The following is a 115,343-nucleotide window of genomic DNA, read 5'->3' as shown; positions in this document are numbered from 1 at the left end:
GAATGTTAGCGCGATCGCTCAATCTCTGCACTATCCGATAAAGCCCTGGTGCTTCCCTTTCACTTACAGGCTGGGCTTGGTATACTGCCAGCGCAATCTTATCTGATTGATACCAGGAAAACAAGTTTGTTACTGCTGCCAAGCCAATCCCGATAATCAAGCCAGTAGAACCGCCAATTACCCAGTAACTTATTGCAATCAAAAGACCACTTAGCGCAGCTAGCAAAACAGCCGTTTTCAATTGATTTGTCATATTTTTGCTCTCCTGCTAATGCTGTGTAAATTTTTCAGAAAACAGCATTAATATAAGCCACGCTTTGATTGTATCCAGCTAAACTTAGATATATGGTACAGAAAACCTATCAGATAAGTACGGTTTTCCCACTTAACTTTTATCAATGATAATTTAGTTGTTTTTGCTACTTTGTTTCTTCAAAAGGATGTTTATCTTTAATATATAAAAAATGCATCTATCTCTAGCAAGGAATTTGTAAAAAATTGTTGATGCAGGCGGAACTTCCACTCTTAAGAGCCTCACTTTTCAAGACAGGCATTGCTACTGTGTAATTGCTGATAACTCAGAGGAACAAATAGTAAAACTTTTAAAGCAATACAAAAGCAAAAATGATATTGTTAAATTAATTAAATAGTATTTATGGCGATGGAGCTCGCCAAAACCGCCTTTCCAGTACAGGTTAAATTAATAATTGGAAGGCTGATGGCTCCTACTTTCCTGACTTACTGTGGGAGAGTAGGGCTTGGCTAAATGCATTACCTGACTCTCCTGTAGAAAGTGTAAGTCTACAAATCGCACCTCAAGGAGTCACGGTATGAAACGCTTTCGTCAGTCTGAACCGTTTATAGCCTTACCCCATCTAATTAAGTGGTTGCCTATTTCCTTTGTAGTTGGCATTCTTGCTGGAACTGCCTCCGCGGCTCTTTTAGCATCATTGGAATGGGCAACTGATTGGCGAGAATCGCATCGATGGATTATCGCCTTGCTTCCCCTTGGCGGCTTCTTGAGTGGTTGGATTTATCATCAATTTGGTCAGACTGTAGAAGCTGGAAATAACCTTTTACTGGAAGAAATTCATAACCCCAAAAAGGTTATTCCTTTTCGTATGGCTCCTCTTGTTTTACTAGGAACAGACCTTACACATTTTTTTGGTGGTTCAGCCGGTCGTGAAGGTACAGCATTACAAATGGGTGCTTCTTTGGCAGACCAGTTAACTAAAATATTGCATTTTCAAGGGGCTAATCGGCGAATTTTGTTAACAGCAGGTATCAGTGGAGGATTCGCTTCAGTTTTCGGTACTCCCTTAGCTGGAACTGTATTTGGTTTGGAAGTTTTAGCGATTGGTAAAATTAATTATGACGCTCTTTTCCCTTCTTTAATTGCTGCGATCGTAGGAAATCAAGTAACTTTACTATTAGGTTTACATCATACCGCATACCGACACGCTCCCTCTACACCGCCGCTCACAATTTGGGGGCTGATTTCTGCCATTATCGCAGGTGCAGTTTTTGGAATTGTAGCGAGATTCTTTGCTCAAGTAACTCACAAAATTAGTCACTTCTTTAAAGCAAAGATATCTTATCCTCCAATGCGTCCTTTAATAGGCGGTGCGATCATTGCAGCAATTGTTGGGTTAAGTGGTACAACTAAGTATATTGGACTTGGTATCCCTACTATCGTTGATTCTTTCTCCACTCAGCTACCTCCTTGGGATTTTGCAGCAAAATTTGGTATGACTGCTCTAACTTTAGGAGCCGGTTTTAAGGGAGGAGAAGTGACACCTTTGTTTTTTATTGGTGCAACTTTAGGTAATGCTTTGTCGTTGCTTTTAGCATTACCTGCACCACTGTTAGCAGGAATGGGATTTGTGGGTGTGTTTGCAGGTGCAGCAAATACACCTTTAGCATCGACTCTAATGGGAATAGAACTATTTGGTCTAGAATCCGGGGTATTTGTTGCTATTGGCTGTATAGTGAGCTACCTATTTTCAGGTCATTCTGGAATTTATACTTCACAGCGTATTGGATTGAGTAAGTACTCTTCTGTATATCTGGAAGAAGGACTGACTTTGGGTACTTATGGGCAACCAAAAGTTGAGCCAAAAATTGATTTACCTGATGATGGCGAAGAAGGCGGAAGTAATTCTCAGGAATAATTTTTTGATGCAATTAATGGATAGTTGGAAAAGTGCGTAGTTTACCGCACTTCTCTACGAGACGCTGCGCGTAGCTTGCTTCCCCGTAGGGGTACGACAGGCTCAGTGACCAGCGTAGGCATTGCATAGTCAGAGTAGTCATGTATGATCGCTATTGTATAAAGGAAAGTAGCTACTCAATCAAAAGGAGAGCGGGAAATCGTACATAAATTTGCTGGGCAAAAGGTGTCTGAAATCCTGAAGTACAAGAAGGGTAGTATAAAACAGGCTCCACTCCCGGAAGAATCGCCCAGTTGGGATGAGTTTTGTGAAATGTTATGGGAAGAGATTGAAGCGGGAGCAGAAGTAAATCGACCGGGTTTTAAAGTTGTTCGCAAGTTATTAAGCGATAAGAGGTTTGACAAATGAAGAATCATGGATTTGGCAAACTAGTTACCTTTCTAAATCAATTAGAACAAGAGACAATTAGTTACACTTTAGCCCATCATCGGGATGAAACGATTATGGTAAATGTGGCGGTGGCTGGGGAACGATGGGAAGTGGAATTTTTTGAGGATGGTTCAGTTGAGGTAGAACGATTTGTTAGTAGTGGAGAGATTAATGGGGAGGAGGTTTTTAGTGAGTTATTTGCTATGTATTCAGAGCCAGAAAGTCATTCTGCCAAACATACCCAAAATGCTAAGTTTACAACCACGACGTAAAGGCGATCGCACTCTGTCTAATAGCGATTAATTTCAGAATTAAGCCAGCGCTTTTTGATGCTGTTTTTAAAGTTTAAATGAGTGCAATATTATTATCTACTTTCCGCACCTTTAGTTAGTATGGTAGTTAGCATTTAAAACACATAAAATAGATGAAATTAGAAGATTTTCGGACAAATGATTTAGGCGAAGTTTACATTTGGTTCCCACTTCTTGGAAATATGACAGATCCTGGTAGTCGTGTGCTTTTGACATACCACTATTTTGCTATTAAAGCTTTTTATTCCTCTTGTCAAAATCTGGAGTTACTGGAACATTCTAAAGAAGCTATTAATCAAGGTAATACTTGTTCAACAGCAATAGCGCTTTGGTTTTTGACTTGTGAATCATATATCAATGCAATTTTGAAGGCTGGGTGTATTCAGAGTAATATACCATTTGGTAATTATCGCGGTCGTGACTTAGAAGCTAGAATTCGCGGAGTTTTCGATGTACTTCTATTAGCTAAAGAAGACTTTTATAAATCAGGAATTTATCCAAAGCTAAAAGAGTTCATGGAGTTTCGTAATGAGATATTTCATGATCGCAGTCTAGGTGATGAACGTAATTTTAGCAAAACAAATTTTAGTCAGATACCATTTTTGTGTAATCAAGTTGATGTTATACAAGCTGCAATTGTTGCTCTTGAATTATGTACAGCTTTTAGAGGAGTATTCCCAAACTGTGATTTAATGCCAGATATCGTTGTTGAGAGTAACGGTTCCTTTGGTTTCGTAAAATTTGATAATATGTACTCTAACTTAATGCGTCCATTTTTTGAACAAGTGTTAGCAAAGCACACCTTATATAGTGATTTGTTGCTAGATACAATATAATTTACACTTCCTTGTACGAGTATTATCCCAGAAGGAAGTATAAAGGTAATAAGTAAAGCTTTGCCTGACTCAAAGTTTAACTTCAAACCAAATCCAAAGACTACTACGATTGGAAGTAATTTGATGAATTGTGTAAGAGTTAATATAACTTTTAATACTAATAACCAATTCCAGTTACCCAACTATATGAATATTACTTAATATTATCTCTATCAGGTTGCGGTGGAGAATACAGCCCACCGTAACCTTTAGACTAATAGATTGAGTTTAACAAAAGCGGCTAAAAGCGATCGCCTACACCTTAAACTTCTCAGCAATCCGCTTCATCGCCTCTTCCACATTCTCCCGGCTGTTAAACGCCGAAATGCGGAAGTAACCCTCACCCGCAGCACCAAAGCCAGAACCAGGTGTTCCCACCACGTTGACAGTTTGTAGCAACTTATCAAAGAATTCCCAACTGGATAAACCATTAGGAGTTTTTACCCAAACATAAGGTGCATTCACGCCACCATACACCGCTAATCCGGCGGCTGTGAGTTTTTCGCGGATAATTTTGGCGTTTTCTAGATAGAAACTCACCAACCCTTTGATTTGTGCTTGTCCTTCTTCAGAGTAAACCGCTTCGGCTCCCCGTTGGACGATGTAAGAAACGCCATTAAATTTGGTGGACTGGCGACGATTCCACAGTTTCCATAGTTCCACATCGGAACCATCGGCGGCTTTTGCTGTGAGTGTCTTCGGTACTACAGTTAACGCGCAACGGGTTCCTGTAAAACCTGCATTCTTGGAGAAAGAACGAAATTCGATCGCAACTTCTCTTGCACCTTCAATTTCATAAATTGAGTGGGGAATCGACGGATCGGTGATATAAGCTTCGTAGGCTGCATCAAAGAAAATAATCGAGTTATTAGCTTTGGCATAGTCCACCCATGTCTTGAGATATTCCTTAGTAGCAGTTGCGCCAGTGGGGTTATTGGGAAAGCAGAGATAAATTAAATCGACTTTCTTTGAGGGAATCTCGGCGGTGAAGTTGTTATCAGCTGTAATTGGCAGATAGACTAAACCCTCAAATTCGCCTTTATCGTTGGCATCCCCAGTATTTCCCACCATAACGTTAGTGTCTACATACACGGGGTAAACTGGGTCAGTAACGGCAATTAGATTGTCATGACCAAAGATTTCCAGAATGTTGCCCGTGTCGCACTTGGAACCGTCGGAGATAAAGATTTCGGAAGCATCTATATCAGCTCCCCGCGCTTGGAAATCTTGAGTAGCAATTTTCTCCCGCAACCAGGCGTAGCCTTGCTCTGGGCCGTAGCCTTTGAAGGTATTGCGATCGCCCATTTCTTCCACAGCTTTAATCATAGCTGCGCGGCAAGCCTCCGGCAGAGGTTCGGTAACATCACCAATGCCCAGCCGGATCACCTTAGCATCAGGATTCGCTTCTGCAAAGGTATTCACCCGCCTAGCAATTTCTGGAAACAGATAACCCGCTTTTAGCTTCAGGTAGTTGTCGTTAATAGTTGCCATAGTAAATATAAAAAACGCCCTCAAACAGCTTACTGCTAATTTATGAGGGCGATAACTTTGTTGTAGGGAGTAGGGAGTAGAGAGTGGGAAAGCAGGGGAGCAGCACTTCGGCTACGCTCAGTGACCGCGGAGAAGTTACAGTAAGTTTTTCCCCTCTGCCCCTTTGCACCTCTGCCTCTTGTGCCCAATGCCCCATGCCCAATTTAGACATTTATCGGCTGTTTATTATCGGCTGAATAACTATTGCGATCGCTAATTACGAACTGCGTGATTGATTCCTGGCCTGTAATCAATCTTGCTCCCCGATTACGGGTGAAATAGTTCCATGCCCACTGAATCATTACTACTAATTTGTTGTTAAATTCAATTAAGAAGTAGATGTGAATCAACAGCCAAAACAGCCAGGCAACGAAACCTTTCAGCTTAATAAAGCCCAAATCTACTACAGCAGAATTGTGCCCAATCATCGCTAAACTACCGTAATCAACATAAGCAAAGGGTGGCAAACTGTTACCTACAAGCCGCTTTTGGACTAGTTCTGCTACATATTCACCTTGTTGCTTCGCTACAGGTGCAACACCAGGTAGCGGCTTACCATTTTGATGAGAAAAATTTGCTAAGTCGCCAATTACAAAAATATTGGGATGTCCCTTAATACTCAAGTCAGGTTCGACAATAACGCGTCCAACGCGATCGCACTCAGCACCTGTGTGTTCTGCTAGGACTTTTCCCATTGCTGAAGCTTTCACACCTGCTGCCCATAATACCGTTTTTGAGGCAATTTCTTTAACTTCATCGCCTTGTTTGAGGGTAACAACATCATTCTCAATATTTGTTACCAATGTTTTTGTCTGCACAACCACACCCAAGCGCGTTAGAGATGCTTCCGCTTCTTGTGATAACTCTGGTGCAAAAGGTGGCAGAATCCGATCCAAACCTTCTAATAGCAAAATGCTGGCTTCCGATGTGTCGATGTTGCGGAAATCTTCTTTGAGAGTTTGGTTTGCCAATTCTGCGATCGCACCAGCTAACTCTACACCAGTGGGGCCACCACCCACAATTACAAAGGTTAACCAAGCCCGGCGTTTTTCTGGATCGGTTTCTTTTTCTGCGGCTTCAAACGCCGTAAAAATCCGGCTACGCATTTCTATAGCATCTTCTACTGTTTTCAAGCCTGGGGCGAATTCTTCCCAGTTGTCTTTGCCAAAGTAAGAATGCTTCGCACCTGTGGCGACAATTAACGTATCGTAAGCTATTGCTTCGTCGCCCACAATCACGTTTTGCGCTTCTGGATCGATATTATTCACCTCTCCCAGTAGCACTTTCGTATTCTTGCTCTTGCTGAGGACAGAACGCAAGGGTGAAGAAATATCAGCGGGAGATAGCGCACCTGTGGCGACTTGATATAAAAGGGGTTGAAATAGATGAAAGTTACGTTTATCAATCAGAGTAACGTTTACTGCCGCTTTGGCCAGTGTTTTTGCTGCATAAAGTCCACCAAAACCACCGCCAACAATTACTACTTTATGGGGTGGATTATTGTCAAGTGAATTTACCATAAGAAATATTATCGTGTACGCCGACTATTGTAACTATTCTTAACAAATTTGTATCAAAATTGTCATCAGATATTTTGTATTGCTCTTTACATTTAAAAAAGTATTAAAGTAATCAAGACTACAGGATAAAGAAAATTTTTAGGCGAAAGGTACAGACAATAAGAGTTTGGAATATTTAAATCCCTCTTTGTCTGTGTAGATTTATCAAAGGTAGATGTAGATTTATACAAGTTTACTCAGAACTAGTTGACTCTGGTGTTTGTGTCAAACGTGGTGAATGAGTTCGCCGCCAACGTCTAAAGCCATAGACAAGAGCAGCAAAAATTAACAAATAGGGACTGTAAACAATTAACCAAATACCCAGTTTGAGTAAGCCAACGGAAAATGCCCTCAAAGAATGGGTAGAGTTGTTCCAAGTTTCCTGAACTTGCAAACCCAAGGCAGGTTGGGGACTGGTGCTAGAAACTGCTGCTTCTAGGTTGAGCGTAATAGTGGAATATGCAACTTGATTTTGTAAGCTTTTGAGTTGGGCATCAATTTGTTCTATTGTTTGTCGCACATTACTCAGTTCTTGGGCAACACTAAGCACATCTCTCACAGAACCCGCCCGATCCATAATTTTTTGCAAATTGGCTTCAGTTCTTTGCAAATTCGTTAATCTAGCTTGAAAATCCACCAGGCGATCGCCCACATCTTCCGCTGTGATATTACGACTACCGACAGTGCCCAATTTAGCTAGTTTTTCTAAAGTAGGTTCTAGCCGATTCTCTGGTATCCGCAATTGGATTGTTGCTGTGTAACGCGGGTTGTCGTTTTTGGGTTGTTGTTGTTTCAACCCAATTAAATCCCCTTGCTGTTGATTGATAATTTGCGAAACGGCATCGATAGTCCGATCTACAGAGTTGACAGTCAAAGAAATTGCTGCCTTTTTGATGAGTTGAGGACGAGAACGCGCTATTGGTAAAGCTTCCGCCTTTTGGGAAAGACTGTTTTCACGAGCAGGTAATTGATTTACCGCGCCATTGGCTGCAATTGGAGGTAAAGCCTGATTTCCTGACTGATGGGAAGAGGCGCAACTGGTGAAAATCACCCCTCCTAATAACGCACTCACAAATAAAGCAGATGTGCGCGGTAATTTACTTGAAGCATACATAATCTACCCCCAGATAGATGAAATTAACCCCAGTATTACTGAAGTAAAACTCGATGTCTGGATTGTTGCGATTTATGTAACAGGGATCAAGTTTTGTCCAAAGTCCAATTATTCTTCAATTGATGTTTGTTGCTGAGAGAAACTTGCTAGTTCGGATGCTAAAGTCTCTTCTAATACATCTATAATTGCGTGCGGATCAGTTGGGGACTTCATCATTTCAGCCTCCGGGTCAGAGCGATTTTTGACATTAGGAATATCCTGGCGTAATTCCTCAAGCAAACCGATGAGTTTAGCGATTTTTTGCTCAGAGAGCAGGTTGAGTTGAAGAATAAGCTGCGTCCGTTGCTCTGCTAACTTTTCTTGTCGCTCTTGTTTAATCAATACTCCTGTTGTCACCAACAACGAACCCGCAGTCAGTGAAAATTGTAACCAAGAAAATGGAAGAGGATCAAATCTTGGTATGCCGAAACGTCGTGGTAAGACATTGGGTGTTATCCACAGAATAATCCCCAGCAGGATGCTATACAGGAATGCAGGACGACCAAAAAAAGCACTTACCGTTTCTACAACCCGCTGATGTCGTGGTATGTCTTTTTCAGAACGTCTGTGTAATGCGATGATAGTCTCGATATTTTTACTAATAGATTCCGGTAATGGGGCAGTGGGCAGAATGTTTTGACGACGTGTTTCGGACGATCCTTGCGGTGAATCTTTTGGATCTGGTTTATCTTGGGAGAGCATTGGTAGTCTGACTTGATGAATGATTACTTCAATTTACTAACTCAATTTAAACCGCAATTCGACTTTTATATGCTTAATTAATCAATCAAGTTTGAACTAAAATTGGAGGTAATAAGGTTATAGCGTCTACTAGAACCGTTATCGCAGGTAAGTTTCAAGGTGACATGGCAACCAGGATCGTACTCTGGGTACGCCGAACGTCTTAGAATGCCTTTCCTCTCAAGGAATCACTAGCTTTACTAACCCTATATTTAGTGACATTATACTAGGGTAAAACTTCCGAATACTAGTCCTTAATAACGAAGCTTCCCTAATGGGAAACACTATTATGACTGTGGGGGACGGTGCTGATGATTTTGGCTAACTTAAGTAAATTATCTGTGTAACCTGTCAAATTAACTACTAAAATATTGCGTTGCCGTATAGGTTCGGTTTTTTGAATATATTCCCGATTTGAGAATTAGCGATCGCATTAGGAATTTCCAACAAATAAATTATTCAATCTTGTGATGTGGACACCGCCCATAGCTAAAGGGCGATGTCCACATCACAAGAAGTAGTTGAGTATTTTTTATTTGTCAGTCCCTTATTTATAACCTTTACCCAGGTATCTTTCGGACATTTCTGACGGCTAAAAATTTTCATACAGTGTGAAACTTATGAATCTAGGTTTTATAACGCTTTGAGCAATATTGTGAGAAATCCGGGTCACAGTTCATCTGTGGCTACTCAATTTGGGGTACAATCGTAAGCCTGCCAATAAATGATGATGCTTGCTGACAGGAGATGCTTCTATGGCCCGGATGTATTATGACGAAGATGCCAATTTAGACCTTTTGGCTGGAAAAACTATTGCTATTATCGGCTATGGTTCCCAAGGTCATGCCCACGCTCTCAATCTCAAAGATAGTGGTTTGAATGTGATTGTGGGACTATATCCGGGTAGTAAGTCAGTCGCAAAAGCTGAAGCATCTGGGTTAACTGTGAAAAATGTTGCAGATGCTGCCAATGCTGCTGACTTCATCATGATTTTGTTACCTGATGAAGTTCAAAAAACGATTTACAAAAACGAGATTGAACCAAATTTAGAAGAAGGGAATGTGGTAGCCTTTGCCCACGGTTTCAATATTCACTTTGGGCAAGTTGTACCACCGGCTAATGTAGATGTGGTGATGGTAGCACCAAAAGGGCCGGGGCATTTGGTACGGCGGACTTATGAAAGTGGTGAAGGCGTACCAGCGCTGTTTGCAGTTTATCAAGATGGCAGTGGTCAAGCACGCGATCGCGCGATGGCTTATGCTAAAGGTATCGGTGGTACTCGTGCCGGTGTTCTCGAAACTACTTTCCGTGAAGAAACCGAAACAGATTTATTTGGCGAACAAGCAGTATTGTGCGGTGGTTTGAGTGCTTTAATCAAAGCCGGATTTGAAACTTTGGTAGAAGCTGGTTATCAACCAGAATTGGCTTATTTTGAATGTCTGCATGAAGTCAAGCTGATTGTAGACTTGGTTGTGGAAGGTGGTTTAGCCAAAATGCGCGACAGTATTTCTAATACGGCTGAATATGGCGATTATACCCGTGGCCCGCGGATTGTCACCGAACAAACCAAAGCTGAAATGCAGAAGATTCTCAGCGAGATTCAATCTGGGCAATTTGCGCGGGAATTTGTTTTGGAAAACCAATCTGGTAAACCAGGATTTACCGCCATGCGTCGCAAAGAAGCTGAACACAAAATTGAGGAAGTTGGTAAAGATTTACGCGCTATGTTTAGCTGGTTGAAAAAAGCTTAAGCAAAAAAATAACATCAGACATCTCCAAAAAAAAAGAATGTAGAGACGTAGCACTGCTACGTCTCTACAAGGGTTCTGGTTACAGCATATTTAATTTTTGGAGATGTCTAATGCATCATTTTAACCATAAGGAAGTATCTCGATCGCAGCGTTCAATAAAATCATTGTTGGTCACTTTGGGATACCTCCTAAAGAAAAAACTTATCAGCTTGTGGCGCTGTGGTTTGGTATCCTGTATTGCCTCATAGATACTTGACCATTGAGGACGAAACACTGGACACATTGATAAATCCCCCAGGCTGTACGCGTTGCGTGGATGAAATTTTGCATCCATTAGTTTAAATGTTGCATTTTTTGCCCAACATAAACATTCGTATCCTGCTTGATGGAATTCCCTCAGTTGTACAAAAACATCCCTAACGGTAATAGCTTTTCAAACCTCCTCTAAGTGCGATCGCTTTCATCGCTACAATCGAATAAACTTCCGGGCTAGCTGGAATGTTGAATAGTTAAGAGTTGATCTGAGAAATGCCTAACCCGCTATACGATCGAGATTTGCAATTATGGATTGAGCAAACCATTCAACAGTTAAAAAATCATGAATTTGAGGCGTTGGATATTGAGCATTTAATTGAAGAGCTAGTTGATTTGGGTAAGGCGGAGAAAAATGCGCTCAAAAGCAATCTGACAATTTTATTGGCGCATCTACTCAAGTTACGGCTTCAGTATGATGTACCCGATCGGATCAAAGGAAGCTGGTATAGCTCAATATTGGAACACCGTCAGCGAGTTCTGAATAATTTGGCAGATACTCCTTCTCTAAAAAGTTTTCTAATAGAGGCGGTGGAAAAAGCCTACCCAGATGCTCGAAAGTTAGGGATTAAGGAAGGTAAGCTGGCTAAGTTTGGGATTCGCATACCCCAAGAAAGTGAATATCCCACCGTTTGTCCTTTTTCGATTGAGCAGATTTTAGATGAGGATTTTTACGGGCTGTAAACGATTGCTCGTTGTCATATTGCTTTACTTTACATCTAGATGGATAGACAGCTTGACCGAAAGGTTCTACAATCTGACTGATTGTGGTGAATTTACCTATTGCCCAATCCATATAAGCATAGTAAAGATTTTCTAGTGATTCCGTTTGATAGCGGAAGCACTAAATTAATATAGGAAAGTCTTTGAGTAAAGGGCAGCAAACAAATGGATGTAAAGTTGATTCTAGCTGGATTAACAGTCATATTTACGCTTTCGTGCTTATTTTTTGGCACGAAGAATGGATTCTATGATTCAGATAACTATCATGGCAATGGCTCCGCACATTGAGATAAATCTGTAGACGCTCGATCGACTTCCCGGAGGGTGAGTTGGCTAAGAGCGCTCAAAACTTGTAAAGGGAAAAGAAACCAGAGTCAAACTCCTTGAGTTACCAGTTTGATAGCTTTTCGTTAACCCACCTTTCCGAACCAGTGCGGGTTCGGTGCAGGCGTCCTCCCCAATCAAAAATCCGTATTCTCAGGGTGTAGGGGCGCACGATAAAACTTACCCCTAAGTCACAAAAGCAAAATTTGTGTAACTTTTGGCTTTTGAGATATGTCCATGATGATGAGGTTTGAGGGGAGGAGAGCATGAGGAATAATCTATCGGCATCCTCTCGCGTAGATGCTGCGGAAGCGGGTAGTGAATTAGAATGTTTGCCCTATAGTGTCCAGCATGACAATGAGGGCGTGTGTTTATTGGTGAAAATGGGGCCACACCGCATTCTGTTGGACTGTGGTTTGGAGGATATTTCATCGCTGGCTAAGGGGCTTACTAAGTCGGTAAGTGGAACTAGTTCGCCCCTACCAGCAGATTTAGTTTTGATTAGTCATGCCCACCCAGATCATGCTAAAGGCTTACTGGCGCTGCATAAAGCTTTTCCAAAGTTACCTATTTATGGTAGTGAGGTAACTAGCAAGTTACTACCACTGAATTGGGTAGACGAAGACCCTGAGAAAATTTCCCAATTTTGTCATGCCTTGCCATTGCGATCGCCTGTGGAATTCCAAGATGGTTTGGTGGCAGAATTATTTCCCGCCGGGCATTTACCAGGAGCAGTCGCAATTCTCCTCACCTACACCACCCAGCAGCGTACTTACAAGCTACTGTATACAGGGGACTTTTTCTTATCGAACTCCCGACTAGTAGAAGGTTTGCGTTTAGAGGAACTGCGGGGCTTAGACTTGGATGTGCTAATCATTGAAGGTAGTTATGGCACATCCCGTCATCCCCATCGCCGCAACCAAGAAAATCAATTAGCCGAGCGAATTCATCGAGCGATCGCTGACAATTGTTCTGTAATCCTTCCTACCCCGGCTTTAGGATTAGGTCAAGAATTATTAATGCTTTTGCGATCGCATCACCACTTCACCGGCCGAGATTTAGATATTTGGGTAGATGGTGCTGTCGCCACTGGATGCGATGCATATCTTGAACTGCTACCCCATCTCCCCCCATCAGTGCAGAACTTTGCCCGCCATCAACCCTTGTTTTGGGATGAACGGGTACGTCCCCGCGTGCGTCGTCTACAACCAGAACATCGTCCCAGTGTAGGTAAGTCACCTTGTATTGTCCTCACCGACTCGACATCTGATTTAGGCGAACACTGCCAATTAGACACCGGGCCTTGGCTGATTCTCCTACCAGAAAAAATTGATATAAAAGTTAACAAAGAATATTTAGCGCCCACCACTCTTGAAACTTATCTCTTAGCTCAACATAGCGATGGCCCTGGTACTACGCAGCTAATTCATAATTTGCGACCCCAGCACGTGATTTTTGTCCACGGTTCCCCTGCCTACTTGGCAGACCTGACTAGCTTAGAGGAGTTGCAAAACCGCTACCACGTACATTCCCCGGCAGCTGAAACCTTAGTAGAACTGCCCATCGGCGACACATTTTTACAACCGGCAGCACCAGAGACTAACTATGAAGGCGAACTGACAGAGTTAGGAACAGTAATCACAATCACCCTACCCAATGTGATTACTGCCGATCAGCGTTGGCGGCAATTTGCCGATACTGGTTTAATCGAAGCTCGTTGGCAAGGGGAAGAATTAGTATTAAGGGGATTGTCTCAACGAGAACTGCTCAACCAAAACAGCGATCGCTATACATGGGCAGATGTAGACTGTTGTGGTACTTGCCGACATCAAAGGGGGCAGCGGTGTTGGAACCCAGCTTCCCCGTTGTATAACTTTAAGGTAACTCTCGAAGGTTACTGTCCTGCCTTTGAAGGTTTATCTAGTCCTGAGTCCTGAGTTCTGAGTCCTGAGTTAGGATTTATTACTCAGCACTCGATACTCAGCACTCAGCACTGATTATTTATTCTGGATTCGAGTCAGTGTAACGGTTGTGAATGCGCTCTGCTTCGGGACAATCTTCAGTCATCAGAGGTTCCACATTACCGCGTGGTACTGAAGCCAATTTTTGCGTTACAGCACCAATGCTCTCGAGGCGAACCATTTCTTCCCAAGAGCAAACTTCGTCTTCTTCATCTGTTTCATAGCGTAGGGTCACTAAATCTCCCTCTATGTCTATGATGCGGGCGCGTTCAATCCAGCGTTGCTGGTCCCGCAAGAAAACACATACCTCGCGCCCATCGCAACACAGTTGATAAATCTTGCGGTGTAGCATGTACTGTTTCTGCCTTTTTAAACAACGTAGTTAAACCTGTCAAAATCTGGGTTCTACCCCATTACATTACACCTTTAAGAGGCTAATTTCACTGTTTAGAACAAGTACGCTTCATCACCCAATCCCAAGATTTGCTTCTAGTTATCAAAATATCAGGATAATATTGGGTGATAAATCAGATGCTCTAACAATAAACTCAATCTCCCTCCGGCTTATTCTAGGGAATGTCTGCTTCTATAGAAGTCAAACAATTCGGTACCTGTCCTAACCAGGTTTATATTTGTTGGTGAGTCATTCTTACCATTATGTAATAAAGAATACTCGAAAACAATCGTTGATTGCGGTTGTTTAACTTGCCTACTTTTAATCATTGGCATTATTGGGAAGTCCGGGGACTTGGCTTTACTTTTACCCACTTGTATCTGATCTTAACTCATTCTCTTGCTGACCTTGATGCTTTTCAACAACAACACCCAAATAGTTTTGAGTTTTTCAGGTTTTTGCCTAAAAAAAGGCAACAGAGTAAGGGAAGAGGTAGAGGGAAAAGACTATGAGAAAATTCTACTCCAGAAGTCTCAGGAGGATTTATGTGGTAAAGGAAATTCTATAAGCACGTTCGATGAGGATGCTTCTCGTTTAATTTTTCCGGCGCGAACCGCATCGTATAGGGCTGCAAGGTCTGGCAAATCCTCTGACTGATAGCATTTAGTGGCTAGCACCTGCTGGAGTAAACCCTCAGATTCAACACTAAGATATCCAGTTTGGAAAGCAGATGCAATAATTGTGCGAATCATCTTGATTAGGGCAGAGTGAGCAAATTATTAGGTCTAGTGTGGAACATTTTCCTCTGTTGCTAATTGATATGAAACATTAATACTGTGTGATTAGTATTACGCTCAATCAGTGATTTATATCACAATGTGAGTTTTCGATACTTTAATATATACAGATAAAAGGGCATAGGAATTTTCAGGATCAATGTTGAAAAGTTGAGACCTTAACAAAATTAAAATACAACAATTTTTTCAAAAAGCATCGACAAAATATAATGAAACATCAGCAATCAAGCAAAAAACTGGCGAAAATCTTCATCTTTTTGACTTAATTGCACCCAGTCTAAGTTTAAAGATTGGAATTTTTGCACCAAGCGATCGCAAGCCGGACGTTCGGTAGCGTAATGTCCAGCATCGATTAAAATGAGATTGCGGTCGCGGCTTTCTTGAAACTGATGGAATTTACAATCAGAAGTCAGATAAGCTTGAGCACCTGTTTTGGCGACGGCTGAAATGTAACTAGCCCCCGAACCACCCAAAACAGCAACTCGTGAAATTGTTTGCTGTAAATCAGCACTTGGAGAAAAAATCAAATTAGGAGGAGAAAGTCGGGTTTGAATTGTTGCAAGTAATTCCTGTAATGTCAGAAATGGCTCTAGCAAACCAACACGACCATATCCTAATCCTGCTTGTGTAAGTTCTATAGGAGTAACTTCTTTGAGTTCTAAAATCTGAGCTAACACGTCAGCAGTGCCGTCTTGCACTTGGTCAAAATTCGTGTGAGCAGTGTAAATACCAATATTGTGGGTAAAAGCTAACCGTACCATTTCGGCGATCGCTTCACCAGTGCGTAAAGATTTCAGAGGATTAAAAATCAAGGGGTGATGGGCGAATATCAGATTAGCATTTTCTGCGATCGCTTCTTGCATTACCGCCAAAGTTGGTGTCAAACACACCAAAACCCGTGTTTTTTCCTGCAAAATACCTGGTTCAACCTGCCAGCCACAATTATCCCAGCTTTCACACCAAGCAGGATTCGCCCATGCTTCAAACCAAGTAATTAAATCAGCAATTTTCATAATTATTTTCTTCAGCAATTTTTAATTGCTAATCAGCGTTTCTGTGGTTTAATATTTAATTTTAATGCTAATTGCTGGCGCATTTCCTGAAAAGGTTTGTTCCATACAGGGCTAGCATTCCAGTTCCATACTGCTACTGGAATCAGTTGTTCTTCAGCAAGATAAGTTAGCAGACGGTATTCATCTTCTGGTTCGCGAGAAAAGGTGAAGGGGTTGCGGTAGCCTGTATCACACAGTTTATAAGATACGACCTGACCATGCTTAATACGTTGTAAAAGTTCCTTACCTTTGATGAGCAAATAATCTAAAAACAACAAACTAAAAGGCTCTATATGTGCGCGTTGTTGTGGCTCTTTTTGTACCCATCTTGCCCACTCAAAACCATACATAAAATCATGAACATAACGGAAGCGTATTTCCGTTTTATTTCCGAACATCTCTGTCAGACACACCATCTTTTCACCAAAAACCTTTAAGAAAGCAATAGCGCCCTCATCTGCGTTTAAAGCCTGCCGAAGCATACTACTTACCAGAAAATCAAAATCCCAGAAGATGTTTTCTGGGAAATTTTGCAACTGAGTACGGACTATGTTTTCGATAGTTGCTTGAATGGTTGTGATAATTTGAATGTCGGTGTTTTGTTCTGCAATCAAATTTTCTAATTCTGCAAAGCTGGTAATTAATGTTTTTTGGGGATTAAGTGACAATAAATTAACAGACTGCTGGGCAAGGATTTCATCAATAAGTTGAAAAGTATGAGTTGGCGTTAGTTCTTGCTTCATAGTAATAGAAGTAGCCCAGACAGCTTACACTAAATACTAGTGTATATTGCCCTAAATAAATTATTTAATAATCACAAATAAACTTAACTTTTAAATTTACAAATTTACATGAATTATTTAGTATTTATCTGATTATTTTTTATCTTAATAATTTTGATGCTAAAATTATCAATACAAAATTTATTTAATCCATCTCAATCAGCACAAGTTTAAGAGATTATACCCAAAATGTAGGCGATATAACCAGAGTATTTAAACTCTACAAAACTGCACCTTAAATAAAACTTGAGAATCTGCTATCCAGATATGTGAACAACTAATTCTCTGGAATGACTGCGTTGGCGGTGTTCCCAAATATAAATTCCCTGCCAAGTTCCCAGTACCAAGTGACCGCGATTAATGGGGATATGTTCAGAAGTGTGAGTGAGTGCAGTACGGATGTGTGCTGGCATATCATCGGGGCCTTCTGCGTCGTGAATGTATTTACCTGATTCTGGGACGAGTTTTGCCATAAAATTAGCTAGATCCACAAGAACATCAGGATCGGCATTTTCTTGGATCACTAAACTGGCTGAAGTATGGCGCAAAAATAAAGTACAAAGACCAGTTTCAACCCCCGATTCGGCAACTGCGGCTGCAATTTGTGTAGTGATGTTGTAAAAAGATTTGCCAGTAGTGGAAATTTTTAATAACTTTTGGTAGTGAGTCATTTAAAACGGTAATTATTGATGATAGTATTTGGAGTTCGGGAATGAAATAAACTGTTACTTGATGTAACAAGGCAACAAAGGCGATTCTGGTAATTACAAAAGTAGCATATCTCAAGGATTGAGATATATCCTCTACTTGCTTCTGATTTTCATTATAAGTCTCTCTTAAGCTAACTAACATCTGTAACTGATATACTTGAAGTGATAAGTTCAAATATTTATTCTAAATATCGTCAGTTTATAGGTTTGGGCTGAAAAAGAGTTTGCGTGGTAATCAAGCCTGTAAAAATAGCATAAAGTTGAAAACCAGTAATAATATTTATAATATCTTTAAAAGACTAAATTTTCTCATTAATCTAGATATGATGAGCAGACTTAGCAACACAATATATATAGCAAATAAGACATTTATTTGATAAATGAAAGACTAACGTTATTTCTGAAAAATATCAATGATTAAACACATCTTCTATGCAGATAATTCTCATTTATTTTATTTATTTTTGAATGGAAATTCCATTATTAATTGATGTTTTTTTAAATAACTTTATTTTGTCTGTAAATAATTGAGAACAGCTTTAGCGATCGCTTCATTACCATCCTTAGCAATTGGTTGAGATTGCTTTGGTAGTTGAGGTAACTCATGGAGAAAATTCCAAGTCCCTTGAAAAAACTCAGATGGGGTGAGAATTTGATGCTGATTATAATTAGTTATACCTTCTACGATAAAAGTTGCTTCGGCAAAGTCTTCACGCGGTATGGTGACAATTGGTACTCCTAGTATCGTGGCTTCAGAAAAAGTACTGTAACCAGGTTTAGAGACGACTCGCCCACAAATAGGCATAAAATCTACAGGGCGGTATTTGTGGTCATTAATTTTCACTAAATTAGGTAAATCAGGGGCAGATTGATCGAATACGATAAATTGCCAATCTGGAAATCGCTGTAGGTTATCATAAGGAATTTGCTGTAAACCCAACCCGCCAAAGGTCAACAAAATGGTTTTTTCGACTGGTGCAGTTATTCCCCAAAGAGAACGTAAATCATCAGCAGAGTAACGAGGGGAACCGCCTGTTAAGCCGACATCTGTGATATTGTTAAAAGCTGGCATTGCTTCGTGGAAAGGGAGACGAAAGAGGCGATCGCACTTTGAATACCAATCACTAATCCAATCTGCAACTGCGGTAAATTCACCTCCCCAATCTCGGTAGATAAAGTCCCAGCCAAAGTTACTCATCATCCAGCAGGGAATATTTGCCGCTTTGGCAAACCCAGGAGTGAGGAAGGGAATGTCTGCCAAAATAAGATTAACGCGATTTTGGCGAATAAAATTCACTTCTGAGGCAATCAGCGAATTTTGATGTTTCTTAATATCGAGCAACTTTTCTAAAGTCGCTGCTTTATCCATTGTCAAACTATCCGTTTGCACCACACCCAAATCAAATGCACGAGGACGATAAATAAAATCGCCTTCTATATAGCACTCTAGCAGCCAGCGTGGGGCAGTACTTACGAGAATTAACAGAACTTCTGGACATAATTTTTGAATGGTTGCGGCTATAGATGCTGTGCGGGTAGCATGACCAAAGCCGTGGTTTGTTATGGCTAAATATAAGATTGGGCGTTCCATTTTCAAGTTAGGAGTCAACCCCTTCGGGGAAGTCAAAAGTCATTCAATTTTGGATTTGAGATTTTAGATTGACGGAAAAATCTAAAATTGACAGATTTATGAGTGAAAATTATAATTTTCACTCACATTTATAACTTACAATTCCTAATTTTTAATTAATTTTGCAAAAACTTTGAATCGTTTCAACCAATAGGTCGATTTCTGATTCTAAAGTAAAGTAATGGACGCTAGCGCGTATACAGCTAGGATCGGCAATTGTCCGAGTTAATATCCTTTGTGAGTCTAAAAATTGTACCAACTTCAAATGAGCTTGAGGCTGATTATTTGCAAGTTGGAAGGAGACTATACCGCTTTCGGGTGGGGAAGTTCGCAAACATTTAATATCGGATAACGCTATCAATTGTCGCCAGAGATACTCACTGTTATGGCAAATTTGCTCGTAACGTTCCTGTGACGTTCCCCATTGCTGATGAATTGCGATCGCTTCCTTTAACCCAAGATACAACGGATAAGCTAATGTAGACACTTCGTATCGTCGCCCATCTGGAAGCCAATCCACAGGCTGAGATTGACTATCTACAACAATGCCATTCAAACCAATAAACGTAGGTTTCAGGCTTTCTCGTGCTTCTGGTCGGACATACAAACCACCAGCACCCGCAGGGCCACATAACCATTTGTGACCAGTGAAAGCATAAAAATCTACTCCCAATTCAGTTAAGTTTAAAGGCAATAAACCAGCAGATTGGGCAGCATCTATTAATAGTGCAGAATGATTCTTTCTGCATACTTCGGCAATTTTATCAAGAGGTAAAACTTGACCAGTATTCCAGAAAACATGACTCAATATTACTAGGCGGGTATTGGGGCGCAAATGCTGGGCAATGATGGTTACAGGGTCGCCCTCATTTAAAGTCGCTTTTAGGGGACAAGTGGTAACTTCCACAGCAAATCTCCGCGAGATTTCCCCAGCTGTGGCAATCACGCCTGGATGTTCGCAGTCTGAGAGCAGTAGATGGTCGCCAGCACGCCATTCAATGCCCCACATGGCAATATTACAGCCAATAGTGACATTCTGGGTAAGAGTAATTGTTTGGCTTGGTGCATTTAACTCCAAAGCGATCGCTTCTCTTGCGGCTTGAGTCTGAGGTGCTATCCAGCTAAACGCCTCATTACCAAAGGGGCCTATTTGCTGAACATAAGCTTGAGTTTGGGCGATCGCATCCATTGCCCTTTGGGGCATCGGCCCTTGTCCCCCATAGTTAAAATAAGCCTTATTCCCTAAAGCCGGAAATTGCTCTCGATGGTGATGCAGCTTGATTGGTGATGCAGAAATACTAGTCATAATTCACAAGAGATATCTGCTGTTTACAGGCTATTGATATTCAGACGATCCCAATCACAAAGATTGAATGCTCGAATTCGGAGATCAAATAGGGATTCTGACCCTTTCTCCAGAGTGTGACACACTTACAGATAAGACACGGCTCATGTTGTTTTGTCATGTACCCTTGCAATAATGGACAAACTGTGGTTTTTTATCACTCTCTTTTATTTGTAATTTGGGGCAAAAGCAAACGCTTGTGCTGTTTACGCCAATAGCTAGCTGTTGACAGTATAAAATAAACGGCAAATTGAGCGTGGACGCGATTGCCACTTCCAGATTACTTCCAGATTTTAATTGCCAGAGTTACTCCCAGATTCTGCTAATTCTTGTTAACTTAAAAGGATGCTAATTAATGCTGAACTCCTACTGCAATACCAACGTTGTAAACGCCGACCTTTTCTAGATATCCACGGTGACAGAAGTCAGCGCGATGCTCCCAATGAGTTGCTACGGAAATTGCAACAGGACAAAATCGCTCATCAGTTGAGTGCTATAGCACAGATGACTTATCATCAACCAGATTATTCTTATGGAAACTGGGAAAAGGGAGAGAAAGCAACTTTAGAATTGATGCAGCGTGGGGTTGAGTACATCTATAAAGGAGTACTGTTAGCAACTTATTCTGAAGCAGACACCCTGCTAAGTCGTCCAGATTTACTCGTGAAACAACCGGGACAATCCCATTTTGGAGATTGGATCTACGTCCCAGCTAATATTGAACTGGGTAAGCGCCCGAAGCAAGAATATCAAGTTGTCGCTGCATTTCATGCCCAAGTGTTGGCAACAGTCCAGGGAGTTGCACCTGAAACAGCTTTGCTCATATTGCGAACCAAAAATACAAATTATGCAGTGGATCTGTGCAAATGGACACCACGAATGCAGCAGATTTTGGATGAGTTTATTCAAGTTTTAGAGTTACCGAATCCACCAGAGGTATTTATTTCTCGCCAAAAGTGCAGTTTTTGCCATTGGTATAGTGAATGTTATGCGATCGCTCAATTTGAAAAACATCTCTCATTGTTACCAGGTGTAACACCCCTTCGCTACACTCAACTCCAAGCCTTAGACATTACTACACTGGAATCTCTTGCTAACACCAGTCCCAGCAGCTTAGAAAACCTGCTTGGTTTTGACAGCGAAGTAGCGCCAAAATTGGTAGTGCAAGCTCAATCTGCACTAGAAAAACGACCGTTGATTCTACCCTACCCGCTACCAACAGAAGATATTACATTCACAGCACCCATAGAGCTTTATTTTGATATTGAAGCCCAGCCAGACTTAGATTTAGATTATCTCTTAGGGGTTTTGGTCGTTAATAGACAAAATAATACAGAACAATTTTATTCTTTTTTAGCAGACAAACCAGAAGATGAAGAATTAGTTTGGCAGCAATTTTTGGATTTGGTTTGGCAATATCCCGAAGCACCAATTTATCATTTTTGTGTCTACGAGTTTGATACAGTCAAACGGTTGGCAAAACTTTACGGCACTCCACATTCCTTAGTGCGTCCTGTACTGAATCGATTTGTGGATGTGTATGAGCAATTAACCCAAAGTGTAGCATTGCCTGTAGAAAGCTATGCTTTGAAAGCGATCGCTCGTTGGATAGGATTTGAGTGGCGCGATCGAGAAGCCAGTGGTGCTAAGTGTATTTACTGGTATGATCGATGGTTAGAAACAGGCGATCGCACCTTACTAGAAACTATCCAACGTTACAATGAAGATGACTGCCGCGCCACCCACAGAGTCAAAGATTGGCTTGTCAACTTTTTCCAAGATGAATATGGTTTACGACTTGCTTAATAAGTGCTGAGTACTCATACCATTTCTTTGTGAGACTGCGCCAAACTTTTTAACTTTATTTCTTTGTGTGCTTCTATACGAGACACTACGCATAGCTTCTCCGTAGGAGTATGCGATTCGTTTATCTTTCTTGTACTCAATTTCTAACATGGTTTAGCACATCTTCATTCAGAACTAGTATCACTACTATTTCAGTGTTATCTTGTTGATGATTTTCAAAATTTAGTAATAGCTTTCCATGCAGTTCATTAAAAAAATCTTTGTATTTCCACGAATTCTTTACTTTTTAATCCCGATTTTAATTATTAGCTTCGTATTTACAAACTTTCCGTCAAATGGTGTTGAGGTGAGTAGCATAGAATTTATCGGGGAAGCTACCTTACCGAAAGGTCTAATCTTTCAAAAAACTGAAGTTGGAGGTTTATCTGGAATTACATATAATGTAAAAAATAACCTTTATTACGCTATCTCTGACGATCGCGGACAAAAAGCTGCTGCTCGTTTCTACACCTTGAAAATCGACTTGAGCAAAAGTTCTCTACAAAAAGGTGGAATTATTCCAGTCAGCGTTACCAGATTATTAAATGAAAATGGTCAAACATTTCGCCCTGGTGAAACTGATACAGAAGGTATTGCATTAACTAACAAAGCAACTGTATTTATTTCTTCTGAAGGCAATGCTGAAAAATTAATTAATCCTTCTATTAAAGAATTCTCACTATCTTCTGATAAAGAAATTGTTACACTCCCCATACCAAACAAATTTTTGCCAGATAAAACTAGTCAACAGGGTATCCGCAACAATTTGGCTTTTGAAAGCCTCACCATCACACCCGATAACAAGCATCTATTTACAGCCACCGAAAATGCTCTAATTCAAGATGGGGTCGCCGCTAAACCTAATATCGGTAGTCCTTGCCGAATTTTGCAATACAACTTGCTCAACAACCAGCCAGAAAGGGAATTTCTTTACCAAACTGAACCAGTTACACCATTTTTGAATTTGATTGGCAAATTCGCTAGTGGATTACCTGATTTACTTGCTCTCGATAATCAAGGACACTTCATAAGTTTAGAACGGTCTTTCACTGGTTTAGGATTTGCTATTTCGCTGTTTCAAGTTTCTTTAGAAGGAGCCGATGATATTCATAATATTGATAGCCTTTTAGCAGTTGACTCCAAAAACATTAAACCAGTTAAGAAAAAACTGTTGTTAGATTTGAGAAAACTAGATGTACTGCTAGACAACATCGAAGGCTTAACTCTTGGCCCAAAACTACGGGATGGTCAACAATCATTAATTCTCATTAGTGATAATAATTTTAACTCCCTGCAACGCACCCAGATACTAGCCTTTAAAATTAAAATTGAAACTCCGCTAATTAGATTATTACGCCGTTTACTTCCGAATATTAACCTTTAACCGTATAGAGGTAAAAGTGCTATCGTGGCTTGACTACTATTTAGTTATTTTTGATTATTCCTGTGTATTCACGGAATCTACTAAGTAACTTTATCTAGCTTATTTATAGTTTACGTGTAATTTCTCAACCGTACTCCTTAATAAATATGTTACATAATGTTTAGTAGCTTTTGCAGAGAGCTTAAAGATATTTACAGCATATAATTAATGTTCTCCAAATTCGGATATTTCTTAGATTTAAATTTAATAATTAGCTAGACTTATTAAATTATTTTGCCAATAACATTTTTATAAATAATTTTTATGCCAGAAAATAAAATGGAGAGTATGGTAGGGCAAAAGGCAGAATTAGACGATTACATCGGACAATTTTTAAACAATCGCTATTTAATCAGAGATTTGATTGGCAAAGGGGGGATGGGTAGAGTTTATCTAGCGGAGGATACTGCTAAAGATGGTATGCCGATCGCAGTCAAAATATTATCACTCAGTTTGGCAAATCAACAGATGTCCCAACGCTTTGCCAGAGAGATTTTTATTGGCGCTCAATTGGGTCGTAAAAGTAAACATATTGTTCGCATTTTAAGTTATGGTGTCACTGAGGATAAAACTCCATTTTATGTAATGGAATGCCTGCAAGGAAAAAATCTCAAACAAATTCTGAAAACTCAGCCTTTAACAATATCAAGGTTTTTAGAAATTTGTAATCAAATTTGTTTAGGCTTACAATGTGCCCACCAAGGTATCAGCCTTAAAGGAGAGATTTATCCTATTGTTCACAGAGATATTAAACCAGAAAATATATTTATTGCTGAAGATATTAAAAAAGGTGAAATTGTTAAAATACTAGATTTTGGTATTGCCAAGTTTTTAACAGAGCGAAGTGGGATGACTTTAACAGATTCTTTTATTGGGAGTTTGCCTTACTGTTCTCCAGAACACATGGAAGGGCGTAAACTGTTAGATGTCCGCTCTGATATTTATAGTTTAGGAGTACTAATGTTTGAGATGCTGACAGGGAAACATCCATTTCAAACTAAAAGTAACTCCTTTGGTACTTGGTATCAAGCCCATCGCTTTCAAATGCCACCGACAGTTGAAGAAGTAAATCCGCAAGTTAAAATACCGGAAATATTAGAAAAAATATTGATGAGTTGTTTGGCTAAAGAAGTAAGCGATCGCCCTCAAAACATAAACCAAATATTAGAAGATTTAGAAAAAGTTAAGGCTCAACTTAATGATGTTATTCCTAGCCAGAGCAATGACATTCTTAAAGTCTCGCTTCCAGTTCAATTAGTACCCGCAACTTTATTATCAGAAAAAGAGTGTTTGCAGAAAATTTGGCCGAAAAATAAACCAATTGCGTCAATTGGGTTTCCTCATTTACTACAAACTCCCCAAAAACCTATACCAACTTTTTGGGCAATGTTGCCTAAAGAAGAGATTGTAAAATTTTTAGATAAAATACATGGTACTGAATTTATTAGTAAAATGAATGTATACCCGATGCTATTGTGGGTAACAGTACTATATGACATCCAACCTTCTACTACTAAATGGTTACCTTATTTTCTGGATATAAAAGATAATAAAGGTCAAAATATAGCACGTAGTTTGGCGGAAGTAGGTTACTATCATCTACTATTTTTTCCCCTAGAAGATCCAACTCACTGCTCTCATGTAACAACTTTAAATCTCACGGCTAAACAGCGCCAACAACTTCTAGATTGGTTAGATATGAGTCAACAGTCAAATGAACTAATCTTGCCTAATCAAGCCAAAAATATTCTACGAACAGAGTACGAAAAGCTGAAGTTAGAAATATTACAAAATTTAGCCACACATCAAAAAATTGAGAAAGAAGGTTTAAAAAATTGGATGACTAAATTATTGGAGATGTTTTTGAAACTTATATTACGTCCTTGAAAGGTCACTGTCAAAATCAAAATACTTGCCACAATTACCTAATAATATGTTTATGTGTGTATTGCTAACTTTAAATAGATTTAGTGCCAGAGGTGAACAAAGTGAATCAAAGCCCATTTACATCTTCAAGTAGTACGGGCTTGCTTGCCAATCGTTATCAACTCAAGCAATTAATTGGCAGCGGTGGCATGGGTGAAGTTTTTTTAGCAAATGATATTTTGTTAGGAGGTATACCAGTTGCTATCAAGTTTTTGACTCAAACTGTTGTTAATACCAAGATGCAACAAGACTTTGCTCGTGAAGCTTTAATGAGTGCAGCCTTAAGTCAAAAGAGCGTACATATAGTGCGGGCGTATGATTATGGTGTGAATGAGAAAGGAAAACCATACTACGTCATGGAATATCTATGTGGCAAGAATTTAAAGGATTTAATTCCGCTATCTCTGCCCATGTTTTTGACTCTCTCTCGTCAAATTTGTTTGGGCTTACAGTGTGCCCATCAAGGTATTAACATTGATGGCAAAATTTGTCCGTTGGTTCATCGAGATATCAAGCCTGCCAATATATTAGTTATTCCCGATCCGATATTGGGTCAGTTAGTTAAAATTCTCGATTTTGGTATTGCTAGATTTTTGAATTATGCATCAACAGCTAGTACAAGTAGTGGATTTAATGGCACTTTACCCTACTGTTCTCCAGAACAGCTAGATGGGGAAAAACTAGATAGTTGCTCTGATATTTATAGTCTGGGTGTGATGATGTTTGAGATGCTCACAGGCAAAAAACCTTGGCAACCAGAAACTGATTACTTTGGTGCTTGGTATAAAGCACATCACTTTGAAACACCAAAAACGATCGCAGATGTTAGACCTACTCTTAAAATACCTCACAAGCTAAATAATTTAATTATGGCTTGTCTAGGTAAAAAAGCAAGCGATCGCCCTCAAAATATCGCTGAAATTTTACAAGTTTTAAACAGTCTAGAACAGTCTGATTGTCCCACTTTCTCTCCAAATTTAGCCTCTAACTCCATCCTTGGCAGTCCCTTAAATTCTGCATTACCAATCACTGTAGAACAAAGCTATCGGCAACTTTTGTGGCCTCAAAATAAACCAATTCAAGAAATTGTTTTTCCCCAGCTTCTAGATATTCCACAAGAATCTATTACAGCCCTATGGTTGATGTTGTCTAAACAACAAATCAAAAACTATGCGGTTTCTACCCGTTACAACCAGTTTATATTTGTGACATCCCCTCACCCAATGTTGTTGTGGGTAACTGTACTCTATAATCGGCAATTTGCTCCTAAGTGGCTACCGTGCTACTTAGATATGCAAAATCCCCAAAATCTGAGGATGGTAAGTTTCCTGGCTGAAAATGAGCAATATCCTTTGATTTTCTTTACTCTGGAAGCACCACATTCCTGCATCAAGGTTCTCAGCAGTCGCATTGAGTCAACTCAGCGGCAAATGTTGAAAACTTGGGTGCAACAGAGCCATAGTCTACCACCCGCTTCTCAACCCCAATTGAGCAAACAGCTATTGAAACAGCAGTATAAACAAATGCAATCCCGAATATTGCAGCATTTAGAATCAGAGCCACAGGTTGTATTATCACGATCTTTTTAATGAATAATTCGCACCTGGGAGATACAGAGCAAAAACAATTCCTAATTCCTAACTCCAAAACACTTGACAAGTAGAAAAAAAATAGTGATAATAGCAAAGTTGCCAAACAAGGGACTGTAGTTCAATTGGTTAGAGCACCGCCCTGTCACGGCGGAAGTTGCGGGTTCGAGCCCCGTCAGTCCCGTTCTAAATTTATGAGTAGCATATCACCGAACTTAGATGATATGGAATTTTGAATTACCCGAAGAGGCTGATTCAGGGTTTAAATATAAGCTAGATTTATCATGCTTTGCGAAAGAGAGAATTAACTGTGACTGTTAGAGTCCGTATTGCACCGAGTCCAACTGGAAATTTACATATTGGTACAGCTAGAACGGCTGTATTCAACTGGTTATTTGCCCGTCACCACGGCGGGAAGTTTATACTGCGAATAGAAGATACAGATTTAGAGCGATCGCGTCCCGAATACACCGACAATATTCTTGAAGGATTGCGCTGGCTAGGACTTAACTGGGATGAAGGGCCATTTTTCCAATCCCAACGCCTGGATATTTATAAAGAAGCAGTAGAAAAACTGCTAGATCGAGGATTAGCCTATCGCTGCTACACTACTTCCGAAGAACTAGAAGCGCTCAGAGAAGCTCAAAAAGCTAGAGGTGAAGCACCTCGCTATGACAACCGTCACCGTAACCTCACCCCAGAACAACGCGCTGCTTTTGAAGCAGAAGGTCGCTCCTCTGTGATTCGCTTTAAAATCGAAGACGATCGCGAAATTATCTGGAACGATCTAGTCAGGGGAAAGATGTCTTGGCGAGGTAGCGATTTAGGTGGTGATATGGTCATCGCCCGCGCTTCAGAAGAGGGTAGTGGTCAACCTTTATACAACTTCGTAGTTGTAGTGGATGACATTGATATGCAAATCACCCACGTCATTCGCGGAGAAGACCACATCGCGAATACTGCCAAGCAAATTCTGCTGTATGAAGCAATGGGTGCAAAAATTCCAGAGTTTTCTCACACGCCATTGATTTTGAACATAGAAGGACGCAAGCTTTCTAAGCGAGATGGCGTTACTTCCATTTCTGACTTTAAGCAAATGGGCTTTACTGCTGAAGGTTTGGTAAATTACATGACATTGCTGGGTTGGTCGCCACCAGACTCGACGCAAGAAATATTTACCTTAGAAACAGCAGCCAAAGAATTTGGTTTTGAGCGCGTCAATAAAGCAGGGGCAAAGTTTGACTGGGACAAGCTGGATTGGTTGAACAGTCAGTATATCCACAACACTCCAGTAGATAAACTCACAGATTTACTCATCCCCTATTGGCAAGCGGCTGGGTATAAATTTGATGGTGGAAGAGAACGCCCCTGGTTAGAACAGCTAGTAACTTTAATTAGCCAGAGTTTGACTCGCCTGGTAGATGGAGTAGCTCAAAGCCAATTGTTTTTTAACGACACAGTTAAATTTAGCGACGAAGGCAGTACACAACTAAAGCAAGAAGGTTCTACTGCTGTTCTTGAAGCGATTGTCACAGCTTTAGAAAATCAGCCACAACTGTCAGAAGCCGCCGCTCAGGAGATTATTAAACAAGTTGTGAAAGAGCAGAAAGTCAAAAAAGGCTTAGTAATGCGATCGCTCCGAGCAGCTTTAACTGGAGATGTTCATGGCCCCGACTTAATCCAATCTTGGTTACTACTAAATCAGATTGGTTTAGATCAGCCGCGCTTGAGTAAAGCGATAACGGAAGCTAAATAGCGATTATTTCCAGATTTTAGAAATATTTTAGATTTTAGGGGCGCACAAACGTGTGCCCCTATCCATAGGGTAAAGCAACTATGGGAACAGGAAATCATTGACTAATTACTAATGAATTATCCTCAATTTCACATCTAAAATAGTTAGTCAATTCTCCTCATGTTGGGAACTTGGTGTGTAAAATTAATGTCTTCAAAAACACTTAGAAGCGAACGTAATTACAATGCCGACAAAAGCGCTCAATAGAGGGATGAGATTATCGTTCATGATAGTTACGCTCTTCATCACATTGACAGTTAATGCTGCGGTTGATGCTCAGGAAGCGCCAACGATATTTGGAGATGTCACCATTAGTCCTCAGTTTTCACCTGACCCCCTGACAGTTCGCGGGATGAGTGGTGGCTCAATATCTGGGAGTCAAGTAGGTGGGAGAAGCGAAACAGCCACCGGCCCTTGTACTGGATTTGTTGATGAAACACCAGACCACACATTAGCGTTAACAAGTAAATTTGACTACCTGAAGTTGCAAGTGCAAAGTCCTGAAGACACCACCATGATTATCAAAGGGCCTGGTGGTACTTGGTGTAATGACGATTTTGATGGCAAAAATGCTGGCATTGTTGGTGAATGGCTACCTGGAAGTTACCAAATTTGGGTTGGTTCCTACGAAAAAGGCAAGTATCTTCCTTACACTCTAAAAATTACAGAAGTAAAGTAGGGCATTGGGCATTACCGCAAGGCGGAAGTCAAAAGTCAAAAGTCAAAAGTTTTGTATATCAAGGCTTTTGCAGGGCATTGGGCATTGGTTATTTTCCTTGTCTCCCTCATCTCCCCTACTTTCCCTAGTCATGATTGAAAGCGGCTTAAACGATACCAGGAGTATTCTGGAGAAATTTTCTTTGTCTTTGCATCCCGTTGCGCTCCCTTTTCTCGTGCGATATTGTATTAAAATTAAGTTAACTTTGATTAAGATTCTTGTTGGCATCGCCATAATGCTCTAATTGCCTTATGGCAGTGTATGTAAGAGATCAAATTAAACAAAATGGATTTATAAGCATCCGTTTAACAGCTTAAAGTGACAGAGTGATCAACATTCAGTTACTAGAGCTAACGAGTTGTATAGGCATCTAGAGGCAAATTAAAATGAAATTCTCTTGGAAAGTCGTAGCACTCTGGACGTTGCCGGCTTTGGTAATTGGCTTTTTCTTCTGGCAAGGGGCGTTTGCAGGCGCTCCTGCTGACATGAGCAAGAATGCAGCCAATACTCGCATGACTTATGGTCGCTTTCTAGAATACTTGAACAGCGATCGCGTCAGCAGTGTGGATCTTTACGAAGGCGGTAGGACGGCAATTATAGAAGCCCGCGATCCAGACATCGAAAATCGTGTCCAAAGGTGGCGTGTAGATTTGCCTATTAACGCTCCTGAGTTAATTAGCAAGCTCAAAGAAAAAGCCATTAGTTTTGATGCTCACCCCATGCGGAATGATGGCGCAATTTGGGGATTGTTGGGTAATCTCATCTTTCCAGTTTTATTGATTACTGGGTTGTTCTTTTTGTTCCGGCGTTCTAGCAACCTCCCCGGCGGTCCAGGTCAAGCAATGAACTTCGGCAAATCCAAAGCACGTTTTCAAATGGAGGCAAAAACCGGAGTCAAATTTGACGACGTAGCCGGGATCGAAGAAGCTAAGGAAGAACTGCAAGAAGTTGTCACCTTCCTGAAGCAGCCAGAAAGATTTACGGCTGTGGGCGCACGGATTCCCAAAGGAGTGCTGTTAGTTGGGCCTCCTGGAACTGGTAAAACTTTACTAGCAAAAGCGATCGCAGGTGAAGCAGGCGTACCTTTCTTCAGTATTTCTGGTTCAGAATTTGTGGAAATGTTCGTTGGTGTGGGTGCATCCCGCGTCCGCGATTTGTTCAAGAAAGCTAAAGATAACGCCCCCTGTATCATCTTCATCGATGAAATTGACGCTGTAGGACGGCAACGGGGCGCTGGTATCGGTGGCGGTAATGATGAGAGAGAGCAAACCCTTAACCAGTTGCTCACCGAAATGGACGGGTTTGAAGGTAATACAGGCATCATTATTATTGCTGCTACCAACCGTCCCGACGTACTAGACTCAGCCTTGTTGCGTCCCGGTCGCTTTGACCGCCAAGTAACAGTCGATGCACCCGATATCAAAGGGCGTTTGGAAATCTTGCAAGTCCATGCGCGGAATAAGAAATTAGACCCTAGTGTATCTTTAGATGCGATCGCTCGCCGAACTCCTGGATTCACTGGTGCTGATTTAGCCAACTTACTCAACGAAGGGGCTATTCTCACTGCTAGAAGACGTAAAGAAGCGATCACCCTCCGCGAAATTGATGATGCAGTGGATCGGGTAGTAGCTGGGATGGAAGGCACTCCCTTGGTAGATAGCAAGAGCAAGCGCTTAATTGCCTACCACGAAATCGGACACGCTTTGGTTGGGACTTTGTTAAAAGACCATGACCCAGTACAGAAAGTTACCTTAATCCCACGGGGACAAGCACAGGGTTTAACTTGGTTTACGCCCAACGAAGAACAGGGGTTAATTTCTCGTTCTCAGTTGAAAGCCAGAATTACTGGTGCTTTAGGTGGTCGCGCCGCTGAAGAGGTGATTTTTGGAGCTGCGGAAGTCACAACTGGCGCTGGTGGGGACTTGCAGCAACTATCGGGAATGGCCCGGCAGATGGTAACTCGTTTCGGGATGTCCGACTTAGGCCCACTGTCGTTAGAAAGCCAGCAGGGAGAAGTATTCTTGGGTCGTGACTGGACAACCCGATCTGAGTATTCTGAATCCATCGCTTCCCGCATTGATGGACAAGTCAGGGAAATTGTTGAGCAGTGCTACGACAATGCTAAGAAGATCATCCGTGACCATCGCACTGTCACCGATCGCTTAGTAGATTTGCTCATCGAAAAGGAAACTATTGATGGCGAAGAATTCCGCCAGATTGTAGCTGAGTACGCTGAAGTACCTGAGAAGCAACAGTACGTACCGCAACTGTAAAGTTGACTCTTTTTTGGATACCATCTGGAATAAGAGTAAAGTAACAAAAAATAAAATGGGGATGGCGCATACCATCCCTATTTTTTTACGATTTTTCAGTGTTAGGAAGTTTTTAATTTTAAAATTATCAAAATTTATGAACCCATAAATTCTATAATAATCCTTGTTTTTTCAACTTAGCTAGCGCATCTTCAGCAGCAGCTTTTTCTGCCTCTTTTTTATTGCGTCCCTTGCCTTCTCCGTAAATTTTTTCATCCACCAAAACTTTGGCGATGAATTCTGGCGCATGGGAAGGGCCTCCTATTTGGTCTGTGAAATATTTGGGGGGATTTGGAGTAACGTTGCGTTGTACCCATTCTTGAAAGCGATTTTTTGAGTCTACATTAGAACGAGACACAATTATATGCTTAGGATCAACAGAATCAAATAGTGGTTCTATAATTGCGCGAACTGTTTCAATATTGGACTGATTATCCAAATAGTAAGCACCAAGAACTGCTTCAAAGGTACTACTGAGCAAATTAGGATTTTGGTAGCCTCCATCTCGAATTGCGCCTTTTCCTAACCGCATCCTAAAGTCTAAACCTACCTCTTCAGCAAACTTTGCCAATTGCTTTTCATCTACTAGCGCTGAACGCCGCCGGGTTAATTCATCTTCTCCCATTTCTGCATGACGACCATAGAGATATTCGCCACTTAAAAAATTCAGCAAAGCATCACCAAGGAATTCTAGGCGTTCATTATGTTCGCCTTCTCCGGGGTTTTCATGGACATAAGAACGGTGGGTAAGCGCACGGCGTAGAAGTTTTTCATCATGGAATATTAGAAGTCTGTGCATTTTTATATTGTGTTTTGTTGCAAAAAGAGACTGTTGGGAAACTTTACAAGTATTGCTTTTTACAGACAGAAAAAAACCGCAAATCGCGGTGTCTTGGTAAAACCCAGTTGAATAGAAACTGGGTTTTTCAAAGGTATTTTAGGCAGCCAGTATATCTAATTCAGTTAAAAATAACTCCTGATTTTGCTTTCGGACTTTGCCATCTTTTACAGCAACATCAATAAACTGGCTAAAACTCTTAAATTTCTTGCCATCATCTGTAGAAATAGATAAGTATCCTTGATAGTTAGCACAACCTTGACGCATCAATTTATCAATGCGACCAAATACGGTAGACTTACCTTGGCTTGAGGCAGTTTTGATAGCTTCAATTAGACACCCTACAGCCTCATTGTAATTAATCTGAGACACAAGGGAAATAATTGGAGGCTGATTTTTATCGCTAATTAATCGGGATAAATCTTCTAAAAAGTAAAATTCATTAGCCAATCCTTTAAGCTTTTGTTTTACATTACCTATTTGAGCAAGGATAATAGCTTGTTTCCCTAATTTTTGCAGATTATGAACCAATTTTACAAAGTCTCCATCTCCTGATATGAGCATAATTTTATCTGGAGACATATTACTGTGAATCTCCTCTAAGCAGTCGGCTATTAATTGGTTATCTGCACTATTTTTTAAAGGACAGGGAACATTAACACAGTTAAAACCAAGATTGCCTAAATCATCCTTTACAGCAGTTTGATCTTCACGCTGTGAATTGTAGTAGACATTTATGCTAATTACACACCCTTTGGATTGGGCTAAATCCAGCAATGATTTAGCCTGAGATGGACTTAATTTAGCGTTTTGATAATCCCAATAAATGGAAAGTAGAGGTAGCTGCTGGCTTGTTTGTTTTTTGGAAGATTGATTAACGTGTGGCATTGTAATATATCCAGTATTCTTTGGTGAACTGGACAGCTTCAACAAATTACACATCTAGCAGTAGTAGAACTTTAAAGGAGGAATTTGTACTCAAAAAGTACTTCACTGCTATAAAGCTCTCTACCGTCACGTTCTTTTGGTTCAAGTCTCAGCCGTAGAATTCCTGGCTTCCTACCAAGTTTCGCGTCATCCTTTCCCCTGAACATTCATCCAAACATCTTGTCTTCCCGTTGAAAGTCTAGTCAATCAGTTGACTTGACATTGGGCTGATATATTCAGCCGAAGGGATAACACGAAGCTCGGCAGGAAACTAGGAATTCTGCTGCTGAGACAACACCAAAAACCTGCGCTTTAGAGTGCGGTTATTTTGCTGTCTTAAGTACACATTGTCATATCTGATGCTCGATGTCAATATAGTTATTTATGAAGATTTCGTAAAAGCATAGCACCTTGTCGTAAGACATCGCCTGCCATTTATCAACTTTAAAAATCATCTATAGTATTATTTCAAAACCAGCATTTATTTAAATAATATCTTAGCTAATAAATAATTTATGGCTTGTTTTGCGCGATCGCACTATACAAAATACCTAAAATTCTCTTAATATCCTTAATATAATATTCACTCAAATCAATCGAAACTACATTACCTTCAAGCTTGAGAAATTGCCAGATAGTACCGATAGTAACAGCACCATATATAGCTTTGATTTGATTTCCACCTCTCTCATTAAATAATTGGGCAGCTACCATTTCGGCAATACATTGTGCTAAACCAGACCTCAAATTCTCATTTTTACTTTCTACTAAGACAATCACCGGACTACGTACAAGCAGCTGCTCCGAAGAAAGACTCAAAATAAAATCACAAAAGCCGTTTAATCCTCGCTGGCTATCAACAGTAAAATCAACTCCAGAAAAAAAACTTATTTTATAATTAAACTTGCGTCTAATTTCTAATAAAATTGGACTAATTATCATTTCACTTCGAGCTTTCTCTGAACTTATCGCTACCGCTAAATCAACATTTTCTTTAAGTATAGTAGATAATAAATTACTGCCTTCTTGCTCCTGCACAGTCGCAAATAATCCAGATGACTCGTGGATAACTAACCCAAAGGAATCAATAACTTCAATAAGTTTAAAATCACTATAAGCCATAAAACTTACTCTTTTATCTTATGACTGAATTCTATAACAAAGTTTAAAAGTTCAGCTTTGGTGGAAACACCCTAGCTAAATCAAGAGATAAGTCAGGGAAACAAGGAAAATTTATTACCTCATTTGACAAGAAAATTCGCTTATTTGAATAACCATATCTGCCTTGATTATCCTGATATGGTTCACTGTAAGCTTCCAAATAATTATCCAATAAATTGAATATCCAATAATAAGTAATACCTGCTTTAGCATAGAGAGGTATTTTCACATCTTGGTCATAGCCTAAAGAAGAATCTGAAACCTCCATTACCAAAAACACATCAGCAGGTTTAGGATGAGCCGATAGATAATCATCAGCACGGTTTTGAAGAATCGCAAAATCTGGTTCAGGTTCACTGTTAGGTGGCAAAGCAATCGGGGCTTGAGATTGCAAAGTGGCCTTGTCTCCCAGTATTTTGGGGAGTTCCTTCCACAGTTTTCTTAAACAAGTTTCATGGGCTGTACCTTTGGATGCCATTTCAATAATTTCCCCGTTGATTAATTCAATGTGGTCATCTTCATGGAAAAAGCCCAATTCTCCAAGCCTGTGGTATTCATCCAGTGTGAAGCGTTTAGCCTGAGCAATACTCATAACCTTACCTTTCTCTGATTGCGATAATACTTATTCTAAATGTGTCAGAAATTGGTATGCTAAAGGCCGAGACTCGCTATGAAAGCAAACAATGCCTGCGCCCACTATCAACCCTACTATCACTGCTTTTCCCTTGACAGCCGTAATCGGTCAAGAAGCAATTAAATTAGCCTTGCTATTAGCCGCAGTCGATCCTGGTTTGGGAGGAGTAGCGATCGCAGGTCGTCGCGGTACGGCAAAATCTGTAATGGCTCGTGCTATCCACGCTCTACTACCGCCGATTGAAGTTGTCAAAAGTTCAATCAGCAATTGTGATCCCAATCACCCTGAAGAATGGGACGATCAACTTTTGGCGGAGTACGCAGACAAAGATATTCAAGATGTTCCCGTCGAAATTATTCCCGCACCTTTTTTGCAAATCCCTCTAGGTATTACAGAAGACCGACTCCTCGGTTCAGTGGATGTGGAAAAGTCGGTAAAACAAGGTGATACCATTTTTCAGCCGGGATTACTCGCTACAGCAAACCGAGGTGTACTGTACGTAGACGAAATTAATTTATTAGATGACCAAATATCAAATCAGCTTCTAACAGTATTATCTGAGGGACGCAACCAGATTGAACGGGAAGGGATTAGTTTTCAGCATCCGTGTAAATCCTTATTTATTGCCACCTACAATCCAGAAGAAGGCGGATTACGGGAGCATTTGCTAGATAGAATTGCGATCGCACTCTCTGCTGATGGTGTACTCGGCTTAGATCAAAGAGTAGCAGCAGTTGAGGTTGCGATCGCTTATTCTAAATCTCCCCAAGACTTCCTCAAGCAGTACAACGAAGACTTAGACTCCCTCAAAACCCAAATCATCTTGGCACGGGAATGGTTGAAAGAAGTAATCATCACCCATGAACAAATTGCTTACTTGGTGGATGAAGCCATTCGCGGCGGAGTTCAGGGACATCGCGCCGAGTTATTCGCCACGCGGGTTGCCAAGGCGGCGGCGGCTTTGGAGGGACGAACAACAGTGAATGCCGAAGATTTGCGCCGTGCTGTGGAATTGGTAATTGTACCACGTGCCACAATTGTGCAGACACCACCACCAGAACAACAAGCACCACCTCCGCCTCCGTCTCCACCAGAGAATCAAGAAGAACCTCCAGACGAATCAGAAGAGGAAGAACAAGAAGAACAGGAAGAAAATCAAGAGCAAGAACCGCCCAGCATCCCGGAAGAGTTTATCTTTGATCCGGAAGGGGTAATTATTGATGACAGCGTGCTTTACTTTACTCAAATGGCGAAGCGGCAAGGTAAATCTGGTAGTCGCAGTGTCATCTTTTCTGATGACAGAGGACGCTACATTAAGCCAATGTTGCCCAAGGGAAAAGCGCGACGCATTGCAGTAGATGCCACCCTGAGAGCAGCGGCTCCTTATCAAAAAGCACGAAGAGAAAGACACCCAGATAGAAAAGTTATTGTCGAACAACCTGATATTCGCTCGAAACGCCTGGTACGCAAAGCAGGGGCGTTGGTAGTATTTGTGGTAGATGCTTCTGGCTCAATGGCCTTGAATCGAATGCAATCGGCTAAAGGTGCGGTGATGCAACTGTTGACAGAAGCTTATCAAAACCGCGACCAAATAGCATTAATTCCCTTCCGAGGAGAACAGGCAGAGGTATTATTGCCTCCAACACGTTCTATTGCTTTGGCGCGTAACCGTTTGGAAAGGTTGCCCTGTGGTGGGGGTTCGCCCTTAGCGCATGGTTTAACCCAAGCTGTGCGCGTTGGCTTAAATGCTCAGATGAGTGGAGATATTGGGCAAGTTGTCCTTGTAGCAATCACCGATGGGCGGGGTAATATTCCCTTAGCGCGTTCTTTAGGTGAACAGCTAGAACCAGGAGAAAAACCGGATATCAAAGGAGAATTATTAGAAATTGCTGCCAGAATCCGGGCTTTGGGGATGCAACTATTAGTAATTGATACAGAAAGTAAATTTGTGTCCACGGGCTTTGCTAAGGAATTATCGCAAACAGCAGGCGGTAAATATTATCATTTGCCGAAAGCGACAGACCAAGCTATTGCTGCCATGACCAAAGGTGCGATCGCTGATTTAAAATCTAGATAATTTAGTCATTTGTCATTAGTCATTGGTCATTGGATTTTTGACTCAACACGACTACGATCCGGTGGGCATTACTTGTGGTTGTAAATAGCAAATCAAATCTTGAATTCCCTTTTGTAGATACCGCGTTACTGTCATTGGACTAGTACCAATATTTTTAGCAGCATCCTTGCGAGAAAGTTCCTTTAAAAATACCATTTCAACTGCCATGCGGGGCTTTTCTTCCAACATATTTATTGCGCCTTGGAGTTGTTGGCGTTCTTCTTCTTGTTGCAGAAGCACATGAGAACGAGGACAAGGAAGTGCCTCACCCAAGGTTATTTGGCAATCAACATAGTTAACTGCGGTTGCATCTAAACTCAAAGGCATCCGGTTTTGAGCAGCTAACTTGGTTTCTTGCCATTCTTGGACAGATACCCGGAGTTGGTTAGCAATTTCAGCATCCTTGGGCGGGCGGCCTAAAGAGATTGATAAGTCCTTGCGAATCTTCTGTCCTTCATTGTATAATTCTTGCCAACGACGGGGAATTTTTAATAGAGTACTGCGATCGCGCAAAAAGTGCAGCATCTCACCGCGAATATATGGCACAGCAAAAGAACTAAAAGCATATCCTTGGCTAGGGTCGAAGCGCTCAATTGCCCTAATCAAACCAAAATAACCGATTTGTTCTAAATCTTCATAAGGTTCATTACATTGATGGCTGAATTTATGAGCCATCTTGCGTACTAAGCCAGTATGTAACTGTACAAGTTTATTACGAAGTTTAATAGAAGGATTCTGGTGGTACAAGTGTAATAATTCGATACCATCAGTTCGTAAAGAGGACTCACTTGTTGCCATATACATTCCTTTGTTGTAACTCCTATTTTTGAGAAAATGGAGTTGCGTATATTTTCTTCTAAGCTGTCATTATTTTCGTTAGTCAAGGCAGAATAAGCCATCGTCGTTTCACTGAACTTATCAGGAGTCGAACTCTACAATTCAGTATTTGTACGCATGATTTTGTGAACCTCTCTATTACAGGTTATTTTTGCTTTTTATATAACTGTTTTGGTAACAAAACTAAATCCGTGGCTGTTAACCCCAAAGATTGGTAAGAATAGGAATAAGCAGAAGTTTTCCTAAAAAACAGTTTTTCAATATGAGCAATACCAGTAATTTTCGTGAAGCTATCCGTGAGGCTAAATCTCACGCCCTTGTTGGTCCAAATGTGATTGCTAACGCCCTCCCCTACGTCGGTGGTGGACTGGTGCTAACGGCATTAGGAACCTACGGCGGTTTGGGAATTATCCGTACTAACCCCGAAATATTCTTTCCCACCTTCATTGGTGCGGTGATTTTGGAGTTAATTTTGTTCTTTGTTGCCCAAAATGTTGCCCAAAAAGGTAATAAGGGACTTGCACTACCCCTGTTGGCAACCTACAGCCTCTTGTCTGGATACACCCTCAGTGGCTTGGTGTATGTCGCCTTGAGATCCCAAGGTGTTGGCATTCAAGGCATTGGCTTGGCTGCCCTTGGTTGTGGTGTCACCTTTATTGCTGCCCGTCAAATTGGTTCAAATCTCTCTGAACAAGACGGTATGGCTTTGACGAAAACCATCAATCTCGGTGTCATTGCCTTGGTGGTTGTATGCATTGCCCAATTCGGGTTTGCCATGTTTGGGGTTTACACGCCAAATTGGTTAGAAATCGCCATCTCCGGTTTAGGAGTATTCCTATTTGTTGGGGTTTCTGTTGTCGATTTCTACATCTTGCCCCGCACTTACAGCGATGACCAATATCTGCCTGCTGCTTTGTCGATGTACCTTACTTACATCAACTTGTTTGTCTTTATTTTGCGGTTGCTAATTGCCATAAATGGCCGCGATTAACTGGCTGTAGGCGCTAATAGAAGTAAAGTTTTATAAAGTAAAAACCGTGGTTAAATTTTTAGCAACCACGGTTTTTTTCATTTGTTTAACAGTAGAATATGTAGATAAGTTAAGCCTCAAGTGAGCAAAACTATGCTTGAATTCTTAAATATCAAACGCGAAGTAGAAAGGTTATCTAATATCTTGACCAAGGCTGAAGGCTGTCTTTGACCTTCCAGAAGTGTGTGCAAGAATTGAAGAGTTGAATCAATTGATTTCTCAAGCTACTTTCTGGCATAATTCTGTCACTTTCTATCAGATACTTCAAGAAATTGAATTCCTCAACGCTACAAAGAAAAAATATCAGCGATCGCACTTCATTCTAGAAGATATTAAGGCTGCACTAGAACTACTAGAATTATCTGCTGATGAGGAATTATTGCAAGAGGCACAAACCAACCTTACCCAACTCCAGCAAGAACTCGAAACAGTAGAAATACAACAATTGATGTCCGACCCCTGCGACCAAAAGGGGGCATTCTTGGCAATGGCGGCTGAGGTTGGAGGTATAGATGCCCAAGACTGGGCAGCGATGTTATTGCGGCTATACCATCGTTGGGCAGTAAATCAGAATCATAAAGTATATCTAGTGGAAGAGTCAGAGGGTGATTTAGGAGGAGTCAAACATGCCACCCTAGAAATTATAGGGCTTTATGCTTATGGCTGACTAAAATCGGAACAAGGAACTCATGCAAGAATAGAGCGAATTTCTCCTGTTCATGGCAATGGCAGGCGGCATACTTGCCTAGCTAGTGTAGAAGTCAGCCCTATGTTAGATGAGTCTATTGATTTTGAGATTCCAGAGAAGGAACTGGAAATTACTTGTTATCGCCATCGGGGGAATGTCAACCGAACAGAAACATGGGTAAAGATGGTTCACATTCCTACTGGGATTAGTGTATTTTGTAACCAAGAGCGTAGCCAGATGCAAAACAAAGAGAAAGCCTTAGCTATTCTCAAGAGTAAATTGTTTGCGATCGCACTAGCCCAAGGTGTCCAGCAAGTTGACAAAATTCAACCCCGACAGATAAAATTTTTATCCAACAAGCTCATCCGTGAATATATCTTGCATCCTTACACCAAGGTGAAAGATTTACGTACCAATGTAGAAACACCTGCGGCGGCAGAAGTCTTGAACGGTAAAATTGATTTGTTTATCAAAGCCTATCTGCAACAGCTAAATAACACTACTTCAGTGACCCAAGAAGCGCTTGATAATTTCAAGTCAATTTTGTAACTTATAAAAAATTTGCCCAACTACAGCTAAAATCAAGAAACATAAGTAGAATAAAGAGCAATTTTGCAATCCAAAGCGCTCTATCTATCATTCAGCAAGCACTATGGAAGTTTTAGAACTCAAACGCGAAATCGAAACGTTGTCTGGCCGCCTGGGTAAAACCCAGGAGTATCTTTGACGTACCTGCACTGACAGCCAAAATTCAAGACCTCGAAAAAATATCAGCACAGCCAGAATTTTGGGATAACCAAACCCAAGCCCAACAAACTCTGCAAGAACTCAATGACCTGAAAGCCCACCTCCAGCAATATGATCGCTGGCACACCAATCTAGAAGATACTAAGGCAGTTGTTGAGTTGTTAGAGTTAGAAACCGATGAGGCACTACTCCAAGAAGCAGAATCTACCATCAGTAAACTCAATCGTGACCTGGATCAGTGGGAATTACAACAGTTACTTTCCGGCCCCTATGATGCAGAAGGTGCTGTACTGACGATTAGTGCTGGTGCTGGTGGCACAGATGCTCAAGACTGGGCATTTATGCTGATGCGGATGTACACTCGTTGGGGCGAAGCTCATGGCTATAAGGTAACTTTAGCTGAAGAGTCGGAGGGTGATGAAGCCGGAATTAAATCGGCAACCCTAGAAATTACTGGTCGCTATGCTTATGGTTACTTGCGATCGGAAATGGGTACACATCGCTTAGTGCGGATTTCACCTTTTAATGCCAACGGTAAGCGACAAACAAGTTTTGCAGGGGTGGAAGTGATGCCGCAGATTGATAACTCTGTGCAATTGGATATTCCAGACAAAGATTTGGACATCACCACAACTCGGTCTGGTGGCAAAGGTGGGCAAAACGTCAACAAAGTAGAAACTGCGGTGCGGATTGTTCACATTCCCACGGGTCTTGCCGTGCGCTGTACAGAGGAGCGATCGCAGCTGCAAAATAAAGAGAAAGCCCTAAATCGTCTCAAAGCAAAGCTGTTAGTCATAGCCAAGGAGCAACGTGCCCAAGAAATTGCCGAAATTCGTGGCGATATGGTGGAAGCCTCCTGGGGCAACCAAATCCGTAACTATGTGTTTCACCCTTACCAAATGGTGAAAGACTTGCGTACAAACACAGAAACAACAGCGATTGGCGATGTAATGAATGGCGAACTTGATACATTCATCCAAGCTTATCTGCGCCAAGAAAATAAACTAGTAGAAAACACTCCGGCATAATTGCGAGCTAGCAATAGCTACTAAGTAGTTTTTTCCCTATCAGGGACTTCCAGTCAAAAAACATCTTATAGTAGGGGCGCACAGCTAGCTGTGCGCCCCTACTCATGTACGTTGTATTTGAGATGAGCGAATCGCATAGCACCCCATATCACCGACGCTTTTTCAGATAAATACTTAGCAATATACAGGCGATCGCAATTCTATCCCAGACCAACTGTTACAGTTATAAAAGAGTCTGTAGACAAATAACTATGAGCAACTCTCCTTCAACAGAACCTCAACCTAGCTACGTCAAACTCGCTATGCGAAACATGGTGCGAAAGGGTGGAACTTCCCTAAAGCATTTTGCGTTGACTGCTGTAGGGCTTTTAGCTCTGCTTGTTGGTCTTGCTTACCTCACTCACTAACGACAAATCGTAAACCTCAGACAAGGAGACTGTGTGCCCCTGAGAGTTGAACTATATGTGGAGGAGTATTTTTATGAATTCTCCCCGACAACATCTGTAAAGATTGACGAGACTGATGCCCGAATTACTTCTGAAACTTGGGAAAACTGGTTTGATCACTGGTTGGAAATTCTTCAGCCTCAGATTCCACCAGCGCCAAGTTATGAAATTGGGCTGCGTTTGACAGATGATTTACAAATTCAAGAATTGAATGCTCAATATCGTCAGCAAAATAAGCCGACAGACGTTTTAGCCTTTGCTGCTTTAGAGGTGGATTTTCCTCAAAGCAAAGAAATGCTTGTCTCTGTCCCATTATACTTAGGTGATATTATTGTGTCTGTAGATACAGCACAACGCCAAGCTCAACAACAGGAACATAGCTTACCAACTGAGCTAGCCTGGTTAGCTGCTCACGGTTTATTGCATCTGTTGGGCTGGGATCATCCTGATGAAAAAAGTTTGGAGCGAATGTTAAAACAGCAAGTGGGATTGCTGAATGCAATAGGTATTGCTATTGACATGGAATAGCTGTGGCTGATGTATCTCTTAATGTCAATTTTGGGTAATACTTTTATAATACTTCTGTGGAAAATTGCCTAAAGATTGCCTCAAAGTTAATTCTGCCATTAAGATCGGCGAATATTCCCACTGTAGCAACTCTGTTCTTGTGTTTTTAAGTCTATGTCCCAAAAAATTTCTCCATCACCAACGCCTACCTCGTTACAAACACTAGTGTCTAACGAACGGGAATTCTCCTGGAAAGTAGCCTCTAATTTATTTGTTAGTTTTAAATATGCCTGGGCTGGAATCAGCTATAGTTTTCAAACTCAACGTAATTTTCGTATCCACGTAAGTGTTTGTGCAATGGCTATAGCTTTAAGCGTTTTTTTGCATCTGCAAGCAGTGGAAATTGCGGTAATTGGTGTAACTAGTGGTTTAGTTTTGGCATTAGAGTTACTAAATACAGCGCTTGAGTCCGTTGTGGACTTAACTGTTAAGCAGACATACCATGATTTGGCAAAAATTGCTAAAGATTGTGCAGCTGGTGCAGTGCTTATCTCGGCTTTCGTAGCGATGTTAGTAGCAGGTACGCTATTGCTCCCTCCTCTGGTAAGGTTAATTATATCGACTTTGTACAGGTGATTTGCTCCGACGTAGCCCGCACTTCTCTATGAGACGCTGCGCGTAGCTTGCTTTCACGAAGTGGTGAAGTGGTACGACAATGCTCAGTGACCACCGCAGCCATCGCCAAGTGAGCCGATAAGAGGATCAGATGTCCGATCCCCTGGAGAAGACATTATAAGCAATTTAGAATTGAACAAGTGGCTGATCGTAGAGTAGCCGCTTCATATTTACGTGTCCACTTTAGCGTTATTTTTACATCTAGCAAGCAAGCAAATAAATAAGTAGGCAAGAATAAATTAAACTATGTTACACAATGTGAAATTAATTAAATTGGTTCGTAGTAAGTGACTCTAACTCTATTTTAAGGGCTAAAGTCACTTACTACAAACCTTTAATTATTCACGCCCACTCACTTAGTATGAGATATTTATCTATGCTGTTGCAACTGATGAGTGATAGAAGCTAGGAGTTATAAACTTTGATTATAGTTATCGACAATTACGATAGTTTTACATATAATTTAGTGCAGTATCTGGGAGAATTGGCTTCAGAGTTCCCAGTGGCGAATGATATTAAAGTTTTTCGTAACGATAAGATATCCATAGATGAGATTCAGGCATTAAAGCCGGAAGCCGTAGTTATTTCTCCTGGGCCTGGTCGCCCCGAAGATGCCGGTATTTCTTTAGAATTGATTGAACAGCTAGGACAAGAGTTACCAATTTTGGGTGTCTGTTTGGGACATCAAAGCATTGGTCAAGTGTTCGGTGGTAAAATAATTTCTGCTCCAGAGTTGATGCATGGCAAAACCTCTCAAGTGTTTCACACTGGAGTGGGGGTTTTCCGGGGATTAGAAAATCCTTTAACCGCCACCAGGTATCATAGTTTGGTAATCGAACGTGAGACTTGCCCAGATGTGTTAGAAATCACCGCTTGGGTTGAAGATAACACCATTATGGGAGTGCGACACCGGAACTATCCTCACATTCAGGGCGTCCAGTTTCACCCAGAGAGTGTCCTGACATCTTCAGGAAAACAGTTATTGCGAAATTTTCTGGAACAGTTACAGTCAAGAGCATAATTAATGAAACGACGACAGTTGATGGGCTATGCTGGAGCGGGGTTGGTAACAGCTTTAGTTACTACCTTGGGTTCTGAATCTCAAGCTGACGCACAATCTAGCGGTTTATCAGTTCAGTGGTTGGGTCATACTTGCTTTCTTTTTACTGGTGGTGGTGCGAAAGTTCTCGTCAATCCATTTCGCTCAATCGGCTGTACAGCTGGGTATCGTCCCCCAAAAGTTGCAGCAGATTTGGTACTGATTAGCAGCCAACTGCTAGATGAAGGTGCTGTGGATGTACTATCGGGAAATGCAAAACTCATTTACGAACCAGGAGTTTATGAGTTTAAAGGTATTAAATTCCAAGGAATTGCCATAGACCACGATCGCAAAGGCGGTAAGCAGTTTGGCTCAAATACCGCTTGGAGTTGGAAGCAAGCCGGAATTAATATCCTACACTTAGGAGGAGCCGCTGCACCCATTTCCATTGAACAAAAAATCTTGATGGGGCGTCCCGATGTAGCATTGATTCCAGTGGGAGGCAGTGCAAAAGCCTACAATGCTGAGGAAGCAAAGCAGGCTGTTCAAGTGTTAAATCCCAAGTTAGTGATTCCGACTCATTACCGCACACAAGCCGCTGATGCTGCTAAGTGCGATCTTTCGCCACTGGATAATTTTCTGACCTTGATGCAAGGGATGACAGTGCAGCGTAGCAATGGAGATACTATTTCCATTAATCCTGGTAAATTGCCGGAAAAGGGAGAAATTCAGGTTTTGAGTTACAAGTTTTGAATAAAGGGGACTAGGGATTGGAGACTGGCAAAAAAGCAGGGGAAGCAGGGATATAATAATGACTCCTACCTCCACCTTCTGAATTCTGAATTCTGAATTCTGAACTTTAGAACGTATACCACTCTCCGGTTAGCTTATCTGCGTCGCTGATGGGGTTATCAACAGCTGTCGTTCCATCTATAGTCCAAATGGTGTCTGCACCGGCTGTCTGATCGCGCCAGTAGATGTCGGTCTTACCATCGCCGTTGAAATCGCCAAGCGATGGTGTCAAGGCCGCGTTATTAGCCGGTAAGAAAGCTTCAGTAGCAACTGTTGTACCATCCATCAACCAAGCGGTGTTCTCACCTGTGCTGCCATTGTGCCAGAAAATATCGGTCTTGCCATCGCCGTTGAAATCGCCAATTTTAGAAGTCCAGGCTGAGTCAAGTGTCTTCAGAGCACCCTCTGTGACTAAGATCCCATTCATCGTCCAAACCTTGTTTTCACCTGTTTGAGGGTTTCTCCACAGAATATCAGTCTTATAATCGCCGTTAAAATCACCAAGGGTAGGAGTCCAGGCGGCGTCTTGTGATTGCAGTGAAAGTTCAGTCTTTTGCGTACCATCCATAAACCAAGCGCCGTTATCGCCAGTTGTCGGATTGCGCCAGAAAATATCACTCTTGCCATTCCCGTCGAAATCAACAATGGTAGGAGTTAGTGCTGCGTCTGTAGTGTCTAAAACAGTTGCATTCAGAACTGTTGTACCATCCATCTCCCAAATAGCGTTCTCACCCGTTTGATTATTATGCCAGAAGATATCTGTTTTGCGATCGCCATTGAAATCGCCAATCTGAGGAGTCCAAGCTGGGTCAACACTGGTTAGAGCAGCCGAATTAGCAACTTTGGTACCATCCATCAGCACAATGGCATTCTCACCGGTTGTCTTATTGCGTAACAAGAAGTCGGTTTTGCCATCAGCATTGAAGTCAGCAATTTTGTAATCATAGGCGGATAGGTCAAATTGACCTAGAGAACCCTGTTCCAAAACTTTTGTGCCATCCATCAATCGAATGATAATCTCGCCAGTTGAAGAATTGGCCCAAACTTTGTCCGTTTTGCCATCACCGTTAAAGTCAGGAGTAATCGCTGCACTAGTTAAGTAAGGATTAGGATTGGGATTTGCTGATGTTTTAACAGGCGCAGTCACCGGTTCACTTTCTAGTGCTAGTGAAGAACTCTTACTTCCAAACCCAAAATCATAATTTAAACTCTTAAGAGAAGTTGTCAAGATTTCTGATTTTGCAAAAGAATCTGATAATAATCGAGATGTATTCAAAGCTAAAGGTGAGGAATTTTGATTTCCAGACATGGTTTATTTTTATGATTGGTTGTTATATTCTTTTAACTTTTTTTGCCAATCTCTTTCTGTAACGAAATAACATTTACCAGAGTTTCAATTTTTCTTCATAACTATTTTTTCTTTATTAATTTCACTCCTTGAATATAAATATCTGTTTGGTTTAAACTATTTCTGTAAAAATTTCAAGTTCTAGATAAGCAATTAAAAAATATCTTTTGTAATTTATATACAATCCTTTATCTAGAAAAAATGATGATTTTATCTATTTTCTTTGATATTTAAAATTTGTATCAAAAATTTCTTTGGATGTTGAACTGTTAATCAGTCAGATAAAAATATCCACACTAACCTTTTTATAAACTTAGATAGTTCTGATAATCCGTGTTTTGAGCGATAAATTTCTAACTACGAACTAGAATTTTATTTTATATTTAACTATACAGACTTACTTACAGCAGATTGCAATTTAGTGAGGTACAGATAATCGCAGGGAACATGTTGTGCCCTTACCCGTGTACTTCATTTACTTGAAATATGCTGTAAGATAGAAGCGATCGCTACATTATTCCTAATAATTTGTATAATCTTACTTTTATTTTCTTGGCGCTTTCTTAAGTATTAGCTGAATCCTGAATATTTTTTATTTTGTGAACAAGCTTAGATAAAAAATAACCTTGACCACCAGCTAGACCTAAATCTGAGCCATCCAATCTAACCCAATAAAAATCAAAAGATATAGGGTTTTTGCTGGTATTTGGATGTATTTCCCAATGCCGCCAAGTAGATAATGTAGGCTGAGTTAATTCGAGATGATAAACATAACGTTCTTGAATTTCATTCCGATAGGGAGTCATATTGTATTGATAAATACCCAATAACTCAATCATCCGAACTCCCTTAACACCAGATTCTTCATAAATTTCTCGCAGTACAGCTTCAGATGGCTCCTCACTTTCTTCAACTGTACCAGCAGGTACTTGCACGCCAGCTTCAGGAAAATCAGTATGTGTAAACACCATTAATTCATCTTTCTTGGTTACATAAGCGATCGCTTTTTTTATTATGGGTTGAGTAGACATATTTTTTACTGTGTGTTGTGAGATTTATTAAATACCAAAAATTAGATAAAATAAACGGTTATAAATTATTTCATGAATATTCTAAATTATTTGATAACAACAAGATTTCCGAGTTGTTTAAAAACTATAAAATCTAAGTGTTTCGAGATAATTGATTATTCTCCAATGATTTATAACTTGAGTGGAAACAAATATTGGTTAGAATAACTTAGATTAGCAACTATTAAGAGGCATAATCTGTGCATCTGCTAGTTGCCAAAAGTGTCAAAGAATACAATACTTTTAAAAGTACATCAACTATGCAAGCAGAATATCGGCAGCGTCGCGAGCAGTTAATGGCAAAAATTGGTGATGGGACAGCCATTTTTCGCAGTGCGCCAATGGCAGTAATGCACAATGATGTTGAGTATGTTTATCGTCAAGACAGTGATTTTTTTTACTTAACTGGTTTGAATGAACCACAAGCAGTAGCAGTGTTAGCGCCGCATCATTCAGAACATCGGTTTGTGCTGTTTGTCCAACCAAAGGATCGCGAAAAGGAAGTATGGACTGGTTATCTTTGTGGGGTAGATGCAGCAAAAGAAATTTATGGTGCTGATGAAGCGTACCCCATTAGCGAGTTAGATGAAAAGTTGCCACAGTATTTAGAAAAAGCTAGCCGGATTTACTATCACTTAGGACGCGATCGCACTTTTAACGATCAAATCCTGAGACATTACCAAAGTTTACTGCGGACTTATCCGAAGCGCGGTACTGGGCCGATCGCTATTGAAGATACTGGCCCTGTCCTCAACAGCATGAGATTGATCAAAAGCGAAGCTGAGTTGGAATTGATGCGTCAAGCAGCTGCGATCGCAACTGAAGCACACAATTACGCCCAAGAAATCGCCGCACCGGGACGTTATGAGTACGAAATCCAGGCGGAGATGGAACGCATCTTTCGAGTGCGGGGTGGCTTAGGGCCTGCTTATCCTTCGATTGTGGCTTCTGGTGTAAATGCTTGCGTACTCCACTACATTGAAAATAATCGTCAAATGCAGGATGGAGAATTACTACTAATTGATGCCGGTTGTGCTTACGGTTATTACAACTCCGATATTACGCGGACATTTCCTGTAGGGGGTAAGTTTACGCCAGAACAAAAGATGCTGTATGAGATTGTTTTGGAGGCGCAAAAACAAGCGATCGCTCAAATCCAACCAGGTAATCCCTTCAAATTAGTTCATGATACAGCAGTGCGCGTTCTTACAGAAGGTTTAGTCGAACTTGGTATTCTCAAGGGTGAAATTGATAAGTTAATTGAAGAAGAAAAATATAAACCATATTATATGCACCGCACCAGTCATTGGTTAGGTTTAGATGTCCATGATGTCGGTGTTTATCAGCATGGTGAAGACAAACCTCAAATTTTACAACCAGGTCAAATTTTGACAGTGGAACCGGGACTATATATTGTGCCGGATACCAAACTAGCAGAAGACCAGCCACAGACCGATCCGCGATGGGTTGGCATTGGCATTCGGATTGAGGATGATGTATTAGTTACACCTGGAGGACATGAGGTGTTAACTGCGGGGGTTCCCAAAGCTGTAGATGAAATAGAAAAATAAAAAATGGGGATGGTGTCTATCATCCCTAAGCTAGCTGTGGCGATAAATCGCGGCTACACGAGACTTTACCTAGAGCGAAAGCTGTTCAAGCGATATAAGTAGACAGGTGGCGATTGGAAATCGTGGCTATAGGAGACTTTACCTGCCTTCACAGGTTATTAAACCCCAATACGGTTCAGTTAAGGCTAAAACTCTTTGTCAAAGTCAATTTTTTTAACGAACCGCAAAGGACGCAAAGGACGCAAAGAGAAGGAAGAAATGTTTAACTAAACTGTATTGATATTAAACCCTTGATTTTTCTCTTAATTCTTAGTCTACGGAGGTGGACTTTGCTTGTGTAGCCGCGACTTCCAATCGCCCAATACTTTTAAAACTCAACTTCTAAAGCAAAAATTATGGTGAAAGTAGAACCAACGCCTACCTGCGAGGCTAGATTCATTTGACCTTGCAATAGTTTTACCAACCGCGAGACGATCGCTAATCCCAATCCTGTACTATCAGGAAGATAGGGACGATCGCTATAACTTACGCGAAAGTAGGGTTCAAATATCTGGGCTTGGTTTTCGGGCGCAATGCCAACTCCAGTGTCAGAAACTGCGATCGCCCATCTCTGGTTCTCCAACACCTGACACATGATAATCACAGTTCCCAACTCTGTATAACGAATCGCATTACTAATAAGATTTGTAATAATTTGTTGTAACTGAAAAGAATCTGTAATTAATTTTTCGGGAATGCGATCGCAATCAACTACGATTTGTAAATTTTTTCCCACAGCTAAAGGTTCTAACATTTCACATACGTTATCGATTAATGCACGCACATCGGTAGGTGCTAATTGGAGTTTAATCTGCCCTGCCTCATAGCGCGAAAGTTCTAGTACATCATTGATCAGATGGAGTAACTGTCTACCATTGCGTAGTACCCGCTCAATATGTTCTAAATTGGTAAAGTTGTCTTTGATATCAGTCTTTCGTCGTTGTTGGCGTAAAAACAGATCCGAATAACCAATAATCGAAGTTAGAGGATGTTTCAATTCGTGGGCTAGTTGGGAAAGATATTCTTGATTGGCGCTAATTAACCGCGTGAGTTCATCATTATGGAGCGTTAGTGATGCTTGCAACTTCTGTAATTCCCGTAAGCGTTCCTCAACATAACTCTTGAAACATCGAGCGATCGCTTCGTCTATAATAGCGTCAATCAAACGCATGGAACGAATTATCTCTGACGGGACTCCCTTTAAGAAATCTGGTTGTAGAGCATCAAATATTACTGTTCGCAGCAGATGATATTCTCTGGCAATTTCTGCTGGATCAAAACCTTGTTCGGCTCGAATCGCTCCATGCTGAAAACTGGCAGTAACCATTGACTGAATATCATTCTCCTGAGATTTTGAAAGCACTGTCACCATCGCTTTCAAAACATCAGGAATGTGATCCTTGACCGCTGTATAAGATAGGTCATCAGCACTTTCAATTCGTCTATCCTTGCGAACTGCTAAAATCCATTTATCAAGGATGGTGTCCATTTTTTCAGCCAGTAGTTGACTAAAATCCATTATGTTAAATTCAGCTAGGAGATAGATGAGTAAACTTCCATATCCAAATAGTTTAGCTACTAGAGTGGTGCCTTACCAAAATTAGTAATATCTTTCACCTACCAAAAGAAATAGATTTTACAGATTCTGTTGTTGATTAGATTCATATCCGTACACAAAAACTACAAAGTATAATATGTATCTTAAATTTCTCAATTTAAGTCTAGCAGTTAACAGCCTTGTGACTGGACTTAACAAAATTATTTAGCTCACTTTACAAGGATTTGATTCACAAGCTAACCAAAATGAGCAATTTTCTGGATTAATGAAAAGTTAGGTCAGGCAGTTGATTAAAGTAACAAAATAAACAACAACTATCAGAATAGAGATATTGTCACTGAAGTATCTATGTTAGATTATGTATATCAATGTTATAATCTACATAACTTAGTATTTACTTAGAGGAAGTCAGCCTAATCCAACAGATCACAGTACGTGATGTTGGAGCGGAGGAACCAAATTGTGGGGCGTATCTCAGAGAAAGTCAGGAGTTAGAAGTTACTTTAGTAAATATTCAACTCATAACTGATAACTTTTTTCAGAAGGGCATCTCTCAGCCCTAGCCCGTCAGCTAACTTCGTAGGCATTGAGAGGAGACTGAAGAGACGGCATTTTTATAATGTTCCGATCTCATCGGTGTCCAAGGCTGGTACTGCTCGAATTTTTTGTACCTGCACTTAAATCTGTTGAGGTCGTAAATGATATTTCAACTAAATTTAGCAGCGATCGCAGCGATCGCTGGACAAGCAACTTGGAAAAAGGCAAAACCGATTATCCTTAGAGATGTCTTCATTCTACCTGTATTAGGCTTCTTGGGAATAATTGTACTGTGGTGGATTATTGCACTTGCCAATCACGAATTGATGCCCACCCCACCAGAAGCGCTAATCGCGAATCTAGACTACATCTTAAATCCCTTCTACGAGCGAGGCCCAGGTAACTTAGGGATTGGTTGGTTGTTGATAGCAAGTCTGCGTCGAGTATTACTGGGCTTTTTGTTAGGTGCGGTAGTAGCGATACCTCTGGGGTTTCTAATTGGGATGTCCAGACGGGCAATGCTAGCGTTTAATCCGATCATTCAAATTTTTAAACCAGTATCACCTCTAGCTTGGCTACCCATCGCCTTAGCAATTTTCAACTTAGCAGATCCTTCCGCCATTTTTGTCATATTCATAACTTCCTTATGGCCGACAATTATTAATACAGCCTTAGGAGTTTCTAGCGTTTCCCAAGATTATTTAGATGTGGCACGAGTTTTGGAAATGCCGCGTTGGCGACGGATTACAAAAATAATTTTGCCTGCAAGTTTGCCGTATATTTTTACCGGCTTACGAATTAGTTTGGGGATAGCTTGGCTGGTTATCGTCGCCGTAGAAATGCTCACAGGCGGTGTTGGTATCGGCTTTTTTGTCTGGGATGAATGGAGTCGCTTAAACCTAAGTTCAGTATTTTTAGCCGTTTTCATAATTGGCTTAACTGGGTTAATTTTAGATTACGCCGTGGGTAAAATCCAAGAATTAGTTACCCATCGCCCTACAACTTCCAACTAACAAAATTCGGCTGCAATTAAAACAGCAGATACTCTGCACTGGAGCGTGAGTAATTAATCACCAATGGAGCTATAAAAATGGGTGATAATAACTGGACTCGACGAGACTTTATCAAAGGAATCGGAGCAACCACAACCGGAATAGGGTTATCTTCCTGTGCGATTTCAGGAGATAGATCCGCCAAAGGACTAACTGAAGAAGCCTTAGCTGTACAACCAGTAGTTAGATCCCAAGACCTAGAAAAATCTGACCTGACTATTGGTTACGTTCCCGTTAATGATTGTGCGCCATTTGCGATCGCCTGGAAAAAAGGCTTCTTCCGCAAATATGGTTTGAACGTCACACTTAACCGCGAAGCCAGTTGGGCAACTTCCCGCGACGGTTTAATATTTGGTCGTCTGGATGCCTCACCCGTAGTCTCTGGTGCAGTCACCAATGCCAGAATTGGTGCTGAAGGCGCACGCCACGCCCCCTTGTGTGCAGCCATGACCATCCATCGCCACGGCAACGCCATGACCATGAACAAAGCCATGTGGGATTTTGGGCTGCGTCCGTGGTACGAGTATCAAGAACAATATGGTGATGGCGCGCTAGAAGCCTTTGGGCGCGATTTCCGAGGCTACTTTGACAAGCAACCGCCAGAAGCCAAAGTTTGGGCGGTTGTTTTGAGTTCCGCAATTTACGAATACTTTGTCCGCTACATATCCGCCGCCGCTGGTGTCGATCCGTTTAAGGAGTTTCGGATCATCATCGTTCCGCCCCCCCAAATGGTAACAAACGTGCGGATTGGTGCGATGCAAGCTTACATGGTTGCAGAACCCTGGAATACACGAGCAATAACAGGTAACGAAAACATCGGCTTTACCTTCGCACAAGGTAAAGAAGTCTGGTTAGGACACCCAGATCGTTTATTGGGGGTGATGGAATCTTTCATTGACAAATATCCCAAAACCTATCGTTCCCTCGTCAAGGCGATGATTGAAGCTTGCCAATATTGCAGCAAAGTAGAAAACCGTCAAGAAGTAGCGGAACTGCTTACAGAACGTTCCTTTACAGGTGCTAGACCCAAAAAGAAAAATGCCCCTATCGCAAAATTTACAAGTCCGGGAATTCTCGGTAACTATAACTATGGCGGCTTTGACGGCAAAGACCGCACCATTAAAGCCGCTGACACCACGATTTTCTTCGATATTCCTAACAACCTTCCTAAACAGCCAGGAGAACACTCAACATTCTTATGGAGATCCAGAAGTATCTGGTTGATGACACAAGCAGCACGGTGGGGACAGATTCATAAATTCCCCAAAAATGCCGAGAAACTTGCAGAACAAGGTTGGAGAACAGATTTGTATCGGGAGATAGCATCGGAAATGGGCATCCAATGTCCCAAGGATGATTACAAGGTCGAACCACCAGAAGTATTTATAGATAAAAAAGGCTTCGACCCCAGCGATCCTGTGGGTTATCTGAATAGTTTTGCCATCAGGGCTAACGCTCCCACTCGCTTTTTCATGTCTTAAATCCCAAGCTTAAATATTGATTGACTAAATTATTTGCGGAGCATTTGATGATGGAATATACCTCATTACCTATTAATACTCAGAACAAAGTTCTGCCCCGCCCTGGATTTTTAGAAATTGAAAATTTAGTCAAGTCTTATCCGACACCTGATAAAGATAATTTTGTCGTCTTAGATGGGGTTAACCTTACGATTGATGAAGATGAATATATTTCTGTAATCGGTCACTCAGGTTGTGGGAAATCAACTCTGTTAAAGATAGTAGCTGGTTTAGAAAAAGCCACTTCCGGCTCAGTCAGGCTAGATGGACAACAAATTCGTCAGCCGGGAGCCGAAAGGATGATGGTATTTCAGAACTATTCGCTGTTACCTTGGTTAACAGTGCGAGAAAATATCCGTTTAGCCGTAGATGAAGTGTTAAAAAATGCTAATCGCTCTGAAAAAATCAGCATTGTAAATCAACACTTGGCAATGGTAAACTTGACGGCGGCGGCTGACAAATATCCCGATGAAATTTCTGGAGGTATGAAACAACGAGTAGGTATTGCCAGAGCCTTAGCAATTCGTCCCAAAATGTTGCTGATGGATGAACCTTTTGGGGCGCTAGATGCACTAACTCGTGGCAAATTAGAGCAGCAGGTATTGGATCTTTGGGAAAATAATCGTCAAGCAGTGATGATGATTACCCACGATGTAGACGAAGCAATTTATATGTCCGATCGCCTCGTCTTGATGACCAATGGTCCGGCTGCTAGTATTGGGGAGATTTTAGAAGTTCCTTTTGAGCGTCCGCGCGATCGCGCCGCCATGCGAAATTCAAAAGAGTATTTTGAACTCCGCAACCATGCCTTAAATTTCCTCGATCGATATTTTACCCAAGACGAGTAAATTAGATTATCATTTTTTTAGTGGGTAGCCTAATTCAAATTCATGAAAGCTGGATTTGGAACGGAGGAACCAATGTTTGGGGCTAATCTTATGAGAGACACCTTCCAGTCTTAGCCCGTCAGCTAACTCCGTAGGCAATGGAAGGAACCCCCAAGACTTTGGCTGTAATACAGTTATTATTGGGGTTTCCTTGACTGATTTAAGATTTGAAATTTTGGTTATCGTCACTCAATCTAAAATCAAAAATCGTTCGACTGAGCCTAGCCGAAGTCCAAAATCTAAAATTGGTCGCCCTGCTTCTCATTGCTAATTCATTTCATTAGGAGAAGTAAAGCTGTGCAAATTAAGCCAATGTTAGCACGTCTGCAAAGTGCCACAGGCCGAGATGACTTAATTGAACAAATGGTACTGTTGCCAGAACCAAACCAACCTTTTTCTAAAAAACCTCAAAAGGCGAAAGCAGTTAATCTAATTGTTGCTTATGACGCATCTCCCAACAGTCATACGGCATTAGATATTGCATTTTGGATTGCCCATCAAACGCGTTTGGCCACCAATACAGAAGTTACAGTTCAAGCCGTTTATGTGGTAGAAGATAATCACAGCAGTCAGTATCCAAATATTTTAAGCTTTCCCCAACAACAGCCTTCATTGGAATGTCAAGTCAGTGAAGTATCAAAGTCTGTCACACAGGTATTAACTCAACCCAAATTACAGACAGCGATCACTCCCCTACAACAAGCAGATATAATTCTCTGGCAAGCCCGAAGTCTGGCTGAAGAATGGCAAGGTTCCTTCAAATCTCACCTGCGGTTTGGCTCCATTGCCACAGAACTTAACAAAGTTGTTAAATCAGAAGCTGCCGATATTCTGTTTCTAGGTTGCAACTCTGTCAATCATCCGATGATTGAGGCTCTAGGTTCTAATTTTCCCTGTGCTGTTTTGGGTATTCCCAGTTCTATTGATGAATAATAACTGTTTAAAATTTCGGTAACTTTTGTCAAATTTTGCTCGTAGATAAGTCACCTAAAACTAGGTGGCTTTTTTCGCTACTATGCAACCAATTAAACTTCGCAAGGTGGGTGTGGAAAACTGATCCCGTTATATTTGAGTACAACAATTGGTAAATCAGTAGAAGAGAAGAGTAAGCAAGTTGCTCAATTTTTTGATAAGTTCGTAGTAAGCAAATTAGTCCTTATCTAGGCAGTAAAGTGCTTAGATAAGGACTATTTTAACAGATCATAATGGTTGTGGTAAGGCTACTAATAGCCAACCAAATGTAAAACGTCGCGCAGGACGCTATAACCAGCCAAATCCCAAAGCAAATAGGCAAGGAAGCCAATAGCCGCCAAACGACCATTCCAAATTTCGGCTTGGGGAGTAAAACCAAACAAAAATGCATTACGGTCTACGCCGTTGTATTCAGCTGCAACAGGTGGTAAATCAGTAGAAGAACGAGTTTCTTTAATTGCCATTTTTTTTCTCCAAAATCTAGTAGGTTTTTAAGTGTTTAATTTCTAGTAGCCAATCAGATGTAAAACGTCGCGCAGGACGCTATAACCAGCCAAATCCCAAAGCAAATAGGCAAGGAAGCCAATAGCCGCCAAACGACCATTCCAAATTTCGGCTTGGGGAGTAAAACCAAACAAAAATGCATTACGGTCTACGCCGTTGTATTCAGCTGCAACAGGTGGTAAATCAGTAGAAGAACGAGTTTCTTTAATTGCCATTTTTTTTCTCCAAAATCTAGTAACTTTTTAGGTGTTTAATTTCTAGTAGCCAATCAGATGTAAAACGTCGCGCAGGACGCTATAACCAGCTAAATCCGAAAGTAAATAAGCAAGGAAGCTAATGATTGCTAAACGACAGCTCCAGATTTCGGCTTGAGGTGTCCAGCCATACAGAAAATCATTGCGATCGCAACCATTACCTTCTGCTGCAATTATTGACAAATCTCTGTCTGGAAGAACAAGTTGTCATCTTTGGTCTTCTTAACAATTTGTTTGTTAACTTTAATATAGCTATTAATAACTAAACTGCTTTCTGCCTGTAGGCACATACTACAGGCACATAATCAACAACATATTGGTGCAGACAAATCCACCCTCAGAGGGTGATAAAAATCAAAAGATAAAGAAATGTAACTTTTTAGTCATTAAACTATAATTACAAAAAAATCAATCGTTGTGATTAAGCAATTAAAATTAAAAAGTGGGAGCCAAGAATTAGCCTGCTTTTTAACTTCATACTGAACATTTTTACAGTTAGATAATAAAATTATATCTTTTGCTGGATATGGGTTTCAGCCTTTCGAGAGATGCTTTAAATAGCTGAAGTCTACGATTCTGAGCTTAAACAGAGTTAGGTATTGCCATAGGTACAGACATAAATACATACTAAGAGTTGCTTCTCAAGAAATTCTTAATTCCCTAAATTAAAACTTAGAAGAAGGAAATCCAATGTTCCAAAGTACGGAAATCATGGTGGGACTCTATAAACCACTATTATGGTTAGCACAGGTTCCATTAGAACGCTCAAACGTCACACCAGAACAAGCATCGGTTCTCATTTCTGGGCCGCGCTTTTTTGTGGCTTTAATCTCTGGTGTGATTCTTGCCTTTGCTTTCCAATTAGTTCTAACTAATCTCTCCCTTGCAGCCGGTATTTCCTACCTGGGGCACTCATCTGACTCGGATTCAGATAATGGGGAAGTCGGAAGTTTGGGCGGCAGCATTCGCAAAATCGGTACAGCAGTAGGGATTTGGACATTACTCACTGTGACAGTCGCCTTATTAATTGCTTCTTTCCTGGCAGTAAAATTGAGCCTTGTAATTTCAGACCGAGGATTGGGAGCGATTCTCGGTTTGGTGATTTGGGGTGCTTACTTTTTGCTCCTAGTTTGGGTAAGTTCCACCACCGTAGGCTCATTAATTGGCTCAGTTGTTAATACGGCAACATCTGGGTTTCAGGCGATTATGGGGACAGCTACCGCCGCACTAGGCGCTAAAACTGTGAGTAACCAAGTGGTAGCCACAGCTGAAGCCGCCGCCGCCGCCGTCCGTCGAGAACTAGGAAGCGCCATCGACCCCGTGAGTATCCGGGAAAACATTGAAGATTATTTAGAAAAGATCCGTCCTCCAGAGCTAGATTTGTCAAAGATTCGGGGTGATTTTGAAAATTTACTCAACGATCCGCAATTAAAAGCGATCGCTGGGACTCCAGATATCCGCAACATCGACCGCCAAAAGTTTATCGAGTTAGTCAGCAGCCGCACCGATCTTTCTAAAAAAGACGTTAGCCGCATTGCCGATACTTTGTATAAAGTTTGGCAGCAGGTGGTAAGTCAACAACCACCCACCGAAGACCGTTTGGGTGAGTTAATGGATTATCTGAAATCACTTCCACCAGGACAAAGCAAAACAGACGAACTCAACGCCAAGCTAGATCGGTTATTAGCAGAAAAACGTGGTTCCAAAGAATCTGACCAAAAGCCAGCTACCGGGCCAATTCAAAGTACACTCCAGCAAGGACTATCTGCCTTAACTGGCATTGTTATGGGACGCGCAGATTTGTCTGATTTGGATGTGGAAAAAATCTTGGGTAGTCTCACCAGCGCTAAAGATAAAGTCACCGAACAAGCAGATAAGTTAGGCTTGCCAACACCATCACAACCCTATAGTCCAATTCGGGCTGATGTCGAAAACTATCTGTACAACACTTATGCTTGGCAACTGAGTCCAGAAAGAATTGCCCAGGAATTTCATGATGTCATCTACGACCCAGCAGCTGACCCTGGAATCGTCCGCAGGGAACTAGAACGACTATCCAGCAATGATTTCGCCAAAATTTTGCAACAACGGGGATTGCTTACCCAAGGTCAAATTCAGCGCATTGCAAATCAGCTAGAAACTGTCCGCCAAGAAGTGCTAATAACAGTCAGAGCTGTTGAAGAAAGAGATATCGTCCAAGACTTGCAACGCGCAGTAGAAAGTTATCTGCTCGTTACTCCGAAGGCAGATTTGACACCTGAAGGCATTGAGCAGAATTTTAAACCACTGTTGGAAGACTCAGATACAGATTATGAAACCCTGACATTGCGACTAGCGCACCTTGACCGCCAAGAAATTCGGGAGATATTGCTACAACGTAATGATGTCCAGTTATATGAAGTAGATAGCATTGTCGATGAGTTTGAAAAACAACGCGATCGCGTCTTGGTAGAATCCAAAGGACTGGCAGAACAGGCACAATATCAAGCAGAAACTCTGTGGCTAAATGTAGAATCATATCTGCGTAACACCGGAAAATCAGAATTGAATCCTGATGGCATCCGCGCCGACTTCAAAAAGCTACTGGAAGATCCTGAAGCTGGAATTAGCTCAATTCGGGCACGCTTGTCTCGCTTTGACCGCGATACCTTAGTACAGTTGTTGAGTCAGCGAGAAGATTTGAGTGAAGATCAAGTTAATCAAATCATTAATGCTACTGAAGAGTCATGGCATAATATTCGCCACACACCCCAAGCTGTAGTCGAGAAAGCTAAAGAGCAATACGACTCTGTGACGACAACGATTGCAGATTATCTCCGGAATACTGGGAAACAAGAACTGAATCCAGAAGGTATTGGGCGAGATTTGACTAAATTGTTTGAAAACCCCAAAGAGGGAGCCGTCGCACTGCGCCGTCGGTTGTCGCAGGTAGACCGGGATACACTGGTGAAATTGCTCAGTCAACGCCAAGACTTAAGTGAAGAACAAGTCAATGAAATCATTGATTCTACCCAAACTTCGATTCGTAACTTTGTGCGTGCGCCTCGTCGCCTAGCTAGCCGCACACAGCAAAGAGTAGAATCATTCAAAGGTTATTTGGAAGAGTATCTGCGCCAAACTGGCAAAGAAGAACTCAACCCAGAAGGTATCAAACGCGACTTGCAATTATTATTGCACGATCCGCGAGTTGGCGTAGAAAGTTTTGGCGATCGCCTTTCCCAGTTTGACCGTTCTACGATCATCGCCCTGCTGAAAATTCGGGAAGATATTTCTGATGAAGAAGCAGCGCGGATTGCAGATAACATGGTGTCCGTAAGGGATCAATTTGTCGAACAAGTTCGGAGCATCCAACGTGGCATTCAAGATGCAATTGATGGGGTTTTTGGTCGCATTCGTAACTATCTCAACTCCCTGGATCGCCCGGAACTTAACTATGATGGTATTAAGCGCGATGTTCGCACAGTTTTTGACGATCCCCAAGCCGGATTTGATGCCCTGCGCGATCGCTTGTCTTCCTTTGACCGTGATACCCTAGTGGCAATTATGAGTTCTCGTGAGGACATCTCTGAGGAAGATGCCAACCGGATCATCGACCAAATCGAACGGGCACGCAACACAGTATTGCAACGTGCAGAACGCCTACAGCATGAAGCCCAACGCCGCCTAGAACAGGTGAAGCATCAAGCACAGCGACAAGCGGAAGAAACCCGCAAAGCAGCAGCTACAGCAGCGTGGTGGCTGTTTGCTACAGCATTCGTCTCCGCGATTTTCTCTGCATTAGGAGGAGCGATCGCTGTAGTTTAACAAGTTGTCTCCGCTAACTTTTCAGCCTCCCAGTATGGGAGGCTTTTCTATGTTTTGTAGACTTACAATTAGAGAGTAGAGCATCCTTGGCAGGTTAAGGTCATCAACTAATTTTGTTAATAAGTAATAGTGCTTAAAAAGTCTTTAACATCAAGGCTGGAAACACAATTTTTAAAGCTAACTATGCCTACGCCTGGTTACGCCTACACGTCATATTTAGCGGATTTTATGTAAATATGCCTTTCAATATAGTCATATATGAATATTATTTACCACTCTCATCTCAGCAATTAGATAGTTGAAAACAGATTTGCTTTAATGTTTTAATGTTATTAAATATCTTGCAATCAAATTTCAGCCTGTTATCAATAAATAACCCTGTAATTTTTGCAAGTTAGTAATTATTACCTAAGTAGCAATTTCAAACAATGGAAAATACATTAATTGATAAAACCTTCCGTGACAGCAATGGTAAAATTGTTCTGGGCGAAATCCCAAACCCACCACTGATTCTTTGGATAGTTGCTAGTTTACTAACTCTAGTTTTTACAACTGGTAAAATCAATACATTATTAGACATTCTGGCAAATGGCGCCTTGTTTACTTGGGCTTGGCTGGAACTATTTCAAGGCGTTAATTATTTTCGCAGAGCGCTAGGTCTTGGCGTATTGATTGGTCTTATTGCATACCAACTTCAGTAATTATCAATACTTAGGTAACAAATAATACTGTATAAAAGGAAGTTTATAAACTTCCTTTTATGTCGAAAGTTCAAAATGTGAATAAAGTCATACTGAAATTATGACTTTCTTACACTGTGTTTTATTATTCAGCAATTTAAACTGAGAGCAATACAGCAAATCAATTAAGTCGTGTAACAAACAAAACTTCCTGTAAAGTTAATGGGTAAGAATATCTGTTCACAAACTATTGATAAATGCTGTATAAAACTCAAGAAAATAAATTGATGGAGATTTGAATATGAAACGTATTCTATTAGGTACATTACTTGCTCTCCCATTTGCAATTTCCTCCTTGCCGTCACAAGCATCAGCAGCAGAAATCATTGTTAGACCCAATGTTCATAGAGCTGTTATTGTGCATAAACCCCGTGTTGCCCGATTTGAACGAAGGTTAATTCCTGCACATTGGGAAACAGTACGACGCGGTAACAGGTGGGTTAAGGTTCGAGTTCCTGCTCGTTATGTAAATGTAAGAGTTTAATATCTAAAATAGAGGCTAACAACTTAAGTTAAGTTGTTAGCCTCTATTCGTTAAAATTTTGTTTCTAAATAAGACTCTGAAGGAAATACAAGTAGCTGACATCAGTCAACTTAATCAACATGAATATATATCAAAATTCTCAGCTTGTTAAAAAACTTTTAATCTTTATATTAGGAATTAGTTTAGTAACAGCCTGCGATTCCATTCAGGCTGAAGAAAACAGTATAAATAAAGAAAAAATCTTGATTGGTGATAATTATGGAGAACTATACGATCAAGGGAAGTTACGTACTTACTATTTTTATACCCCAAAATCTTATAATCTACACCGCCCGATGCCATTAGTTTTAGTGTTTCATGGAGATGATGGTAATGGTCGGTCTATCAGTAATGTGACTCGCTTCAATGAATTAGCAGATCAAAAAGGATTTATTGTTGCTTATCCAGATGGAATTGACCAAAAATGGAGCCTTAGAGGTAACACTCAAGGAAAGGTGGATGATGTTTTGTTTGTCAGTGCTTTGATTAATCATTTTCAGCAGCAATTTAATATTGATAGTCATAAAGTTTATGCCACCGGTTTTTCTAGAGGTGGCATACTTACCCAAGCACTGGCTTGTAAGTTACCTGATAAAATTGCTGGTTTTGCATCAGTAGCAGGTTCGCTCCCAGCTAGACTTAAACCTAATTGCCAGCCTCAAACTTCCATATCGATGTTAACAATCAACGGTACAAACGATCGCGATGTCCTTTATGATGGTGATGACCACACTCAACGAGGAGCGTTGGTTTCGGTCTCAGACATGGTAGATTTTTGGCGATCGCACGATCGATGTACCTTATCGAATGTATCTTTGAATTTTTCGGAAGATAAAGTGAAAACCGCTATCTATACAGGTTGTAGTGGCAACTCCGAAGTCTGGCAGCTAGCGGTAGTCAACGGTGGACATTTTTGGCCTGGTGGTTCTTCAACTGACAAGAGCCTAAACAAATTCAATGCCAAGCTGGGGCTGAATGCCAGTGAAACAATTTGGGACTTTTTTCAGCGTCACAGTTCATGAGTAGCTAATTTTTTAAACACCATTTTGCTTAAACCATGCCAAGAGGCGTTTCCAACCATCCTGAGCTTCTTTCTCACGGTAGGAGGGACGATAATCGGCAAAAAATGCGTGGGCTGCATTGGGATAGATGATGATTTCAGATTTGCTGCTACTGGACTGTAAGCGATCGCGCATCTGCTCTACTGTATCAAGAGAAATACCTGTATCCTTCCCACCATAGAGTCCGAGAATGGGGACTGTTAGTTTTGATGCAATATCGACGGGATACTTGGGCTGAAGTTCGGTAGCATCGCCCACGAGTCGCCCATACCAAGCTACACCAGCCTTTACTTGGGGATTATGTGCTGCATATAACCAAACAATACGACCGCCCCAACAGAAACCTGTAATTCCCAACTTCTCGCCATTACCCTTAGCTGACTTCTTTGCCCAGTCTACTGTGGCATCAAGATCGGATAATACCTGGGCATCTGGTACTTTGGCGACAATTGGACGAATTTCGTTTATGCTGCTTAATTTCGAGACATCGCCTTGACGGATGAATAATTCCGGTGCGATCGCTAAGTACCCTAATTGGGCAAAGCGACGGGTAATATCCTGAATATGCTCGTGTACACCAAATATTTCCTGAATTACCAGGACGATAGGGAAATTGTCACCAGTAGCAGGTGCTGCTCTATAGGCAGGAATTTCGCCATCTTTAACAGGAATTTTCACCGCACCAGCTACCAACCCCTTGGCATCGGTGGTAATGACTTCGGCAGAAATGGGTTGCACTGCTAAGGCAAAACCCGTCGCCACGGTGGCTGTTGCGATAAATTTGCGGCGTGTTATTTCTTTCATCATCTCTACCTTGAATTGGCGAAAACTTTTATTCTTTGTTATACGTACAGTACTACGACAACAAATACTACAATGTCTGAATCAGTTTACCGTAATATTAGCTTTGTTTGGTGTCTAAGCATTCTTTTTCGGTGGCTGTTGTCACGCAAAGGTCGGACATATTGGCAAAGAAAAGCCACAAGATTAAACAATTTTCTATGCTGAGTTCCCTTATAGTTAGGTGCTTGTATGGTCAAATGCGCGGTAGGGTAGGTGTACAAATCTCACAGCCGAAAAAAGTGCTTCTATCTCAACCCCAGCAAGCATTTCACCCCACCAATGCCCAATTTTAATTCGCGCAATCTCTGAAATGTTTACAATAAGTAGGTTTCAGCCTATCTACTTTTCCTAACTGATTAAAAAATGGGCGAACTGGGAGTAACAAATCTCCAAAAGTGCATGTAAGATTAGTTATTAAATTACATTTTTTGCTAAGTATAAAACGGGAGCAGTCAGCAGAGAAGCTATGACAGCACAAGAAATTGTTGGGGGTGGTAATGTTCGGCTTTATCTTGAAGAAACAGGCAATCCCAAAGGTAGACCAATTCTGTTTATCCACGGCTTTTCCCAGAGTCGATTGACATGGCGTAAACAATTTAACTCCAGCCTTGCAAACGAATTTCGCTTGCTTGCTTTGGATTTGCGAGGTCACGGATTGTCTGAAAAACCCCGCGATGTGTATGGAGATTCCAAATTGTGGGCAGACGATATCCAGGCAGTAATTACCACCTTGGGGCTAGAGCGTCCGGTATTGAGCGGTTGGTCTTACGGTGGGGCAATCATTAGCGATTACGTGCGAATCTATGGTGATGCCCAACTGGGTGGAATTCATTTTGTTGGTGCTTTGACAAAACTGGGTGATGAACTGGTTCCACTGCTAGGAAAAAACTTTGTTGCCCTCATTCCGGGCTTTTTCTCAAACGAGGTGACTGCAAGTTCCGAGGCACTGCAAAAACTGGTGCGGCTGATTACGAAAAAAGAACTGCCACCATCCGAGTTCTATTACACCTTGGGATACAACACAATTGTGCCACCCTATGTGCGCTACTGTTTACTATCGCGTTCCCTTACTAACAATGACCTGTTACCGACCCTCAAAACTCCCGTTTTAATTACTCATGGCGAACTTGATGAAATTGTTCTGCTAGAAGCAGCCCAAGAACATGCCAAACTGATTGCTCATGCCCAGCTATCCGTTTATCCAAATGTCGGTCATGCTCCTTTTTGGGAAGATAGCGATCGCTTTAATCGGGAGTTATATGATTTTATGAAAACTAATTTCTAGAACCCATTTTAAAGATTTTTTAGCTAGCTAGCAGCTAGTCTTTTGAGCATCAATCTAATAAAACAAAGCTTGAGCTTGGGAGTGATTCACCCAGGTTCCATTGCGTTAAATTATTGTCGTTATCTTGAGATTTTTTTTTGTCTTTGATATTCAGCTTTTGAATTTTTCGGATGGAATTACGAATACAATTTGCTCAGGAACCAGTTAATCGTTGTTCAACTTGGTTGTAAATCAAATGAATTAACAGAATGTTTAAACAAGCTTAGATATTTCGTAGAATAGCTTGTTTACTCATTCCCACTAATTCATCTACAATTGCCAAGGCATCTGCATAACGTCCTTCCAAAATACTCTTTTTGAGGTCTATTAGTTCTTGCGTCATTTTTTCACCGCCTACCTGCTTTCCAATCTTCTCCACCGACTAGCTGAGTTAAAGTTTCAGCCACAACTGCGGGTAACTCCTTAGCTGAATAGGAATAAGTTAGCGCCAAAAACTTCAATGCAGTCTGAATAATTTGGTTCCTATCCACTATTTCAACCAGTTGGAATTGATTATATGCTCCATTGATTACTTCATCGCTGGCATCAGCGATCGCATCTTCAATCACTTCCTCTTCTATAAAGTTCTTCCACTCACCTAAATTAATATAGGAAGATTTTTTACTATCTTTGATATTAAGACTTTTAATTTACCGGATTGAATTACGAATAGAATTTGCCCATGAACCAGTTAATCGTTGTTCTACTTGATTCTTAATCAAATGAATCAGCATAATCCTTAAATAAGCTTGGATATTCCGCAGAATAGCTTGTTTACTCATGCCTTCTAATTCGTCTACAATTGCTAAGGCATCTGCATAACGTCCTTCCACAATACTTTTTTTGAGGTCTATTAGTTCTTGCGTCATTTTTTCACCGCCTACCTGCTTAAGTAGTATATAAAAATCACCTATACTTTATTAATAGCAGAGTCTCTTAGCTGCCATTAATAAAGTAGTATTGTTCATTTATTCGCCTGTATCACTTGCAAACTTCCACCTGCATATAAAGTAGACTTACTCACTTCAAAGCCAGTCTTAGCTAACAACTCAGCTAAATCAGTTTTCAGTAATTCCCAAGCTGTTTCCGTCTCAAACAACAACAAAAACACCGATATACCAGGCCAAAACATCGGATTTGTCGGAGCGTGAAAATCCACCAGCGTAAACACTCCTCCTGGTTTCAGCACCCGATAAACTTCATTAATAATTTTTCGTAATTGCTGAGGCTGCATCTCGTGTAATGCAATGCTGGTATGCACCAGATCAAACAAATTATCTGGAAATGGCATCTTTTCAGCAAAAGCTTCTATGTATGAAGCTTCCGGTACATTTAGCCGCGCCCGTTGCAAAGACTTGGGTGAAGCATCCAATCCTGTTACGTTTTGTGAAGTTTTTACTAAAAACTCCGTTGTTTGACCACTGCCGCAACATAAATCTAAGACTTGAGTATCTGAGTGAATTGTTAAGCCTTGCAAAGCAAGTTGCCGAAAACGGGCTTCACCACCTACACTTAAGGCTGCTAAACGAGAGATACCATCATATAACCACTGATAGCGGTAACTCCAATCTCTTAAAATTGTTGCCATTGCATATTTCCTTGCTATTAAGCTTTATATTTAATAAAGATATATTGTTAACATTAGTAAAAAACCTGAAAAGATTGGGGGAAAGTAACTGCTATGGGTCGTGTAGGCGTCTTATTACTCAATCTCGGTGGCCCTGATAAGCTAGAAGATGTTGGGCCGTTTTTGTACAACCTATTTTCCGATCCGGAAATTATTCGCCTACCATTTCGCTGGTTGCAAAAGCCCCTAGCCTGGTTTATTGCCTCAAGGCGAATCAGAACATCTAAAGAGAATTATAAGCAAATCGGTGGTGGTTCCCCACTGCGGAGGATCACAGAAGCGCAAGGGGAAGCCCTAAAAGAACAGTTGGGTTATTTGGGACAAGAAGCCAATATCTACGTGGGAATGCGTTATTGGCATCCGTATACAGAAGAGGCGATCGCACAAATTACCCAAGATAAGGTAGAACACCTGGTAATATTACCACTATATCCCCAGTTTTCTATCAGTACCAGTGGTTCCAGCTTCCGGCTTTTAGAAAAGCTTTGGCAAGAAGATCCAAAACTTCAACCTATTGATTACACTGTCATTCCTTCTTGGTACAAACAACCAGGCTACCTCCAAGCAATGGCGCAACTCGTAGCCCAGGAAATTGAGCAATTCCCTAACCCGGATGATGTTCATATATTCTTCAGCGCCCACGGCGTTCCGAAAAGCTACGTTGAAGAAGCAGGCGACCCTTACCAGCTGGAAATTGAAGAGTGTACTGCATTGATTATGCAGACTCTCAATCGACCCAATACCCACACCTTAGCTTACCAAAGTCGTGTAGGCCCAGTAGAATGGCTTCAACCCTATACTGAAGATGCCCTCAAAGAACTAGGCGCACAAGGCGTGAAAGATTTGGTTGTCGTGCCAATTAGTTTTGTCTCAGAGCATATCGAGACACTACAAGAAATTGATATTGAGTATCGAGAAGTAGCCGAAGAATCAGGAATTCACAACTTCCGCCGCGTACCTGCTCCCAATACCCATCCAGTATTTATTAATGCACTAGCTGAATTAGTAATTGATGCGCTGAAAAACCCCAGTTTCAAGCTTTCGCAAGCTGCCCAAATGAAAAAAATGGTCAAGATGTATCCTCAAGAGCGTTGGGAATGGGGTCTGACAACTAGTGCTGAAGTATGGAATGGTCGGATTGCGATGCTGGGTTTTATTGCCTTAATCGTAGAGTTGATTACCGGTCACGGCTTCTTGCACATGATTGGGCTTTTGCAGTAAAGGGTATTGGGGATTGGGGATTGGGGATTGGAAAACTCTTCCCTTGTACTCCCGTCCTTTGCGCGTCTCCGTTAAGAGAAGTTCTGTACCCTGTTGGGGATGGCTACGCCATCTAAGGAAGCCCGATATTCAGACTTATCTCCTTGTCCCTAGTCCCCCATGCCCCATGCCCTATACCCCATGCCTTCTCTCTTTGTGATACCAGTCATACCACTGTTTAGCACTACGAACTGCAAACCAGAGCAGTATTAAAGCAATTACTCCTCCTTGCCAGGGAGCATCAAAGGCAAATAGTACTAGAGCAATGCACAAGGTATCTTGAAGGAAGACTGCCCACAACGGTAAGCCACGTAATCGATAGAACCAACCAATTTGGACGAGCTGGAGTACCAAAGCTAATAAACCTCCAATTATGGCAATCAGCCAGTTTGGGGTTGCTGTTGCTGTAGCTACTCCTAACCCCATAATTGCGCCTACAAGGGGAGACATGAATAACTGAATCACTTGAAGCAGTCTTTGCCCCCAGAGCTTTTTTGAGGCTAATAATTCAATTAATGACCAACTGGTGAGGCAACATAATAATATTGGTGGAGAAATGTGAGATAGAATTGGGACTTGTGACCACAAGTTGCTACCTTGCAATAATCCAATAATTAGCAAAGGTATACCTATTCTCATTCCTGCTGCCGCAGAGGCAGAAAGTGTGGCTAGGATTTCAATCATCTAAGCACTCGTAATATTAATAAATAAGTAAGTATTTGTTATGTATACTACCCAGTGCTGGCAATAATTCGAGCATTAAAGAGATTGCAATATTAAATGTTGTTTGTATCTTTATACAACAGAATTCAGGAGTCAGAATGGACTGCGCCCTGCTGCGCTAACAGAAGTAAAACAGGCTTTTTACCTGGCTTTAAGACTTAGCTTGCTACCTCACTAACTTTAAATTCGCTGTATATCTTTTTTGATGATATCTGCGTATTTTTGGGGTAATTTGCTTGTAGTAAGCGCTTAAAAGCCTACTACAAGCAAATTAATCCTAAATACCTAATCGTTGGTAAACTTCTTCTAAATGCCGCAGATGTTGCTGGGGGTCGAAACAAACCTCTAGTTCTGCTGAAGACAATTTTTGGGTAACACGCGGGTTTTTGCTAATCAAGTCTTGGAAGTTTCCTTGTGGCTGATTCCAAGCGGCGTGAGCGCTTTCTTGAACGATCGCATAAGCCTCTTCTCGGCTGCTTCCCTTGTCTATTAAAGCCAATAACACTTTTTGGCTGAACACAACGCCGCCGTAGCAGTTGAGATTGCGTTTCATGTTCTCAGGATAGACCAACAAGTTTTTGACCAAATCGGTTATTTCTGACAACATAAAGTGGGTCAAAGTGCAAGCATCTGGTAAAATTACCCGTTCTACAGAACTGTGGGAAATGTCTCGCTCATGCCATAAAGCAATGTTTTCTAAAGCTGCACCGGCATGACTTCTGACGAGTCGTGCCATTCCTGTCAGTCGTTCCGAACGGATGGGATTACGCTTGTGTGGCATTGCTGAGGAGCCTTTTTGACCTTTGGCGAAGAATTCTTCAACTTCCAAAACGTCTGTTTTTTGGAGATTGCGAATTTCTACAGCAAAGCGTTCAATGGTTGCTGCTACCAAAGCTAATTGTTGCACGTAGTCGGCGTGGCGATCGCGGGAAATAACTTGGGTTGAGGCCGTATCGGGTTCGAGTCCGAGTTTTTGACAAGCGATCGCTTCTACACGCGGTTCAATATTGGCATAAGTTCCCACTGCACCAGAAATTTTACCGACAGCGATCGTTTGACGGAGTATTCTCAGGCGTTCTTGGTGTCGCAACACTTCTGCTAACCAACCAGCTAGTTTAAAACCAAAAGTAATCGGTTCAGCGTGAATACCGTGCGATCGGCCAGCCATCACTGTATGACGATGTTCCCGTGCTTTTTGGCGAATTACTTGAATCAAATCTTCCAGACGTTGCAATAATATATCCAAACTGGCAACTAATTGCAGTGCTAAAGCTGTATCCAAGACATCCGAACTCGTTAAACCCAGGTGAATGTAGCGTCCGGCATCACCTACATATTCATTGACATTTGTCAAGAAAGCAATGACATCGTGGCGGACTACAGCCTCAATTTCCAGTACCCGCTTTGGATCAAAATCTGCCTTAGCCTTAATTTCCTCAACAGCTTCAGATGGAATGTAACCAAGTTCAGCTTGAGCCTCACAAACAGCAATTTCGACTTGCAGCCAAGTTTTTAGTTTATAGGCTTCACTCCACAGATTAGCCATTTCGGGCAAAGTATAACGCTCAATCACAGTTCGGCACAGAATACAACCGTCATATTTTACAGTTTAATTAATGTAGATCGCTTTTTAACGCTACTTTTTACTCAGGGACGGAAGCAGTTTTTGAATTCGACCTGATGATACTAATTCTGCCGTCAGCCTCTATCTACGCGAACTTCACATCAGCTAAATAATTCTACACCTTGCTGAGGTAACTTGCTCATCAACTCATCATTTGTAATTAACTCTCGTTGCAGATGGCGCTCAATCATCCGACCGTTTTTTACTAATAGCAGCGTTGGCGGATTCAGGAAACGTTGGAACTGGGGAAGTTTGTAACCCAACCAGTTCAGCAAATAACTCCAAAAAATCACTGTTCCTACCAGAATAGAGCCTTCAGTAATTGATGTGTAATTACTTGCAATAGCATTTTGAGCAGCTTCCGCAAATAGTACAACTACGAGTAAATCAGTAATTCCTAGTGTTCCTAATTGTCGGCTAGGAAGCAGACGTAGCACTGAGAACAGCGCTAATATAGACTAGTGAACCGCGGATAATCAACTCAAAGACGCTGATGTTATGAATAAAAATTGCTTACCAATTGATAAAAAACCATTTTTCCATTAGTACTGATTTTCTTCCTTTTTCAATATAATTCTGGAAAAAATCTAGTATAAAAATGAGTCAGAATTCAGAATTCGGAAGACTTTACTCATAAACTGTGGCAAAAATAACCAATTACCTGGACTGGATATTAGATATTTCAATATCTATCAGATTTATATTTGTAAATCTCCAGCAATCGAGCATTAAAATCGCTGATTTTTTCTTCTCTGTTTTAAGCGTTTAGGCTTCTTAAAATACTGAAATAAACGATTAATAAAGGGCTTTTTCTTATTCGATGCTTGTTCATTTGGAGCCTTGCCATTATACTTTGTGTTATCAGATATATGTACAGCATTTTTAGTCGGCACTATGCCGCTTCCATGCCTTCGGGAATAAACTTGAGTAAATTCTGCACCGAAGAAAAGAATCTGTGCCGCATAGTTAACCCAAGCTAAAATCACCACCAGTGAGCCAGCAGCACCATAGGTCGAACCAAAAGTGCCATTACCTAGATATTGTCCTAATAAAAATCTCCCAATAGAGAACAAAACTGAGGTGAGAGCAGCTCCGATTAAAACATCACTCCATGCAATTTTGACATCTGGTAGAACTTTAAAAATTAGTCCGAACAAGATTGTAGTTATTGCAAATGAGATGATGAAATTGGCAATCTGCCAGATGAAATCGAAACCTGGCAACAAGTTACTAAAATATGTTACTAATGTTGCTAATATCGTACTAATTACTAGAGAAACTAAAAGTAAAAAGCCAATCCCGATCACCATTGCAAAGGACAAAACGCGGAGGCGAATCATGTTATTTATGCCACGTCCAGGTTTGGGTTTCACTTCCCAAATCGTGTTCATGGCATCTTGCAACTCAGTAAATAAGCCTGTAGCACCCACTAGCAGAACTAGGACACTAATAATCGAAGCGATCGCTCCTGTTTTTGGTTTATTAGCATTTTGGATCGCTGTTTCGAGAAACTTTGCGCCATCTACCCCGACTAAACCTTGAATTTGCCCGACAATTTGACCTCTTGCCGCTTCCTCTCCAAATACTGCACCTGCGATCGCAATTACAATAATTAGCAATGGTGCAATGGAAAAAATCGTGTAATAAGCTAACGCCGCCGCTAACCGTGAGGCTTTATCGTCACTCCATTCTTTGAACGTCTCTTGTAATAACTTCCAAATTTCTTGCAAATTCATTCAATCAGTCTCCTTGTAGGGGATGTTGCTTAGTCCCTGATATATTGGATACTGATTTCCTGAGTTGCGACATCCTCCCAAGGATATTTGTGAAGCGTTCTAGAGGAGGAATTTAGCAAAATCGGTAATTTCCTTGACGAGAATATCTATAAATAATTTGCTTTTTGGTAGACAATAGGTAGCGCGATCGCTTTAGCATATAAAATGCAGTGGCAGCGATCGCATAATATCTTGATTGATTCTGCTAATATCGTTTCGCTAAAATTCGGGGTTTGTTCATCGGTTAGCTATTTAAAGCATCAGACTGAAAATTTATACTTACTCATATAACGGTTCTGATTCAGTAACCAATTCTCCTGCCTGTTCTAAATTACGTAGGGTGTTTAATGATAGAAAACCAAAGCCGACTTTAGAAGCAATATCTAGTAGCGTATAACCCATTGTTTCCCCACCTTGACCAAAAGCGTTAAACCCTTCTGGACTAAGAATCCACACAATCGGATAGAGTGTCCACAGCACTAAATGCACAGTTATCAGCTTGCGGAATGCTTGCTTTGATCTGGGATGTTTGCGTTCTGCTTCGATCCGGTAGGGCTTCACTAATAAGTAGAAAACCGCCAGGTAAGCACTGCAACTAACAATATACCAGATGTAGCTGATCGGCTTGGGTGTAACTGTGGCTAGGAAGCCAGTGGCAAGCATATAGGCGTTTGCTCCTAACAAGCTACCTGTAATCAGTAAGCTCGTTCTTCCCAAGAAAGTCAGATCCAACAACAACAGCGGCGTTGAGCAAAACCAAGTCACAAATCGCACCCAATAAGTTGGACGATCGTTGATGATGTTAACTCCTTGACCGAGTGCCATTGCTAAGTACAGCCCACTAGCAATCAAGCAGATGAAAAAATTAAGTGTATACAGTACTTTCCAGCGTTCATTTTTACCATTGTGTGCGCCTACTCCGAAAAAAGCACAACCCACTGCCATACTGATGACACCAATCCACAGCCAAGTTTGAACCATAAATATTTTCCGGCTTTTTGGTAACTATTAATGATAAATGGTTAATCAGAACTTTCTACTAGTTAACCTTATTAATTTTTGCTTGCATAGAAACTATTGTTTGTATTTATTATGCCAGTCTTAATCATTAAAAAAATGTTTCTTAATGGAGATTTTAGATTAATAAAAAGTCTGTAAAAATCTGATTTAAATACAATCATAAATTAGACTTGAGTAGCTTGGACTTTAGTACAGCACAAGCAGTATTCTTGAAACCCTTCTCTCTAGGTAAGACTCATAGCGTGAGGCTAATTCTTACTCTCATTCAGCAACGCCGAAAAATTTTACTGCATTCTATCTATCGTGCGATATTGAATCGCCTCAGCTATCTAGCTGGTTTTGAGCTTTTCTTCTGCCGCTCAATCTGCAATAGTCTGCCCTACTTTGAAAATGCGATGTCTACGACGGGCTACGCCTACGCGCCAATTGGCGATAATAAAGATGCGCTGATGTTGATAATATAACAAAGCAACTGTTAACTAAAAGCAATGACACAGACGGCAGCAATTACAGAAGCAATTACCACTCTTGAGGATGCAGAAAATCGATTCGGTTTTGTCCGTGTTGAAGACGAGGAGTTTTTCTTAGAGTGGTATGAGGGATTGTCTGAAATTACGGAAGCAGAAAAAGCCTCTGTGGATGTCGTGCGGCGCAGGTATCTCTATCACCGTGCCGGAGGTGATTTACTAGAAGGGACAGTCATATTGTTGTTGGTGTCACCAATACTTGCACTCTCCGGATTTTATGATCCTCCTTTCAGAATTAAGGCTGAATCATCCGTGGAATTAGTGCTGGATGATGGCGAGGAGATACTGCGCGGACGGATTGACGTTTTAGTGTTACAAGAGCAGTTCTGGGTGATGGTGTTGGAGTCGAAAAAAACCACGCTCTCAGTTTGGTCGGCTGTACCGCAAGCCCTAGCTTATATGATGGCTAACCCCAACCCCAGTAAACCTGTGTTTGGGATGGTAACGAATGGAGACGATATCTTATTTGTCAAAGTGACACAAAAAAATACACCACAGTACGATTTGTCAAGAGTCTTTGCTCCGTTTGCATCCGTGAGAGAACTGTACGCCGTTTTGCAAATTCTTAAGCGTATTGGTCAGTTAATTTCTTCTACGTCTTAGAGTTGTTTGAAATTACCTAAAAATAGCTATTACTACTGCATTCTGTCGATTGTGCGATACTGAATTGCTTCCGCTACATGATTAGTTTTTAACTCATCTTCTCCAGCTAAATCTGCAATAGTTCGTGCTACTTTGAGAATGCGATCGCTTGCTCTTGCCGATAAGCCTAATTTTCTAATTGCTGCTTCTAATAAATTGCGGCTAGCATCATCTAACTTGCACCATTTCTGGAGATGACTACTTTGCAAATGGGCATTGCAACGCAGATTTGCTTCTCCTTGAAAACGGGTAATTGCGCGATCGCTTGCTTGTTGCACTCGTTCGCGTACTGATATTGATGTTTCTCCCGTAGGTTGTTGGGTAATTTCTTCTGGTTTCAAGCGATTCACTGCAACTTGTAAATCAATTCGATCCATCAACGGCCCAGAAAGCTTTGCCCAATATTGCTCGCGTTGACGGGGAGAACAAGTACATTGTTGGATGGTATCGCCATAGTAACCGCATGGACAAGGATTAGTACTCGCCACCAAAGTAAACTGTGCAGGAAACATTACCGATAATTTGGTGCGGGAAATTGTCACGTAGCCATCTTCTAGAGGTTGGCGCAGAAATTCTAAAACATCTCGTTTAAATTCCGTGAGTTCATCAAGGAACAGCACACCTCTGTGAGATAATGAGATTTCTCCAGGACGAGGGAAACTACCGCCACCCACCAGAGAAGGCCCAGATGCCGAGTGGTGGGGACTGCGAAAAGGGCGATCGCGTACCAATGTACCACGATTTTTCAATAAACCAGCTACCGAATGAATGCGAGTCACTTCCAAAGATTCAGCAAAACTCAACGGCGGTAAAATTCCCGGTAAGCGCCTTGCTAGCATAGTCTTCCCACTACCAGGCGGCCCGACAAAAATGAGATTATGCCCACCAGCCGCAGCAATTTCTAAAGCACGACGCGCATGAGCTTGTCCTTTGACATCATGCAAATCTGCGCCAGGGTAGGATACTGTTGTTGTCTGTGTTGTACTATCTATCTGCACAGGTTTGTAACGCCCCGGATTATTTAAAAAATCCACCACCTCAGACAGATGTTTGCAGCCGTAAACAGCCAAATCTTCAACTACTGCTGCTTCTTGGGCATTATCAGCAGGGAGAACTAAACCTGCAATTCCCATCTTTTGGGCTGCTGCTGCGATCGGTAATACACCAGCTACGGGACGCAAACTGCCATCCAAAGAGACTTCACCCAAAAATAGATAATCCCCCAACAAATCAGCGCTAACTTGCTCAGAAGCCGCCAAAATTCCCACACTAATAGGCAAATCGAAACAGGGGCCTTCTTTGCGTAAATCTGCCGGAGTTAAATTAATTACTATCTTTCGCATCGGAAAGGCAAAGCCAGTATTTTTCAGAGTTGCTTTGACTCTTTCTCTTGATTCTTGAATCGCTGAATCTGGCAGTCCCAAAACAACTATTCCCGGTAATCCCCCTGACACATCGACTTCCACCCCTACTTTGACGGCATCGATGCCCACAATTGATGCACTCCAGACTCTAGCAAGCATTGCTTATATAACAGTAAACCTTTAGAATCTCTAGCAGATAAGTTGGTAGATTGGCATTAGTGAAACCACATAGACGATTTTTCGGAATTACAGCAGTTTTCATCCACATCTGTCGTCAGGTAGCACAGTTGTGCACCCCTACAACTATCTTTTGTGGAGTGCAGAGAAGTCCTTTACAGCAATTTAAGAGGTAAGATAACTATTGGAAAAATTATTAAGAATATCAAATATTATTGATAATTGCACTGAACGCATTGGTCGATTTACCAGTTGGCTAGTACTAGTAACGATCGTACATTGATTATCGGAGATGTTTATTTACTTTACTAGTATCAATCGAATCACTGCAAAGCCGTAGTGTTCGCCCTAAATACGGTTCGGTTAAGCCTGAAACCAGGTAGACTGAGGGTTGTCACCCAAGTATACTGATGTTGAATGCAACTCAAAGAATTCTCACTAATTACACCAGCAATTGAATCAGGTACAGTACTAAAAGCTTTAGAAACAGCCATCCCAGCAGAGGTAATCTCCCAAGCGATCGCAGACACACAAAGTAATGAGGAACGGAAGCGAGCTTTACAAACACTCACTTTCTCCATAATTAACACCGCTTAGAACTTAACCGAACCGTATTGACACCAATGGGCAATGCCATGCCCTTACTGGAGTTAGGTCATTTGCTATTTTGGCGTACGCATTTGCTATTTTGGCGTATGCATTTGCTATTTTGGCGTACGCATTTGCTATTTTGGCGTATGCATTTGCTATTTTGGCGTACGCATTTGTTATTTCGGCGATCGCATTTGCTATTTTGGCGTACGCATTTGCTATTTTGGCGTACGCATTTGTTATTTTGGCGTACGCATTTGCTATTTTGGCGTATGCATTTGCTATTTTGGCGTACGCATTTGTTATTTTGGCGTACGCATTTGCTACCAAAAGCTTAATTGGGCATTAAACTTGTTTGCTACCTTTGGTAAGGTTCGCTACCACTTTCACCAACTCTTCTGGCTCAATTGGCTTGGATACATGAACTTGGAATCCAGCTTGCAGAGCGAGCTTGTGTTCTTCATCTCTAGCAAATGCCGTTAGTGCTACAGCTGGAATCTTCTCCCCTTGCTCTGCTTCCTGTGCCCGCACTTTCCGAATCAGGGAATAACCATCCTCATCTGGCATTCCAATATCACTGATTAAAACATCTGGTTTTAATCGTCCTAGTGCTTCCAGGGCTTCACCTACTGAGTTAACCGCCGTCACCTGCGCTCCAGACTGTTCAAGAATGAAAGCAATTAACTCACGCGTATCGGCATTGTCATCGACAACGAGTATTTGCAAGCCGTTGAGTACTGAGAAGTTATCGACTTTTACTTCACTCTCTTTAATTAAAAGCTCTGGTTGTGGTTCTACTAGAGGCAATAACACTGTAAATATTGCTCCTTGTTCTTCCCCTTCGCTAACTGCGTAGACTGTGCCTGAGTGCATTTCTACTAAGTGGTGTACAATTGCTAGCCCCAACCCCAAACCATTGTCTGCTCTAGTAGTTGTGCTATCAGCTTGACGGAAGCGCTCAAAGATATAAGGTAGAAAGTCAGCATCAATTCCCTTACCTGTGTCAGAGACAGTTATCTGAGCATTTGAGTTTACCTGTTTTAGATATACTTCAACTCGCCCTCCGTTAGGTGTGAACTTGACGGCATTAGAAAGCAAATTCCAGACAACTTGTTGCAGGCGTTCTGTATCACCCATAACTTCACCAACTGAGGAGTCAAGATGAAATTCAACTTGAATATTCTTAATTTCAGATGTGGGATGTACAGCTTCAATTGCCGCCTGAATTACAGCCGCAAGGCCAACTTTACGAATATTTAGGCGAATTTGACCTTGTACAATCCGCGAGACATCCAGGATATCTTCAATCAGTTTTCTTTGAAGTTTGGCATTCCGCTCGATTGTCTCCAATGCCTTAGAAATAGTTGCTTCGTCCCATTTTCGAGTACGTATTAGTTGAACCCAACCCAGCATAGAATTGAGAGGTGTACGAAGTTCGTGGGAAACGATCGCTAAAAACTCTTCTTTGATGCGGTTAGCTTCTTGGGCTTGCTGATAAAGCTGGGCATTTTCAATGGCGAATGCTGCTCGTTGAGCAAGTTCTTCAGCCATTTCTAGGTCTACAGTAGTGTAATGGCGTTCTGGTTGTGTAGACGCAAATAGAATTGTCCCCAGCTTGCGTTCGCGTACTAACAGTGGTACTACCATCTGAGACTTAACTTGGAGTTGGCGCAGCAGACTGAAGTGTTCCTCGTCCGAGGACTTTCTCTTTAATGAAGACTCCACAATCTTTGTAACCAGTTCCGGCTTACCAGTCCGTAAAACTTTCGCCGGTCCATAATCAGCATCAATAGAAATTGGATAGCGTTGTTGGAGTTCTCGGATCAGTGCTTCCTTTGCTGGTTCTGATGCAGCGATAACTGGGTTAGTGAAGATTGCCAAATTCTTTTCGACGACATCCACAATACACCAATCGGCAAGGGTAGGTACTGCTAATTGCGCGACGCTGCTTAGGGTAGTGCGATAATCCAAGGAAGATACTAATACACGACTTGCTTCAGCCAAAAAATTAGAGCGCTTCTCTGCCGCTTGGGCTGCAATTCGCGCGGCTTGCTCATTGGCAAATAACTGCTGGCGCTGCAACTCCAAATGCCTACGCTGACTAATGTCACGCATTAGCCAGCGCAGAGCAACTGGCTGACCTTTTTCGTTACGAACCGTAACTACTGTCAAAGCAACATCAAAACAGGTTTTTTCTCGTGGTTGTAAACACACTTCCCATTCCCCGCCCCGGTCGAGCTGCTGCAACTGAGTTAGGTAATTAAAAAAAGCTTGATGATCTGACTGGGCGATGAAAGTAAGTAGCGGTTTGCCAATCAAAAATCGCTTTAAAACATTGATGTGTATGGTAGCAGCAAGGTTAGCTTCTAAGATAGTGCCGAATGTATCAGTTACCAAGTAACCATCAGGCGCAAAATCAAATAACTCTTGGTAGCGCTGACGCTCCTTCTCTACTACGATTCGTGTTGCTTGTAGTTCTTCGGAGGCGATTTTTAGTTCTTCTAAAGTGATTTGAAGTTCTTCAAAAGCTTCTGCTGTTAGCTCTTGTTCTGAATACATCTCACTTGCAGGTTTTTGCAGTAATCCCGTCACCCGTGAGCGTAATGTCTCTACTTGTTGACTAAAATCGTCTACATCCATGTTGCTCACTTTGCAAAAACTAAAAAGCGCACGTTAGATAAAATATTAGGCAAATATAAACCTAGATGTACGCTAAAGGCTGATCTCAAAATTCTGACTCAAAAGATAGAGGTTTGTCTTGCCAAGGCGAGTTCTAGAAAGTGAATTATACACAATATATCTGTTTCAACCTCTGACTCTATATTTTAAAACAAAAGAATTCATCAATAAATCCACCTAGAGTATTGTATAGCAATAAACATAATAGGTAGATTTAAGCAAATGTTTTTATAGCTTAAGGAGCATCTGATGGTTACAACAACAGTAGCAGGGCAATAAGTCAAAATTGGCACAACTAAGTTGCTAATTACAGCAGAATTCAAGTATTTAAACCACATCTGTTGTAGGGGTGCAAGGCCTTGCGCCCCTACCGCGTGGTCTATTTACCTGAAAATAGCTGTAACAATGAGTGGGTAAATATTGTAAGCGATGTCTACGACGGGCTACGCCTACGCGTGAAACAATCAACCCTACTACAGGCAAAGTAATCTATCTCCCCAATCCCCTTAAACCTGAAAAAAATTGGTTTCATGGGGGTAACGAACATGATATTTGATACAACGCGGGCATGATAAATAGATTTACACACAACCCTAAGAAAATTCTGATGATAAATGCGATCGCTACTAGATTTCGCCAACTGATGGCTGGGAAAAACAGCCCAATTGGCAGATATGACTCAAAAAACAAAATCAAGCTTTCCTTAGCACTGTATACCTGCATAGGATTAGTAGGTGGAATTCTGGCATTGTTATTAATCGCGTCCCCAGGAGTAGCGCAAAAACCACAACCCCAACAACCGTTATTAGTAGCTACACGAGTTATACCGCCCTTTGTGATGCCAGACAAAGGTGAGCTATCAGGATTCAGTATCGACCTCTGGCGCAGCATCGCTAACCAAATAGGTGTAGAGTCTAAATTTATTGAATATTCCTCTGTGCCGGAACTGCTTTCTGCTATTAAGGACAACAAAGCTAATTTGGGGATTTCAGCCATCTCGATTACAGCCGAACGCGAGCAGAATTTTGATTTCTCATTACCCATTTTTACTGGGGGGCTGCAAATTATGGTGAGAAACGCAGAGAGCAACAAAAGTGCCTTCCCAAATCTTTTGCAATTATTTTTCTCTGCTAGTCTTTTGCAGGTAATAGGCATTGCTTTGGTGCTAATTGTCGTAGCAGCCCACATTGTTTGGTTATCTGAGCGCCATCATAAAGATGGGATGATTTCTCAATCATACTTTCCTGGAATTTTCAAAGCCTGTTGGTGGGCAGCTGCCACATTAGCAACCCAAGCTGATGAAATGCCTAAGGGAGTATTAGGACGCCTAATAGCTATAGTCTGGATGTTCATTGGAGTACTTTTCGTTGCTTACTTTACAGCCAGCGCTACTACTTCATTGACAGTACAACAGCTTCAGGGCGATATCAGGAGTATAGACGATTTATCCGGCAAGGTAGTGGCTACAACTACGGGGAGTACAGCGGCCACATACCTGCGAGAACATAACATTTCAATTCTAGAAGTTACCAAAATTGAGCAAGCTTACAATGCTCTGCAAACAAAAAAAGCTGATGCTGTGGTGTTTGATGCGCCTGTACTCCTCTTCTATACTGCCAATGAAGGCAAAGGGAAGGTAGAGATTGTTGGCAGTATCTTCCGTGAAGAAAGCTACGGCATCATTCTGCCCAATAACAGTCCCTACCGTAAACCAATTAATCAAGCTCTGCTGAGTCTCAAAGAAAATGGCACTTATCAATTGCTATATGATAAGTGGTTCAGTGCTGAAAAATCTTGAAGAAGGGACTGGGGAATGGAGAATGGAGAGTAGGAAGTTTGAGCCTTTGAACCTGAAAGTTGAGCCTTTGAGCCTGAAGCTTGAGCCTTTGAGCCTGAAGCTTGAGCCTTTGAGCCTGAAGCTTGAGCCTTTGAGCCTGAAGCTTGAGCCTTTGAACCTGAAAGTTGCACCTTTGAACCTGAAAGTTGAGCCTTTGAGCCTGAAGCTTGAGCCTTTGAGCCTGAAGCTTGAGCCTTTGAACCTGAAAGTTGCACCTTTGAACCTGAAAGTTGCGCCTTTGAGCCTGAAAGTTGCACCTTTGAACCTAAAGCTTTAAGTTCTAAGCCTCCCCAATCTCCAATCCCCAATCCCTACTCCCCACTCCCTTCTTTCGCAAGTTGAGCTTTTGCCTGTTGCCACAAGTTTTCTAACTCATTCAAACTGTAATCAGAAAGGGGACGGTCAACAACCGCCTCCATTTTTTCTAATCGCTGGACAAAGCGCTGATTTGTGCCTTGCAAAGCGGTGCTGGGGTCAAGATTATGCCAACGCGCTAGCTGAATAACTGCAAATAGTAAATCGCCTAATTCTGCTTGTTGTCGTTCGGGTGTTTCCTCAGCTAAAGCCTGCTGAAACTCTCCCAACTCCTCATGAAACTTATCCCAGACGCCCTGAATATTTTCCCATTCAAACCCGATCGCCGCAGCCTTTTGAGAAATTTTCATCGCCGCCGTCAGTGGGGGAAGAGTACGCCCATAACGAGCGAGTTTAGCACTAAATTTTTGCGCCTCTGGAGATGCTTCGCCCTTTTCCGCAGCTTTGATTTGTTCCCAATTTTGCCGCACCTCATCCACACTGGCAACCGACACATCACCAAACACATGAGGATGACGGCGAATCAACTTTTGAGAAATCCCCTGAGTTATTTCCTTGAGAGAAAATTGCCCAGATTCGCTAGCGATTTGGGCTTGTAATACCACCTGTAATAATAAATCGCCTAACTCCTCAGCGATCGCATCCTTATCCCCACTCTTAATCGCATCCACCACCTCATAAGCTTCCTCAATCACGAATGGAGTCAGCGTTTCGGCAGTTTGAGCCAAATCCCAAGGACAACCACCATCAGGCGATCGCAATTTCGCCACCACCTCAATCAACTCTTGCAACGCCGCCAAACTATCATTTTGATTTTCCATACCTCTGCGTACCTCTGCGCTTCCCTTAGCTACCTAAAGCGTTTAAAAAAATTATTTCTTTACTCTCGGCCGACGAACGCCACTCCTCACTTTCCGCTTCTTAATTTTGCCACTAGGAAGCAACCCCCGAACCCCCTGCTTTTTGAAACGCTTATAAGCCGAACCGCCCCAATCACTGAGAGAATGACTCATCGCACCGAGTTCCAACCCCAAAAACAGGGCGATATATTCAGTATCGTATTGCACGAGCGATCGCCCCACAATTCCACCAAAATCCTGCCAACTAAAACTCAGATTGCACAACCTTTCGGCAATTACCAAAAGGAAAATTGCCAAAATAGCTAGCAAACACCCCAGATAAAGTATCCGTAGAATCGTGCCGATAATCGGTCCGTGGGATAAAAAAGAACGATGTCGGAGACTTTTTTGATAAGGTAGCCAAATCCAGCGCAAGAAACCCCAGCGTTGGAATTGCACAGAGTAAATATCCAAATCGGGGCCAAACATCAGCCCGCCAAAGAGAAACCCGGCTGCAACCAACAAAGTCGCATTGCTACTGCGAGTCTGCCAAAAAGTAACGCCCGCCACAATCGGCAGAGCATACATAGTAATGCGATCGTGTGTCCGACCAGAGGGCATCCTAAATCCTGTTAGCGATAGCGGGGCGTTTAGCCCGTGCTGAGTAACTGAATACTGAGTCAGTATAAGAGAAAAAAAGATTTTCTTAAAACTACTAGCGCAATGCGAAATATTTTGCTATATTAGTTAAGGATTAGTAAAAAGGGCGGTTAGCTCAGTTGGTAGAGCGCCTGCCTTACAAGCAGGATGTCATCAGTTCGAGTCTGGTACTGCCCATTAAATAAATTAAGGCTAGAGACAGCTTAGATGCAGTTTCTAGCCTTTTTTAAATTGATTCACAATCTCTAATTGACCAGCTACTAACCCATCTTGCATATCTTCAGAATAGAGAATACTTGCTCTTGTCGATAGGGCACAAGAAATAATTGGCGCTGCTCCCGTTGCGCGATGAATTAGGCTATTAAGGGTACAAATCCATAATAGAGGTAGTGCAGTAACAATCGAATTGATAGCTTAAGCATTTCTTCTGATTTAGAATAGCAAAGAGTTTTTCGATGAAGGCGTGCTAGATAATGTCTGAATCTGGTATTTTCTCAGATCACGAGTGTCATCTAGGTTTTTTTGATTATCTGGTCACAATCATTGATAAAACATGGATCAATTGGGTATCCATCTGTTACGTAAAAATAACATTTCCAACATTTAATAATCTTCCACAATGAAAGCAAAGGTTTTGGCACTAGGGTCTTTTAGAGTCCAAGCTAAAATACCTGGAAGACGATTATGCAACGCCGTCTAATCAATCCTGCGACGAGGTAACTTAGTCCCGCACCTCTGACAAAAGCCAGCATTTACATCATGGAAAGCTAAACCACAACCCGAACAAACTATTTCTACCTGATTAGCAGTTTTCACCACTTGCTTAATCAAATCTCCCACTTGCCAAGGAATCAATGCAATTCCGGTAAAAATCATCAATACTGTTAGCAAGCGTCCTAATTCCGAAATTGGAATAACATCGCCAAATCCCACAGTTGTCATTGTGACAACAGAGAAGTAGAATGCATCCAAAAATGTACCGTAATTTTCAGGATTAACCGGATGCTCCACTTGATAAATTAAACCAGAGTAAATGAAAACAATTGCAAATAACGTAAATAATATTCGCGCAAAAATCATCCCATCTTCACTGCTGATACTAGCGAATAAAAACTTTCTATCTATAAATCTAATTAATCGTAAAATCCGAAACCATCGTAATAGGCGGATAAAGCTAATATCCACCATACCTAGAAAAAATGGCAAAATCGCCATTAAGTCAATAATCGAATAAAAGCTAAAAATATACTTAATTTTGTTTTCCGCACTCCACAGGCGGAGTAAATATTCCACAGCGAAGATGATGACGATCGCAGTATCAGCTACTTTTAACTGAAACCGCATATAATCAGGAATATTATATGTTTCTGCCACAAAAATTCCTGATGATATTAGAACCAAAGAGGCAAGTGTTAAATTAATCGCTTTACCTATTGGTGTTTCTAGGTCTTCTAAGTAAAATTCTGTTTCTTGTCTGCTCAGTAACATATTCGACCATTAATACATCTTAATTCCCAGTTATAACATTAGAAATACGATATTATTAACCATTATCCTTATGTTAACCTCAGCTTATATGAACCCAGAATCTTTTATGCGTTTAGCATTGGCAGAAGCAAAAGAAGGCGATGCACCCTACGGTGCAGTGATTGTTAAAGATAACGAAGTTGTTGCCGTAGCTCATAATACTGTAACGAGAGACAACGATCCATCAGCCCATGCAGAAATCAACGTTATTCGTAGTTTAACAGCTAAACTGAAAAACCCCTCTTTAGAAGGTTATAGCATATATACAACTGGTGAACCTTGTCCGATGTGTGCAACTGCTTGTGTTTGGAGTGGTTTATCAGAAATTGTATATGGTGCTTCCATTCAAGATTTAATTTCAGTAAATCAATCACAAATTAATATATCTTGCGAAGAGGTAATCGATAAGTCATTTAGGAAAATAAAAGTCACAAAAAACATTTTAAAAAAGGAATGTTTGGAATTATTTAAATAAGCTCCCAAAAAACTTCTTTTTAAGAATAGTCTTTTCAAAATAACTCAAATAATCTCGTTCTTTCTCTTGAGTCGACGAGCACTTTGCTCAAGTTTGAAAACCTTGCCAAGCCAAGGTCATACTCTCTGTTTCTGCGGTTTAAAATTAATTTTTTTAACCAATATTCATTGACTTATGTCAATGCCTAAGTCCTAAAATATTTGTATATATTCCATAGTTTTCTGGGTCATAGCAGCAAAAAATTATTTTTTGTGGATGACTATTCTTTTGTAGCTGTTCATCGCATATTTTCACTGCCACCTCAGCTGCTAAAGTTTTAGGATATTTATAAATGCCAGTACTGATGCAAGGAAATGCCAAACTATTAAACTCTTTATCTGCGGCAATTTGCATACATTTATAATAACACTGAGCTAGAAGTTCGGGTTCTCCGTGATTACCTCCTCGCCATACTGGGCCTACGGTATGAATGATGAAGCTTGCAGGTAAGCGATATCCTTTGGTTAGTTTAGCATCACCAATCTTACATCCTCCAAGTGACCTACACTCATCAAGTAAACCCGATCCAGATGCCTTGTGTATCGCTCCATCTACGCCACTACCCCCAAGCAAACTAGTATTTGCAGCATTAACGATAGCATCAACTTCTAACTTTGTGATATCACCCAAAATCACTTCCATAAAACAATTAAGCGTAATCAAGACTAATTTACATACTACAATTATAGTATAAAATCCTATACAGTTTGAGCTTCAAGCTTAACGATCGGTCTGCTTAAGGTGATGAGCGATCGCTTGCTTTTTCCTGATTTATTCAATCATTTTTTGTCTACTTTATCAATGCATAAGTTATGATTTATTCATTTATATAAGTATCTCGGCAAATAATTATGAATTATTTAACTTGGCTCATTTAAATAGGATAAATATGTATTTGCCCAAATCGCAGCTTGAGTGCGATCGCGCAAATTCAACCTGTTTAAAATATTCGTAACATGATTTTTTACTGTCCCTTCAGAAATGTAGAGTTTCTGAGCAATTTCTCGGTTACTAGCGCCTGTAGCAATTAACCGCAAAACCTCTTTTTCTCTAGGAGTAAGTTCAACTAAATTAGATGGTAGAGGCGGTGAATGAGTTGGTGCAACATGAGAAAATTGAGTCAACAGCTTTTTAACTATACCTGGGCCTAAGTGAGTATATCCTTTATGAACGGCACGAATAGCAACAGCTAATTCTTCTGATGGTGTATCTTTTAATAAATAACCCATTGCTCCATTTTTTAAAGCGGCTGACACATATTCATCATCATCAAAAGTTGTTAGTACTAAAATCTTAGTTTTGGCAAAACGTTTTTGAATTTCCTGCGTGGCTGCAACTCCATCCATAATCGGCATTCTGATATCTAGCAATATGACATCTGGCTGAAATTCTGCAACAAAATTAATCGCCTGTTCGCCGTTTTCTGCTTCTCCAACTATTTCTAAATCTGGTTCGAGTTCTAATAATGCTCTTAATCCTTGACGAATTAAACTTTGGTCATCTACGAGCAATACTTTAATCATTATGTTAGCCTTGTTAATGGAATATTAACTGTAATTTTGCAACCAAATCCAAGAGCGCTATTAATATTAAACTTACCCCCAAGTGCTAAAGTGCGATCGCGCATACTATGAAGTCCAAAACCAGTAGTATTTTGCCCTACATCAAAACCTTTACCATTATCCTGAATTATCAATTGCAAATTGCCTTTAATCGTAGTGAGTTCCAATTTAACCTCTGTGGCATACGCGTATTTAGATATATTAGTTAAAGATTCTTGAGTAATCCGGTAAATAGCAGTATTTATTTCAGGTGGTAGAGAATATTCCAGGTTGATTTGATAAATTGGTAATATCCCATTAAAGCGATGAAAATTTTCTGAAAGACTAGCGATCGCATCTTCTAAAGATTGTTCTTGTAAGGGATTAGAACGCATAGTAGAAACAGATTGACGAACATCTTTTAGCGCTTTTGAACCTAATTCCTTTGCGGTTGCGAGAAATGTTTCAGCCTTACCTGGGTTAGATTGCCATAGTTTTAAAGCAGTTTCTAATTGTAGATTTAAAGCAGTCAGAGAGTGTCCTAATGAATCATGAATTTCACGAGCAATGCGGTTACGTTCTTCTAAGGTAGCTTGATTTTCAATTTGCATGGCATATTGACGGAGTTTTTCGTTAGCCAGAGCTAGCTTTTCTCGACTTTGCCGTTCAGACAAAACTGCATTCATCATCAACAACACAAAAACCAAACTTAAGCCAAATACTAGTGACGAATTCAAAATCAAAAATCGATATCGCTCTTGTGCTTGCGGGGATGCTTGAAAATTGAATAACTGATATTTTAGTTGTGTAGTAACTAAAAATAAGGCAAATGACAAAGCTGTAACGAATAAGCGCCCATTTAACTGAAAGATTAGACAACTACGAGTCACTAAAATTATATAGAGAAAAGGGAAAAGTCGAGCAAATCTTTCCCCAAACAGTCCAATTATTAAAATTAATAAAATTTCAATGGCTGTATATATTACCTTAGTTGTCTGGTTATTTCTGGGTAATCTTAAGCCCATTACCGCAAAAATAATCAGACTATAAATTGATAGTTCTGGCAATATGCTACAAACTGACAAGTCTGGAAATGCACCACAAATTGATAGTTCTAGAGGCTTGGGACGAAAACGCCGTAACGGAGGTGGTATAACAGCTGTCAATGCCGCGATCGCTAGTAATGTCCACTCCAGATAAAGCAGAGACGGAAAAGGATGTTTCTTAATTTCAATTGGAAGACTCATTAGTCGCATTGCTCCAGTTATATATAAATTAGAAGTTAATAGTTCCGAAAAATTGAGCAGATATTTCACTGCTTAAATTTTTCGCTGAGTGAGAAATCAGAAGTAAATTTAAAGAACAAAACAGTTAGTTAATCAGCTAAATAATGACTTATAAAATTATCATAATCAAAATTTTCATAATTTATAACTCCTAACTTCTAACTTCTGATTCTTAACTATCTATTGTCAATCATGACTAAAGTCATGGGTATAACCATGACTTTCTCCTCATGTAACTGCTGAAGATAAGTTCTTATGATGGTGGCATCCAACCAGGAAAAACCCACCAGACAAGTAATGAAACTCAAAGCATTATCGCTAGTTGCTTCCGCCATCGCTCTCACTTTAACTGCAACCTCCTTTGCTGTTCACGCTCAAACAGCCTCTCCTTCACCCGTCTTACTTGCACAAACTCCACAAAAAGAAAGAGGCCCTTGGAAAGATTTGGGTCTAACAGATGCCCAAAAAAACCAAATTCAGACGATTCGCCGCGATAGCCGCAGCAAATTTGAAGCAGTTTTGACCCCGGAACAAAAGGCAAAATTAGAGGCAGCGAAACAAGCACGTCGGGCTGAATGGCAAGCGCGTAAGGCTCAGGGGCAAACAGGTCAACGGCAACCCGGTCAACATCGAGGAAAGGGTGGTTTTGCTGACTTAAATCTAACTGAAGCCCAAAAAACCCAAATGCGACAAATCCGCGAGTCTGAGAAACAACAGATTCAAGCAGTCTTAACCCCGGAACAGCGTCAAAAATTAGAGCAATTCCGTCAAAATGCTCCTTCACGGCGTCAACAAGGCAATCCTCAATAATCTTCAAAAAATAATAATTCTGGGGTGGGCAGTGCCGTCCATCTCAATCCCAAAATAGATTATGGTCAAAAATTAACAGACTTCTTGCAGAAGATGCGGAAAGGGGAAAAACTTTATCCCCTTTCCCTTTCCCTATTTATTCCCCTGCTCAATTTAGTAGACTTTCAAGCTAGTTTTGAGTTATGAGTTAATCAAAACTCCTAGCTTGATTAAAATGTCGAAAGAATTCACAATTGGTAGTAGAGTCCGTGTTGTGGCGCTACCAGCTTATGTCAAAACTGCTGAACCTATGCCCATGCTACGCCCCCCTAATGTAATTCATCTTGGCGAAGAAGGTATAATCATTGACCGCAGACCAGGTGGATATTGGGGTATTCGCTTTACTAGAGGGGCTTTTCTCCTAGATAGTCAATACATCGAAAGCACAGATACCCTTCCCGAATCTCAATTAGAATAAGATTTTTCGCAACCAAGAATTGTAAACTTGTGTAAAGTTGTGATTCTGGTTTACACCATGATTTCCCGCCGCACTTTTTTAAGCATATTATTTGCCAGCTGTATTTCTGTCATCAGCTGGCTGAATTTTACCCCTGCTGCTAATGCTCTTGGTGGTAAACTTCCGGCAATTAATCAACCCGCGCCAGAGTTTACTTTGCCAACCAATACAGGTGATGGCAAAATTTCCCTCTCTGACTTGCGCGGTAAATGGCTAGTCCTGTACTTTTATCCTAAAGACTTCACCTCTGGTTGTACTATAGAAGCTCGGCGTTTTCAGCAAGACTTACCCCAATACCTCGAAAAAAACGCTCAGATTATTGGCGTTAGTGCTGATGACATTGATTCCCACGCCAAATTTTGTGATTCAGAGGGACTAAAATTCCCCCTGTTGGCTGACACTGATGGTTCAGTGAGTAAAGCTTACGGTTCGTGGCTTGGCTTTTTATCTATGCGCCATAGTTTTATCATCGATCCTCAAGGCGTCTTGCGCGAGAATTTTGTCAAAGTCAACCCAACTATTCACAGTTCAGAAGTGCTGGCACGACTAGAAAAATTACAGTCCACGGCTTCTTAAATCTCAATTAACAAGACAAGGGGCCTAAGCCCCTTATTTTAACTCACAATAAACCCATATTTTCTGAGTACAGTTTTGGCTTCGCTGCCAGATAGAAACTGGACAAATTCTTTGGCAGCAGAAGGATTTTTACTGCTTTTAATTATTGCTACCGGATAGACAATTGGGGAGTGAAATTTATCATCAGCAGTCACTACGACTTTTACTTTGTTGGAAATTTTGGCATCAGTGGCATAAACTAAACCTGCTTCGGCATTACCACTTTCTACTGCTGCCAAAACTTGACGCACATTGTTAGCAAAGACAAATTTCGACTTGAGGCGATCGTAAAGTTTCAATTTCTTCAAGACTTGCTCGCCATATTGACCGGCGGGTACGCTTCTGGGTTCACCGATCGCAATTTTTTTAATCTTACTATCTGTTAAATTGTAGAAGCTACTGATGCCAACAACATCCTGAGCCACAATCAAGACTAGACGGTTATTTGCTAGGTTGGTACGGCTGCCTGCTAGCAACAGTCCTTTTGCTTCCAAAGCATCCATTTGTTTTTTGCCAGCAGAAATAAAAATATCCGCTGGCGCACCTTGCTCAATCTGTTGCTGTAAAGCACCAGAAGCCCCAAAATTATAACTAATATTGATATTTGATTTACTTTGTTGGTACAAAGGTTTAATTTCTTCCATCGCATCTTTTAAGCTGGCAGCTGCGGACACGAGTATGTTGTTGTTCGACTGTGCTATTACAGGAGAAGGAGTAATCAGTGGTAAACCAAATGCTAGCAGCAAGCCAGCGATCGCTATACCCAGGAAGCCAAAAATTTGTCTTCTTTTCATAGAAAAGGCGTTTGAAAGGTTTCTTCCATAAAATTGATGCTAGGTAAAATAGTACCAAAAATTACCAACATTTAACCAACTAAATCGGTAGTAAATATGCCTAGAAAAGAACAAGGATGGGTCACATTCCAAACCTCAGAAGAGGAGCGAAAGATTTTGGAAGAGTTTTGTGGCCAATCTCAGCGAACTAAGACCGAGATTCTCCGGGAACTGGTACGTGGTCTTAATCAACACTCTTCACCATCAAACTTGCTACCATCCATAAACACAGAAGAGGAAGATATCTACACTCAAATGCCTGAGATAGAAATTAGTTTTCAAAAGAAACCACTCAAAGTTAGCTCTCGCAATATTCTCAAGGGTGTTGTTAAGCGAGTTGTTACTGGAGCCGTTAATAGTGAAGTAACGCTAGAGATTGTTCACAAAGTTGAGTTAACTTCAATTATCACCAGAGTATCGGTAGAAGAGTTGGATTTGTCTGAGGGGAAAGAAGCTTATGCCGTTATTAAGTCCAACGATATAGTTATTGCCAGGGAATAGGCTGTGGTGATGTCTCTGAACCATTGCTTGAGGTAGGTGTAGACATCACTATTCTTGCTAACAATTTTCGTAGGGTGTGTTATCCCGGAGGCTAACGCATCGATGGTCTACTTTAATAAAACCAGTCTTTAAGGTGGATGAACGAGTATCTGAGGTGGATGAATAAGTATATTTGCAATTTTTGTGGGCACAACTTGTCATTCGCTCAAACCCATGTGTTTACATTGTAGGCTGTGTTTAACCTACGGTTATACCCTGAACAAGGTTTTTAGCTATGCAGTCTAGAAATTTATTTCAGAGCGGTTAAACAACGCAGATACTTAAACTGAGCTACTAATTTGCAACTAGTAGCTCAGTGCAAAAATTTTCCACCACTTTTTCCTGTACTTGATTCACAATCATAGAAACAAATTCGTTAAGGTCTAATGGCTTAAGTAAATATTCTTCAAACTCTACATCTGGAATTTGGTCACAAGTACCTGTGGTAGAAGTTGAAGTGACAATGATTGGGATATGATTTCCATTGTCTGCTTTTATAGCATTCAATGTATTTAGCAATGTATAAATACTTTCACCTAAAAACCTAATTTCGCTGACAAGGATGTTGGGCGTGAAGCAACTCAGTATTTCTAAAGCTTCTTTTACAGAACCAACGGTAATCACATTTGCGCCCAGGTCTTTGAGTAAAATTGCGTACAAATCTCTACTATCGCGATCGTTGTCTACAACGAGTACTTTTACACCTTTGAGTATCCCAACTGCCAAGCAAAAGTCATTGATTAAATTCATAACAAGACCTGCGATTAGGACTTGAAGTGCAAAGCGATCTGAAAAACCCGTAGTCTTAAGGAGACGAAACAAGCGGATAAGTCAAATAAAAAGTAGCAGAGAAGCACTTAATGCTTAAAATTACTAGGTTCTATTCTTGTACTATGAGCGGGTGTTGTTTGATTTCCTAAATGAGTTGATTAACTACGACACAAAACGTAGGAAAACTTTTCAATTAACTGAAAATAGCTGTAAAGGGTTAACCAACAAAATTATTGCCATTCCCTGTCCTCAAGTTCCTTCTGAGGCAACAATAAGGTGGCTTCAATTTCCTGCCTGATAGCAGGCGTCACTTCACAATTGCTACGCAGGCAATCGAGTAGTAGCTGATTAGCATCATAGTAACGTTGCAGTACTTGCTCTTGTTCAGGGCTAAACCGCCACTGGTGGTTAATGTTGCGATAATTAATCACCGTGATCTTTAACTGTTCAGCCCAGGCTGAATAGTTCGTCTGCCACCATAGCCTAAACCGTTCTTGATTTTGATGAGAATTGGGAAATTGGTCAGAGAGTTGTTGCAGGGATTTATAAAGTCCAACATCAAGAACAATGCCCAGAATGACCGAGAGAGCATCTCCACAGGCGTGGATGTGGGCAAAGTCCTGGCTCCCATCAATTGCACACTCCACCAGCAGGTCATCTAATGCTGTATCCAGAAACATCCCCTGGTCGAGGCTGGCGGCTAGGGCAAAGTGAGGAGCTACGTGAGGAGTGCGACTCAAGGCCAGGTAAAATGCTCTCACTGTTGCATCTTTTGGTTGGGTGGGAAGAGTGCGAGATTTTTGGCTAGCCCAGGTCAAAAATTCTTGTAAATAAGGGTCTTCGGCAACCATTGTATCAATCTGTTGCTTCATCAACAGTACCAAAGAGTCTGCACTCCGGAGCATGGTAGCTGTCAACAAGAAGATTTCGTGCCAGTGCGGGTCGGTGATGTGACTAACCAGTCCTGCGAGCGCTTGTTCCAATGCCTGTAAGTTATGGCTGGCAACGATTTTCCTCGCTGTGAAGTATTCATGAAAGGCCAGATAGGAGAAAGAAAAAATCCCCCGCGCCCGTTCTGCCAGTAGCCCATGTTGAGCCTCAATTGCCTTCAGCGCCGCTTCGCTTTCTATTTGCAATTCTTCTGCATCCATTGGCACGTTGGTCAGATTCTGAATATAGTCACCAATGTATTGCTCAACGACGCGTTGCTGAAAAAAGTACTGACCGTCCTCAAATGTCGCTGCGGCAATTTGACTCAATAACTTCAGCTTTTGTGGTAATAAAAATCCTCGGTAAACCTCATCCCGTTCAATGCCTCTGGCTTCATCCCATTTGCCCAACAGAAGGTCTAAACCTTGCTTATAAAAGTCAGTCCGCTTAGTCGGAAATTTTTCTTGACTGTGAAACACCCAGCAGGCAAGATGCAGAAATAGGGGTGTGACGACGAGTTGGCGAAATTGCCAGTTTTCAGCTAACTCTAGCTTCTGCATAAACTCAACGGACTGGGCCTGACCATCTTCAGTATTGGTCTTGGTAAAGGCGACAAACCATTTTTGAGCGAAGGCTCGGATTTGTTTTGAGGTAAATGGGGCAATTTCAACATCGGTAAAACCTCGGAGTCTAAGTCTTGGAGATGCTGTTCGACAGGTGGCCACCAACTGATTTTTGTGATACTTCTCTGAAAATCTGCGAATTTCGCTTAAGATAGCATTGCTTTGTTCGTTAAGAACTTCATCCATGCCATCAAGCAACAGTAACACTCTGCCTGCATTCAGCAAGGTTTCGATGACTGAGGGATCGGAAATTCCAGATGTGAAAAACTCCTGGCAGATGTACTTTAATAGGTTGGACTCGTTGGTGACTTTAGATTCTTGGGCAAAATTTCTCAGTGTGATAAAGATTGGCACCTGCTTCGCTGCAAATTCGCCTTGGTTACAGTGAATGGCGAGATGTTGTAAAAAGGTGGTTTTCCCTACTCCTGGTTTCCCTAGCACCCTGATCTTGGAGTATGTTTCAACTGCCCCTATACCAGGTATCTGTTTCTGGTCAACCTCACTTAAGCCAAAACGGTCAAATTCTTCTCGAGCAAGGTTTTGCAGTTCAGTGATTTCTACGTACTGAAGACTTGCAATTTCCTCCAAAATATTCACATCTATATATATGTCATTGATCGCAACTGGATGGCTGATATCCAATAACTGCAAAATCCCACACTGGTCTTGAATTTTGTCGAAGCGTTGCGATCGCACTTGTTGCACTAATGTATCAATATCCAGCACAGAGGGCTGGGTGTATTCTTCTAGTTCACGGAATTCTGCCGGCGGATTGCTAGCAATCTCCCGCCAATTCAGTTCTAATATAGAACAAATTTCAATAAAGGTATGACGCTCAACCGGACGACCACTAAAAAACCGCCAAATTGGTTGTCTAGTCTTGAGGTTAACTTCCCCTGCTAGATTGTGTTGTGTCCATCCTTTGCGAGCAAATGCTTTTTTAGCTTCTTGAATCCCAGTTAGTGAGACTTGGAGCGATCGCTTGACCATAGGACAAAACTCAGCCCCTAAAATTATAAATTTCAGCTTTTCTTAATATTTTCAACAAATATTCTAACTTTTTTATGATATCAAAATTATACTCATTGAAATTTATACAAAATGCCAGATTATACTCTCATTTTTTTAAACTTTTGTCACAAACTCAAACGTTATACGTTCATCTGATATATTTAAAGCTTTTGACAAGACTTGAAATCAAACATATATCTGTAATACTTAAATATAGGCTGAAAGATTACTTGCTAGATTCTAAATTTAGAATTGCATAATGTATATAGATATTATCTCACTATATCTTTGTATTGACAAAGTTTTGGTCATCCAAATAAATGGCTAAGTTATTTCTATTATTTGATTTGTGCTTATTGACTCCTATGATGTCCGCCAAATCAAGCAGAATAAACAGTATATAGTGGGAACTTCAGTATTTAAACCCAGGACTAAAGTCCTTACTAATAACATTTTTTATTCAGCTTGATCAATCGGATATGATGTCCAACTTTAATATAAAAATATGAGTTACTTATCGATTAACAAAATATATGAAATTATTGCTCTGGCTGAATTAATTTATGGAAAAATGGAATCTGGGAGAACAAATAAACCAGAAACATTTATAGATAAATTGTCTAATTATTTAGAGGATTTCAACATCACAGGAAGATATTCAGTAAATGTCCTACAGAAATATATTCATGAATTCTCTGAGGAAGAAAAAGCAGAGGTAATAGCCCTGATGTGGCTTGGTCGAGGTGCATCAGGTGAACTACCAGAAAACTTACCCAATTTGGTTAAACAAGTAGTAGAGCTAATACCTCAAAATTATGTAACAAGTTATATTATCGAAAAACCCCTTTTAGCAAAATATCTGCGAGACGGGCTTCAAAAACTAGATATTTGGACTTCTGCTTTATCCTGAAAAATCGTCAGAACATCAGGCTGACACTGTTTGACTAGTGCAATGATGTCTCTGGCTTCTTCTTGATATAAATCTTCGACGTAGCCACTTCTAGAAAATTGTGCCTCTTTTTCACTTTCAAAAGGGCCAAAGTAATAAGTGCAGTGCGGAACAGCAGTGTTAATTTCTACCAGGGCGGCCGCATCATGTCAATAAGGAAACTCTATTAAGAATAGAGTTAAAATCAATGTCATTAAGTTTTGCTTATTGCGAAAATTTTAGGCGATCGCTTTGGGGCTTAAAAAATAATCAAGCGCGAAATCCTGATTTTTTCGTTGGTTCTTAACCTTCGTTGTGATCAAGAGTAATTTAGATGCGTTTGCCCTGTAATTTCTACCCACCAGGCAAATTCTGAATGATTAGATTGAAATAAATTCATCATGGATACCAATGATTAATTAAACTTGATTAAAGATAAATCTAAAACAGGCGTAGGTTGGGGAGCCACTGCGCCCTTGCGGTTTACTGTTACTATGACATCCTAGTGTTATAAATCATGTTTTAGTAAGCGGTTGGATAACGTATAAGTTGTATAAGATGAGCGAAAAAATTTAAATAATTTAAAATACAGTAACATTTCAGAGTTAAGAGTTAATGGAAAAATCTTGTTAGCGACAATCCAAAATTTTTTATCCGGTTTGCTGTGCATTGTAAAGTTCGTAATATATTATACAATAATTTTAATTATTTTTACTCACCATATTAGCCCTGCAATTCATTGCAAAGCTAGTGTGGTAAAGGTTTTAGTTATTTCACTTTTTTAAAACTACATGAAAGGAATTTAAATACCCAGTAATGGTTTTAGCTAGGGTCTTCTGCTGTTTTTTTGTAGTTATTGCCATTACTTGATATAATCTTCCTTCAGCAACATACATTCTACTTTTAGTGATTTTCCCTCCAGAATTGATGTACTCAATTTCTTTGCCAGGATGATTATTTGAACTACGAATGTTTCTTTGACTAATTAAATTACTTTTCGTAGTCTTTAAAGCCATATCCCGTGCATTATTAAGTACAGCTTGGGGATCAGCCATTTGACCGTAACTATAAGGAAAATCATTGTAAGCAACTATGTATGCTACTTGCTGTTTTGGTGGTTGAGCAACAAATATTTCTAAAGTAATTTCCCCCATGTAAGTTTTTTGGTATTCGGTATTTCTGTTGGGGCTTCCCGGCATCAAAATCGAAAAGCGTCCATCGGGAGCAGTGTATAACTTCCATTGTGGCTGCACGGGTTGAGAAACGGTTGGTTTGACAACAGCTACCGGAGGTTTGGATTGACGTGCTTCCACCAAAACAGAGCCACCACAGACAATGGTGGCGGCTATTAGTGGCAACAGACTTTTAATTGTCATATTTTTTGCCTTTTGAGATGCTGAACTCACTGATGATGCCAGCTGTTATAACTTAGCAGCACATAAAGCAGCACCTATTAGGCCAACTTGCGGGTTGAGGATAACAGACACAGGAATATCTTCCAGAAGGCGGCGCATCCTACCTTTTTGGGTGAAATTTAATAAGAAACCGCTATTTAGGATTAAAGGCAGGATTTTGGGCGCAATTCCACCAGCAATGTATAAGCCACCATAAGGTAGGAGTTTCAGGGCGAGATTGCCGGCTTCTGCACCATAAGCTTCTATAAATAATTGCAAAGTTTGTTCTGAGAGGCGATCGGTACCTTCCAATGCAGCTGTACCAATAACAGCACCAGCATCAACACTTTTCTCTTCCTGTCCCGCTTCTTGTTCCCAAGTTCTGACGACTTGGGCAATATCTGGTGATTCAGTGGCAAATTTGCGATCGCGCAGAAATTGGTAAATTGCCACAATTCCCATTCCAGAAACGACGCGTTCCACAGAAAGGCGCTGGATATCATGTTTACCCAGCAGGTATTTCAACAGTTGAAACTCGCTCTCGTTACGAGGAGCAAAGTCAGCGTGTCCACCTTCTGAGGGAAAGACTTGATAATCGTTTCCTTGTTTAATTAAAAATCCTTGCCCTAAGCCAGTACCAGCACCAATAATTGCAATCGGGGCTTCGGGTTTAAAATTGCCAACTTGCAACGTGTGCAAGTCTTGTTTTTCTAAACCTGAAATGCCATAACCAATCGCTGCAAAGTCGTTAATCAAAGAAATGTGCGGGATACCCAATTCGTCTTGTAGACGTTCGGTATCCAGGAACCAGACTAAATTGGTTAGTTGGGCAGTATTTTTGACAATGGGGCCAGCGATCGCAAAACAAGCTTTTTCTGGTATGGGTGTATTAGCTTTGAGCAAAAACTGCTGCACTATGGGTACTAAATCAGGAAAATCAGCACTGTGGTAACTTTCCCGATAAATAGGATGTAAAACTGATGAATCTGATGTTTCAACCAATTGCAGAATAGTTTTCGTCCCGCCGATGTCTCCTGCTAGTAATAAAGTCATAAAATTTATTCGCGAATTAATTACTTTTTTTGTAGGATATACCCAACGTATCAGAAGCCATGAACGCAAATCTCTATCAGAGGTTTAAGCAAATCGAATAACTTCTTCTATATGGGTTAGATGGGAAGTATCTCCCGTTAGTTCTAATAACCATTCTGGGTCTTGACGTACCACTTTTACTAGAGAACATAAAGAAGCTTTAACTTCTGTTTTGGCAATTTCCCCCACTAGCCCCATTGCTCCCCCCAACACAGATGCACCATGCGCTACTAGTAAAATATCCTCTGGAAAGAACTCACTAGCTAAACATCTAGCAGTTTGTCCAGAACGTTCTCGCACTTTTTCATGAGTTTCAGGATATTTGGCGGCGATGCGCGAGGTATAGCTGCTATCAATTTTGGGGAATAACTCTGCTAATGCTGGAGTTGAGAGTCTTTCGGGTTCTTCCGTCATCCAAACTGGATTTAGCCATTCACTCAAGCCTGTTTCGAGTTTAATTGGCAAGTTGAGCTTTTCTGCAACTGCGTTTGCCGTTTGTATAGTTCGCAGGAAAGGAGAAGCGAAAATATGTCCAATCTTTTCTCGTTTCAATCGTTTAGCTAACTGCTGTGCCTGCACCATACCATCATCAGACAAGGGTGGATCGTAGCGTCGTTCGGCGGTGATAAACCAATCGGGGTTTACGAAATCGAGGCGGTTAGCGTGTCTTGCTATCCAGATTATTTGACTCATGGGTTTAATTATTCCGGTGAATAGAATTCGCCGCTAAACAAATATATAGATATCTGCAAGGAGGGCTACAAATATTAATATATGACAAAAATCGTAATAATATTTAATAATAATAATGATTAGGAAAAGTTATAAGTGCTGTCAATGTAGCTTTTATTAAAGCCTTTTTATCCAAGTTTCTAAAGCAATATCAACTAGTTCATTCAAAGTTTTTCGAGATTTAATAGTATTTTGATACTCTTGATGTCGTCTTTTGTCTTCGTTGATGTATTCCGTTTCACTCACTTCTTTGCTACCTATTTTGTACCTTATACCTCCTGAATGACTCCATAATATTTTCATTTTAACTCCCCTTTGACGCTGTTTTTCAGTTTGACTAACTGCTTTTGTACGAATTCCTTTTGGTACATGACCTTCAATTAAAGTATGATTTTCCCAATCTGTCCAAATTTTCATTCTACCAATCTTTTTCCCATCAGAATAGTTTAAAGGCAACCATAAAAATAATACTGGCTGTCCCTTACTATCAGAACAAATTTCAGCACAAAAACAACTTGTTTGTTTTCCATATTTAATGCTTCCAGGCACAGAAATTTCTTGCATACGTCTATCAAATATAAGAATTTTATGCCGGATATTTATTAACTGTTCTTGTTGCTGAAGATTACAAAAACTCAAAATCTTATCAAGTCCTTTTGGTTGCTGAGGAAGATCATCAATAGAAATATTGTTTTCTTTATAATGAATTTCTACCTCTGAAATTTTTTGATTATCAATATCTCTTAAATATAGATAAAATCTTTCATCATCTGTCAAAATTTCAAAACGTAAAAACTCAATAGAAAGACAGTTATACTTTCTATCTGTAAAATTATCTCTATGAAATCTGGCTGTAATCGCTATTAAACTAATGGGTTGTCCATAATCAACCTCTTCTTGAAAGGGTTTATTCTCAAGTATAGCTTCATAATATCGAGTTAGTTGCTGAACAATATATCTGTCTTCACCATTTTTCAATTCCAGCACTACTAACTGTCTCTTCTCATTCAAGGCTAAAATGTCGCAAATTTGACCTTTAACATAATATTGTCGCTTTAGCGGAATTAATCCGAAAAGTTTCTTTAAATTCGCCCAGACAAAATCTTCTAAATCAGCTTCAGTCGCAAATTTCCAACTATTACCCGCTTTTATTAAATTCACGAAATCCATTATCTGGCTCTAACTTGAGTAAATTACTACCTTTAGTATTCCCAAAGCTAGATATTAATTTATACAATTGCTTACAACTTCAACCATCCAAATAGTTGCCCTACAGTTAATTGAAAATCATTAACTAAATCGGGAACTGGTAATATTTCTTGTGATTCTTGTAAAAGTTCTGGTTGCTGCTTTGGTGGATAAACTAAAACAGAACGCTCATCTGGATCAATCAGCCAACCGAAGCGACTACCATGTTTTAAACAATGTAGAATATTTCCGGTTACTTTAGTCTGGCTTTGATCTGGTGAAAGAATCTCAATTGTCCAGTCTGGATACGTATGAAAAATATTTGCTACCTCTCCACGTTCATCTAAGGGAATCCTTTCCCAAGCAAACACAGCTACATCAGGAACAATTGAACGTCCGCCAAAAGTACACCGCAGTTCTGGAAAAGCAAGGGCAATTTTTCGACTTTCACCTACTTCATTTATACCTGTGACTAACTTACCCTGTAATTTGCTATGTTTTCCTTGAGGCATTGGCTTTTGAATAATTTCACCGTTGATGTATTCTGAGCTAGGCTTTGTTTCTGGTAGTTTCAAAAACTCTTCTAAATTTAAGGGTTTAGTTGGTGATTTTACCATGTGCTTGTACCTCCCGATTTTTGATTTAATTAATCACCCTAAATAAGCTTTTTTAACTCGCTCATCACTAATCAATTCTGATGCTGCACCTGTTAAGGTAATAGAACCAGCTTCCAAAACATAACCGCGATCGGCAATTTGCAGCGCCAAATTCGCGTTTTGTTCAACTAACAAAATAGTCACACCTGTAGCACGGAGATTTTCAATAATAGAAAAGATTTCTCGGACGATCGCAGGTGCTAAACCTAAGCTAGGCTCGTCTAAAAGTAACAGTTGTGGTTTACTCATGACAGCGCGAGCGATCGCTAACATTTGTTGTTCACCACCGCTCAGAGTTCCTGCTAGTTGATTGCGTCTTTGTGACAAGCGGGGAAATAGTTCAAATTGGCGCTGAATATCTGCTTTTATCTCCGCTTGGTTAGAACGAATATAAGCACCCAAAAGTAAATTATCAAATACTGTTTGCCGCGCTAATACTCTGCGTCCTTCAGGACAATGGGCGATCCCAAGTTGTACAACTTCGTGAGTTTGGCGGCGGTTAATATTATGTCCATTATAGATAATTACGCCACTCGTAGGATTAACTACTTTAGATATGGCGCGGAGTGTAGTAGTTTTACCAGCACCATTAGCACCAATTAGAGTAACTACCTCGCCTTTTTGAATAATTAAATTAATCTTTTTCAAAGCTTGGATGCCGCCATAATTAACATCAAGTTCTTGAAATTCTAAAATTGTATAACCTGGTCTACTATCGGATTTCATCGGCGGTTTACATCTAGAAATGTTGATTTAAAACCTAACATACATTAATCATACATTTCTTAAAACAGTGCGTAGGCATAGCCCATTGTAGACATTGCTTCAACTTAAAAACCAACGCCAGAATACTGTAATCTTTATGGTGTACTATTAATTACTGATAAAGATATCAAGTGTCCTGTGGGAAAAGCAGCAGATATTGGTAGCAAAGGACTAATTAATTTAGCTCCCGATGCATGGGTACAGTGGGTAACACAACGTCCTGAAGTCGTGGCGAAAGAAATTCTCGGCTCTGAGTTTCATTGGATTAGCCGCGAAACAGATGTGTTGGTGAAGGCATACAGTGCCACTCACGGGGATTTTCTAATACTAAATGAACTACAACTGCGTTACACAACACAGATACCTTTACGGATGAGAGCCTATGCTGCCTTGGCACAAGAACGCTATCGATTGCCAACTTACCCAGTATTGATCAACATTTTACCGCCCTCATCCACCTTAAATATTGTCAATAGTTACGAGCAGGAATTTTTGGGATTACGTGCCATCCAAGATTATCGCGTGATTAATTTGTGGGAAATCGATGCTGAAATAGTGTTTGAGCAACCACTACCATCGTTGTTACCCTTTGTGCCAATCCTGCGAGGAGGGGGAGAGGTATCAGTTGTGCAACGCGCATTACAGGCGCTACGAGCAGATGCACAGTTGAACCAATTAGAATCATTGCTGGCGTTTTTTGCTAGCTTTGTTTTAGACACGCCTTTAGTGGAAGAAATCATGAGGTGGGATATGGCAGTATTGCGAGAATCGCCTTGGTATCACGAGATTGAGCAAAGAGGTATTCAAGAGGGCGCGCGACGGCAGTTAATCCGAGTATTGGAACAACGCTTTGGCGAAATTTCCCATGAGGCAGAAGTAAGGCTTGAGGGTAAAAATGTAGAACAATTAGAAACTTTAATGGATAGTGCGATCGCTGTGAGTTCTTTAGACGAATTTCTCACAATTATATCTGCCTAAATTATTCAAATCTTCAAGAGAATTGGATATGCGATACCTCCGGTAAGCTGCGCTAACGCTCAATCCAAAGACTGATTGCCCTCTTGCTTTCTTAAAATTGCACCGAAACTGTTCCCAAAACTGTAAACGGTGCGGCAGGATACACACTGTCTATACTATCGGCACTTTCAAAGTAGTAAACATCAAATAAGTTCTTGATATTCAGCCCAACTCGCCAGTTGTCGCGGCGGTAATAAACCGCTGCATCGGTTCGCACATAGCTGGGCAACGTGAATGTATTTTCTAAATCACCCCACCTTGTTCAGCTAAGAAGGGGGCAAGTTGCAGCGACATCAACTCTAGCACCTTCGCCCAGTCTTGCACCCGACAACTGGGTAAGATGGGTAACGCAGATTCCAAATCTCGTTGCTGGGGAAATTCTCACCAGTGAATTTCAGTGGATTAGCCGAGAAAGTGATGTATTAATCCGTGTCACAAGTCCCCAACACGGAGAATTTCTGCTTCTCAACGAGTTGCAATTACGTTATCAATCCAAAATGCCACGTCGGATGCGTGCATACGCTGCACTTGCGGAAGAAAAATATAACTTACCAACATACCCCGTTCTCATCAACATTCTTAAAACCGGTAACAACGAAATACCCACAAGCTTTAGATCAAATATTGCTGGATTACGGGCAATACAAGATTATCGGGTAATTAACCTGTGGGAAGTCGATGTCAACATTGCTTTTGAACAACCTTTACCTTCTTTACTGCCGTTTGTACCCATTCTCAAAGGTGGTGAAAATGAATCTACTATTAGAGAAGCATTGCAAATTCTCCGTGCTGATCAACAACTAAACCAACTGGAAACAGTCTTAGCTTTTTTTGCTACGTTTGTTTTAGAGAGTGCCCTAATTCAAGAAATCATGAGGTGGGATATGACTGTATTACGTGAGTCGCCTTGGTATCAGGAAATTTTACGCGAAGGAGAAGCACGCGGTGAAGCACGCGGAATACTTTCTAGTATTGAAATTAATTTAGAGTTGAAATTCAGTGATAAGGGGTTACAGTTAATGCCACAAATCAACCAAATTAATGATTTAGAGCGTTTGAAGACAATTTTACGGAATGTTGTAACTGCAAATAATATTGAGGAATTGCAACAGATTTTGTAATTTAAGACAGATGATCAGATATCATTCATTTCCCAAATAAGCCTCAATCACAGCCGGATTATTTCTGACTACAGATGGTTCACCCAAAGCAATTAATTGTCCAAAATCTAATACAGCAATGCGATCGCACAAACCCATAACCAATGGTACATGGTGTTCAATGAGGATGATCGTTAAATTGAAGCGATCGCGCAGACTACGAATAAATTCACTCAATTGCTGCTTTTCGTTGGGGTTCATTCCCGCCGCTGGTTCGTCGAGAAGTAAAATTTGCGGTTCTAATGCTAAAGCACGGGCAATTTCCAGACGACGCTGATCGCCGTAAGCAAAATTTTTGGCTTTTTCGTCAGCGCGATCGCTTAATCCCACCAAATCCAATAAATCTAAAGCTTTTTGTTTAGTTTTAAATTCTTCAGTAGGCGCTGGTGGTAATCCCAAAACTCCTTTAATCATATTACTTTTAGTGTGTAAATGTCGGGCAATTATCACATTTTCTAACGCCGATAATTCTCCAAACAAACGAATATTTTGGAAGGTACGGGCAATACCTAAAGCAGCAATTTGATGAGGACGCAGTTGGGAAATTTTTGCACCTTGATAAATTAATTGACCGCTAGAAGGTGGAATGAACGCAGTAATCAAATTAAACAGTGTTGTTTTGCCAGCACCATTAGGGCCAATCAGTCCAAAAATCTCATGTTTATTTACACTAAAAGATACATTATTTACCGCCACTAAACCACCAAAGCGACGAGTTAATGCTCTTGCTTCTAAGACAATATTGCTGTTAGCTGCTGGAATACTATGTGACATTTTTGCATATTATTATGAATAGTAAAACTTATGCAATAACTCTCTAAAACTTTTCTTACTTCGCGCTCTTTGCGTCCTTTGCGGTTCGTTTTTTCCTTTGAAAAATATCTGGAGTAATTAGCCCTTGGGGAAAAAAGATTGTACCTATTACTATGAGTAAGCCAAAAATAATTAATCTCCCATCGCGCAAAAATTGTGCTAACCAATTAGGTAAACCACCAGTATCAGCGAGGCTTCGCAGAATTTCTGGTAAGGCTGTAAATACCATACCTCCAACTACTGGCCCTAAAAAAGTTCTCGAACCACCAATTAAAACAAAAGTTAAATATATAATACTGGCATCAAAAGTACCTTGACGAGCATTCCAGGTATTGAGGAAGTGAGCGCTAATTGCACCTACAACCCCTGCAAGTATAGCCCCTAGTGTAAACGCCAAAACTTTGTAATAAGTGGGATTAATTCCCATTGCACCCGCAGCTAATTCATCTTCGCGGATAGCAATGAAAGCCCTTCCGACGCGGATGCGTTCTAAACGATAAAGCAGCACCATACTAATTAATAATAAGGGCAGAGCAATCCATAAATATTCAAGTTGTGTTTGGAAAGGTTGAGGAATGCCAAAAATTCCAACAGCACCGCCTGTAATATCTAGATTCAGGGAGATGACGCGCAGAACTTCCACAAAAGCGATAGTTGCGATCGCTAAATAAATTCCTCGCAACCGTAAAGCGGGAATCCCGACTATTACACCCAATAAACCACAAACTATACCAGCAATTAACATCTCCAATAACAACAATGGAATGGGAAATAAACTACTGCTAGATGTTAAAACTTTTGTGGATAAAATTGCTGCAATATATCCACCTAAAGCATAAAATCCGGGACTAGCTAAAGACAACTGTCCTGTCATTAGCGGTAAGTAAAGTGATAATCCTAGTAGTGCCCCCAATACCATAGAGACAATTAAAGAAGCGTAAGTAGCGAAAAAATCAGTCATTTTGAAATATTGTGATTAAGCTTAATCAAACTATCGCTATTCTCACCTATTAAGCTGTTAATATTTGGTCTGCTGTCAGAGCCAGTTCAGGAAAAGTTTGTGATCCAATCCGTTCTGAACCTTTAAACAGTGTCCGTTGGTATTTTCCCTCAGCATCTAATAAAAAAACAAATACAGCCGGAACTTTTGGATTTCCCAAATACTCTCTTAGCCCAATTGCCAAATAATCTACAATCCAATATTCTGTAATACCTAAACGTTGATATTCATCTTCCCAATTAGTTGATGTCACCTCTACAGCTAATTGGATGGGTTCTTCAAGTGCAGCATAAGCAGAACGATTTGAGCGCCATTTATCTTTATCTATGACACTTACATCATGCTTGCGCCCTTGCTCTATGCCATTAGCAGTTATAGTTTTAAAGACTGCTGTGTTTTTTACTACGTAATTAAGATTTAAACGTTTAATTTCATCTTTGAAAGAGTCAGCCGTAAAGTCAGCGACATCATCATGATTTCTGGTTGCACGCACCTCTACAATTTCTCCATCTACAAGTTCATATAAACCTTCTTCTGGACACTGTTCTAAAAATTGCTCGAAAGTTAGTTTTTGTCTGGTGTATGTTTTCATAGTGCTACGCCTCTTTAAACTTTCTGAATAAACCGCCGCCCTAGCAAACCTTGGGGTCTAACTAATAACATGATAAACAAAATTGCAAACGCTACTGCGTCTTTATATCCAGAGAATTCAGAAGGAACAAACGCCTCCACTAATCCAATTACTAAGCCTCCCACCACTGCACCAGGAATACTACCTAAACCACCTAAGACAATTACTGCTAAACCCCGCAAACCAAAAGCAATGCCGAAATATGGCCCTGCAATACTAACACTAGAAGCGACTAAAGTTCCTGCTAATCCTGCTAAAAAACTGCTGATGAAGAATGTTAGGATGATAAAGCGATCGCTATTAATTCCTAACAAACTAGCTGTAGTTGGATCTTCTGCGATCGCTTGCATTGCCTTACCATATTTAGTTCGATTGATAAAATAGGTAAGAATTGCCACAATCACCACTGATACAGTAAAAATTACCACCTGAACACTGCGAATCGGAATTGGGTTTTCTGGACTACCAAAGTTAATCGCAGCTGGCAAATTACCGTAAGTATTTGCGGGGTACGTGTAACTTTCCGCGCCTATTAAATACTGGATTAAATTCACAATTACCACTGCTACTCCCAAGCTGGAAACAACAGTTAGCAAGGGATCGGAGCCTTGACGGCGCAAAGGTTGAAAAGCAACACGTTCCATCACTACCCCTACCAATCCCGCCAAGGTGCTTCCTAAAATTAAGGCTATAGCAAATGGTAATTTTATCGGTAAGGCTGCATTAGCCAGCAAGCCATTAAATCCAAAATTCCCACCCATAAGTGCATAAGTGAAATATGCACCCAAGGTAAAAATCGCGCCATGAGCTAAATTAATGATGCCCAAAATAGAATAAACCAAGGTATATCCTAAGGCAAAAATTGCATAGACGCTGCCAATAGATAAGCCATTTAATAATTGCTGCAAAAAGAGATTGATATTCATCTAGCAACTATTTTAGAAATATGAATTTACCTTGACTTCCATCTTTTTCCATTTTGATTTGGGCAACATAGAAATCTTTTTGCACAACTTCACCTGTGGGAGTAAAACCAATTTCACCTAACGGTGTATTGTATGCTCCTTCAAGTATTTGTTTGTTTAACTGCGTTCGTAATTCTGGTAGCTGTAGTTTGTTGATTTTGCTTTTTTTATCTAAAGATTGCAGTGCTTCGACATAAACCTGCACCGCTGCAAAAGCTTGGGCGCTAAATTGGGGTGGTTCTTTTTTATATTCTTCAATATAGGCTTTACGAAACGTCGCGTTAATTTCACCTGGATGTTCTGGACTGTAGGCTTGAGCAATCAATACCCCATCACAAAGTGCTTTACAAACTGGCAATAAATTTGATGTATTTAGACCATTTCCACCGACAATTAAACCTTTATAACCCAGTTCCCGCAATTGCCTAACTAAATTACCACCATCAGCAGCCAAGCCAGAAATAATCACCAAATCTGGTTTGAGATTAATTGCATTAGTAGCTTGGCTTTGAAAATCTGTGTCACTGGTTTGGAATTTTTGCACTGTTACCAATTCCAGCCCTTGATCCTTAACTGTTTGCTGAAAAATTTCCGTTTCTGACTTGCTAAATGCATCATTCTGAGCATAGAAAACTGCGACTTTTTTCAGTTGGGGATTTTGCTTAAGTGCAGCTTTGACAGAATTAGGCGCAACGATGGAAACAGGTGCAGAAACACGAGCAACGTAATCACCAATTTCAGGAATATTTTTAGCAGTATTTGATGGGCCAATAATTGGTACTTTTGCCCGTTCGCCAATGGGATCGGCACTAAAGGCTTGCTGTGACAAAGTTGGGCCAACAATTCCAATAACTTTATCTTTATTAATTAGAGTTTGAAAAGCGTTAATTGCTCCTGCTTCATCACCACTAGTATCTTGAAAAACTAATTTAATTGGTGTGCCATTAACACCACCTTTACTATTGAAATACTTCTGGGCAAGTTTAGCTCCAGCAACTTGCTCTTGACCGAGTAATGCCACATTGCTAGTTTGGGCAACACCAATACCGATGGGAATAGCACCTGATAATGTACCCGTTGTGGCTGGGGTATTGGTTGCAGTGTTATTTGGGATACTATTTGGACTATTAGTTGGAGAATTTGTTACAGTCTTAGTGCCACCCCCACAGCCTGTTAATAGCAAAGCGCAAGTTGATAATAATACTGTTGTCCGAGCGATCGCGTTGTTCATCGTTGAATAATCATCTAGTTATTAGATATTCAGCAAAAGTTAATAATGTCTGCAAACTAAATTAGGCAGATTTATACTATACTTTTGCAAGAATTTTATTAAATCATTTTTATTTGACCATGCAAAGACAAATATTCCAAGTGGTTGTCAATACAAGTTATTAGAATTAATAATGATTTTACTATTCACAGGTAGAAGGGGAGGGTGTGTTAGGGCTATGTAAAGATTTGAGCTTTAAGAGAGTAAAAACTAGTACAATAAGGCAAAAATCAAAAGAAAGAATACTTATACTACAAGCTTTTTACCAATTTCAGATAGTAGGTTTATTTTTGCCGTGACGTACTAGCCGTAACGCACCCTACTAGCGTGTCAAGGCTGAAATAGTGCATTAAATGTAGGTTGGGGAGCCACTGCTCGACTAGGGTTTCCCGGCTTAAAGCAAGTGGCGTTTGAAGAACAAAACCCAACATTAATCGTGGTGTTGGGTCTCCTACTTCGACCCAACCTACAAAATTTAATACAACATTTTCGGCTTGCCACGCTACTACAAGTTAAGGTTTACTTTAGAAATCAATCATCTCTTAGACAATTAGTTGTTTGATAGATAAAGTAAGTCGAGAATCACTTGGAGGATGCTTGAAAAGTATTGTTGGTAACAGCAAAACCCCCCAAGCAAGCCTTCACTTTTTTCTCCAACTTAATCAAAATTATATTGATCGATTTGAACTCCCCAAATATTGATTCTCATTAGTACCTCAACTTAATTAAATTTTGATAATGAATCATAAATATCAGCTAAACGAATGGAACAATTTTTAATATCCAATGGTTCAACATTTTGCCTAGCAACACTCCCCAGAGAGAGCCGTAAAGTTTCATTTTCAATCAACAATTCCATAGCTTCTGATAATTGTTGAATGTTTCCTGGGGGAACTAGCAAACCATTTTTATTTGAAATCACTAATTCAGGAATGCCTCCTACAGGGGTTGAAATCACGGGCAAACTCCAACTCATAGCTTCCACAATCGCCAGAGGCAGACCCTCGTTGTAAGAAGGCAAAATAAACACATCTGCTTGTGACAACACTTCATCCCGTTTTTCGGAATTAATCCAACCCAAAAAAGTTATCTCGTCTGCAAGGTTGAGACTAGCAGCCAACTGCTGCGCTTTTTCGATTTCACCATCTCCTGCCATAATTAGCCGACTACATTTTCTTTGATGATCCGACAGGTTAGCAAATGCCTGAATCAAATCAAATGCCCCTTTGCGTTCACCGACTCGCCCACAAAAGACCAAACTGATTTGAGACCGATTTTTGCGGTCAGGAATCTGTGTAGGTAATTCCGAGGGGTTAGGCAAGACAATAACTTGCTTAGGATTTAAACCTAGATTCAAGATATAGTAATCTTGCCAACTTTCTGAAACAACTATAAACCCTTGGCAGCGCTGAAATATTTTACTTACAAGTTGCTGTGCTAGTTGAGGAAGTTTAGCGTAAGTTAGATGAAATCCGGAACCATTAGTATGCATCAAGACGGGTTTGTTAAAGAGAAAGGCAACAACACAAAAAATTGCTTTTCGCAGAATGCTACCACCACCAGAAATATGAATGTGTACAACATCTATTTTTTGACTTAATAATTTCCATACCAATATAGCTAAAGATTTGCCAAAAACACTTAATCTATAAGCAATTGAGCCTTCATCATGGCTGTTTATGTGCTGGATTTTGATATAAGGAAGACTATGCTTAATTATCAGATTTTCAAGTGTTGCTATTCCTCCATTTTGTTCTAAACTAGGCCCCAGCATTAATACATTTAGTTGGTTCATTGGCGTTAACCTCTGTATTTTTTAGATAAGAACTCAAGTTGAAAGTCAAGGAATTCAAAATATAACTTGTTGAGAATCTCTAACAATGATTGAATAGCTTGTTCAAAGAAGTCAATTGCAATAAGTAGGTCGGCGTAAATATTTGTCGTTGGGATAAGGCAGGAGACACAATAGTAAAGGGTTTTAGCCTAGTTTCTCTTTCTTCATTAGTTTAGTTTTATTGTGCCAATCTACTTAAGTCGTTGACGACAGCAGGTTTGTACTACGTCAATAAATCAGTAGAATCAGTAACACCCTGAATATTTTACTATTTCTCCTACATTCCCACAAGTTATCACTCAAGTAGTATACACCTCTAATTTTTTATCCGTGTACATCGGTAATAGGTATAATATTAGAAAAAATTACTAGATAAGCAACATATAGTGAAAAATATACTAAAAATAGTTTAGGAAAAACGAGTTTTTGAGGAAGCTATGCCCAAAGACAAGGCGCTTCTCTAAGAAATGCTTCGTGTAGCTTGCTTCGACCTACTAGTATGCCTCATCTGGTAAAACCAATGGCGACAAGGACTTGATCTTAAACAGATGGAGAGGGCAATTTATGCGATCGCAGTTTTAGCAAATGGATAAAGTCGAGCTAATCTTATTCTGAGCTTTTGTGGGGGAGGCTATGTCTCTTAAGTCTTCTTTTCACTACCACCTCTCAACTCTCTAGGTTCGTAATGACGACAACCATTACATGGGCCGTCGGGATTGATAGCACAGCGGATGTAGCCAGATCGGGCATTAAATTTGCAGCTGATATCGCCAATCAGATAACCTACACCTTCTAAATAATAGCGATCGCCTTCCACAGGTCTGACGTTTTGCCGTCTCTGTACTACTGGAAAATTCATGGCTGCTTGCCTCATCTGCAAGCGCGATCGCTGGGTTCTACGCATCATCCACAGGGAAAACAGGGACGGTAAAAAACCAATGGCAATCACTAAAAGTGTCTTTAACACCTTCTTTTTACCTCTTCTAGGCGCTGATTGATTGTCCCTGATGTTACACTCTGGTTTTACGGAAGTGCAAATATTAGGGCGGCTTTTCTTTGTTACCAACTATGGTTGCAAAGAAATAATGGCAGTGTAGTATCTAGCAATTTTGAGGAACAAGTTCCTTCTGCCACTTCAATCAGCATAACTGTTACAACCTCAGAGGCGATCTGCCGTTGAATGTTGATAATTTTAAGATTTGTTGACTAATACCTTTTTGAAGAAGCGTTTTGTGTCAGCTTCAGCCCCATTCTTGTTTTTTCTGTGTCGCTGCGATGCTAATCTTTTTTTGGTTTGCTGACGAAGTTGCTCTGCTAGCAGTGCAGCTTCCCTTTCGGCTCGGAATAAATCAACTTTTCGCGTTGTCAAAATAAATGATTCGTCAGACTTTCGTTTCACCCAAGGGATGCTAACTGCGAAATACTGACAAATATTTTTGCATAGCTCCTTTATCAAGAGTGGGTAACGTTTTTGAGTATTTATTGTGTTAGCGATCGCTTTCAACTCTAATATCGCTGCTTCTAACTCTTCCGCCATCTGATTGATGCGTTCGACTTGTGTTATAAAACGCTCTCCTTCACTGATGATTTTTTTTTCTTGGGGTTGCAGTGGCACTATAGCAGTAGTTACAAATGTAGGCTGGAACAGCAAAATGGGCTTTTTGTCCGTGTCTGGGATTTTTTTCATACTACCTCAAGCAAGGCTAGCTGACTTTTAAAGCATTTTAGCAGCTAATTAGTATACTTGTACTATGAAATGATAATGCCTAAGAGAATAAGGAACTTCCTACTAAAAAAATACCCATCGCTTTGGTGAGCAGCGATCGCCTTTTTTATATTTTCTACAATATGTTTTTATACTCTTAAAATAATTTAACTAAACATTTTTACATAGATTAAGCATGAGGAATCAGGGCGATCGCAGGGAATCTTCATGAGCGAAGCGAGATAAAGGCGTACCGAGCCTCGCAAAAATTAAATAGGAGTTCGATATTGCAATCAAACAAGAAGCGCGATATTGAATTCGGGCAGTCGTTTCTTGAATTCGGGCAGTCGTTTCTTGAATTCGGGCGATCGTTTCTTGAATTCGGGCAGTCGTTTCTTGAATTCGGGCAGTCGTTTCTTGAATTCGGGCAGTCGTTTCTTGAATTCGGGCGATCGTTTCTTGAATTCGGGCAGTCGTTTCTTGAATTCGGGCGATCGTTTCTTGAATTCGGGCAGTCGTTTCTTGAATTCGGATAAATCTCAATAAATTCACTGAATAAACACAATATTCTTTGTACTAAATCTTTTAAACAATACTGAATATTGCGGGTGTCAATCACCCCAATTTTATTTATCCTAATGGTGTAAAGACAAGGATAGAAGTCAGTTTTTATCCTAGTGCATGATTAAGAAAAGGAAAGTTATATATGTCACGTCCAAAACGTGGATCTAAAGTACTTGATAGAGCACAGCGTCGGATTGCGGGTTTGAAATCGATTAATCCCACCTTAGATTTAGGTAATGGAGTCACTATTGACACCTTTGCCACCGCCATCAAAAAAACACAGGACAAGTTGGAAGTTTATAACTCCAGCCTCTCCACCGTCGATCTAACTCAGGGAGCTTTAGAATTAGCCGAAAAGTCGCTGATGGAACTAACAGAACATGTGTTAGTCAGCGTAGCTGCAAAGTATGGCAAGAATAGCGATGAGTACAAAATGGCAGGGGGCGTTCGTCGCAGCGAACGCAAGCGTCCAGCGCGGAAGCCTAAGCAAGAGGTTGTTGCTTGATAAAGACAATACATTTGGATTTTTTTGACACTCTCCCGAATTCAATTCGGGAGATTCTTGGTTAGGTGGCGAACCAATCGATAAATATTATTAGGACTTACGCATTGACAGGAAAGACAAAATATAAGAAACAGGTGGTTAGAAACCGCGTCTACACAAACAAAACCTACCTCCGTGGGTTTCAAACCCTTAATTTGACCTTAGTCTGCGGAGGCGGACTTTGCCTGTGTAGCCGCGAATTCTATTCGCCGGGGCTTAAGTTGACTAATTCTTCGAGAATAGATAATATTTGATCGCAAGATATTGAAACTTAACGAAAAAGATAGCGATCGCTTGAGTTTCAGAGAAACTGAATCGCTTGGTGTTGAACCAGAAGCCTAGTATCTCATTAAAATTTACTTAAATTATTCATTAAGTGTATTTTCGTAGGTACCGATCGCTTATACTGCTAAAATCAGGTTTTAGAACAAGCGATCGACAAGACCAGAACACGCTGTTGAACCTTGAGGGCTTTTGAAAAATCTTAAATTCAAAGTTTATCAGTTTAGGAATACCTGCGGTCTTAATTAACATAATATTAAGTTAAACCTCATCTATGTTGAGAACCGTAGTTTTTGCCCTCACCCTAAATCCCTCTCCCAAGTAGGGAGAGGGACTTCTTTCCGGCTCCCCTTCTCCCAATATTGGGAGAAGGGGCTGGGGGATGAGGGTTTTTTTATTCATACAGAACTACGGTTTTCAACGTGGACGCAGTTTATTAAGTCAAGTTTTATTAATTACTATGACTCAAAGCCAAGATAATCAACCCGCTTGGTGGGAATCGGTACAAAAGATTTTAGATAACAAATTAGTCGGGTGGGGTGTACCGGGTATTTTTATTGCTATTGCTGCTGATCATGCCAAAAATGCCCGATGGAAAGAGTTTGCTATCTTTTTAGGAATCACCGTTCTTGTCTTTATCATCATCAGAATTGGGAATAAACTTCTTCCCTATTTCGATAAATTTTTGGACTGGATACTTACTACTCAAATTCCCAAATGGTGGACGCAAATTACAGATCGGTTTGGGGCAGAGTATCTTGCCCGACAAATAGCTGAATGTGAAGAATACCAGGGGCGCGGATTTAGTGGCGAAGGACTGGATCTGGAAAATGTATTTGTCCCCTTGGGCTTTAATTCAGAAACGCCAGTTTCTAATCCTCAAGATTTGACCTCCGGTGATCAAACTGAGCCGGAGCAAAATTCGGAATCCGGGCAAACAGCAACCTCTATAACTATTACTACTCAGCAGGAAAGTGAAATTAGTAGTTTGCTGAGAAAGATTACGAAAAAAAATTCGAGGTTGCGACGACTGGTAATTTTAGGAGCGCCTGGTTCAGGAAAAACCACACTTTTACGGCACATCACGCTTCTGCTTGCTCTGCGAAAACAATCAAAATTGTGTCGAGGTTTGCCTCAACTTATTCCTATTTTGTTGAGGTTGAGAGATGTGGCTCCCGCTATTGTTGCAGATGCTAACTCCTCTCTAGCTCAAGTAATCGCTAAAGCGATGGGAGATGAATCAACAAAAACTCATGATTGGTTTATAAAACAGCTTAAAGACGCCAAGTGTTTGGTAATGTTAGATGGACTCGATGAAGTTGCGGACGATGAGCATCGACGGCAGGTAAGTACTTGGGTTTATCAGCAACTCCGAAATTATCAGCATAAATTACCGTTCATTCTCACATCGCGTCCACAAGCTTACAATCAAGCTCCTCTGCCAGATACCCCAGCTTATTTTGTGCGGTCATTCACCACTCAACAGCGCAATAGCTTTCTTTTCAAGTGGTATTTTAATCTAGAAAAACGTAAAAATTCTAGAAAACAATCACAAAAACAGTTGAAGAAAATTGCCGAATCCAAAAAAAACGAGTTAGTGCGGCAAATTGATGCAGTTTCTTCACTCCGCTTGATGGCAACTAACCCGCTTTTACTGGCATTGATTATTAATACTTACAAGCAGAAAACGAGTCTTTCTCCAACCCGAACAGGACTTTACAAGCAAGTTTGTGATGTGCTTCTCCAAGGACGGCAATCTGCTTCTGGAACTACCCGATATCCACTCAAGCCAGAGCAAAAGCAAGAAGCTTTGCAGGCACTCGCATTGGAGATGACCAAACGCCAAGTACTTCAGTTTACGCTAGATGAGAGTAATCAGGACAGTAATATTTTTCTAGCAAAAGAGTTTCTTCAGGCAGAACTAGCTCAGATGGTTGAGGGGGGACAACAGGTTAAACCAGAAGATTTTATCGAAAGAGATGATAGTGGTGTGCGAGAACTGTTGAGCGATCGCAAACAAGAAAAACTCTATGAATTTACCCATCGCACCTTTCAGGAGTATTTAACGGCGGTTGAACTCACAAAGGCAGAGCATGAGCCTTATTTATTAGAAGTTTTTACTAAAAATAACCAATACCTGGATGGAAAAAATAACCAATACCTGGATTGGAGGAGACAAACTATTTTATTCTATGCAGGTCAAGTCAAAGTCGATAACCTGATTGATGCGGCATTAAACAACCCAACTGTCGCCACCTTAACCCTTGCTTACGAGTGTTTGCAGAACAAGCTCAGAGTTAGTCCAAAGAAAGAACAGGAACTACTGAAAAAGGTAGAAGAGGGTTTGAAGTCAGATGACCTGGAAGTTTTTAAGTTAGCAGCATCAGTGCAACTGGAAAAACGGCTAAATCACCTG

At 40.8% G+C, this 115,343-nt stretch carries 104 protein-coding genes, 2 tRNA genes, 5 pseudogenes and 3 riboswitches (2 of these 114 running past the window's edge); of the genes and pseudogenes, 49 read left to right on the top strand and 62 right to left on the bottom strand.

What is annotated here, in order from left to right; genetic code table 11:
• A protein-coding gene (locus tag NLP_RS01280; protein ID WP_104904809.1) for a zinc metalloprotease HtpX crosses the window boundary here: on the bottom strand, positions 1-253 show its start. It extends 617 nt beyond the left edge of the window; the window shows 253 of its 870 coding nt (coding positions 1-253); the start codon lies at positions 251-253; the stop codon falls past the left edge of the window.
• A 395-nt stretch (positions 254-648) separates the two neighbouring features.
• Positions 649-735, top strand: a riboswitch (Fluoride riboswitch).
• Between the two features lie 95 nt (positions 736-830).
• Between NLP_RS01280 and NLP_RS01275 the strand changes: the two genes are divergently transcribed.
• The 3 genes from NLP_RS01275 (at position 831) to NLP_RS01260 (ending at position 3,747) form a co-directional block, all read left to right on the top strand.
• A complete protein-coding gene (locus NLP_RS01275; protein ID WP_104904808.1) occupies positions 831-2,171 on the top strand; it encodes a voltage-gated chloride channel family protein in 1,341 nt (446 codons plus the stop codon).
• A gap of 404 nt (positions 2,172-2,575) precedes the next feature.
• Complete coding sequence (locus tag NLP_RS01265; RefSeq protein WP_104904806.1) at positions 2,576-2,872, top strand: hypothetical protein; 297 nt, start codon at positions 2,576-2,578, stop codon at positions 2,870-2,872.
• 152 nt (positions 2,873-3,024) lie between these two features.
• Complete coding sequence (locus NLP_RS01260; RefSeq protein WP_104904805.1) at positions 3,025-3,747, top strand: hypothetical protein; 723 nt, start codon at positions 3,025-3,027, stop codon at positions 3,745-3,747.
• 294 nt (positions 3,748-4,041) lie between these two features.
• On the opposite strand, the gene NLP_RS01255 is transcribed toward NLP_RS01260, so the two are convergent.
• The 4 genes from NLP_RS01255 to NLP_RS01240 all read right to left on the bottom strand — a co-directional run bounded on the left by NLP_RS01255 (position 4,042) and on the right by NLP_RS01240 (position 8,730).
• Positions 4,042-5,277 carry an LL-diaminopimelate aminotransferase gene (locus NLP_RS01255; protein WP_104904804.1) on the bottom strand — a complete coding sequence of 412 codons (1,236 nt, stop codon included), beginning with the start codon at positions 5,275-5,277 and terminating at the stop codon, positions 4,042-4,044.
• Positions 5,278-5,480: 203 nt separating this feature from the next.
• A complete protein-coding gene (locus tag NLP_RS01250; RefSeq protein ID WP_104904803.1) occupies positions 5,481-6,836 on the bottom strand; it encodes an NAD(P)/FAD-dependent oxidoreductase in 1,356 nt (451 codons plus the stop codon).
• Between the two features lie 232 nt (positions 6,837-7,068).
• A complete protein-coding gene (locus tag NLP_RS01245) occupies positions 7,069-7,989 on the bottom strand; it encodes a DUF4349 domain-containing protein (RefSeq protein ID WP_104904802.1) in 921 nt (306 codons plus the stop codon).
• A gap of 108 nt (positions 7,990-8,097) precedes the next feature.
• Positions 8,098-8,730: a DUF1003 domain-containing protein gene (locus tag NLP_RS01240; protein WP_104904801.1), complete on the bottom strand. Its 633-nt coding sequence runs from the start codon at positions 8,728-8,730 to the stop codon at positions 8,098-8,100.
• A 794-nt stretch (positions 8,731-9,524) separates the two neighbouring features.
• Between NLP_RS01240 and ilvC the strand changes: the two genes are divergently transcribed.
• The 3 genes from ilvC (at position 9,525) to NLP_RS01225 (ending at position 13,816) form a co-directional block, all read left to right on the top strand.
• Entirely contained in the window at positions 9,525-10,520 is a 996-nt protein-coding gene (gene ilvC / locus NLP_RS01235; RefSeq protein WP_104904800.1) for a ketol-acid reductoisomerase, read from the top strand.
• A gap of 528 nt (positions 10,521-11,048) precedes the next feature.
• Positions 11,049-11,516, top strand: a complete 468-nt coding sequence (locus tag NLP_RS01230; RefSeq protein ID WP_104904799.1) for a DUF29 domain-containing protein — start codon at positions 11,049-11,051, stop codon at positions 11,514-11,516.
• Between the two features lie 629 nt (positions 11,517-12,145).
• Positions 12,146-13,816: an MBL fold metallo-hydrolase gene (locus NLP_RS01225; protein WP_104904798.1), complete on the top strand. Its 1,671-nt coding sequence runs from the start codon at positions 12,146-12,148 to the stop codon at positions 13,814-13,816.
• Positions 13,817-13,880: 64 nt separating this feature from the next.
• Here the strand turns inward: NLP_RS01225 and NLP_RS01220 are convergent, their stop codons facing one another.
• From NLP_RS01220 to NLP_RS01185, 7 genes are all read right to left on the bottom strand, one after another.
• On the bottom strand, positions 13,881-14,192 hold the full coding sequence (locus NLP_RS01220; RefSeq protein ID WP_104904797.1) for a DUF6679 family protein: 312 nt from the start codon (positions 14,190-14,192) through the stop codon (positions 13,881-13,883).
• Between the two features lie 575 nt (positions 14,193-14,767).
• The gene (locus NLP_RS01210) at positions 14,768-14,986 is read right to left on the bottom strand and encodes a hypothetical protein (RefSeq protein WP_104904795.1); all 219 of its coding nucleotides are present in this window, start codon (positions 14,984-14,986) and stop codon (positions 14,768-14,770) included.
• A 269-nt stretch (positions 14,987-15,255) separates the two neighbouring features.
• Positions 15,256-16,044, bottom strand: a complete 789-nt coding sequence (locus NLP_RS01205) for a Nif3-like dinuclear metal center hexameric protein (RefSeq protein ID WP_104904794.1) — start codon at positions 16,042-16,044, stop codon at positions 15,256-15,258.
• Positions 16,045-16,076: 32 nt separating this feature from the next.
• Positions 16,077-16,826 carry a hypothetical protein gene (locus tag NLP_RS01200; protein WP_104904793.1) on the bottom strand — a complete coding sequence of 250 codons (750 nt, stop codon included), beginning with the start codon at positions 16,824-16,826 and terminating at the stop codon, positions 16,077-16,079.
• Between the two features lie 296 nt (positions 16,827-17,122).
• Positions 17,123-17,536, bottom strand: a complete 414-nt coding sequence (locus tag NLP_RS01195) for a secondary thiamine-phosphate synthase enzyme YjbQ (protein WP_104904792.1) — start codon at positions 17,534-17,536, stop codon at positions 17,123-17,125.
• A gap of 547 nt (positions 17,537-18,083) precedes the next feature.
• Positions 18,084-19,166 carry a glycosyl transferase gene (locus tag NLP_RS01190; RefSeq protein ID WP_104904791.1) on the bottom strand — a complete coding sequence of 361 codons (1,083 nt, stop codon included), beginning with the start codon at positions 19,164-19,166 and terminating at the stop codon, positions 18,084-18,086.
• 151 nt (positions 19,167-19,317) lie between these two features.
• Entirely contained in the window at positions 19,318-20,511 is a 1,194-nt protein-coding gene (locus NLP_RS01185; protein ID WP_104904790.1) for an aminotransferase class V-fold PLP-dependent enzyme, read from the bottom strand.
• 384 nt (positions 20,512-20,895) lie between these two features.
• Between NLP_RS01185 and NLP_RS01180 the strand changes: the two genes are divergently transcribed.
• The 8 genes from NLP_RS01180 to ftsH2 all read left to right on the top strand — a co-directional run bounded on the left by NLP_RS01180 (position 20,896) and on the right by ftsH2 (position 32,119).
• Positions 20,896-22,356, top strand: coding sequence for a TM0106 family RecB-like putative nuclease (locus NLP_RS01180; protein ID WP_104904789.1), 1,461 nt, complete (start codon positions 20,896-20,898; stop codon positions 22,354-22,356).
• A gap of 238 nt (positions 22,357-22,594) precedes the next feature.
• The gene (locus NLP_RS01175; protein WP_104904788.1) at positions 22,595-23,779 is read left to right on the top strand and encodes an esterase-like activity of phytase family protein; all 1,185 of its coding nucleotides are present in this window, start codon (positions 22,595-22,597) and stop codon (positions 23,777-23,779) included.
• A 303-nt stretch (positions 23,780-24,082) separates the two neighbouring features.
• Positions 24,083-25,705: a serine/threonine protein kinase gene (locus tag NLP_RS01170; RefSeq protein ID WP_199784735.1), complete on the top strand. Its 1,623-nt coding sequence runs from the start codon at positions 24,083-24,085 to the stop codon at positions 25,703-25,705.
• Between the two features lie 101 nt (positions 25,706-25,806).
• On the top strand, positions 25,807-27,333 hold the full coding sequence (locus tag NLP_RS01165; RefSeq protein ID WP_104904786.1) for a serine/threonine protein kinase: 1,527 nt from the start codon (positions 25,807-25,809) through the stop codon (positions 27,331-27,333).
• Between the two features lie 110 nt (positions 27,334-27,443).
• Positions 27,444-27,517: transfer RNA gene (locus NLP_RS01160), tRNA-Asp, on the top strand.
• Between the two features lie 126 nt (positions 27,518-27,643).
• On the top strand, positions 27,644-29,089 hold the full coding sequence (gltX, locus tag NLP_RS01155) for a glutamate--tRNA ligase (protein WP_104904785.1): 1,446 nt from the start codon (positions 27,644-27,646) through the stop codon (positions 29,087-29,089).
• Between the two features lie 223 nt (positions 29,090-29,312).
• Positions 29,313-29,807, top strand: coding sequence for a hypothetical protein (locus NLP_RS01150; RefSeq protein ID WP_199784734.1), 495 nt, complete (start codon positions 29,313-29,315; stop codon positions 29,805-29,807).
• 425 nt (positions 29,808-30,232) lie between these two features.
• Positions 30,233-32,119 carry an ATP-dependent zinc metalloprotease FtsH2 gene (ftsH2, locus tag NLP_RS01140; protein ID WP_104904782.1) on the top strand — a complete coding sequence of 629 codons (1,887 nt, stop codon included), beginning with the start codon at positions 30,233-30,235 and terminating at the stop codon, positions 32,117-32,119.
• A 151-nt stretch (positions 32,120-32,270) separates the two neighbouring features.
• Here ftsH2 and rnc read toward each other — a convergent pair whose 3' ends face one another.
• The 4 genes from rnc to NLP_RS01120 all read right to left on the bottom strand — a co-directional run bounded on the left by rnc (position 32,271) and on the right by NLP_RS01120 (position 35,676).
• Positions 32,271-32,957: a ribonuclease III gene (gene rnc, locus NLP_RS01135; protein WP_104904781.1), complete on the bottom strand. Its 687-nt coding sequence runs from the start codon at positions 32,955-32,957 to the stop codon at positions 32,271-32,273.
• Between the two features lie 138 nt (positions 32,958-33,095).
• Complete coding sequence (locus NLP_RS01130; protein WP_104909727.1) at positions 33,096-33,884, bottom strand: NYN domain-containing protein; 789 nt, start codon at positions 33,882-33,884, stop codon at positions 33,096-33,098.
• A gap of 552 nt (positions 33,885-34,436) precedes the next feature.
• Positions 34,437-35,045 (bottom strand): hypothetical protein, encoded by a 609-nt coding sequence (locus NLP_RS01125; RefSeq protein ID WP_104904780.1) that lies wholly within the window; start codon positions 35,043-35,045, stop codon positions 34,437-34,439.
• Between the two features lie 43 nt (positions 35,046-35,088).
• A complete protein-coding gene (locus NLP_RS01120) occupies positions 35,089-35,676 on the bottom strand; it encodes a Uma2 family endonuclease (RefSeq protein WP_104904779.1) in 588 nt (195 codons plus the stop codon).
• A 91-nt stretch (positions 35,677-35,767) separates the two neighbouring features.
• On the opposite strand from NLP_RS01120, the gene bchD reads away from it, so the two are divergent.
• Positions 35,768-37,795, top strand: a complete 2,028-nt coding sequence (gene bchD / locus NLP_RS01115; RefSeq protein ID WP_104904778.1) for a magnesium chelatase ATPase subunit D — start codon at positions 35,768-35,770, stop codon at positions 37,793-37,795.
• A 51-nt stretch (positions 37,796-37,846) separates the two neighbouring features.
• On the opposite strand, the gene NLP_RS01110 is transcribed toward bchD, so the two are convergent.
• On the bottom strand, positions 37,847-38,632 hold the full coding sequence (locus NLP_RS01110) for an RNA polymerase sigma factor SigF (protein WP_104904777.1): 786 nt from the start codon (positions 38,630-38,632) through the stop codon (positions 37,847-37,849).
• Positions 38,633-38,933: 301 nt separating this feature from the next.
• On the opposite strand from NLP_RS01110, the gene NLP_RS01105 reads away from it, so the two are divergent.
• The 8 genes and pseudogenes from NLP_RS01105 to NLP_RS01070 all read left to right on the top strand — a co-directional run bounded on the left by NLP_RS01105 (position 38,934) and on the right by NLP_RS01070 (position 45,584).
• Positions 38,934-39,662, top strand: a complete 729-nt coding sequence (locus NLP_RS01105) for a Bax inhibitor-1/YccA family protein (RefSeq protein WP_104904776.1) — start codon at positions 38,934-38,936, stop codon at positions 39,660-39,662.
• 132 nt (positions 39,663-39,794) lie between these two features.
• Positions 39,795-40,938, top strand: a pseudogene (locus tag NLP_RS01100) (PCRF domain-containing protein).
• Between the two features lie 103 nt (positions 40,939-41,041).
• Positions 41,042-42,164, top strand: a protein-coding gene (gene prfB, locus NLP_RS01095; protein ID WP_158680245.1) for a peptide chain release factor 2 whose coding sequence is annotated in 2 segments (ribosomal slippage) — positions 41,042-41,113 and positions 41,115-42,164 — 1,122 coding nt in all. Because the reading frame shifts where the segments join, the coding sequence is not laid out codon by codon here.
• A gap of 251 nt (positions 42,165-42,415) precedes the next feature.
• Positions 42,416-42,571 (top strand): DUF3285 domain-containing protein, encoded by a 156-nt coding sequence (locus NLP_RS01090; RefSeq protein WP_104904774.1) that lies wholly within the window; start codon positions 42,416-42,418, stop codon positions 42,569-42,571.
• A gap of 39 nt (positions 42,572-42,610) precedes the next feature.
• Positions 42,611-43,138, top strand: a complete 528-nt coding sequence (gene ybeY, locus NLP_RS01085; RefSeq protein ID WP_104909726.1) for an rRNA maturation RNase YbeY — start codon at positions 42,611-42,613, stop codon at positions 43,136-43,138.
• Between the two features lie 153 nt (positions 43,139-43,291).
• Entirely contained in the window at positions 43,292-43,753 is a 462-nt protein-coding gene (locus NLP_RS01080) for a diacylglycerol kinase (protein ID WP_104904773.1), read from the top strand.
• Between the two features lie 460 nt (positions 43,754-44,213).
• Positions 44,214-44,813, top strand: a complete 600-nt coding sequence (locus NLP_RS01075) for an anthranilate synthase component II (protein WP_104904772.1) — start codon at positions 44,214-44,216, stop codon at positions 44,811-44,813.
• Between the two features lie 3 nt (positions 44,814-44,816).
• Positions 44,817-45,584 carry an MBL fold metallo-hydrolase gene (locus NLP_RS01070; RefSeq protein WP_104904771.1) on the top strand — a complete coding sequence of 256 codons (768 nt, stop codon included), beginning with the start codon at positions 44,817-44,819 and terminating at the stop codon, positions 45,582-45,584.
• A 106-nt stretch (positions 45,585-45,690) separates the two neighbouring features.
• Here the strand turns inward: NLP_RS01070 and NLP_RS01065 are convergent, their stop codons facing one another.
• Positions 45,691-46,932: an FG-GAP repeat domain-containing protein gene (locus NLP_RS01065; protein WP_104904770.1), complete on the bottom strand. Its 1,242-nt coding sequence runs from the start codon at positions 46,930-46,932 to the stop codon at positions 45,691-45,693.
• Positions 46,933-47,534: 602 nt separating this feature from the next.
• Positions 47,535-48,002, bottom strand: coding sequence for an NUDIX hydrolase (locus NLP_RS01060; protein WP_104904769.1), 468 nt, complete (start codon positions 48,000-48,002; stop codon positions 47,535-47,537).
• A 299-nt stretch (positions 48,003-48,301) separates the two neighbouring features.
• On the opposite strand from NLP_RS01060, the gene NLP_RS01055 reads away from it, so the two are divergent.
• Entirely contained in the window at positions 48,302-49,612 is a 1,311-nt protein-coding gene (locus NLP_RS01055; protein WP_104909725.1) for an aminopeptidase P N-terminal domain-containing protein, read from the top strand.
• A gap of 367 nt (positions 49,613-49,979) precedes the next feature.
• Here NLP_RS01055 and NLP_RS01050 read toward each other — a convergent pair whose 3' ends face one another.
• Entirely contained in the window at positions 49,980-51,170 is a 1,191-nt protein-coding gene (locus NLP_RS01050; RefSeq protein WP_104904768.1) for a sensor histidine kinase, read from the bottom strand.
• Between the two features lie 439 nt (positions 51,171-51,609).
• Positions 51,610-51,810, top strand: a riboswitch (cyclic di-AMP (ydaO/yuaA leader).
• Positions 51,811-51,907: 97 nt separating this feature from the next.
• On the opposite strand from NLP_RS01050, the gene ntrB reads away from it, so the two are divergent.
• The 4 genes from ntrB to NLP_RS01030 all read left to right on the top strand — a co-directional run bounded on the left by ntrB (position 51,908) and on the right by NLP_RS01030 (position 56,138).
• On the top strand, positions 51,908-52,759 hold the full coding sequence (ntrB, locus tag NLP_RS01045) for a nitrate ABC transporter permease (protein WP_104904767.1): 852 nt from the start codon (positions 51,908-51,910) through the stop codon (positions 52,757-52,759).
• Between the two features lie 77 nt (positions 52,760-52,836).
• Positions 52,837-54,279 carry an ABC transporter substrate-binding protein gene (locus NLP_RS01040; RefSeq protein ID WP_104904766.1) on the top strand — a complete coding sequence of 481 codons (1,443 nt, stop codon included), beginning with the start codon at positions 52,837-52,839 and terminating at the stop codon, positions 54,277-54,279.
• A gap of 50 nt (positions 54,280-54,329) precedes the next feature.
• Entirely contained in the window at positions 54,330-55,166 is an 837-nt protein-coding gene (locus NLP_RS01035) for an ABC transporter ATP-binding protein (RefSeq protein ID WP_104904765.1), read from the top strand.
• A gap of 16 nt (positions 55,167-55,182) precedes the next feature.
• A riboswitch (cyclic di-AMP (ydaO/yuaA leader) is annotated at positions 55,183-55,318 on the top strand.
• Positions 55,319-55,517: 199 nt separating this feature from the next.
• Complete coding sequence (locus tag NLP_RS01030) at positions 55,518-56,138, top strand: universal stress protein (RefSeq protein ID WP_104904764.1); 621 nt, start codon at positions 55,518-55,520, stop codon at positions 56,136-56,138.
• A gap of 290 nt (positions 56,139-56,428) precedes the next feature.
• On the opposite strand, the gene NLP_RS01025 is transcribed toward NLP_RS01030, so the two are convergent.
• The 3 genes from NLP_RS01025 to NLP_RS01015 are packed head-to-tail and all read right to left on the bottom strand — an operon-like array spanning position 56,429 to position 57,118.
• Complete coding sequence (locus NLP_RS01025; RefSeq protein WP_104904763.1) at positions 56,429-56,641, bottom strand: high light inducible protein; 213 nt, start codon at positions 56,639-56,641, stop codon at positions 56,429-56,431.
• Between the two features lie 42 nt (positions 56,642-56,683).
• A complete protein-coding gene (locus tag NLP_RS01020) occupies positions 56,684-56,896 on the bottom strand; it encodes a high light inducible protein (protein ID WP_104904762.1) in 213 nt (70 codons plus the stop codon).
• 42 nt (positions 56,897-56,938) lie between these two features.
• On the bottom strand, positions 56,939-57,118 hold the full coding sequence (locus NLP_RS01015) for a high light inducible protein (RefSeq protein ID WP_104904761.1): 180 nt from the start codon (positions 57,116-57,118) through the stop codon (positions 56,939-56,941).
• A gap of 507 nt (positions 57,119-57,625) precedes the next feature.
• Here NLP_RS01015 and NLP_RS01010 point away from each other — a divergent pair.
• The 4 genes from NLP_RS01010 to NLP_RS00995 all read left to right on the top strand — a co-directional run bounded on the left by NLP_RS01010 (position 57,626) and on the right by NLP_RS00995 (position 63,024).
• Positions 57,626-60,739 (top strand): hypothetical protein, encoded by a 3,114-nt coding sequence (locus NLP_RS01010; protein ID WP_104904760.1) that lies wholly within the window; start codon positions 57,626-57,628, stop codon positions 60,737-60,739.
• Between the two features lie 428 nt (positions 60,740-61,167).
• Positions 61,168-61,440, top strand: a complete 273-nt coding sequence (locus NLP_RS01005; protein ID WP_104904759.1) for a hypothetical protein — start codon at positions 61,168-61,170, stop codon at positions 61,438-61,440.
• 280 nt (positions 61,441-61,720) lie between these two features.
• Entirely contained in the window at positions 61,721-61,963 is a 243-nt protein-coding gene (locus NLP_RS01000; RefSeq protein WP_104904758.1) for a hypothetical protein, read from the top strand.
• Between the two features lie 119 nt (positions 61,964-62,082).
• Positions 62,083-63,024, top strand: a complete 942-nt coding sequence (locus NLP_RS00995; RefSeq protein WP_104904757.1) for an extracellular catalytic domain type 1 short-chain-length polyhydroxyalkanoate depolymerase — start codon at positions 62,083-62,085, stop codon at positions 63,022-63,024.
• A 12-nt stretch (positions 63,025-63,036) separates the two neighbouring features.
• On the opposite strand, the gene NLP_RS00990 is transcribed toward NLP_RS00995, so the two are convergent.
• The gene (locus NLP_RS00990; RefSeq protein WP_104904756.1) at positions 63,037-63,867 is read right to left on the bottom strand and encodes a dienelactone hydrolase family protein; all 831 of its coding nucleotides are present in this window, start codon (positions 63,865-63,867) and stop codon (positions 63,037-63,039) included.
• A 505-nt stretch (positions 63,868-64,372) separates the two neighbouring features.
• Between NLP_RS00990 and NLP_RS00985 the strand changes: the two genes are divergently transcribed.
• On the top strand, positions 64,373-65,191 hold the full coding sequence (locus tag NLP_RS00985; RefSeq protein WP_104904755.1) for an alpha/beta fold hydrolase: 819 nt from the start codon (positions 64,373-64,375) through the stop codon (positions 65,189-65,191).
• Between the two features lie 127 nt (positions 65,192-65,318).
• Here the strand turns inward: NLP_RS00985 and NLP_RS00980 are convergent.
• The 3 genes and pseudogenes from NLP_RS00980 to NLP_RS00970 form a co-directional block, all read right to left on the bottom strand.
• Positions 65,319-65,573 (bottom strand): annotated as a pseudogene (locus NLP_RS00980) (hypothetical protein); the annotation flags it as partial.
• Between the two features lie 4 nt (positions 65,574-65,577).
• Positions 65,578-66,099 (bottom strand): annotated as a pseudogene (locus NLP_RS00975) (DUF29 family protein).
• Between the two features lie 95 nt (positions 66,100-66,194).
• Positions 66,195-66,818 carry a class I SAM-dependent methyltransferase gene (locus tag NLP_RS00970; protein WP_104904754.1) on the bottom strand — a complete coding sequence of 208 codons (624 nt, stop codon included), beginning with the start codon at positions 66,816-66,818 and terminating at the stop codon, positions 66,195-66,197.
• A 93-nt stretch (positions 66,819-66,911) separates the two neighbouring features.
• Here NLP_RS00970 and hemH point away from each other — a divergent pair, with 93 nt between their 5' ends.
• The gene (gene hemH, locus NLP_RS00965) at positions 66,912-68,078 is read left to right on the top strand and encodes a ferrochelatase (RefSeq protein ID WP_104904753.1); all 1,167 of its coding nucleotides are present in this window, start codon (positions 66,912-66,914) and stop codon (positions 68,076-68,078) included.
• 171 nt (positions 68,079-68,249) lie between these two features.
• Here hemH and NLP_RS00960 read toward each other — a convergent pair whose 3' ends face one another.
• The 5 genes and pseudogenes from NLP_RS00960 to NLP_RS00940 all read right to left on the bottom strand — a co-directional run bounded on the left by NLP_RS00960 (position 68,250) and on the right by NLP_RS00940 (position 73,220).
• Positions 68,250-68,801, bottom strand: coding sequence for a DUF4126 domain-containing protein (locus NLP_RS00960; protein ID WP_104904752.1), 552 nt, complete (start codon positions 68,799-68,801; stop codon positions 68,250-68,252).
• Between the two features lie 316 nt (positions 68,802-69,117).
• Complete coding sequence (gene purB, locus NLP_RS00955; RefSeq protein WP_104904751.1) at positions 69,118-70,413, bottom strand: adenylosuccinate lyase; 1,296 nt, start codon at positions 70,411-70,413, stop codon at positions 69,118-69,120.
• A 70-nt stretch (positions 70,414-70,483) separates the two neighbouring features.
• Positions 70,484-70,974: pseudogene (locus NLP_RS00950) on the bottom strand (DUF421 domain-containing protein).
• 218 nt (positions 70,975-71,192) lie between these two features.
• Entirely contained in the window at positions 71,193-72,200 is a 1,008-nt protein-coding gene (locus tag NLP_RS00945; protein ID WP_104904750.1) for a YihY/virulence factor BrkB family protein, read from the bottom strand.
• Between the two features lie 318 nt (positions 72,201-72,518).
• Positions 72,519-73,220 (bottom strand): bacteriorhodopsin, encoded by a 702-nt coding sequence (locus NLP_RS00940; RefSeq protein ID WP_104904749.1) that lies wholly within the window; start codon positions 73,218-73,220, stop codon positions 72,519-72,521.
• A gap of 218 nt (positions 73,221-73,438) precedes the next feature.
• On the opposite strand from NLP_RS00940, the gene NLP_RS32635 reads away from it, so the two are divergent.
• Both NLP_RS32635 and NLP_RS00935 read left to right on the top strand, forming a co-directional pair.
• Entirely contained in the window at positions 73,439-73,723 is a 285-nt protein-coding gene (locus tag NLP_RS32635; RefSeq protein WP_234017152.1) for a hypothetical protein, read from the top strand.
• A gap of 24 nt (positions 73,724-73,747) precedes the next feature.
• Positions 73,748-74,389 carry a type I restriction endonuclease gene (locus NLP_RS00935; protein WP_104904748.1) on the top strand — a complete coding sequence of 214 codons (642 nt, stop codon included), beginning with the start codon at positions 73,748-73,750 and terminating at the stop codon, positions 74,387-74,389.
• 32 nt (positions 74,390-74,421) lie between these two features.
• Here the strand turns inward: NLP_RS00935 and NLP_RS00930 are convergent, their stop codons facing one another.
• The gene (locus NLP_RS00930) at positions 74,422-75,951 is read right to left on the bottom strand and encodes a YifB family Mg chelatase-like AAA ATPase (RefSeq protein WP_104904747.1); all 1,530 of its coding nucleotides are present in this window, start codon (positions 75,949-75,951) and stop codon (positions 74,422-74,424) included.
• A gap of 435 nt (positions 75,952-76,386) precedes the next feature.
• Here NLP_RS00930 and NLP_RS00920 point away from each other — a divergent pair, with 435 nt between their 5' ends.
• Positions 76,387-76,566 carry a hypothetical protein gene (locus tag NLP_RS00920; RefSeq protein WP_104904746.1) on the top strand — a complete coding sequence of 60 codons (180 nt, stop codon included), beginning with the start codon at positions 76,387-76,389 and terminating at the stop codon, positions 76,564-76,566.
• 339 nt (positions 76,567-76,905) lie between these two features.
• Here NLP_RS00920 and NLP_RS00910 read toward each other — a convergent pair whose 3' ends face one another.
• Positions 76,906-79,200: a PAS domain-containing hybrid sensor histidine kinase/response regulator gene (locus tag NLP_RS00910; RefSeq protein WP_104904744.1), complete on the bottom strand. Its 2,295-nt coding sequence runs from the start codon at positions 79,198-79,200 to the stop codon at positions 76,906-76,908.
• 646 nt (positions 79,201-79,846) lie between these two features.
• On the opposite strand from NLP_RS00910, the gene NLP_RS00905 reads away from it, so the two are divergent.
• On the top strand, positions 79,847-81,037 hold the full coding sequence (locus NLP_RS00905) for a transporter substrate-binding domain-containing protein (RefSeq protein WP_104904743.1): 1,191 nt from the start codon (positions 79,847-79,849) through the stop codon (positions 81,035-81,037).
• Here NLP_RS00905 and NLP_RS35915 read toward each other — a convergent pair.
• From NLP_RS35915 to NLP_RS00890, 3 genes are all read right to left on the bottom strand, one after another.
• The gene (locus tag NLP_RS35915; RefSeq protein ID WP_442946654.1) at positions 80,995-81,291 is read right to left on the bottom strand and encodes a hypothetical protein; all 297 of its coding nucleotides are present in this window, start codon (positions 81,289-81,291) and stop codon (positions 80,995-80,997) included. The genes NLP_RS00905 and NLP_RS35915 overlap by 43 nt on opposite strands.
• A gap of 96 nt (positions 81,292-81,387) precedes the next feature.
• On the bottom strand, positions 81,388-82,212 hold the full coding sequence (mazG, locus tag NLP_RS00895) for a nucleoside triphosphate pyrophosphohydrolase (protein ID WP_104904742.1): 825 nt from the start codon (positions 82,210-82,212) through the stop codon (positions 81,388-81,390).
• Positions 82,213-82,263: 51 nt separating this feature from the next.
• Positions 82,264-82,851: a metal-binding protein gene (locus NLP_RS00890; RefSeq protein WP_104904741.1), complete on the bottom strand. Its 588-nt coding sequence runs from the start codon at positions 82,849-82,851 to the stop codon at positions 82,264-82,266.
• Between the two features lie 143 nt (positions 82,852-82,994).
• On the opposite strand from NLP_RS00890, the gene NLP_RS00885 reads away from it, so the two are divergent.
• A tRNA-Val gene (locus NLP_RS00885) sits at positions 82,995-83,067 on the top strand.
• A gap of 176 nt (positions 83,068-83,243) precedes the next feature.
• Here the strand turns inward: NLP_RS00885 and NLP_RS34510 are convergent.
• Both NLP_RS34510 and NLP_RS00875 read right to left on the bottom strand, forming a co-directional pair.
• A pseudogene (locus NLP_RS34510) lies at positions 83,244-83,381 on the bottom strand (IS1 family transposase); the annotation flags it as partial.
• A gap of 205 nt (positions 83,382-83,586) precedes the next feature.
• The gene (locus tag NLP_RS00875; RefSeq protein ID WP_104904740.1) at positions 83,587-84,378 is read right to left on the bottom strand and encodes an ion transporter; all 792 of its coding nucleotides are present in this window, start codon (positions 84,376-84,378) and stop codon (positions 83,587-83,589) included.
• 88 nt (positions 84,379-84,466) lie between these two features.
• Between NLP_RS00875 and NLP_RS00870 the strand changes: the two genes are divergently transcribed.
• Positions 84,467-84,892 carry a nucleoside deaminase gene (locus NLP_RS00870; RefSeq protein ID WP_104904739.1) on the top strand — a complete coding sequence of 142 codons (426 nt, stop codon included), beginning with the start codon at positions 84,467-84,469 and terminating at the stop codon, positions 84,890-84,892.
• A 177-nt stretch (positions 84,893-85,069) separates the two neighbouring features.
• Here NLP_RS00870 and NLP_RS00865 read toward each other — a convergent pair whose 3' ends face one another.
• The 3 genes from NLP_RS00865 to NLP_RS00855 all read right to left on the bottom strand — a co-directional run bounded on the left by NLP_RS00865 (position 85,070) and on the right by NLP_RS00855 (position 87,719).
• Positions 85,070-85,573 (bottom strand): O-acetyl-ADP-ribose deacetylase, encoded by a 504-nt coding sequence (locus tag NLP_RS00865; RefSeq protein ID WP_104904738.1) that lies wholly within the window; start codon positions 85,571-85,573, stop codon positions 85,070-85,072.
• A gap of 218 nt (positions 85,574-85,791) precedes the next feature.
• Complete coding sequence (locus NLP_RS00860; RefSeq protein ID WP_104904737.1) at positions 85,792-86,454, bottom strand: response regulator; 663 nt, start codon at positions 86,452-86,454, stop codon at positions 85,792-85,794.
• Positions 86,454-87,719 carry a sensor histidine kinase gene (locus NLP_RS00855; RefSeq protein ID WP_104904736.1) on the bottom strand — a complete coding sequence of 422 codons (1,266 nt, stop codon included), beginning with the start codon at positions 87,717-87,719 and terminating at the stop codon, positions 86,454-86,456. Before NLP_RS00855 ends, NLP_RS00860 begins: the two co-directional genes overlap by 1 nt.
• Positions 87,720-88,055: 336 nt before the next feature.
• Between NLP_RS00855 and NLP_RS00850 the strand changes: the two genes are divergently transcribed.
• From NLP_RS00850 to NLP_RS00840, 3 genes are all read left to right on the top strand, one after another.
• The gene (locus tag NLP_RS00850; RefSeq protein ID WP_104909723.1) at positions 88,056-88,568 is read left to right on the top strand and encodes a Spy/CpxP family protein refolding chaperone; all 513 of its coding nucleotides are present in this window, start codon (positions 88,056-88,058) and stop codon (positions 88,566-88,568) included.
• Positions 88,569-88,782: 214 nt separating this feature from the next.
• Positions 88,783-89,025 carry a regulatory protein SipA gene (gene sipA, locus NLP_RS00845; protein ID WP_104904735.1) on the top strand — a complete coding sequence of 81 codons (243 nt, stop codon included), beginning with the start codon at positions 88,783-88,785 and terminating at the stop codon, positions 89,023-89,025.
• A 57-nt stretch (positions 89,026-89,082) separates the two neighbouring features.
• Complete coding sequence (locus NLP_RS00840) at positions 89,083-89,640, top strand: peroxiredoxin (protein ID WP_104904734.1); 558 nt, start codon at positions 89,083-89,085, stop codon at positions 89,638-89,640.
• Positions 89,641-89,678: 38 nt separating this feature from the next.
• Here the strand turns inward: NLP_RS00840 and modA are convergent, their stop codons facing one another.
• The gene (gene modA, locus NLP_RS00835; protein ID WP_104904733.1) at positions 89,679-90,473 is read right to left on the bottom strand and encodes a molybdate ABC transporter substrate-binding protein; all 795 of its coding nucleotides are present in this window, start codon (positions 90,471-90,473) and stop codon (positions 89,679-89,681) included.
• A 96-nt stretch (positions 90,474-90,569) separates the two neighbouring features.
• On the opposite strand from modA, the gene NLP_RS00830 reads away from it, so the two are divergent.
• Positions 90,570-91,013 carry a TOBE domain-containing protein gene (locus NLP_RS00830; protein WP_099102301.1) on the top strand — a complete coding sequence of 148 codons (444 nt, stop codon included), beginning with the start codon at positions 90,570-90,572 and terminating at the stop codon, positions 91,011-91,013.
• Between the two features lie 333 nt (positions 91,014-91,346).
• On the opposite strand, the gene NLP_RS00825 is transcribed toward NLP_RS00830, so the two are convergent.
• Together NLP_RS00825 and NLP_RS00820 are read right to left on the bottom strand one after the other, a co-directional pair.
• The gene (locus tag NLP_RS00825; protein WP_104904732.1) at positions 91,347-91,802 is read right to left on the bottom strand and encodes a response regulator; all 456 of its coding nucleotides are present in this window, start codon (positions 91,800-91,802) and stop codon (positions 91,347-91,349) included.
• 251 nt (positions 91,803-92,053) lie between these two features.
• Positions 92,054-94,366 (bottom strand): NACHT domain-containing protein, encoded by a 2,313-nt coding sequence (locus NLP_RS00820; RefSeq protein WP_104904731.1) that lies wholly within the window; start codon positions 94,364-94,366, stop codon positions 92,054-92,056.
• Between the two features lie 526 nt (positions 94,367-94,892).
• Here NLP_RS00820 and NLP_RS00815 point away from each other — a divergent pair.
• Entirely contained in the window at positions 94,893-95,297 is a 405-nt protein-coding gene (locus NLP_RS00815) for a DUF3775 domain-containing protein (protein ID WP_104904730.1), read from the top strand.
• On the opposite strand, the gene NLP_RS00810 is transcribed toward NLP_RS00815, so the two are convergent.
• From NLP_RS00810 to NLP_RS00780, 7 genes are all read right to left on the bottom strand, one after another.
• On the bottom strand, positions 95,261-95,461 hold the full coding sequence (locus tag NLP_RS00810; RefSeq protein WP_234017338.1) for a DUF1816 domain-containing protein: 201 nt from the start codon (positions 95,459-95,461) through the stop codon (positions 95,261-95,263). The genes NLP_RS00815 and NLP_RS00810 overlap by 37 nt on opposite strands.
• A 627-nt stretch (positions 95,462-96,088) precedes the next feature.
• A complete protein-coding gene (locus tag NLP_RS00805) occupies positions 96,089-96,691 on the bottom strand; it encodes a hypothetical protein (protein ID WP_104904729.1) in 603 nt (200 codons plus the stop codon).
• A 45-nt stretch (positions 96,692-96,736) separates the two neighbouring features.
• Positions 96,737-97,762, bottom strand: coding sequence for a glucokinase (locus NLP_RS00800; protein WP_104904728.1), 1,026 nt, complete (start codon positions 97,760-97,762; stop codon positions 96,737-96,739).
• Between the two features lie 84 nt (positions 97,763-97,846).
• On the bottom strand, positions 97,847-98,494 hold the full coding sequence (locus tag NLP_RS00795) for a histidine phosphatase family protein (protein ID WP_104904727.1): 648 nt from the start codon (positions 98,492-98,494) through the stop codon (positions 97,847-97,849).
• A gap of 156 nt (positions 98,495-98,650) precedes the next feature.
• Complete coding sequence (locus tag NLP_RS00790) at positions 98,651-99,694, bottom strand: endonuclease NucS domain-containing protein (RefSeq protein ID WP_234017150.1); 1,044 nt, start codon at positions 99,692-99,694, stop codon at positions 98,651-98,653.
• An 80-nt stretch (positions 99,695-99,774) separates the two neighbouring features.
• A complete protein-coding gene (locus NLP_RS00785) occupies positions 99,775-100,338 on the bottom strand; it encodes a Uma2 family endonuclease (protein ID WP_104904725.1) in 564 nt (187 codons plus the stop codon).
• A 33-nt stretch (positions 100,339-100,371) separates the two neighbouring features.
• Positions 100,372-101,103, bottom strand: a complete 732-nt coding sequence (locus NLP_RS00780; protein WP_104904724.1) for an ABC transporter ATP-binding protein — start codon at positions 101,101-101,103, stop codon at positions 100,372-100,374.
• Between the two features lie 177 nt (positions 101,104-101,280).
• Here NLP_RS00780 and NLP_RS00775 point away from each other — a divergent pair, with 177 nt between their 5' ends.
• Positions 101,281-102,120 (top strand): DUF4351 domain-containing protein, encoded by an 840-nt coding sequence (locus tag NLP_RS00775; protein ID WP_104904723.1) that lies wholly within the window; start codon positions 101,281-101,283, stop codon positions 102,118-102,120.
• A gap of 91 nt (positions 102,121-102,211) precedes the next feature.
• Here the strand turns inward: NLP_RS00775 and NLP_RS00770 are convergent, their stop codons facing one another.
• The gene (locus tag NLP_RS00770) at positions 102,212-102,376 is read right to left on the bottom strand and encodes a TonB-dependent receptor (RefSeq protein ID WP_234017149.1); all 165 of its coding nucleotides are present in this window, start codon (positions 102,374-102,376) and stop codon (positions 102,212-102,214) included.
• A 13-nt stretch (positions 102,377-102,389) separates the two neighbouring features.
• Here NLP_RS00770 and NLP_RS00765 point away from each other — a divergent pair, with 13 nt between their 5' ends.
• Positions 102,390-103,280 carry an Rpn family recombination-promoting nuclease/putative transposase gene (locus NLP_RS00765; protein ID WP_234017148.1) on the top strand — a complete coding sequence of 297 codons (891 nt, stop codon included), beginning with the start codon at positions 102,390-102,392 and terminating at the stop codon, positions 103,278-103,280.
• A 21-nt stretch (positions 103,281-103,301) separates the two neighbouring features.
• Here the strand turns inward: NLP_RS00765 and NLP_RS00760 are convergent, their stop codons facing one another.
• From NLP_RS00760 to NLP_RS00720, 9 genes are all read right to left on the bottom strand, one after another.
• The gene (locus NLP_RS00760; protein ID WP_104904721.1) at positions 103,302-104,093 is read right to left on the bottom strand and encodes an ABC transporter ATP-binding protein; all 792 of its coding nucleotides are present in this window, start codon (positions 104,091-104,093) and stop codon (positions 103,302-103,304) included.
• A 55-nt stretch (positions 104,094-104,148) separates the two neighbouring features.
• Positions 104,149-105,093, bottom strand: coding sequence for a branched-chain amino acid ABC transporter permease (locus NLP_RS00755; protein WP_104904720.1), 945 nt, complete (start codon positions 105,091-105,093; stop codon positions 104,149-104,151).
• Positions 105,094-105,142: 49 nt separating this feature from the next.
• On the bottom strand, positions 105,143-105,724 hold the full coding sequence (locus tag NLP_RS00750; protein ID WP_104904719.1) for a Uma2 family endonuclease: 582 nt from the start codon (positions 105,722-105,724) through the stop codon (positions 105,143-105,145).
• A 14-nt stretch (positions 105,725-105,738) separates the two neighbouring features.
• Positions 105,739-106,689: a branched-chain amino acid ABC transporter permease gene (locus tag NLP_RS00745; protein WP_104904718.1), complete on the bottom strand. Its 951-nt coding sequence runs from the start codon at positions 106,687-106,689 to the stop codon at positions 105,739-105,741.
• Positions 106,690-106,696: 7 nt separating this feature from the next.
• A complete protein-coding gene (locus NLP_RS00740; protein ID WP_104904717.1) occupies positions 106,697-107,959 on the bottom strand; it encodes an ABC transporter substrate-binding protein in 1,263 nt (420 codons plus the stop codon).
• Between the two features lie 760 nt (positions 107,960-108,719).
• Positions 108,720-109,793 carry a glycosyltransferase family 4 protein gene (locus NLP_RS00735; RefSeq protein WP_104904716.1) on the bottom strand — a complete coding sequence of 358 codons (1,074 nt, stop codon included), beginning with the start codon at positions 109,791-109,793 and terminating at the stop codon, positions 108,720-108,722.
• A gap of 679 nt (positions 109,794-110,472) precedes the next feature.
• Positions 110,473-110,799, bottom strand: a complete 327-nt coding sequence (locus NLP_RS00730) for a DUF6464 family protein (protein ID WP_104904715.1) — start codon at positions 110,797-110,799, stop codon at positions 110,473-110,475.
• Between the two features lie 225 nt (positions 110,800-111,024).
• Positions 111,025-111,519, bottom strand: a complete 495-nt coding sequence (locus tag NLP_RS00725) for a hypothetical protein (RefSeq protein WP_104904714.1) — start codon at positions 111,517-111,519, stop codon at positions 111,025-111,027.
• Between the two features lie 222 nt (positions 111,520-111,741).
• Positions 111,742-112,089 carry a hypothetical protein gene (locus tag NLP_RS00720; RefSeq protein ID WP_104904713.1) on the bottom strand — a complete coding sequence of 116 codons (348 nt, stop codon included), beginning with the start codon at positions 112,087-112,089 and terminating at the stop codon, positions 111,742-111,744.
• Positions 112,090-112,243: 154 nt separating this feature from the next.
• Between NLP_RS00720 and NLP_RS00715 the strand changes: the two genes are divergently transcribed.
• Together NLP_RS00715 and NLP_RS00710 are read left to right on the top strand one after the other, a co-directional pair.
• Complete coding sequence (locus NLP_RS00715; protein WP_104904712.1) at positions 112,244-112,606, top strand: hypothetical protein; 363 nt, start codon at positions 112,244-112,246, stop codon at positions 112,604-112,606.
• A 703-nt stretch (positions 112,607-113,309) separates the two neighbouring features.
• On the top strand, positions 113,310-115,343 hold the 5' portion of the coding sequence (locus NLP_RS00710) for a GUN4 domain-containing protein (protein ID WP_104904711.1). It continues 864 nt past the right edge of the window; 2,034 of the gene's 2,898 nt are visible here — the first part of the coding sequence; it begins with the start codon at positions 113,310-113,312; its stop codon lies off the right edge, out of view.

Source organism: Nostoc sp. 'Lobaria pulmonaria (5183) cyanobiont', from assembly GCF_002949795.1.
GTDB lineage: Bacteria > Cyanobacteriota > Cyanobacteriia > Cyanobacteriales > Nostocaceae > Nostoc.
The sequence above is the reverse complement of the archived record's forward strand: the minus strand, read 5'-3'. Positions and strand labels throughout refer to the sequence as shown.

Coding starts and splice junctions, on each gene's coding strand:
- NLP_RS00910 (WP_104904744.1), bottom strand. CDS start 79,200: ATGGATGTAGACGATTTTAGTCAACAAGTAGAGACATTACGCTCACGG.
- NLP_RS00865 (WP_104904738.1), bottom strand. CDS start 85,573: ATGGAAGTGATTTTGGGTGATATCACAAAGTTAGAAGTTGATGCTATC.
- NLP_RS00920 (WP_104904746.1), top strand. CDS start 76,387: ATGCAACTCAAAGAATTCTCACTAATTACACCAGCAATTGAATCAGGT.
- NLP_RS00735 (WP_104904716.1), bottom strand. CDS start 109,793: ATGAACCAACTAAATGTATTAATGCTGGGGCCTAGTTTAGAACAAAAT.
- NLP_RS01210 (WP_104904795.1), bottom strand. CDS start 14,986: ATGATTCGCACAATTATTGCATCTGCTTTCCAAACTGGATATCTTAGT.
- NLP_RS00870 (WP_104904739.1), top strand. CDS start 84,467: ATGAACCCAGAATCTTTTATGCGTTTAGCATTGGCAGAAGCAAAAGAA.
- NLP_RS00930 (WP_104904747.1), bottom strand. CDS start 75,951: ATGCTTGCTAGAGTCTGGAGTGCATCAATTGTGGGCATCGATGCCGTC.
- NLP_RS01170 (WP_199784735.1), top strand. CDS start 24,083: ATGCCAGAAAATAAAATGGAGAGTATGGTAGGGCAAAAGGCAGAATTA.
- NLP_RS00815 (WP_104904730.1), top strand. CDS start 94,893: ATGAGTTACTTATCGATTAACAAAATATATGAAATTATTGCTCTGGCT.
- rnc (WP_104904781.1), bottom strand. CDS start 32,957: ATGCACAGACTTCTAATATTCCATGATGAAAAACTTCTACGCCGTGCG.
- NLP_RS00935 (WP_104904748.1), top strand. CDS start 73,748: ATGACACAGACGGCAGCAATTACAGAAGCAATTACCACTCTTGAGGAT.
- NLP_RS01150 (WP_199784734.1), top strand. CDS start 29,313: ATGCCGACAAAAGCGCTCAATAGAGGGATGAGATTATCGTTCATGATA.
- NLP_RS01190 (WP_104904791.1), bottom strand. CDS start 19,166: ATGGAACGCCCAATCTTATATTTAGCCATAACAAACCACGGCTTTGGT.
- NLP_RS01130 (WP_104909727.1), bottom strand. CDS start 33,884: ATGCCACACGTTAATCAATCTTCCAAAAAACAAACAAGCCAGCAGCTA.
- NLP_RS00840 (WP_104904734.1), top strand. CDS start 89,083: ATGATTTCCCGCCGCACTTTTTTAAGCATATTATTTGCCAGCTGTATT.
- NLP_RS01220 (WP_104904797.1), bottom strand. CDS start 14,192: ATGCTACACCGCAAGATTTATCAACTGTGTTGCGATGGGCGCGAGGTA.
- NLP_RS00825 (WP_104904732.1), bottom strand. CDS start 91,802: ATGAATTTAATCAATGACTTTTGCTTGGCAGTTGGGATACTCAAAGGT.
- NLP_RS01110 (WP_104904777.1), bottom strand. CDS start 38,632: ATGGCAACAAGTGAGTCCTCTTTACGAACTGATGGTATCGAATTATTA.
- NLP_RS01275 (WP_104904808.1), top strand. CDS start 831: ATGAAACGCTTTCGTCAGTCTGAACCGTTTATAGCCTTACCCCATCTA.
- bchD (WP_104904778.1), top strand. CDS start 35,768: ATGCCTGCGCCCACTATCAACCCTACTATCACTGCTTTTCCCTTGACA.
- NLP_RS00855 (WP_104904736.1), bottom strand. CDS start 87,719: ATGAGTCTTCCAATTGAAATTAAGAAACATCCTTTTCCGTCTCTGCTT.
- NLP_RS01080 (WP_104904773.1), top strand. CDS start 43,292: ATGTCCCAAAAAATTTCTCCATCACCAACGCCTACCTCGTTACAAACA.
- NLP_RS01240 (WP_104904801.1), bottom strand. CDS start 8,730: ATGCTCTCCCAAGATAAACCAGATCCAAAAGATTCACCGCAAGGATCG.
- NLP_RS00890 (WP_104904741.1), bottom strand. CDS start 82,851: ATGCCCTCTGGTCGGACACACGATCGCATTACTATGTATGCTCTGCCG.
- NLP_RS01125 (WP_104904780.1), bottom strand. CDS start 35,045: ATGGCTTATAGTGATTTTAAACTTATTGAAGTTATTGATTCCTTTGGG.
- NLP_RS00800 (WP_104904728.1), bottom strand. CDS start 97,762: ATGACTTTATTACTAGCAGGAGACATCGGCGGGACGAAAACTATTCTG.
- NLP_RS01065 (WP_104904770.1), bottom strand. CDS start 46,932: ATGTCTGGAAATCAAAATTCCTCACCTTTAGCTTTGAATACATCTCGA.
- modA (WP_104904733.1), bottom strand. CDS start 90,473: ATGAAAAGAAGACAAATTTTTGGCTTCCTGGGTATAGCGATCGCTGGC.
- NLP_RS01175 (WP_104904788.1), top strand. CDS start 22,595: ATGCAGTTCATTAAAAAAATCTTTGTATTTCCACGAATTCTTTACTTT.
- NLP_RS00830 (WP_099102301.1), top strand. CDS start 90,570: ATGCCTAGAAAAGAACAAGGATGGGTCACATTCCAAACCTCAGAAGAG.
- NLP_RS00745 (WP_104904718.1), bottom strand. CDS start 106,689: ATGAATATCAATCTCTTTTTGCAGCAATTATTAAATGGCTTATCTATT.
- NLP_RS00795 (WP_104904727.1), bottom strand. CDS start 98,494: ATGAGTCAAATAATCTGGATAGCAAGACACGCTAACCGCCTCGATTTC.
- ilvC (WP_104904800.1), top strand. CDS start 9,525: ATGGCCCGGATGTATTATGACGAAGATGCCAATTTAGACCTTTTGGCT.
- NLP_RS01230 (WP_104904799.1), top strand. CDS start 11,049: ATGCCTAACCCGCTATACGATCGAGATTTGCAATTATGGATTGAGCAA.
- NLP_RS00905 (WP_104904743.1), top strand. CDS start 79,847: ATGATAAATGCGATCGCTACTAGATTTCGCCAACTGATGGCTGGGAAA.
- sipA (WP_104904735.1), top strand. CDS start 88,783: ATGTCGAAAGAATTCACAATTGGTAGTAGAGTCCGTGTTGTGGCGCTA.
- NLP_RS00850 (WP_104909723.1), top strand. CDS start 88,056: ATGAAACTCAAAGCATTATCGCTAGTTGCTTCCGCCATCGCTCTCACT.
- NLP_RS00945 (WP_104904750.1), bottom strand. CDS start 72,200: ATGAATTTGCAAGAAATTTGGAAGTTATTACAAGAGACGTTCAAAGAA.
- ntrB (WP_104904767.1), top strand. CDS start 51,908: ATGATATTTCAACTAAATTTAGCAGCGATCGCAGCGATCGCTGGACAA.
- NLP_RS00960 (WP_104904752.1), bottom strand. CDS start 68,801: ATGATTGAAATCCTAGCCACACTTTCTGCCTCTGCGGCAGCAGGAATG.
- NLP_RS01020 (WP_104904762.1), bottom strand. CDS start 56,896: ATGGCAATTAAAGAAACTCGTTCTTCTACTGATTTACCACCTGTTGCA.
- NLP_RS00985 (WP_104904755.1), top strand. CDS start 64,373: ATGACAGCACAAGAAATTGTTGGGGGTGGTAATGTTCGGCTTTATCTT.
- NLP_RS00820 (WP_104904731.1), bottom strand. CDS start 94,366: ATGGTCAAGCGATCGCTCCAAGTCTCACTAACTGGGATTCAAGAAGCT.
- NLP_RS00940 (WP_104904749.1), bottom strand. CDS start 73,220: ATGGTTCAAACTTGGCTGTGGATTGGTGTCATCAGTATGGCAGTGGGT.
- mazG (WP_104904742.1), bottom strand. CDS start 82,212: ATGGAAAATCAAAATGATAGTTTGGCGGCGTTGCAAGAGTTGATTGAG.
- NLP_RS01010 (WP_104904760.1), top strand. CDS start 57,626: ATGTTCCAAAGTACGGAAATCATGGTGGGACTCTATAAACCACTATTA.
- NLP_RS01070 (WP_104904771.1), top strand. CDS start 44,817: ATGAAACGACGACAGTTGATGGGCTATGCTGGAGCGGGGTTGGTAACA.
- NLP_RS01180 (WP_104904789.1), top strand. CDS start 20,896: ATGCTAATTAATGCTGAACTCCTACTGCAATACCAACGTTGTAAACGC.
- NLP_RS01050 (WP_104904768.1), bottom strand. CDS start 51,170: ATGGATTTTAGTCAACTACTGGCTGAAAAAATGGACACCATCCTTGAT.
- NLP_RS01200 (WP_104904793.1), bottom strand. CDS start 16,826: ATGAAGCAAGAACTAACGCCAACTCATACTTTTCAACTTATTGATGAA.
- NLP_RS01185 (WP_104904790.1), bottom strand. CDS start 20,511: ATGACTAGTATTTCTGCATCACCAATCAAGCTGCATCACCATCGAGAG.
- NLP_RS01250 (WP_104904803.1), bottom strand. CDS start 6,836: ATGGTAAATTCACTTGACAATAATCCACCCCATAAAGTAGTAATTGTT.
- NLP_RS00785 (WP_104904725.1), bottom strand. CDS start 100,338: ATGGTAAAATCACCAACTAAACCCTTAAATTTAGAAGAGTTTTTGAAA.
- NLP_RS01025 (WP_104904763.1), bottom strand. CDS start 56,641: ATGGCAATTAAAGAAACTCGTTCTTCTACTGATTTACCACCTGTTGCA.
- hemH (WP_104904753.1), top strand. CDS start 66,912: ATGGGTCGTGTAGGCGTCTTATTACTCAATCTCGGTGGCCCTGATAAG.
- NLP_RS01105 (WP_104904776.1), top strand. CDS start 38,934: ATGAGCAATACCAGTAATTTTCGTGAAGCTATCCGTGAGGCTAAATCT.
- NLP_RS01260 (WP_104904805.1), top strand. CDS start 3,025: ATGAAATTAGAAGATTTTCGGACAAATGATTTAGGCGAAGTTTACATT.
- NLP_RS01000 (WP_104904758.1), top strand. CDS start 61,721: ATGAAACGTATTCTATTAGGTACATTACTTGCTCTCCCATTTGCAATT.
- NLP_RS01195 (WP_104904792.1), bottom strand. CDS start 17,536: ATGACTCACTACCAAAAGTTATTAAAAATTTCCACTACTGGCAAATCT.
- NLP_RS01205 (WP_104904794.1), bottom strand. CDS start 16,044: ATGAAAATTGCTGATTTAATTACTTGGTTTGAAGCATGGGCGAATCCT.
- NLP_RS00970 (WP_104904754.1), bottom strand. CDS start 66,818: ATGGCAACAATTTTAAGAGATTGGAGTTACCGCTATCAGTGGTTATAT.
- NLP_RS01035 (WP_104904765.1), top strand. CDS start 54,330: ATGGAATATACCTCATTACCTATTAATACTCAGAACAAAGTTCTGCCC.
- NLP_RS00995 (WP_104904757.1), top strand. CDS start 62,083: ATGAATATATATCAAAATTCTCAGCTTGTTAAAAAACTTTTAATCTTT.
- NLP_RS01265 (WP_104904806.1), top strand. CDS start 2,576: ATGAAGAATCATGGATTTGGCAAACTAGTTACCTTTCTAAATCAATTA.
- NLP_RS01060 (WP_104904769.1), bottom strand. CDS start 48,002: ATGTCTACTCAACCCATAATAAAAAAAGCGATCGCTTATGTAACCAAG.
- NLP_RS01030 (WP_104904764.1), top strand. CDS start 55,518: ATGTTAGCACGTCTGCAAAGTGCCACAGGCCGAGATGACTTAATTGAA.
- NLP_RS01040 (WP_104904766.1), top strand. CDS start 52,837: ATGGGTGATAATAACTGGACTCGACGAGACTTTATCAAAGGAATCGGA.
- NLP_RS00860 (WP_104904737.1), bottom strand. CDS start 86,454: ATGATTAAAGTATTGCTCGTAGATGACCAAAGTTTAATTCGTCAAGGA.
- NLP_RS00780 (WP_104904724.1), bottom strand. CDS start 101,103: ATGAAATCCGATAGTAGACCAGGTTATACAATTTTAGAATTTCAAGAA.
- NLP_RS01245 (WP_104904802.1), bottom strand. CDS start 7,989: ATGTATGCTTCAAGTAAATTACCGCGCACATCTGCTTTATTTGTGAGT.
- NLP_RS01255 (WP_104904804.1), bottom strand. CDS start 5,277: ATGGCAACTATTAACGACAACTACCTGAAGCTAAAAGCGGGTTATCTG.
- NLP_RS01090 (WP_104904774.1), top strand. CDS start 42,416: ATGAGCAACTCTCCTTCAACAGAACCTCAACCTAGCTACGTCAAACTC.
- NLP_RS00990 (WP_104904756.1), bottom strand. CDS start 63,867: ATGAAAGAAATAACACGCCGCAAATTTATCGCAACAGCCACCGTGGCG.
- NLP_RS00760 (WP_104904721.1), bottom strand. CDS start 104,093: ATGTCACATAGTATTCCAGCAGCTAACAGCAATATTGTCTTAGAAGCA.
- NLP_RS00715 (WP_104904712.1), top strand. CDS start 112,244: ATGTCACGTCCAAAACGTGGATCTAAAGTACTTGATAGAGCACAGCGT.
- NLP_RS01120 (WP_104904779.1), bottom strand. CDS start 35,676: ATGAGTATTGCTCAGGCTAAACGCTTCACACTGGATGAATACCACAGG.
- NLP_RS00750 (WP_104904719.1), bottom strand. CDS start 105,724: ATGAAAACATACACCAGACAAAAACTAACTTTCGAGCAATTTTTAGAA.
- NLP_RS00740 (WP_104904717.1), bottom strand. CDS start 107,959: ATGAACAACGCGATCGCTCGGACAACAGTATTATTATCAACTTGCGCT.
- NLP_RS01055 (WP_104909725.1), top strand. CDS start 48,302: ATGCAAGCAGAATATCGGCAGCGTCGCGAGCAGTTAATGGCAAAAATT.
- NLP_RS01225 (WP_104904798.1), top strand. CDS start 12,146: ATGAGGAATAATCTATCGGCATCCTCTCGCGTAGATGCTGCGGAAGCG.
- NLP_RS01005 (WP_104904759.1), top strand. CDS start 61,168: ATGGAAAATACATTAATTGATAAAACCTTCCGTGACAGCAATGGTAAA.
- NLP_RS00755 (WP_104904720.1), bottom strand. CDS start 105,093: ATGACTGATTTTTTCGCTACTTACGCTTCTTTAATTGTCTCTATGGTA.
- NLP_RS00805 (WP_104904729.1), bottom strand. CDS start 96,691: ATGACAATTAAAAGTCTGTTGCCACTAATAGCCGCCACCATTGTCTGT.
- NLP_RS00725 (WP_104904714.1), bottom strand. CDS start 111,519: ATGAAAAAAATCCCAGACACGGACAAAAAGCCCATTTTGCTGTTCCAG.
- NLP_RS00875 (WP_104904740.1), bottom strand. CDS start 84,378: ATGTTACTGAGCAGACAAGAAACAGAATTTTACTTAGAAGACCTAGAA.
- ftsH2 (WP_104904782.1), top strand. CDS start 30,233: ATGAAATTCTCTTGGAAAGTCGTAGCACTCTGGACGTTGCCGGCTTTG.